Raw genomic sequence first — 113618 nt, forward strand, 5'->3', positions numbered from 1 at the left:
TCGCGCGCCACCGCGGCGCCCATCGACAAGCCCGTCAGCACGAAGGTCAGGTCGCGCAGCCAGTTGGGCAGCATCACCTTGACTCCGGCCAGCGCTGCGATGGCAACAGCCAGTGCCCCGCCCATGAGCCAGGCGGCCGGCAGGTTGAGCAGCGCCGCGACACCGCCGCCGGCAACTGAAATCAGCAATGTGATGAGTGTCCGCTGGGTGACGGTGCCAGCGGAAAGGGGAGGGGACATCGGCAGATTCGAGATGGCTAGTAGCCTAACTATCCATCAATCGCAGGGTTGGCGGAAGGGCCTATCGACCGGCTACGACTACTTGGCGAGGCGTGGCTCGGTCCCGGCCAGCAGCCGCTGCGAGGATCGAGCCAAGCGAAACGGTTCGGGATACCGCGAGGGGACGATAGACGCACCGGCTGTGCCACAACGCCCCCTCGCCCCTCTGGGGAGAGGGTTGGGGTGAGGGGCGCCCCACGCGCCGTTCTCAGTTCTGCGGCGCGCTCTCCACCAGCTTCACGAAATAGCTCACCCCGGCCGGGATGATCTCGTCGTTGAAGTCGTAGGTGTCGGAGTGGAGTTCTGAGGTCGCGCCGTTGCCGAGGAAGATGTAGGCGCCGGGACGGGCCTCGAGCATGTAGGAAAAGTCCTCGCCGCCCATCTTGGCGTCGGTGTTGGCGTCGACGCGGTCCTCGCCGACGATCTCGGCGGCGATGCGCGCTGCGTACTCGGTCTGCTCGGGCGAATTGACCGTCACCGGGTAGCCGCGGCGATAGGCGATCTCGGCCCTGCCGCCGAAGGTCGAGGCGATGCCGTGCGCCACTGCGCGCAGCCGCTCTTCCATGTAGTCGCGGATGCTCTCGTCGAGCGTGCGCACCGTGCCGGTGAGCTTCACCGTGCGGGGGATGATGTTGAAGGCCTCGCCGGCCTGCACCATGGTGACGCTGAGCACGGCCGACTTCATCGGATCGACGTCGCGCGACACGATCGTGTGGAGTGCGGTGATCATCTGCGCCGCGATCATCACCGGATCGACGGTGTTGTGCGGGAAGGCCGCGTGCCCGCCCTCACCCTCGATGACGATGGCGAACTCGTCGCTGGCCGCCATGATGCCGCCGACGCGGATGCCGAAATGGCCGGCCGGTGTGCCCGGCATGTTGTGGAGGCCGTAGACCTCCTCGATGCCGAAACGCTCCATCAGCCCGTCCTCGAGCATGGCGCGGCCGCCGGCCCCGCCTTCCTCGGCGGGCTGGAAGATCAGCACGGCCTTGCCGTCGAAATTGCGCGTCTCGCTCAGGTACTTAGCGGCGCCGAGCAGCATGGCGGTGTGCCCGTCGTGCCCGCAGGCATGCATGCGTCCGGTCGTGGCGCTCTGGTAGGGCTTGCCGGTCTTCTCGGTGATCGGCAGCGCATCCATGTCGGCGCGCAGGCCCATCGTCCTGCCCGGGCCGCGTCCGTTGATGACGCCGACGACGCCCGTCCGCCCGATGCCGGTGACCACCTCGTCGACCCCGAATGAACGCAGCAGTTCAGCCACGCGGCTGGACGTGCGGGGCAGGTCGTACTGCAGTTCGGGATGCGTATGGAAATCACGGCGCCATTCGGCGACTTCGTCGGCGAACTCGGCAATCCGGTTGATGACGGGCATAGAAAAACCTGGGAGTCGTAAAACCGCAGTGTGCCGGTGGGGGCGCTGGGGCGTCAACCCATTGGTACGCCATTCCCTTCGGCATCGAATGCGTAGGCAGAATTTCTCCGCCCGAACTTGCCCGCTCTCGCCATATTTGCCAAACCACCGGCAACCTCCGGAGGACCTGATGAAAATCCTCGTTGCCGTGAAGCGCGTCGTCGACCACGCGGTGCGCGTACGTGTCCGCCCCGATGGTTCGGGTGTCGAGACCGAGAACGTGCGCATGTCGATGAACCCGTTCGACAAGAACGCGGTCGAGGCGGCTGTGCAGCTGGGTGAAGCCGGGCACGCGGACGAGATCGTCGTCGTCTCGATCGGCCCCAGGCAGAGCAACGACGTGATCCTCACGGCGCTCGCCATGGGCGCGCATCGGGGCATCCTCATCGAGGCCGACGGCCGGGTCGAGACGCTGGCGGTGGCCAAGCTCCTCAGGGCCGTGGTCGACGAGGAAAAGCCCGACCTGGTGTTGCTCGGCAAGCAGGCTGTCGATGACGATTCCAACCAGGTCGGCCAGATGCTGGCGGGGCTGCTCGACTGGCCGCAGGCGACGTTCGCATCGGAGATCAAGGTGGTGGGCGGGGGCCTCGAGGTTACCCGCGAGGTCGACTACGGCCGCGCCACCATCGGCGTTGCGCTCCCGGCGATCGTCACCGCCGACCTGCGCCTCAACACGCCGCGCAACGCCGCGCTGCCCATGGTGATGAAGGCCCGCTCGAAGCCGCTCGCCGTGCGCCCGGTCGCCGAGTTCGGCATCGATGTCGCGCCGCGCCTCAAGGTCGAGAAGGTGAGCCCGCCGGCGGAACGCCCGGGCGGTCGCAAGCTCGGCTCCGTCGATGAACTGGCGGCGGCGATCAAGTCCGAACTCTCCGAGCTGGAGGCGCTCTGATGGCTGTTCTCGTTCTCGCCGAACACGACCTGGGCAAGCTCTCCGCTTCGACGGCCCGCATTGTCGCCGCCGCCGAGCGGCTGGGCCCGGTGCACCTTCTGGTCGCAGGGCAGGGCGTGGCGGAAGTGGCAGCCGAGGCGGCCAGGATCGCCGGTGTCGAGAAGGTTCTCGTCGCCGACAGCCCGGCGCTCGCCGAACTGACGGCGGAAGCGGTCGCGAAGCTGCTGGCCGAACTGGCCGAGCCCTATGGTCATATCGTCGCCGCTTCGGCCTCGACCGGCCGCGACGCGATCCCGCGGCTCGCGGCGAAGCTCGATGTGATGCCGGTCACCGACGTGATCGCCATCCACGGGCCCAACCGCTTCGACCGGCCGATCTATGCCGGCAACGCCATCGAGACGATCGCCTCGGGCGAGCCCAAGCACCTGCTGACCATCCGCGCCTCGGCCTTCCGTCCGGCCCAGTCCGGCAACAATGCGCCGATCTCGGCGGTCGGGCCCGATGTCGCGGCGGTGGCGAAGTTCATCGCGGCGCACCGCACCGAGAGTGAGTTGCCGGAGCTGTCGACGGCTCAGATCGTCGTCGCCGGCGGCGTGTCGTTCGGCTCGGCCGAGAGGTTCGCGCTGGTCGAGGATCTGGCCCGCACGCTTGGCGCCGCCGTCGGCGCCACGCGCGCCGCGGTCGATGCGGGTTATGCTCCCAATGACTGGCAGGTCGGCCAGACGGGCAAGATCATCGCCCCCGACCTATATATCGGTATCGGCATTTCCGGTGCCCTGCAGCACCTCGCCGGCATCCAGGGCGCCAGGAAGATCGTCGCCATCAACAAGGACCCGGAGGCGCCGCTGATGAAGATCGCGGATATCGCGCTGGTGGGGGATCTGTTCGAGGTGGTGCCGCAGTTGATCGCGGGGTTGAAACGGTAGGCTGTTCGCCTCCCTCCCCCTTGAGGGGAGGGAACGAGGGAGGGGGTGGTCCGGCGATCACCGATGGACCCCCACCCCCAGCCCCTCCCCTCAAGGGGGAGGGGAGCAAACCGCCCCGTTGCATTTCGCCCATCCTCGCCTATAACAGCCCCGCCTTGTTTTTCCCCGGAAACCCCTGATGTTTGAGACCCTCAAGAAGGCCACGCTCGATAAGATTTTCGTGCTGATGGCCGAGTACGCCAACGATCCCCGCGACGGGAAGATCGACCTGGGCGTGGGCGTCTACAAAGATCCCAAGGGCGTGACGCCGGTGATGAGCTCGGTCAGGAAGGCCGAGCAGAAGATGCTCGAGACCGCCAAGACCAAGACCTACAAGGGTGTGGTCGGCAACAAGGAATTCTCGGCCGCCGTGGTCGATCTCGCCCTCGGTGGCGTGGTCGATTCGAAGCGCATCCGCTGCGTCAACGGCGCCGGCGGCACAGGCGCGCTGTCGATCCTGATGAACGTGCTGGCGCGCGCCCGTCCGGGTGGCCGCATCTTCATTTCCGATCCGAGCTGGCCGAACCACTGGCCGATGACCGAACTGGTCGGGCTGAAGCCGCACCACTATCCATACTTCGATCCCAAGACCCGCGCCGTCGATTTCAAGGCGATGATGGGCGTGCTGGATACCCTCAACTCGAACGACATCGTGCTGCTGCACGGCTGCTGCCACAACCCGACGGGCGCGAGCCTCAGCAACGCGCAGTGGGACGAGGTGGTCGAGAGCCTGAAGCGCACCGGCGCCTTCCCGCTGGTCGACCTCGCCTATCTCGGCTTCGGCGATGGCATCGAGGCCGACGCCTATGGCGTCCGCAAGGTCGTGTCCTCGGTGCCCGAGTCGATGGTCGCCTTCTCGGCCTCCAAGAACTTCGGCCTCTATCGCGAGCGCGCCGGCGTCGCCATCGCGATCGCCAGGGATTCGGAGAGCGCCGACGTCGTCTCCTCGCAGATGCAGAACGTCATCCGCGCGACCATCAGCCAGACCCCGGACCATGGCGCCGAGATCGTCCGCCTGATCCTCGAGGACAAGGACCTGCGCGCCGAGTGGGAAGCCGAGCTGACCGAGATGCGCGAGCGCATGAAGCGCCTGCGCGTCAAGCTCGCCGAGGCCATCCGCCAGCGCTCGAACTCGACCGACTTCGACTTCATCGCCGATCACACCGGCATGTTCTCGCTGCTCGGCCTGCCCGAGGACGTGGTCACGAAACTGAAGCTCGACGATGCGATCTACATGATCAACGACTCGCGCATCAACGTGGCCGGCATCCCCGAGGATCGCATCGGCGAACTCGCCGACAAGATGCTCGCGGCCCTGCGCTGAGCGACTGCACAAACCCCCGGCGCGACCTTGCTTCGCGCCGGATTTCGACTACCTATTAGGTAGACAAAATCTGGTTCCTGGAGGCGAACGCCCATGAAGTTTTTCGTCGATACCGCTGAGATCAAGGATATCCGTGATCTCCACGAAACCGGCCTTTTGGACGGGGTGACGACGAACCCCTCGCTCATCGCCAAGTCGGGCCGCGACTTCAAGGAAGTCATCAAGGAAATCTGCGACATCGTGCCCGGCCCGGTTTCGGCCGAGGTGGCCGCCACCGACTACGAGGGCATGGTTGCCGAAGGCCGCCTGCTCGCCAAGATCGCCGACAACGTCGTGGTCAAGGTGCCGCTGACCATCGATGGCCTCAAGGCCACCAAGACCTTCTCCAAGGAAGGCATCAAGATCAACGTCACGCTCTGCTTCTCGCCCAACCAGGCGCTGCTCGCGGCCAAGGTCGGCGCGACCTACATCTCGCCCTTCATCGGCCGCCTCGACGACATCAACCTCGAGGGCATGCAGCTGATCCGCGACATCCGGCAGATCTACGACAACTACGACTTCTCGACCGAAATCCTCGCGGCCTCGATCCGCTCGGCGAACCACGTGACGGAAGCCGCCCTCGCCGGCGCCGACGTCGCCACGATCCCGCCGGCCGTGATCTACAAGCTCGCCGACCACCCGCTGACCAAGTCGGGCCTCGAGCAGTTCGTCAAGGACTGGAAGGCGACCGGCCAGTCGATCCTGTAGTTCGGCGCTGTCCTATCAGTCGGTTGCCTCCTCCCCTTGTGGGAGAAGGTGCCCGAAGGGCGGATGAGGGGTCTCTCTCCGCGAACTCGTCGTTCCTCGCTCCGCTCGGATCGCGCTACACTTCGTTGCGCGGACCCCTCATCCGGCGCTGCGCGCCACCTTCTCCCACAAGGGGAGAAGGCAAGGCACCTCACCCTCGGTGCATTCCAAATGGCCAATGAACTCATCGCTACCGCCGTCCGCAGCGCACTCAACGCCGTCGAGATCCCCGGCGGCGGTTCGCTTGCCGGTTATGGCGGGCTGAGCGAGATCATCGTCACTACCGGCGCCGTGGCCTTTGCCATTTCGGTCGCGCCCGGCATGGAGGCTGCCTTCGGGCCGGCGCGCGAACGTGCGCAGGCGGCGGCCGAAAAGGTCGCCGAGGGCCGCAAGGTCATGGTCTCGCTGACCTCCGACCGCGCCCAGGCGGCGACGGGACAGGCCAAGGCCCAGGGCCGGCCGGGTCCGCCGCCGCGCGAGGCCGTTCCCGGTGTCCGCCACATCATCGCGGTGGGCTCTGGCAAGGGCGGCGTGGGCAAGTCGACGGTTGCGGTCAACCTCGCACTCGCCTTCGCGGCCGAGGGGCTCAGGACCGGCATCCTCGATGCCGATCTCTACGGGCCGTCGATCCCCAAGCTGCTCGCCCTCGAGGGCAAGCCCGCGGTGCGCGAGGATGGCATCTTCTCGCCGCACGAGGCCTATGGCCTCAAGGCCATGTCGATCGGCTCGATGCTGACGGCCAACCAGGCTGTCGTCTGGCGCGGGCCGATGGCCACCTCCGCCCTGCGCCAGCTGCTGCGCGAGAGCGAGTGGGGCGGGCTCGACGTGCTCGTCGTCGACCTGCCGCCCGGCACCGGCGACATCCAGATCTCGCTCGTCCAGCAGGTGCCGCTGCTCGGCGCCGTCATCGTCTCGACGCCGCAGGACCTCGCGCTGATCGACGCCAAGAAGGCGATGGACATGCTGCTGAGGACCGACGTGCCGATCCTCGGCCTCGTCGAGAACATGAGCTACTTCGTCGCCCCGGACACCGGCAAGCGCTACGACATCTTCGGCCATGGCGGCGCGCAGAACGCGGCTGCGAGCTTCGATATCCCGTTCCTCGGCGAAATCCCCCTGGTGATGTCGATCCGCGAGAGCTCGGACGCCGGCAGGCCGGTGGTTGCCACCGACCCGGATGGTCCGGAAGGGCAGGCCTTCCGCACTATCGCCCGCAATATCCTCGCCGCCAGCCCGCAACTCAGGCCCTGATCGATGCTGTCGATCCGGCCCGCGAGCGAAGCTGACATCGAAACGGTGGTCGGCATCGCCCCCGCCGGGCCCGAGCGCCGCGAAGCGATCGCCGAATGGGTGCGGGCCGGGGAATGCCACATCGCGTGGCGGGACGGTTTCGCCGCCGGCTATGTCGTCCTCACCCGCAGCTTCTTCCGCTCGCCGTTCATCGAGATGCTGGTGGTTTCGCCCACGGCTCGGCGCGAGGGCATCGGCCGCGCGCTCATTGAGCACTGCATCGGCCTGACCCCGCCGGAGCTCAAGCTCTGGACCTCGACCAACGAGTCCAACACGCCGATGCGCCTTCTGTTGCCGCAACTCGGCTTCGCGCAGACGGGCATGTTCGAGCATCTCGACCCCGGCGATCCTGAGCTGATCTTCCTGCGCTGGCCTGACGGCGCCTCGTAAGCGATTGGGTCCCTCATCGCCGGGCTTGTCCCGGTGATCCAGCCGCCGCGCGTCGGCGCGGCGAGGGGAGTCGTTTCACGCGGCAGACGCCGCGTGGCTGGATGGCCGGGACAAGCCCGGCCATGAGGGCCGACTCTGGGAGTGGTGGTGTCCTCCCCTCGTGACATCCCCCCGTCGCACTGTTATGCAATCGATTACATAGCCCGCTGGCGTCGAGAATCGGCTTCGCGGAACGACCAACACGAGCGCATCAAGCGCCTCTTCGGGAGAGCCTCTTGTTTTCGATTTCGCGTGACGACCTCGGGCCGAACTTCCTCTTCGGCACCGCCACCGCTGCCTACCAGATCGAAGGCGGCCAGACCGACGGCCGCGGCAGCTGCATCTGGGATACATTCGCGGCAACGCCGGGCAATGTGAAGAATGCCCATGACGGCGCGACGGCGTGCGATCACTACAACCGCTGGCCCGAGGATCTCGACCTGATCCGCGACGGCGGCTTCGATGCCTATCGCTTCTCGCTCGCCTGGCCGCGGCTCATCCCCGAAGGCACGGGCGCCGTGAACCCCAAGGGCATCGCGTTCTACGACCGGCTGATCGACGGCATGCTGGAACGCGGCCTCAAGCCCTATGCGACGCTCTATCACTGGGATCTGCCCAGCCCGCTGCAGGACAAGGGCGGCTGGATGAACCGCGACATCGCCAAGTGGTTCGCCGAATATGCCGCGCTGGTCGGCCACCATTTCGGCGACCGGCTGGCGGCTACCGCGACGATCAACGAGCCCTGGTGCGTCGCCTTCCTCAGCCACTTCCTCGGCATCCATGCGCCGGGCTATCGCGACATCCGCGCCGCCAGCCGCGCCATGCACCACGTGCTCCTCGCCCATGGCACCGCCATCGATGCCCTGCGCGCCGAAGGCATGAAAAACCTCGGGATCGTGCTCAACCTCGAGAAGGCCGAGCCCTTTTCGGAGAGCGCAGAGGACCGGCTCGCCTTCGACTACGGCGACGCGCTGTTCAACCGCTGGTACCTCGACGGCGTGTTCAAGGGCCGCTACCCCGACATCCTCACGAGCGCGCTGGCGCAGTACCTGCCCGAGGGTTTCGAGAAGGACATGGACGTCGTCTCGCGCCCCCTCGACTGGCTGGGCATCAACTACTACACGCGCGGCCTCTACAAGTACGATGCGTCCCGTCCCGCCTTCCCGGTGACCCAGGTCAAGGGCGACCTGCCGAAGTCCGACCTGGGCTGGGAGATTTACCCCAAGGGCCTCGAGGACCTGCTGGTTCGGGTGAGCCGCGAGTACACGAAACTCCCGCTCTACGTCACCGAGACCGGCATGAGCGAGACCGACGACACGCGGCGCGTGCAGTTCTACGACGATCACCTGCGCGCGGTCGCCAACGCACAGGGGCAGGGCGCCGACGTGCGCGGCTTCTTCGCCTGGTCGCTGCTCGACAACTACGAATGGGCCGAAGGCTACAACTCCCGCTTCGGCATCGTGCATGTCGACTACGAGACGCAGAAGCGCACGCCCAAGGGGAGCTACCGCGCGTTCCAGGGGATGCTGCACAACACGCGGTGAGCCCCGCCTCCCTCCCCCTTGAGCGAGGGAGGGGGGTGTGCGGTGATCGCCGATGGACCCCCACCCCCAGCCCCTCCCCTCGAGGGGGAGGGAAGCTGGAAGCTCCTACATCGTCGGCGCAAGCGTAGCTGCTGGTCGACACGTCATTCACCGTTTTGACCCTTTGGCCCCTCATTGCCGGGCTCTTTCCGGCAATCCGTCTCACGCGGCGTCTGCCGCGGACTCATCTCGCCGCGCAGACGCGCGGCGGCTGGATCACCGGGATGGGCCCCCGTGATGAGGGGTGGCTCCTGGCGGCGGGGCGGGCTGCTTGAACCGCTGGCGCCACCGCTGTCCTTGCGGGTGCGGAGCCCCGCCTCCCTCCCCCTTGAGGGGAGGGATCGAGGGAGGGGGTAGTGCGGTGATCGCCGATGGACCCCCACCCCCAGCCCCTCCCCTCAAGGGGGAGGGGAGCTAGAAGCTCCTACATCGCCAGCGCAGCGTAGCTGCTGGTCGACTAGTCATTCACCGATTGACCCTTTGGCCCCATTGCCGGGACGGGCCCCGGTGATGAGGGGTGGCTCCTGGCAGCGGGGCGGGCTGCTTGAACCGCTGGCGCCACCGCTGTCCTTGCGGGTGCGGAGCCCCGCCTCCCTCCCCCTTGAGGGGAGGGATCGAGGGAGGGGGTAGTGCGGTGATCGCCGATGGACCCCCACCCCCACCCCCTCCCCGCAAGGGGGAGGGGAACTGGAAGCTCCTACATCGTCGGTGTCGGCTCGGCCGCATAGCTGACGGACGACTTGCCGTCTTTCCAGCTGTAGGTCGCCCAGCAGGCATCCCCCGGCGCTGCGGTCGGGCAGTTCGTCCGATCGACGGACAGGCGGGCGATGGTGCCGGTTTCGTTCTGGATCAGGGTCGGCGTGGCGCCCAGCGCGTCGATGGGATCGGCGAAGCGGTCGGACGAGACGGCGATCTGCACCTGGCAGCCGGCGTTGGCGCAGAAGGCCGTTGCCGAGTTGGTGCAGGCCATGGGTTGGGTGTTGATCACGTAGTCGGCGATCTTGTCGCCGTCGAGGTCGCCGCTGAGGATGGCGGGGTGGTTCGCGGTGGTAACGAGCTTGCCGCCCAGCCGCTCGCACTGCCCGCCATAGGCGGCGATCAGTGTCTCGATCGCCTCTGGAAGGGGAGTGGTCACCGGCGGCACATTGTTCTGCAGGTCCGAGTATTGCTGCATGGAGCCCTCGAGGCCCTGCTTCAGCGCGGCGATGCGGGCCGTGTAGACGCGCCGCAGGCAGGTGAGATCGGGCCCGCAGGCCTTGCGGCTGGCGAGGAACGCGTCGGCCTCGTCCTGGCGGTCGCCATTCGAGCCCATCAGCATCGGCACCTTGTCGTAGGCGAAGAACAGCCCGGCCATTTCGCTGTCGAGGGAGGAGAGCGTTCCGTCCTTGCAGACTGCAACCTCGTCGGCGCCGGTGGCCTTGCTGCAGTCGTAGCTTGCCGCGAAGGCCGGAGCGGCAAGCAGCAGCAACATCGTGACGAGGCCAACAAGCATGCGCATCGCTTCATCCTCTGAGCGGCAAATGTCAGCGGCAACCTAGCGTCATAGGGGGAGCCCGGCGATGCAACTCTGCGTGCATGCTCAATCGCGGGTGAAGGCGGCTGTCAGCGAAAGAACAGTAGCCGCAGGGCGAGAAGGATGGAGACGATCACCACGAGCGGCCGGATCAACTTCGCCCCGAAGCGGATTCCGGTGAGGGCGCCGAGATAGCCGCCGATGACCTGGCCGACGATCATCGCCAGGGCCACCGGCCAGACGACGTTGCCCGACGGGATGAACAGGGCCAGTGCGCCCAGGTTCGAGGTGAGGTTCAGCACCTTGGTGTGGCCGGCCGCACGCGTCACGCCCAGCCCGAACAGGGTGACGAAGCCGAGCGTGAGGAACGAGCCCGTGCCGGGCCCGAGGATGCCGTCGTAAAAGCCGATGACGAAGCCCATGACGGGCACGAACACCGTGGGGTCGAGGCGCGTGTGGCTGTCCTCGTCGGTCAGCTTGGGGGCGAAGGCGAAGTAGACCGCCACCGCGATCAGCGCCACCGGAATGACGAGCGACAGCAGCGTGACGTCGACGGCCTTCACCGCCATGGCGCCGAGGAAGGCGCCGACGAAAGTGAGCGGGATCGCGATGGCGAGCAGCCGCAGCGATACGAAGCCCTTGCGCCAGTAGGTGACGGCGGCGATCGCCGTGCCGACCACCGATTGCAGCTTGTTGGTGCCGAACGCGGTGACCGGTGGAATACCCACTGCCAGGAGCGCCGGCAGCGCGATCAACCCGCCGCCGCCGGCAATGGCATCGACGAACCCCGCGAGCAGCCCCACGAAGCCGAGTGCGACGAGGATCGTCAGGTCGAAGGTCACAGCAGGGTGGAAATCCCCGGCGGCACGCCACCCATGATCGACAGCAGCGCTTCGAGCTGGGCCTTGCGCAGCGGCGTCCAGTCGGCCGTACGCGACACGATCAGGTTCGCCTCCGACTGCATGATCAGCCCGTCCTCGAGTACGCGCAGCTGGTTGGCGGCGAGCGTCGAGCCCGTCGAGGTGATGTCGACGATGAGGTCGGCCGAGCCGGCGGCGGGCGCCGACTCGGTGGAGCCGGCGCTCTCGACGATGCGGTACTCGGCGATGCCGTACTTGGCGAAGTGACGCCGCGTGAGGTTCACGTACTTGGTCGCGACGCGCAGCCAGCGTCCGTGGCGCGAGCGGAAGTCCGACGCCACATCGGCAAGGTCGGTCATCTGCTGCACGTCGATCCACGAGTCGGGCACGGCGACGACCACGTTGGCCTCGCCGAACCCAAGGCCGCGGACGAACAGCACGTTCTCCTCGCCGTTCTCGCTTGCCTCATGGATAAGGTCCGAGCCGGTGACGCCGATATCGACGCCGCCGAGGATCAGCTCACGCGCGATTTCGGCGGCGGGGTAGAAGCGCACCGTCACCTGCGGCTGGTTCTTGATCGAGCCGATATAGCTGCGCGCGCCGCCGGGCCGCGCGATGGTGAGGCGCGAGGACGAGAAGGCCTTGCGGGTCAGTTCTTCGAGCCGGCCCTTGGAGGGCACGGCCAGCGTCAGTCCGCCGGGAAGCGTATTCATTGGCTGGCCTCCCGCTCGAGCCGATCTACCCACAGGGCACAGCCGGAAGCCTTTATCGGCTCGTCGGCTCCGAGACGCTCCAGCATGCGGTCATACTCGCCGCCCGAGGCGAGGACCTCGCCGTCCGAACCGGTCATCTCGAACACGATGCCGGTGTAGTAGTCGAGCCGCGGCGAGAAGCTCGCGTCGAACACCACGTCGGCATTGGGCGAAAGCGCCTGCAGCGCCGCGGCATGGTTACGGACCTGATAGAGCGGCTCGTCGAAATCGAAACCGGCTTCCTTGGCGAGATCGGCGATGCGCTCGAAGGCCATCGTGGCGCTGTCGGCGACGTCGAGGTAATTCTGCAGCAGCATCACCGTCTCGGGGGCGATCGGGGCCGCGTCGAGCGCCTGCTTTTCGAGATAGCGGTCGGCGATCTCCTCGGGCGTGCGGCTGCCGATGAGGCTGAGGCCGCCCGAGAGCATGGCGTCGGTCACGATCTCGATCACGGTGTCGCGGCTGTCCGGGGCAGGGCCCTCGGCCTTCTGCTCGGGATTGGCGAGCCGGTCCATCAGCCGCGCCATCGCCTCGGGGTGCCCGAAGCGGTGCCGGATGCGGCTGCGCCAGGCGGTGGGAATGTCGGCCGCCTCGAGGAAGGCCTCGAACAGGCCGACGCCGCCGAGCCGCACGTTCGGGGCAGTGATGTCGTAGATGGCGAGCGCCCAGCGTGCAAAGGTCAGCACCTGGTCGAGCGCATTGTCCGCATCGGGTTGGCCGAGGAGCTCGAGGCCCGCCTGCTCGAACTCGACCGGGGTCGAGCTCTCCTGCCGGAAGATCGGACCAAGATAGGTGAAGGCCGACGGCGCGCCGATCAGCCCATCCTCGAGATACTGCTGCGCGATGGGCAGCGTGAAATCGGGCCTGAGGCAGTACTCGACGCCGTTGTTGGTCGTCGTCAGCAGCAGGTTGCGGCCGAACTCTTCGCCGGCGAGATCGAAATAGGGACCCGCGGGCAGCAGCAGCGGCACGTTCGCGCGCGTCACCGTCCGCGATTCGACGAGGCGCACCAGCGCGGCATATCGCTCTGAAGCTGTCTTCACTTGTTGGCCCTGAGATAGGCGGCTACGGCCGGGAGTGCTGAAATCCTGTCGACGATCTCGGCATCCTTACACTCGAACTGGCCGGGCCGCTCGGCCTTCCACTCGGCATTGTCGGCAATGGCCTTGGCGGCTTCCTTGCCGGCGACGAGATCCTTGATCTGGACGATCCCCTGCTCGCGCTCCTGCGTACCCTCGATGATCACCGCCGGGGAGTTGCGCTTGTCGGCATAGGCGACCTGCTTGCCGAAGTTCTTGGTGTTGCCCATGAACATCTCGGCCCGGATGCCGGCCTGCCTGAGGCGGGAGGTGATTTCCTGGTAGCGCGGCGTCTGCTCCTTATCGAGCACCAGCACGACGACCGGGCCGACCGGCTCCTCGGCACTGAGGTTGCCGGTGAGCTTCAGCGCATGGGCGAGGCGCGAGACGCCGATGGAGCAGCCCGTGGCGGGAACCGGCTCCGAACGGAAGCGCGAGACGAGGCCATCGTAGCGACCGCCGCTGCCGACTGCGCCGAACACCACTTCCTGGCCCTTCTCGTTGATGACCGGGAAGGTCAGCACGACTTCGAAGACCGGGCCGGTGTAGTATTCGAGGCCGCGCACGATCGAGGGATCGATATCGATGCGATCGGGCCCGTAGCCGGCGGAGCGGAACAGCGCCTCCATGGCCCGGAGTTCGGCGACGCCTTCATTCTCTTCCGGCGCCTTGCCGGAAACGAAATCGACGACGACCTGCTGCTGAGGTTCCGTGAGGCCCGCACCCGGGGTGAAGTCACCGCTCTCGTCCTTGCGGCCTGCGCCGAGCAGCAGCTTCATGCCGTCGATGCCGAACTTGTCGAGCTTGTCGATGGCGCGGAGCACGACGAGCTTCTGCTCGTACTCGGTGATACCAGCTGCCTCCAGGACGCCGTCCAGCACCTTGCGGTTGTTGACCTTGACCACGTACTTCCCGGCGAGGCCGAGCGCATCCATGGTGTCGGCCAGCATCATGCACATCTCGGCATCGGCCTCGGGGCCGGCCGCGCCGACCGTGTCGGCGTCGAACTGCATGAACTGGCGGAAGCGGCCGGGGCCGGGCTTCTCGTTGCGGAAGACGTAGCCGGCCCGGTAGCTGCGATAGGGCTTGGGGAGCTTGTCGAAGTTCTCGGCGAAGTGCCGGGCGAGCGGCGCCGTCAGGTCGTAGCGCAGGCTCAGCCACTGCTCGTCGTCGTCCTGAAGGCTGAAGACGCCCGCGTTGGGGCGATCCGTGTCGGGCAGGAACTTGCCCAGCGCCTCGGTATACTCGAACAGCGGCGTTTCGACGGGGTCGAAGCCGTAGCGCTCGTAGACCACGCGAATCTTCTCGATCATCGCGTTCACCGCCGAAATCTCGGCAGGCAAACGGTCCTCGAAGCCGCGCGGCAACCGCGGCGCGATTAGCTTCTTCTTGTCGGTCATGGCTCGAAAAACTTGGGATGTGCCCGGAATCTGAGGCTGGTTCCTAACGGAAACCCCACGTCGACTCAAGAAAGGTGGGTGTGTCCATGCAGCAACAGTGGCTTACAGGGTGCGGCAGGCTGTCGCAATAGGGGGTTGGAATTGGACGGAAAGGGGCGTATCAGCCCACTCGTCCAACGCCAGCACGAGAAGGAGGCGGCATGACTATGTTTGTTCACGTCTCCGGTCCTGGCATTCGACCTGCTGGACTCGCTCTCGCCTAACGAGAGCCCGCCGCCCCGCCCGGGGCACGACTTCCAGTCTTCCTAGCCAGCCTACCGCATAGCCACCGGCATCGTTTCCACGCCTTCGCGCCCGGATTCCGTCGCCAACAAACGCTTTCAACCCTGAGGGACCGGGCCGCTTTTGCGTCCGGATGACACCATGACTCTCGAACTCGACGTTCGTGCTGCGGCACGCGCCAACCGTGCTTCCGGGCACATCCATGTCGGTATCGCCGGCGCATTGCGTTCAGCTGTCGTCACGATGCTGGCCGATGCCCAACTGGCGCGGGCGGCGAGGCGCTACCAATCGCGCGGATCGCCACCTGTCCCGGCTCATTTGAGGCGCGACCTCGGGCTGATGCCCGAAGTGCTCGAGCCCAGGAGCCACTGGGACTACCGCTGAGCGGAAGTCCGCGGGACTTGGGGTTCCGCGGACGCCGCCCCACCGAAGATCATCGTGAGGGATTCAACATGATCGCCATTATCCGCGACCGCGTCCGCGGTCGCGCCGAACAGCAGCTCGAGTTCGCGTTCGAACGACGCCTCGGGCTCCTGGATCGGCTCCGCCTGTTCATCCTGAGGCGCCACGCCGACGCCATGCTCCGCCGCACCCTCCGTCCCTTCCGGACCGGCAGCGCGGCCCAGCTGACGCCGCACCTGCTCAAGGACATCGGCCTGCCCCCGGATTTCCGGATGTAGGCCAACGGGGCCGGCGCGAGCCGGCTCCACCTTCGGATTCAGTTTCACATCAGGGAGCCGGCGCCTTGGGGCGCCCGGTCATCACCAATGTTCCTGCGACCCTTCATGGTCCGGCGCCGACGGCGTCCGGACACCGACCCCACCACGCCTCCGGACCGGCGGGACGACCTGCCGCCGGTGGCCGACATCTCCAGCGTCGTGCTGATGGCACTGTTTCTGACGCGGCAGTAGTGACTGGTGCCGCCCCGCCCCGATCAGGGTGGGGAGGGGCGGCCCCCTTACGGTCGCGCGAGCTTCTGCCGCGCGCTCTCGGACTCAGCTCGGCAGAAGCACGTGTCGACGTGGTCGTTGACGAGGCCCATGGCCTGCATGAAGGCATAGACGGTCGTGGGGCCGACGAAGCTGAAGCCGCGCTTGCGCAGGTCCTTGCTCAGCGCCTTCGACCCCTCCGTATGGCCGGGGATCTGACCGGCCACGATCGGTCCCTGCACAGGTTCGGGCTCGAAGCGCCAGATGTAGCGGGCGAGCGAGCCGAACTCCTTGCGGATTTCCTGCGTTCGCTTTGCATTGTTGATCGTCGAGGCGATCTTGCCGCGATGGCGGATGATCCCCGCATCCTGCACCAGCCGCTCGATATCGGCTTCTCCCATCGCCGCCACCTTGTCGATGTCGAAGCCCTGGAAGGCGGCGCGGAAGTTCTCGCGCTTCCTCAGGATGGTGAGCCAGCTGAGGCCCGACTGGAACCCCTCGAGGCAGAGCTTTTCGAACAGCCGGTTGTCGTCGGTGACCGGCCGGCCCCACTCGCGGTCGTGGTAGTCGACATAGAGCGGATCGCTGCCGGCCCAGCCGCAGCGGACGACACTCGTTGACATGGTGAGCTCCCGGTTAATAGTGGCGTCAGGCGCGAATCGGCTTGGGGGCCAACCGCGGTGATTGTTCCGCAGGAATTGAAGGCGTTGGTCGTTGACGACAATGCCTATGCGCGCTCCGCCGTGGCGGCAACCCTGCGCAAGCTGGGGCTGGTCGAGATCGACGAGCTCGCCAGTGCCGCCCCCGCTGTCGGCGCCATCGTCGCGAACCGCTACGATATCGTGTTCATGGATTGGTACATGCCGGAAATGAACGGCGCGGCCCTGCTCGAGGTGATCCGCGATCCGCGCTTTCCCGCCGGCGGCAAGGTGCCGGTGGTGATGATCACGGCCTATCCCAACCGCGAGACCATCGCCCGCGCCAAGGAACTGGGCGCCAGCGAGGTGCTGGTGAAGCCTTTCAGCGTGTCGCAGGCGGCCGCTGCGCTCGGGCGGCTGCTGCCCGACGGCTGGCAACTCCCCGAAGAGCCCGACGCCAAGCAGGTCCTGCTGTAATCTGCCGTGCCGAAATGGTGAACGAATAGTAGAGTGCCGATTTGCGGCCGATAACTACTTGGCATTTTTCGAGAACAGTTCATGCTGCGCTCACTACCTGCCTTCACCACCCTTTTGGGTTTGTGCAACATACTCCTGCTCGGGCTCGGTCGCCTTGAAAGTTCAACAGTGATGAGTGTGTACCATGCTGCGTAAGTCTCGCGCGGTCCTTGCTGCGACCGCCTGTATCCTCTCCCTCACCGTCTTCACCGACGCGGCCAATGCCGCCCAGCGGTTCTTCCTGTTCAACAACAACACTTCCTCGCTGAGCGACGGTCGGCCGCGCAGCGAGGTGCGCCTGAAGAGCGGCAAGGTCCGTCTCGCGCCGCAGTTCAAGCGCCAGGTGGTTGCCTACAACTCCAAGCAGTCGGCCGGCACCATCATCGTCAACACCGGCGAAAAGTACCTCTACCTGGTGCTCGGCGACGGCCAGGCGATGCGCTACGGCATCGGCACCGCCCGCAGCGGCTTCGAGTGGAGCGGCACCCATCGCCTCTCCAGCAAGCGCGAGTGGCCGGGTTGGACGCCGCCGGCTGAAATGAAGCGCCGGCAGCCCGGCCTGCCCAACTACATGCCGGGCGGCATCAACAATCCGCTCGGGGCGCGCGCGCTCTACATCGGCTCCACGCTCTACCGCATCCACGGTACCAACGAGCCCTGGACCATCGGCCAGAACGTGTCGTCGGGCTGCATCCGCATGGTGAATGCAGATGTAGAAGATTTGTACGAACGCGTAAAAATTGGCGCGAAGGTGATTGTCCTTTAGTTAGGATTATCAGGGACACTGGCCCCCGGGATTCCCTGGGGGCTGGGGTCGCAACATGCGCGGCTTTGTCGATTTGCTGAGGCGTTTCCACTCCGACGAGCGCGGAGTGTTCGCTGTTATATTCGGTGTCATGGCCGTCGTCCTGGTGGCGTTCGGCGGCGCGGCGGTGGACTACACCGCCGTGGAAACCGCCCGCACCCGGGCACAGGTCGCGCTCGACTCCGCGGCGCTGGGCCTGCAGCCGACCATCTTCAACGATCCAAGGCCCACGTCGGATACGCTGAAGGCCGAGGCGCTCGCGCTCATGAACGAGCAGATGCGGAACAACTCGGTGGCCACCATTGTCGATGTGGCCACGGCCGATACCGGCACCGGCACCCTGCGCCTCGAGGCGACGGTCACCGTGCCCACGGCCTTCGTGCAACTCGTCGGCATTCCCAGCATGAGCGCGCGCGTCGTCTCCGAAGCCACGCGCAAGCGGCTCAATCTCGAAGTCGCGCTGGTGCTCGACAACTCGGGGTCGATGGGCCAGCAGAGCCGCATGACCAACCTCAAGAAGGCGGCGCGGTGCGCGATGAACGTGCTGTTCAACGCGCTCGACGATTGCACGGACACCAAGATCAACGCCGAGACGCCAAAGCCCAAGACCGAGCAGAACATCTGGATGGGCATCGTGCCGTTCACCGGCTTCGTGAATGTCGGCACCGGTAACAAGAACGCGGTCTGGATGGACACCACCGGCCTCTCCAGCATCTCCAACGACAATTTCGACGACGACGACAACGACGCGACGCCGTTCTACGGCACCGTCAACCGCTTCGATCTGTATACCAAGGTCGGCGTCGCCTGGCGCGGCTGCGTGGAGGCGCGGCCGTATCCTTACGACACCACCGACACGCCGCCGAGCGCCGCGGACCCCGACACACTGTTCGTGCCCTCGTTCGCTCCGGACCCGCCGAGCGGCTACCCGAATGACTATCTCAATGATCGTCCGGCCGTATGCACCAACAAGGACGCCGGGACGTGGGTGGAAACCAGCGTCAAGACCGGCTGCAGCAGCAAGACCTACAGCAACTGCAACAGCACCCCCACTGTTACGCGCACCCAAACCAACTGGGATGGATCAAACCACACGCCCGTGGCGTCGACGTCTCCCAGCACGCTCCCGGACAAGAACGGAGTACCGATCCCGGCCAACTGCACCACGAGCACGGCGAACGAACGTACTTCGAGGGATCCAGACCGGTACAAGCTCACCAGCACGAAGACCTGCAGCTACGAGTTCTCCGATCGTGTGCTGCAGGAGCGTCTCTGCAAGTACAACCAGAAGGCCGGCAGCGGCGGCTCACCCAACCAGGACTGCCCGACCAACGCGCTGACGCCGCTGACCGACAACAAGGCCACCGTTGCGGCCGCGATCACCGCGATGGCCTCGCAGGGCTATACCAACATCCACCAGGGCACGATCTGGGGCTTCCACATGCTGTCGCCCTCCGAGCCGCTGCCGCAGGGCAAGTCCTATGACGCCGCCACCTCCAAGGTGATGATCGTCATGACCGACGGCGAGAACACCGTCGACAGCTACGGCTCGAACATGAACAAGGCCAACACCTACCAGGCCTATGGCTGGCCGGGCGCGCGTTCGCAGACGGGTGGCATCTCGTACAACGGCCGCATCTACAGCAACGACTATCCGTATCCCAACAGCGACGCCCAGGTCACTGCAGCCATGGACAGCCGTACGCTGGAATCGTGCAACAACGCCAAGGCCATGGGCATCGCGGTCTATACGATCGGCCTGAACGCGCCCAACCAGAAGACGATCAATCTGCTGACGAACTGTGCCACCAACTCGTCGATGGCCTATTTTCCGACGGCGTCGACGCAACTGACGGACGTCTTCAAGGACATCGCCGACCAGCTGGCGAACCTGCGCCTGTCGCTCTGATCAGCCGTGGAGCACGAAGCGCTTGCCGCCTGGAAAGCCGGCGAGCGCTGCGCGCTGCTCGGCAAGGGTCAAGCCCTCGAAGCTGATGGCCAGGGGCAGTTCGGGCGCATCAACCGGGGCGATGAAGGGGAGCATATGGGAACCGCTCCGCACCGGCAGCAGCAGCCGAACGCTCGCGTTGCCCGTCATCGTCAACCGTGAGATGTATTGCTCCATCGTGCCTACTCGCACATTCCATCGGCCATCAACGCCGGGACCATAGCCCAGGTTGCGGTTCCTGCTACTCATTTTGCCGTTACATCAGCGTCATCCGGCCGATACGTAGTCGCGCGAGGTTCTGCTCCAGCCGCATTGAACCTTGTGCCAACGCGGCATTCACCACTTGTTCATGCTTCGAGCAGGCCGCGGACCATCGCGACCCGCTCGTCGATCGGCATCGGCGGAATGCGCACGAGTTCGAAGCCGAACCGCTCGTAGGCGGCGACGTGGAACGCCTCGAAACGGCGCGAATCCTCGAGGCTGATCCGTCGCGCCTCGGTGTTGGTGATGAAGCCGAGCAGGTCGACGAACAGCACCCGCCGTTCGAGCTGCGGGTCGGCGAGGGCGGTGCCGATGCCGCGTTCCAGCGCCGGCGGGACGGGGTGCCCGAGATACTCCGCCAGCGCGAGCGTGCAGACCAGCGAGCGATCGGCGACCCGCAGGTCACCGCGCGCCGGCCGCGCCGCCCTGAGCATCTGCAGCCCCGCGATTCTGCTGATGAACTCGGGCTCTTCCCAGGGCCTCTCGACACCGCGCCCATGCTCGAGCGCAATGACGTCGGTCGCAGCCTCCTCGATGATCTCGATGCCCGCGAGCTCGAGGTGCCTCAGGATAAGGGTCTTGCCGGCGCCAGGGGCACCGGTCAGGATGAAGTCGCGGGCCATGGCTCCGCTCCAGAAATGATGTGAAGATGGCACGCCGCAGCGAGCGCTGCAGCGCGGGTTCAGTCAGTCGGGGGAGGGTGCTTGCAGCGGCGTCGGCCGCGGGAGGGGACACCCGAAGAGCGCAGCTGGGAAAGTCCTGCGAATCCTGATGCGCTACCCAACAGCATACCCGATGGGTCCGGCAGCGTCGATCGCGACTCGGTCTCCGGTGAAGACGCGCGGCTGCGAACCGCCGGCGCGTTGGCGAGGTGGGCACTGGTCATCGGATCAGGCTGGAGGAACGATGAACGCTCAAGCGACACTCGACCGGGCTTTCGCCCCCCTCGAGCAATCGATCGCTGCCGGTCGCATACCCGGCGGTATTCTCGGGGTCGTCGAGGCCAATGGCGACCGCGCCGTCCGCGTCACCGGTGAGGCCCAGCGGGTACCATATCGTCGGACGCTGACCGAGCGCACGTGGTTCGACCTCGCCTCGCTCACGAAGGTGATCTTCACCACGCCGCGCATCCTGGCGCTCGCCGAGGCCGGAACCATCGACCTCGATGCGCCGCTGATCTCGGTGATCCCCGATTTTCGCCAGTACAGTTCGGACAACTGGGAGCGAAAGATCACCTTCCGCCAATGCCTCGGCCACCAGACGCCGCTTCCGGGGGTGTTCCCGATCTACACCTACGGCGCCGACCCCAACCTCCTGCGGGCGTTCGTGCTGCAGCACGAGTGGCAGGCTGGGCCGGCGGTCTACTCCGACCTCAACTTCATCCTGCTGGGGATCGCACTGGAGCGGCTCAGCGGCAAGCCGATCCGCCAGCAGGACCCGGGGCCTGGCTTCGCCTGGTCGGCCGATCCCGCAAACTCGGCCGCCACCGAGCAGGATGCCTGGCGCGGCCGCGTGGTCGTCGGCGAGGTGCATGACGAGAACTGCTATGCGCTGCAGGGGGCGGGCCACGCCGGACTCTTCGGCACGGTCGGTTCGGTGCTCGACTATGCACAGTCGCTGCTGACGGCGGACGGCATCTCGCCCGGCGTCGTCGAGCTGATGCGGACGCGGGTCGGTGGGCGACGGACACATGGCTGGGAGCTGCCTTACGACGGCTGGTCGGGCGGCGCCGCCTGTTCGTCCGACACCATCGGCCATACCGGCTTCACCGGAGTGGGGCTCTGGGTGGATTTCTCGCGTGGCCGCGCCTGGACGCTGCTGACCAACCGCGTGCATCCCACCCGGCACTTCGATAGCGGCATTGTCGCCCTGCGCCGGGCCGTCGGCGATCTCGTGAACGCGGAGTAATTCATGGACCCCATCTGGACCGTCGGGCTGATGACCGGCACCGTACTCGACGGCAATATCGATGTGGCGATCCTCAAGACCGACGGAGAGCGCGTCACGGAGTTCGGTCCTTACACACTGGCGCCGTACCCGCAGTCCATCCGCAACCTGCTGGAGGAGACACTGTCGCAGGCGCGAAAGTGGAACTTCGAGGGGCCCGATCCGGCAATCTTTGCGGAAGCAGAGGATGCGCTGACGCTGGCCCAATCGGAGGCGGTGCGCCGGCATGTCGAGGCCTCGGGGCTGAAGATGTCCGATATCGGCGTGGTCGGCTTTCACGGGCAGTCGGTGCTGCACCGGGCACCGCAGCCAGGGCGGATCGGCGCCACGCGGCAGCTCGGCAATGGGCAGTTGATGCACGAACTGCTCGGCGTGAAGGTCGCCTTCGACTTCCGCTCTGCGGATGTCCGCGCTGGAGGGCAGGGGGCCCCGCTCGCAGCAATCTACCACCAGGCGCTGCTACGCCGGCTCGGCACATCGGGCGACACGGCGGTGCTCAACCTGGGGGGCGTTGCCAATGTCACCTACTGGGATGGCGGCGACACGCTGATCGCCTTCGATACCGGTCCGGCCAACGCACCACTCAACGATTTCATGAAGGCGCACGGGCTCGGCGAGATGGATCGCGACGGCGCCCTTGCTCGCAGCGGGACGGTCGACGAGGAGCGCCTGGCAGAACTCCTGCAGCACCCGTATTTTTCTGCGAAACCGCCCAAGTCCCTCGACCGGTTCGATTTCACGGCGGCCATGGCAGATGGTCTCGATCCGCCGACCGGCGCAGCCACGTTGACGGCCTTCACCGTCGGTGCTGTCGGCAAGGGTCTCGACCTGCTGCCGAGACGGCCGAAGAGGCTCGTGGTTTGCGGCGGTGGCCGGCACAACTCGCTCATCATGGAAATGCTCGGCACCCGTGCGGGCGTGGAAGCTGTTCCGGCCGAAGGCGTCGGTTGGCGCGGCGATGCCATCGAAGCCGAGTGCTTCGCGTTCCTTGCCGCCCGGGTTGTCCGCGGCCTGCCGATCAGCTTCCCCACCACAACAGGGGCGCCGCGCCCCCTGCAGGGCGGTCGACTCGCCGGCTAGCCTGCGCCCTGGTGCACCTTCAACGCCATCGGCCCGAATGTCCTCGTTCCAGGTCCTTGCATCGAGGGTCCGTCTCGGTATCACTAGGCATCCTAATGGTTCGCTGTGTCATATGGATTTGCTCGTAAACCTTTACTCTCGACGGATGGCCGCCCTGGCGGAGCGTGTGGAGGATGTAGCAGCCACGATACGCCCCGCTTTGCCGCCCGAGTTGCACATCATCCAGCGTTGGGTGCGGGAGCATTTCAGCGAGTACTGGGTGAGCGAGGTGACGGTGGCGATGTCACACCAGCCGCCGGGGTGCATCGTCGCAGTCGTCGATGGCGAGCTGGTTGGCTTTGCGTGCTACGACGCCACTGCCCGCGGCTTCTTCGGTCCGACGGGCGTGGCCGAGAGCCATCGCGGCGGCAGGATCGGCCTCGCGTTGCTGTACCGAACGCTTGAGGCGATGAAGGCAAGTGGCTACGCCTATGCGGTCATCGGCGGTGTCGGACCCGTCGAGTTCTACGCCAAAGCCGTAGGGGCGATACCGATAGAGGCCGACAAGGAAGACATCTACCAGGGCCTCCTGCGGGTCAGGCCCGCCATGGATCGGGGTCAGTAGCATGTCAGGCACGCCCCTTGCCCTGTTCATCGGCGTCGAGGGGCCTGAGCTGACCGACGATGAGGTCTCGTTCCTCCGGGAGGCGAACCCGTACGGGTTGTTCCTGTTCCGGCGCAATATCGACCATCCCGACCAGGTGCGGCGGCTCTGCGCCACGTTCCGCTCCACCGTCGGCCGCGCTGACGCGCCCGTGTTCATCGACCAGGAGGGTGGCCGCGTCCAGCGCCTCGACAACGGCAACTGGCCGAGTTTTCGCAGCCTCGGTTCATTTGGAGCACTCGCCCGGAAAGACCTCGACCTGGCGAAACGGGCGATGCGGCTGTCGAGCCGGGCGATGGGCGCCATCATGGCCGACCTGACGATCGACAGCGGCACGACACCTGTGGTCGACCTCGCCCGCGCCGGCACCCACGACGTGATCGGCCAACGCGCCTTCGGCGATGACCCTGCGCTGGTCACTGCCATGGCGCGGGAGGTCATCGACGGCATGCTCGAGGTCGGCACCCTGCCTGTCATCAAGCACATCCCGGGCTATGGCGGCGTCACGGTGGATCCGCATTTCGATTGCCCGGTCGTTGATGCCAGCCTCGATGATCTGCGCCGCACCGATTTCCAGCCGTTTGTCGCGCTGCGGGATGCGCCCTGGGCGATGGTGGCGCACCTTGTCTTCACCCGGATCGATTCCGAGCGCCCCGCCTCGGTTTCGCCAAAGCTGATCGATCTGATCCGCCAGGACATCGGATACGACGGTGTACTGATTACCGATTGTCTCAGTATGGAGGCGTTGAGAGGTACGCCCGGCGAGCGTGTCGCCGCCGCGCTCGACGCCGGCAATGATATCGCACTGCTGAGCCAGGGCGGCCTCGTGGCCAGCGCAGGTGCAGCAAACGCCGCCCGCCCGCTAACGGCGGAAACCATTGAACGTATCGCGCGGGCCGATCGCAAACGCGGTAGCGTTCGTGTCGACGCGGCGGCGCTTTACGACGAAGTTGAGCAGATTTTCAAGGAGAGCGGCTTCGCGTGAGGCGGGTCGAGGAAGAGGGAGAGGAATTGTGTTGAAGAGCAGACTGCTGGCAACAGCCACACTAGCCCTGGCGCTGACCGTGCCTGCGACCGCCCAGTCGGTGCTGACTGTCAGTTCGGAGCAGACCACGACCTTCGTGCGCAACTTCAACCCGTTCAACCAGACCACGGCACGCGCGACGACAAAGGACTTCATCTACGAGCCGCTGGCGATCTTCAACCGCCTAGCCGGCGCCAGGTGGGAGTACCGTCTGGCCGAGAGCTTCGAGCTGGCCGACGACCTCAAGTCGATCACCTTCGTGCTGCGCGATGGACTCAAGTGGTCCGATGGCCAGCCGCTGACGGCCAACGATGTGGTCTTCACTTACGACTACCTGACGAAATTCCCGGCGCTCGATTTCAACTCGGTCTCCAAGCTGATGGAGTCGGTGGAAAAGGTCGACGAGCGCACCGTGCGCTTCAACCTCATCCAGCCCAACTCGCTGGTCGCCACCACTATCGTCGCGATGCCGATCGTGCCCGAGCACATCTGGAAGGATGTCGCCGATCCGGTCACCTTCGCCAACGAGAACCCGGTCGGCTCCGGCCCGCTCACCGAGATCACCCGCTTCACGCCGCAGGTCTACGAGCAGTGCCGCAACCCCAACTACTGGGATGCCGCCAGCCTCTATGTCGACTGCATCCGGCTGCCGCAGCTCGCCGACAACCCGCAGGTGCTCGCGGCGCTCGCCGACGGCACGCTCGACTGGGCGACGAGCTTCGTGCCCGACATCGACAACACCTTCGTCGCCAAGGACCCGGAGCACAACCACTACTGGTTCCTGCCCTCGAGCCTTGTGGCCTTTACGCTGAACCTCGAGGCCCCCGACGAGAACAACAGGAAGGCGTTCAACGACGTCAACTTCCGCCGCGCCGTTTCCATGCTGATCGACCGCCAGTCGATCATCGACATCGCCGGCTATGGCTATCCTGTCATCAACGAAGACCCGGCCATGCTGGGCTCGTTCTACAAGGCCTTCGGCAACCCCGAGGTGGTCACGCAGTTCGGCCAGTACGGCAAGTTCGACCTCGAGGCCGGGAAGGCTTTGCTCGACAAGTCGGGCTATGTCGACAAGGACGGTGACGGCTTCCGCGACAACCCCGACGGCACGCCGATCGCCATCGATATCGAGATCCCCAACGGCTGGACCGACTGGATCGACGCCGTGCAGATCGCGCTCGAGTCGCTGAAGGCGGCCGGGCTCAACGTGAAGATGTCGACCCCCGAGGAATCGGTCTGGGCCTCCGACCTGATCGACGCCAAATACTCGATGTCGCTCAACGCCATCGCCTCGGCGGCCAACCCCTACTTCCCCTATATCCGCTCGTTCAACCCGGCCGATTTCGGCAAGAGCCGCACCTCGGCCCAGCGCTGGACCGACCCGGAAGTGGTCGAGATGCTGAACAAGTACACCCAGGTGAAGGACCCGGCCGAGCAGAAGGCGATCATGGACGCCATCCAGCTCAAGGTGGCCGAGGCCATGCCGGTGATCCCGGTCTACAACAGCCCGTCCTTCTACCAGTACAGCACCAGGCGCTTCACCGGCTGGGCCAATGCGGACAACCCGATCACTTCGCCGGTTGTCTCCAACGCCAACCCGGGCCGCCTTATACAGCTGCTGGCGCTGCGGCCGGTCGCTCAATAGGCGTGGCTCTGCTGGCGTCACCATTGCCTCGGTTGCCCCCTCTCCCCTCAGGGGAGAGGGCAGCAGAGCTTGTGAGCGTAAGCGAACTAGCGTCGCCGGGTGAGGGGTGTGATCTCGCTGCATGCTGGGTAAGTCCAGCACGACGCAGACGCTTCACCCCTCATCCGGCGCTTCGCGCCACCTTCTCCCCTGAGGGGAGAAGGGACACCGGCACCAAGCGGAATACATAACCAATGGCCTTTCTGCTCCGCCGCGTGGTGTTCTATCTGGCGGCCTTCGTCGCTGCGGCAACCATCAACTTCTTCCTGCCGCGCCTGATGCCGGGCGATCCGATCCAGAAGATGTTCGCCGGCGCCGGCTCCGACCTGTCGCTCGAGAACCTTAACGCGCTGAAGCTCACCTTCGGCTTCATTGATGCGCCGATCGGCGAGCAGTATCTCGCCTACCTCAGGAGCGTCTTCACCGGCGACCTCGGCCGCTCCGTCCGCTTCTTCCCGCTGCCGGTGACCGACCTCCTCGGCCGGGCCCTGATCTGGACCGTCGGCCTCGTCGGCACCGCCACCATCATCGCCTTCACCATCGGCACGCTGCTCGGGGTGATGGCGGCCTGGCGCCGCGGCACCCGCTTCGACACCGTCATCTCGCTGGCATCGATCTTTTCGAGCTCTGTCCCCGCCGTGGTGGTCTCGCTGATCACTCTCTTCGCCTTCGGCTACACGCTCGGCTGGTTCCCCAACGGCTACGCCGCCGATCCGATGCTCGATCCGTCCTGGGGCTGGGAGTACATCGCGAGCGTGCTCTACCACGGCACCCTGCCGATGCTGACCATGGTGATCGTCCTGACCGGCGGCTTCGCAGTCACCATGCGCAACAACATGATCAACCTGCTCGGCGAGGACTACATCGTCATGGGCCGCGCCAAGGGCCTTTCCGACCAGGGCGTCATGCTCTGGTACGCGGCGCGCAACGCGCTGCTGCCCACCGTCTCCGCCCTCGCCATCTCGCTCGGCGCCGTGCTCGGCGGCTCGCTGGTCACCGAGGTGGTGTTCAACTACCCCGGCATGGGCAACACGCTCTACCAGGCCATCCTCGCCCGCGACTATCCGGTGATCCAGGGCGCGCTGCTGATCATGACCGCCGCCATGCTGGTCGCCAATTTCGTCGTCGACCTCAGCTACGTGCTGCTCGATCCACGCCTGAAGCGGGCATGACACGATGAAGCTCCTTGCCCAACTGCTGCACAATCGGAAGGCCCTCGTCGGTGTGGCGATCCTCGCGACCGTCATCCTCGTCGCGATCTTCGCCCCGCTGCTCACCGAGTACAGCCCGACCCAGCGCGTCGGCCGCCCGCACCAGCCGCCGTCCGCCGACCACCTGCTCGGCACCACCCGCCTCGGCTACGACGTCTTCACCCGGCTGCTCTACGGCGCCCGCATCTCGCTCGCGGTCGGCTTCGGCGCGGGGCTGCTGATCACCGTGATCGGCACCGTCCTCGGCATCATCGCCGGCTACAAGGGCGGCGTGGTCGACGAGGTCATCACCTTCCTCACCAACATGGTGCTGGTCATCCCCAACCTGCCGCTGCTGCTGGTGCTCGCGGCCTTCATCGGCCAGGCGAGCCCGCTGGTCATCGCGGTGATCCTCGGCTTCACCTCCTGGGCCTGGGGCGTGCGCGTCACCCGCTCGGAGACGCTGTCGATCCGCCAGCGCGATTTCGTCAAATCCGCCGAGATGCTGGGCGAGCCCGGCTGGCGCATCATGGCCTTCGAGATATTCCCCAACCTCATCTCGATCGTCGGCATCAACTTCATCGGCAGCGTGCTGTTCGCCGTGATCACCGAGGCGACGCTCGAGTTCCTCGGGCTGGGCGATCCCAACACCGTCTCCTGGGGCATCATGCTCTACAACGCGCAGAACGCCTCGGCGCTGTCGGTCGGCGCCTGGTGGGACATCCTCACCCCCTGCGTGGCGCTCGCCGTGCTCGGCCTCGGCCTCGCGCTGATCAACTTCGCGATCGACGAGATCGCCAACCCGCGCCTCCGCACCGGCGGCATGCTGGCCCGCTGGACCGGCCTGATCCGCCGGGGGGAGGGCAAGCTGTGAGCGATCCCGTCCTCTCGATCCGCAACCTCACCATCGACTACATCGGCGCGACCACAGACTTCCGCGCGGTCAGGAACGTCAGCTTCGACATCGCCAAAGGCGAGTTCTTCGGCCTCGCCGGCGAAAGCGGCTGCGGCAAGAGTACCATCGCCTTCGCCATCAGCCGCCTGCACCGCCCGCCCGCACTGATCCGCTCCGGCAGCCAGATCCTCCTCAACGGGCGCGACGTGCTCGCCCTCGACGATGCGGCGCTGAAGGAGCTGCGCTGGCGCGAGGTGGCGATGGTGTTCCAGAGTGCCATGAACTCGCTGAACCCGGTGCTGACGATCGAGCACCAGTTCTACGACGTGCTGAAGACCCACACCGGCATGTCGCGCCCCGCGGCCCGCGCCCGCGCCGCCGAGCTGCTGGCGCTGGTCGATATCCCGGCCGACCGGCTCTCGGCGTATCCGCACCAGCTCTCGGGCGGCATGCGGCAGCGCGTCGTCATTGCCATCTGCCTCGCGCTCAATCCAAAACTGCTGATCATGGACGAGCCGACCACCGCGCTCGACGTGGTGGTGCAGCGCGAGATCCTCGAGCGCATCCACAAGCTGCGCCAGGAGCTCGGCTTCTCCGTGTTGTTCATCACCCACGACCTGGCCCTGATGGTGCAGGTCTCCGACCGCATCGGCATCATGCTCGAAGGCGAGCTGGTCGAGGTCAACGACGCGCAGGCGATCTATCGCAACCCGCAGCACGACTACACGCGAAAACTCTGGGCCTCGATCCCGCGCCTTACCGGCGCCCGCATCGCCGAGGGCGCCACGCCATGACCGAGAGCGCCCCCATCCTCGCCCTCGACAACGTCTCGAAGGTCTTCCATCGCGGCGGCAGCACCGTCCACGCCGCGCGCGCCGTGTCCTTCGCACTCCATCCCGGCCGCACCCTGGCGCTGGTCGGCGAATCTGGCTCGGGCAAGACCACCGCCGCCCGCCTGATCATGCGCGAGTACCGCCCCGATGGCGGGCGCCTCCTGTTCCGCGGCGAGCCTATCGAGGGCAGTGCGGTGCGCGACATGAAGGCCTATCGCAGTGCCGTGCAGATGGTGTTCCAGGACCCGTTCTCGTCGCTGAACCCCGTCCACACCATCCGCTACCACGTCGAGCGGCCGATGCGGCTCCACCAGCCGAACCTCAAGGGCGCCGCCCGCGATGCCGCCATCGCCGAGGTCCTCACCCGGGTGAAGCTCGACCCGCCGCTGATCCTGCCAAAGTATCCGCACGAGCTGTCGGGCGGCCAGCGCCAGCGCATTTCCATCGCCCGCGCCCTCGCCGTGAACCCCGAGGTGATCATCGCCGACGAGCCCACCTCGATGCTCGACGTCTCGGTGCGGCTCGGCATCCTGAACCTCCTCAACGACATGAAGCGCCAACTCGGCCTTGCGGTGCTCTACATCACCCACGACATCGCCACCGCCCGCTACGTCGCCGAGGACATCATGGTCATGTATGCCGGCCAGATCGTCGAATGGGGCGCGACCGAAAGTGTGCTCGGCAACCCCCAGCACCCCTATACCCGTCTGCTGCTCTCCGCCGTGCCCGACCCCGACCGGCCGCTGGGTGAGGAGACGCGGTTCGACCACGAGCTTCGCAACATCAGGGCGATCCGGCGACAGTCAGCCATCGAGCAACCCGAGGTGCGCGAGATCGCGCCAAACCACTTCATCCGCCCGATGCCCGACTGAGCATGTCAGAGCCGGCGGTAGGCGATAGGCTCGCCACCGCCAGAGCGTCCGGTCCGGGCAATTGCCTCCGCCAGCGGCTCGATCGTCACCGCCATGCGGGCGCCATTGGCGTGAACGATGTCAGTCTCGTTGATCATGATCGCCACATGGCCGCGCCAGAACACCAGGTCGCCCCGTCGCAGCTGGTCGGCCTGCACTGGCTCGCCCATTGCCGCCTGCTGGTCGCTGTCGCGCGGGCAGCCACGGCCAGTGGCGTAGAGCGCCTGCTGAACCAATCCGGAGCAGTCGAGCCCAAGGCTGTCCCGTCCGCCCCAAAGGTAGGGCGTGCCGACGAACTGCTCCGCAATCGCCACGAAATCCGTGGCGGCATCACCGACAGGAGCCAGATGCTCGCCGATGAACCAGCCACCCGCGGTTTTCACGAAGCGCCCCTCGTGCTCTTCGGCGCGAACGAGGGCATTCATCGAATAGAGCCCGACAGGCGCCGTCTTGATGCTCGGGGCGCTGTAGCCATAGGTTCGAAGGACGCGAACCCAATGCGTCGGCGGCGGCAACATCGGACCCAGTGCTGTGGCGCCAACATAACCAACGTAGCCATCGCGGGTGGCCTGCCCGAACGCCCAGCCGTCGGCCCGATCCAACACCTCGAAGGTCTCGCCGAACAGCACCTGGTCAAGCTGCTCGGCATCGGCTGAAGCTCCCCGGCGCAACGACGCCGATGGGACCACCAATTGGCACAGCTCTGTCTCGACGTAACGGTCCGCCGCTACGACGCCCTCCAGCGACCGTGCGGCGATCCCATTGCGCGCCAGGATCAACCGACCATCGAGCAAAGCAGTCTCCCCCAGTTGCCTGACACGTAGCCAACCTCACTGCCGCGTGGTCAGCCAGGAGCAGAGATGCGGAGGCACTCTCAGCGCTCACTGGGCCTGACAGACGGCGCAGCTGAACATGTAGCATGTGCCACTGTACAGATGTATCGAGGTCGAAACGGGTGGGATAGGCACTCGGCTGCCATTTCGTCGGCCTTGGCGGGAAACCGGAAAAACCGCCAAGTTTGCCATGCCACCATGTCCGGTTGACGCGTCTCGACACTCTAGCGGGGCAATCGCGCCCGACGGAAATAGTTCCCGACAGTTGATCGCGGGACCCGTCGCAGGCCCGGCTCCCTATGTGCCGACGACAACCACCTGCCACACGGCGAGGGCCGGGAGTTCCGCCACGAGGTAGTCTCCGTCCAGCCGCGATGGCACCTCGACCAGCCGTCCGGCACCATCGGGGTCGGCTACCATGACCCTGGGGACGGCCGTGCCGGGCCTGCGATAGCGCAGGGTCGCGGTGCCCGGGTCGGCCGGCGCTGTGCGGGGCGCGTCCCACAGGGTGTCGGGCTGGCCGACGAGGTTGATCAGGTGGATGACGAGCCGGCCATCCGTGGCGGCGACGATGCGGCGCCAGACTTTGCCCGCACCGGCGGTCTCGCTCAGCTCGGCACCCGAAAAGCTCACGTCGAGATCGCCGTTGTAGGGACCGGCATAGGCGTTGGTCACGTCGGTCAGCTCTGGCGGCATCAGCAGCTCATCGTGGGCGACGAGGAAATCGTACCAGCGTTTGAGGAGCGCCGCGGTCGAGGGCTCGATCACGTGGTTGCGCACGTAATACGGATCGCAGAGCAGCCGATCGGCCTCGCCCGCGAGCAGCTGCGTTCCGCCATGCGAGTAGAGTGCAGCCATGGTCAGTGCCGTGGCCCGATCGGCTTCGGCGGCAGGTGCCTTGTCGTACACGTGCTGGTAGGCCGCGAGCACCACCGGCTTGCCACCGCCATGGGCGCGGGCCAGCGTTGCGGTGTCGGCCAGTGCCTGCAGGGTCAGTTGCGGCGCCCACGGCTCGATGTAGACCGCGTCCTGACGCGTGGCGGCAGTGCGGCGCGTCGGAAAGTCGTTGACGTTGTTGAAGACGAGGTGCGCATCAGGCAGCGCGTCCCGGGCCGCCTTGATGAGGGTGACGAACGAGGCGCCGACGTCGATCGCCACCCCGTCCGAGCGGCTGGCGCGCTTGGGGTAGCCGTACTGGTCGAGGTGGTAGCCGTCGAAGCCGATCGATGCGGTCGAGTTCACCAGGTCGGCGGTGAAATGCTCGAGCCAGTCGGGCGCGGCGGGATCGAGGATGTAGAGGAAGTCGCCAAGGGCATAGGGCACGCCGCTCGCGGTGAGCAGGGCGCGGTGCTTCCAGCGATCCCATTCCTTTGGGCCCGCGGCATACACCGCCGCATAGCCCAGCGCGCGGGAACCGGCGGCTTGGACAGCCTTCGCCAGGGCCCGTACGGTCGAGAGTGCGATCGGCTGGTCGAGCGCGTCGCGATATTCCTCGCCGCCACCCATCAGGTCAGCATGGCGATAGGCCCAGTCGTAGAACTGCACGGCGTTGAGGTGCAGGCGCCGCACCGTGTCCGTGACTCCGGCAAGGTCCTTGTCGGGCGCGTAGCTGGCCACGAACCCGTAGCGGAGCCGCGAGCGCGAGTCGGCCGCGACGTCGATCGCGGTGCCGAGGTCGCCGAGTTCGACCCCATACCCACCTTCGGGCAGGGCAGGGAGTTCGACGTCTCCACTCTGCCAATCCACTTCGGCGACCGGATCGCCGAGATGGAAGACGCGGGCGATGCCCGGGGCAACCTTTCCGCGAACTTCGATGCCGATCGGCTCGCCGGGGCGGAACGAAGCGCGGCGCGGCAGCAGCTCGCGCGATGGGTAGATCGACATATGAGGTTATCCCTTGACGGAGCCGGCCGTGAGGCCCTGGACGAAGTGCCGCTGGAAGGTGAGGAACACCGCGATCACCGGCAGGATGGCGATGATCGAGGCGGCGAAGACGAGACCCCACTGCGTGCCCTTCGGCCCCTGCAGCAGCGCAATGGCGATGGGCAGCGTCTGGTTCTCGGGCGTGGTGATGATGGTCAGCGCCCAGGCGAACTCGTCCCAGGTGGCGAGGAAGGTGAAGATGGTGGCGGTCGCCAGCGCCGGGCGGGAGAGCGGCAGCGCCAGGTTCCAGAACCGCCGCCAGTGACTGGCGCCATCGATCTGCATCGCCTGGTCGAGCTCACCCGGCAGCGCCTCGAAGAAACCGCGGAGGAGGAAGGTGTTGAGCGCCAGATTCCCCGCCACATAGAAGATGATCAGGCCGGGCAGGCTGTCGAGCACGCCGAAGAATTTCGCCAGCACGAACTGCGGCACGATCAGCATCATCGCCGGGATCATCAGCCCGATCAGCAGCATGCGGAACATCAGCTCGCGGCCGGGGAAGCGGTAGCGCGCGAAGCCATAGGCCATCATGGCGCTGAGCAGCACGGCGAGCGCGGTCGAGATCACCGCGACGATCAGCGAGTTGGCGAAGTAGTGGCCGAAATCGCCGCGCACCAGGATGCGCTCGTAGTTCGACAGCGTCGCCGGATCGGGAATGAACTGCGGCGGCAGCTTCAGCACATATTGCTGGCCCTTGAAGCTGGTCGACAGCATGTAGAGGAACGGCGTCACCATCAGCAGCGCGCCGAAGGCAAGCGTCACCAGCCGCAGGCTCTTCGCCGGGGTCATCGGGCTGCCCGGCGCGCTCATCGCGTCGCCTCCGGGTTGCGGAACAGCTTGAGCTGCAGCGCCGAGAGGGCGAAGACAATCAGCGTCAGGATGACCGCCAGCGCCGAGCCGTAGCCGAAATCGAGGAACTCGAAGGCCTGCCGGTACATGTAGGTGAGCAGCACTTCGGTGGCGCCGCCGGGGCCGCCATTGGTCATCACGAGCACCGAGGCGAAGACGTTGAAGCCGCCGATCACCAGCATGATGGTGACGAAGATCGTCGCGGGCCAGATCGCGGGAAGGGTCACCGCGCCGAAGCGCTGCCAGCGGTTGGCGCCGTCGATGACGGCAGCTTCCTCGAGTTCCCTCGGCACGCCCTGCAGGGCGGCAAGGAAGATCATCATCGACCAGCCGATGCCCTTCCAGACGCCGAGCGCGCAGATGGCGACCAGCGCCGTCCAGCGGTCGGCGAGCCAGGAGATCTTGTCGGTGGCGCCGAGCAGGTCATCGAGGGCGAAGTTGATCAGCCCGCGATCGGCGAACAGGTACTTGAACAGCAGCGAGACGACGACCCAGCTGGTCACCACCGGCAGGTAGTAGAGCACGCGGAACACCGGCTGGGCCGGGCTCTTGTCCTTGAGCAGCAGTGCCACGCCGAGCCCGAGCGCGATCTGCGGCGGCACGGTGAAGGCCATGTAGATGCCGCTGTTCGAAAGCGCCAGCCAGAAGCGCGGATCGTTGAAGGCACGGATATAGTTTTCGAGCCCGAGGAAGGTGCTGGTCGCTCCCGCGACGATCTTCCAGTCGAAGAAGCTCATCTGAACCGCCTGCAGCATCGGATAGACGATGCAGACGAGGAACAAGAGGAACCCCGGCGCGATGAACAGCGCCGGAGGCAGGTAGGTCCGCCAGAGTTTCATCGCCCCTCCCGCCTCGCGCGACGCCCCTTGGGAGCGCCGCGCGAGTTTGGGCCCGGAAGCGTCGCGGACCAGGTCCGTCATCAGAGCGCGCCGGTGAGCAGCGGATCGATCTGCGCGGCGGCCATGGTGAGGGCCTCCTGCACGCTGATCTTGCCCTCGAAGGCGGGCACCAGTTCGGCGTTGAGGATGCCGTCGACCTTGGACGAGCCGGGGATGGCGAGGCGCGACTTCGCGGTCTTCAGCTGTTCGGCGAAGGGCGCGAGGAACGGCAGGATTTCGGCCTGCTTGTCGGCGAAGGCCGGGATCACCGTCATCTGGCCGGTCTTGGCCATCTCGATCTGGAACTGCTCGGACTGGGTGAAGCGGATGAATTCGAGCGCCGCGTCCTGGTTCTTCGAGGCCGTGGTGAGGACGATATCCTCGCCGCCGACCACGCTGACCGAGCCGCCCGGGCCGGCCGGGACCGGGGCGTAGACCGGGGTGAAGTCCGGATACTGCTCGGACCAGATGCCGGCCATCCACGGACCATCGAGGATGGTGGCGTAGTTCTCCGACGGCAGGCCGTCCGAGGTGCCGACGGCGCCCTGGTTGCCGATGATCAGGTTGGGGATCTGCCCTGCGGCGTAAAGGTCCACCAGCATCTGCACGGCCGCGACACTCTCGGGGCTATCGAGGTAGCCCGAGGCCTTGGTCAGGTCCGGATCGGTGATGTTGCCGCCACCCGACCAGATCCACGGGAAGAGGCTCCAGCCACCCAATCCGCCATCGGCGAACACCTGGGTATCGGTGCCCTTCAGCTTCTCGGCCAGCGCCTTCAGCTCGTCGAAGGTGGCGGGCGGGGCGCTGACGCCGGCCTTGTCGAGGGCCGCCTGGTTGACCACCAGCACGCGCGTATTGGTGTCGAGCGGCAGGCCGTAATACTTGCCCTTGTAGAGGTTGGTGGCGAGCGTCCCCGGGTAGGTCGCGTCGGCGAAGGTCTTGAAGTCGGGCATCGCGTCGCTGAGCGCCACCAGCACGCCGAGATCGGCGAATTGCGGCACCCAGCCGAGGTCGGCGCGCACCAGGTCGGGCAGCTCGCCGCCGGCGGCGCTGGTGGTCAGCTTCTGTAGCAGCGAGTCATAGGGCACGTCGACATACTTGATCTTGATGCCGGGATGCGCCGCCTCGAAGGCCGGGATCAGCGTCGCATTCAGCGCGTCCTGCTGGGTCGAGTTGCCGCCGTTGCCGTACGACCCCCAGAAGGTGACGGTGACGTCCTCGGCGAGCGCCGGCAGCGCTGCGAACAGGGCCGCGCCGGCGACCAGCGACAGCAACGCGCCCCGGCGCGTCGGGTGATAGGTCATGGTGATTTCCTCCTCAGCGACGAGCCTTGGCCGGCTCGTTCTAATTGTTTTATGGTGGAAATAATTATGCTGTCAACGGCCATCAGACGCATCGGCAGATGCCACATATCTTCCTTGGCAAAATAAATCCGATACGCTAATCGGGCTGTCTGAGGAGAGCTTGAATGCGGATCACCACGCCCAGATGGATGCCCGGCAACGGCGCGATGCGCGCCGTGGCACTCGAGGTGCTGATCCACGGCCCGCTGTCGCGCAGCGAGGTGGCGCGGCGGCTCGACCTCTCCCCCGGCTCGCTCACCCGGCTGTCGACGCCGTTGCTCGAATCCGGGCTGCTGGTCGAGGCGGGCGAGCAGGTCGACGGCAGGGTCGGCCGACCGTCGCAACTGCTCGACGTGGTGCCGACCTCGCGCCGCTTCATCGGCATGAAGCTGATGGCCGACGAAGTGGTGGGGGTGACCACAGACCTCCGCGCCAACGTGCTTTCCACCGAGTCCCGCCGCCTGCCGGACCGGTCGCCCGACGCGGTGGCCGACGTGATCGCCGAACTGGCGCGCTCGCTCGCTGCCGGCACGCCCGAGGTGATGGCGCTGGGTATCGGCATCGGCGGTTTTCTCGGCGAGCACGGGCATGTGCTGAGCGCGCCGTTCCTCGGCTGGGAAGACGTGCAGCTCGGGGTGATGATCGAGGCGCGCACCGGCATCCCCACCATCGTCGAGAACGACCTTGTCGCCTTCACCGAGTACGAGCACTGGTTCGGCGCCGGCCGCGGGCTCGACCGCTTCGCCGTGGTGACGCTCGGCGCCGGCGTCGGCTATGGCCTCGTGATCCACGACGAGATCGTGCGCAACGACGAGTTCGGCATCGGGCTGGTTGGACACTGGCCTCTCGACCCGTTCGGTCCGGTCTGCTCGGAGGGCCACCGCGGCTGCGCCAAGGCGGTGCTCACCGACACGGCGATCACCCACGCGGTATCGCAGGCGCTCGGCCGCACCGTGACCTATCCCGAGGCGCTCGATCTCGCCGCATCGGGCGAGCCGGCGGCGCGACGGGTGGTAGACGATGCCGGCCGCGGCCTCGGCCGGCTCCTCGCCGCCATCGCCAACCTCACCATGCCGCAAACCGTGATTCTCGGCGGCGAAGGCGTCCGCCTCGCCGAAGTGGCAACCGCGGCAATTGAAGCCGGCATCGCCGCCGACCGCGACCCGCGCACCCGGCCGATCCCGCTCACCATCCGCTCGGGCGAGAACATCGAGTGGTGCCGCGGCGCCGCCTGCGTCGCCATCCAGTCCTTCGTCCTCGGCCGCCGCACGGCCGGAAACTAGGACACCGGGCGAGGGAGGCGAGGCGGGCCAGCACGACGATCGCTGCTACTCCGGCGCGTCCACCGTCAGGATCAAGTATCGTTGCGCTGGAATTGCCTGCGTCTTAGCATGAAAAACCACGGTGCTGCGGCGGCTCCGCTCCATGTCGGGGTGACGCCAGGCCCGGATGGGCCAGCGCTGGATCGGTTCGGTGGGGAATGTGCTTGATGCCGGGCCAGTGCGGAGTGGTACCGCCTCCCCGGATCGAACGGGGGACCTCTAGATCCACAATCTAGCGCTCTAACCAACTGAGCTAAGGCGGCCTCGGCAAGCGCGGCGGAACATAGTTTCAGTTTTTCGCTCTGGCAAGCGCCGATTTGGCGCTCTTCATAGCCTGTTGACGGAGCCCGGCTTAACCATCGCCGCACAATGACCGGCACGTGCGCAAGCGCGCATATAGACCGGGCGGAAGACGCACGTTATTTAGAGAAGATTAAGTTCCGAGTTCGCTTTGTGTCAAATTGGCACAATGCAGGTAGACGAGTAATGCGTGGACGCTGAGTGGATCAAATCGCCGACGGCCCGCCTGGTGCTGTTGCACTGGGCAGATGTCCGTCCGGCCTGGCTGTGGTCCCAAGACGGCGAAACGCTGCTCTGGCGCAATGACGCCGCGCGCTATTTCCGCGGCAAGATCAAGAAGCACGGCCTGAAGCTCGCCCCCGAGGCGGTGCCGATCAAGGGGCAGGTCGCCCGGCTGATTCGGCTGGGCTCGATGGGCCGCCCGAGCCTGAGCCGCATCCAGTTCCTCGCGGGTGATCGGCCGATTTCGGCAACCTGCACGTGCATGCCGCTGGCGATCGGCGCGGGCGAGATGGGTGTCCTCATCGTCGCGGTCGATCCCATCGATCCGGAACTGCTCGAGGCACGCGACCTGCACGAGGTCGACCCGGTGACGGCCCGCATCCTGCCGCCTGGGGCGGATTTCCTGCTGATCAGCGAAGATGGCCAGATCACCTCCGGGACCCGGCATGCCCTCGACCGGTTCGGTCCCATCATCGAGAGCGAGGGGCTGCCGCACGAGGACGAGAGCGGCGAAGTCCAGCTCGACGGCGACGCCGTTGAGGTGACACGGTTCACCGCCAGCCCGCATGATGCGGTGCTGCTGCTGTTCGAGCGCCGCGCCCCGGCTGCGGCTTCCGCCATCGCCGACGTGCGGGCCGAGGAAGGCGTCATCTCGCGCGAGGACGCGCCGGCGCCTGTCTCCGCTCCGGCCGAGGAGAGCGAACCGCTGCTGCCGCTGGGGCTGCCAGTCGCAGAGCATGCCGACGACGAGCCGGTGGCCGCCGACGAAGAGAACTGGGTCGAACCCCTGCGGCCGGCAGAGTTCGCTGGCTCCCTCGCATCGCTGTTCGACCGCCTGGCGGACGACAACTCGCTCTACGAGCCGCTGACGGCCGCCGACGAGCACTTTTCCGGCCCGCCGCCGGCTCCGGTCGAAGACCCCGTGCGGGGCGATGACGACGGCGCGGTGCCTGAGCCGCAACCCACCCTCGAGGCGCCGGCCGAGGATCCCATCGCCGCCATCATCGAGGCGGCCGACGCCGAGGACGAGAGCGTCGCCCCCACCATCATCTGGCGCGTTGTCGGCCGCGGACTCACCCCGTTGCCGGTCGAACGTCCGGCCGAGGAACCAGTCGCGGCTTCGGCGCCGCCCGACGCCGAGACCGTCGAGCGCGTCTCGCGCTACAATTTCGACGAGCTGAGCCGCATCCTGACCGATCGCGTCAACGGCATGCAGGTCCGGCCGGACGAGGTTCCGGCCGCGGAGACGACCGGCGAGGGGGCGCTGATCAACCTTGCCGGCGAGACGTTCATCCTCAACCGCCTGCCGCTCGGCATCCTGGTCTTCCGCGACCAGCAGGTGCTGTTCGCCAACCGCGCGCTCACCGATCTTGCCGGCTACGACAGCATAGAGAGCCTGCGTTCGGCTGGGCTCACCGCCATCTTCCCCGCCGAGGACGCCGAAGTCGTCGGCCCGGTGACGCACTTGCTGCGCCGCGACGGTGGGCTCGTGCCCGTGAATGCCCGGCTGCAGTCCATCACCTGGCACGGCCGGCCGGCCCTGATGCTGTCGGCCAGCCAGGCCGAGAGCCGCCTCGGGCACGAAGCTGCGGTGCGCTCCTTCGCCGAGCTTGCCGCCGAGACCGCCGATGACGGCTTCATCGCCGCCGACCGGTCGGGCATCGTGACCTCCGTCTCGCTGCACGGCCGCATCGTTCTCGGCCTGACCGAGGAAGAGATCGTCGGACGCCCGCTCGCCGTCTTCATCGATCCCTCCCAGCTGGGGGAGCTGAAGACCTTTCTCGAGCGGCCCGCCCGCTTCGCCGAGACGGCGCGCCCGGCCATCCAGTTCGCCGGCGCCAATTCCACCGTCCGCATTGCGGTCTTCGCCCAGGGGCAGGCGGGCATCGTCGCCGGCTATTTCGCCCTGGTGCGCAAGGTTGGCGGCACGACGACTGCGCCGGCGCGGCAGGAGCCTGCGCCGATGGACGAGTTCGAGCCCTCGATGCTGACGCGCGTCAGCCGCGCCGTCCGCCGTCCGCTCAACACGGTCATCGGCTTCGCCGACCTGATTTCTACCTCCGGGACCGGCACCGGCGAGAACCTGCGCACCCTCGAATATGCGCGCGATATCCGCACGGCCGGTACCGAGATCGCGACGCTGATCGACGAGCTCGACGACTATGCCCGGCTGAAGGAAGGCCGCTATCCGGCGGCGCCCGACGATATCGATCTGGCCGCGCTGCTCGAGAGCTGCCTCGCCCGTGTCCGCAGGCAGGCCGGAGACGCCCGCGTCCTCGTCCGCAGCGCCGTCTCCGAGCGGCTGCCGCGCATCACCGCCGACCGTGCCTCGCTGACCCAGGGGATCCTCAATCTCCTCGCCAGCGCCATCGACCAGACTCCGCCCGGTGGCTCGGTCATCCTGTCGGCGCAGCGCGAGGACGATGGCGCCGTCACCGTCAACGTGCGCGATGGCGGCGAGACCCGCCGCGACCTCGGCGAACGGTTCGTCGTCTTCCGCGATGGCGTGGGCAAGAACGGCGAGGCCCTGCAGCCGGTCCGCTCCAGTGTCGGCCTCGCCTTGACCCGGTCGCTGCTCGCGGTGAACGCGCTGTCGCTCTCGGTCGACCCGGCCGTCGGAACCGGCAACATGTTCTCGCTGCTGGTCCCCGCCGACCTCGTGCGGGAATAGCGCGCTGCGCGAACGACTTAGGTCCCGCGTCCCAATAGCTTCGTGGACAGATTGTCGCAGCGGCCGCTCCACGGTGCCGCCGCCAGAGGCAGGTGGATGCAGCGCTTTTCCCAGCGGGCTGGAACGTTTCTAAACTGTGTTGACGGGACGGGGGCTTAGCCGTTCCCAATAATGTTGACTTCCGCGCTCCGTTTTGGCGTATGCGCCCTGACACCGGCCAGGTTGGCTGGGCGACGGGAGAACACTGATGACCAAGACGATGCGTATGTCGGCAGCGCTGTTTGCCGCTCTGATTGCCGGCACCGCCGTGCCTGCTTTTGCCCAGAGTGGCGAGGTCAACGTCTACAGCTACCGCGAGCCCGGCCTGATCCAGCCGCTCCTCGACACGTTCAGTGCCGAGACGGGCATCAAGGCCAACGTGCTCTACGCCGGCGACGGCCTGCTCGAGCGCGTCGCCGCCGAGGGTGAACTCTCCCCGGTCGACGTCGTCCTCACCGTCGATATCGGCAACCTCGTCGGCGCCAAGGAACAGGGCCTGACCCAGCCGATCACCACGCCGGCGCTGACCGAGCGCCTCGCGCCCGAGTTCCACGATGCCGACGGCAACTGGGCCGCGCTGTCGCTGCGCGCCCGCGTCTTCTATGTCAGCAAGGATCGCGTTCCCGAGACGGCGCTGACCTATGAGGACATCGCCAAGCCCGAGTGGAAGGGACGCCTCTGCACCCGTCCGGGCGACCACGCCTACAATATCGGCCTCATCGCCAACCGCATCGCCGCCTGGGGCGTCGACAAGACCCGCACCTGGCTGACCGCCGTCCGCGACAACCTCGCCTCGGCGCCGACCGGCAATGACCGCGGCCAGGTCAAGGCCATCCTCGAAGGCAGCTGCGACCTCGCGATCGCCAACACCTACTACATGGGCCTGATGCTCAATAACGACGCCGAGCCCGAGCAGAAGGAATGGGCCGCCTCCGCGCGCATCGTCTACCCCGATGCCAACGGTGACGGCACGCAGGTGAACGCCGCCGGCGCCTTCATCGGCAAGTACGCGCCAAACCCCGAGAATGCCAACAAGCTCATCGAGTTCCTGCTGTCCGACGAAGCCCAGCAGCTTTACGCCGATGCCAACTACGAGTATCCGGCCGTGACGAGCGTCAAGCCCGCCGAACTGACCCAGAGCTGGGGCGAACTGAAGCCCTCCAAGGTGTCGCTGACCGAAACCGCCGGCTTCCGCGACGAAGCCGCGGCCCTCGTCGACGAGCTGAAGTTCAACGAAGGCCCGCAGAACTAACACCGGAGGCTGTCCATCAGCCGAGCCAGTCCAGCGCTGACATCGAGGGGAACCGGCGGAGCCTTGCTACCGCCGGTTTCTGCCGTTCTGCTCGTGCTGCTGATGGGCTTGCCCATCATCTGGCTCGCCATCGCCGCGCTCGATACCAACGGCGCGGGCGGCGGCCTCGCCGCCGCGATGCTGCCGACGGCGCTGCGCGAAACCGCGACGCTCATGGCCTGGGTCGGGGCAATCACGGGCGTGCTCGGCCTCGTCTCGGCCTGGCTGGTGACGCATTTCGAGTTCCCCGGCCGCCGGATCTTCCAGTGGGCACTGATGCTGCCGCTGGCGATTCCGACCTATCTGGCCGCCTACACCTACGTCGAGTTCCTCGATTTCACCGGACCCATCCAGCAGGCGGTGCGCGCCGTATTCGGCGGCAAGACCATCCACGACTACTGGTTCCCCGACATCAGGAGCCCGAGCGGCGCGGCCTTCGTCCTGTCGATGGTGCTCTACCCCTATGTCTACGCCTCGTGCCGCGCCTATTTCGTCATGCAGTCGGGCTCGATCGCGGCTGCTTCGCGCACGCTGGGGGCAGGGGGCTTTCGCACCTTCTTTGCCGTCACGCTGCCATTGAGCCGGCCGGCGCTGGTCGTGGGCATGACGCTGGCCATGATGGAGGTCGTCAACGACCTCGGTGCCGTGCAGTATTTCGGCGTCAACAGCCTGACGGCGGTCATCTACTCGACCTGGATCAACCGCTCGAATTTCGGCGGCGCCGCGCAGCTGGCGGTGATGATCGTGCTCGTCATCGGCCTGCTCATCCTGCTCGAGCAGTGGGCCCGCCGTGACCGCGTCTATCTCCTCCATCGCGACAGCCGCGTCGCCCCGCCGCGCGAGAAGCTGGTCGGCACCGAGGCGGCGCTGGCGCTGGGCTTCTGTGCGGTACTCCTCGTCCTCGGCTTCGGCATCCCGGCCGGCGAACTGCTCATCCTCGCGCTGCGCAACCTCGGGCCGAATACGCTCGGCCTCACCATCGGCGCGGGGGCGACGACGCTCGTTCTCGCGACGCTGGGCGCGCTGATCACGGTCAGCATCGGCATGCTGGCGGCAAAGCTTGGTACCCGCCGCTCCGCCCATGGGCTCATCCGTATCGCGACCCTCGGCTACGCGATCCCCGGGACCGTTCTGGCACTCGGCCTGCTGCAGCCGCTGGGGCAGGCGGACCTGTGGTTCAACCGGCTGACCATGGCGCTGGCCCACTGGCGGCCGGGCCTGATCCTTTCGGGGTCGGTCGCCGCGCTGCTCTATGTCTATGCCATCCGCTTCCTTGCTGTGTCACACTCGACCATCGACGCCGCCATCCGGAAGCGCGGCGATACTATGCTCGATGCCGGCCGCGTGCTCGGCGTGACCGGATGGCGGCTGTTCCTCCGCGTTGATCTGCCGACGCTCTCGCCGGCCCTCTTGACCGCCGCGACGCTCGTCTTCGTCGAGATCGTCAAGGAACTGCCGGCAACATTGTTGCTGCGGCCGCTGGGGGTCGAAACACTTGCGACCGTGGTCTACGCCCGCGCCAATGTCAGCCTTTTCACCGAGGCGGCGCTGCCGGCATTGACGATCGTACTCGTCGGACTGGTCCCGGTCGTACTTTCCACGCAATTCGGCGACCGACGCTGACCTGACGATTGGGAATCACCCAATCGTTGAATAACGTTAGCCTCATTGGACTTGGATCATTGGTTCGGCGGGGGGCGCCGGAACATGAGAGAATTCGTCCTGAAGCGGCTGGTCGCCTTTGTCGGTGCTGTCTTGGGCGCCGCATTATTGCTGTTCCTTGTGCTCGGTCTCGCCGGAAACGCCACTGGCTCGCTGCCCGAGCGCTTCCTCGCCTTCGTCGTCGGTTCGCCCGATCTGTGGTCGCGCCTCGCGGTCACCCTCCCGCTGGTCATCCTTGCCTTTGTTGCCGCCGGCATCCTGGCCGCTGGACTTCGCGCCGTCCCGGGCACGGCGAAGGGTGTCGCAGCGGCCGTGGCGATCCTGCCGCCGTTCTGGCTTGGCCTGCTGCTGGTGGTGATCCTCGCGGGCGCGCTCGAACTCCTCCCGGCCAACGGCTTCCTGCCCTGGAGCGACCCCGCCGGGGCACTGTCCTCACTCGTCCTGCCGGCGGTGGCGCTCGGGATACCCTTTGGCGGGTTGCTCGCCCTGCGGCTCAGCCATCGCAACCGGCCGGCGGCCCTCGGCAGGACATTCGCCGAACTGCTCCTCGCCACCACCCTGGTCGAAGGCGTCTTCTACCTGCCCGGTCTCGGCGGCCTCGTGCTTGGCGCGGCCGAACAGCGCGATCCGGCGCTCCTCGCCAGCGGACTTTTCGCCCTCGCCCTCATCGCCTCGATCGGAATGCTCGGTTTCTCCCTGCTGGGTCTGCTGCGCCGCGGGGAGCGCCCCGCATGAGCGCCACCGCCATGCCGCGCCTCCCCGACATGCGGGCCCTCGCCGGCCTCGGTATCGTCGCTCTCGTTGCCGGGCTCGCGGTGCTGTCGGTGGTCTGGGAGGGGAGCGTTGGGACGCCTCTCGCCGAGCCGGGCACAAGCCATTGGCTCGGGACCGATCCTGCCGGGCGTGATCTTGTGCCGGCGCTGATGGGCGCCGCTTCCACCACGCTGCCCCTCGCCCTCTTCGGCACCATTGTCTGCCTATTCGTCGGCATGCCGGTCGGCGTGGCGCTGTCGTGCTCGGGCAGCGCGGTTGGACAGGCTCAGCATCCGGTGGCGCTGCTCACTCCGGCGCTGCTGATCGGCCTTGTCGTCTCCGGGCTGGGCGCGTCGGGGTACCTGACCCTTCTGGCCAGTATCGCTCTCCCCGGCTTTGTCCTTGTTGCGATCTCGACGCGCGACGCGCTGGCGCCGCTCTGGCGGCAGGACTTCGTGACCTCGGCCCGTCTTGCGGGCCTGGGCACGCTCTCGGCCGCCCAGCGCCATGTCCTGCCGCGCCTCCTGCCCCGGCTCGCCGCCAATGCATGCGAACTGCTCGCGGCCGTCGTGCTGATCGAGGTCAGCCTCTCCTTCGCCGGGCTGGGCGTACGCTCTCCCGGCACGAGCCTCGGGCTCCTGCTGCGCGAGGGGCAGCAGTTCGTCACCGTCCGGCCGCTTCTCGTCATCATGCCCGGAGTGGTCGTCGTCATGCTGGTGCTCGGGCTCCTGCTGGCCGCCGCCGGGTTGCGGGGGCGCGGGCGATGAGCGTGGTTGAGCTCAAGGATGCCTCGATCAGGACGGGTGGCCGGCGCCTGCTCGCCGGCCTCGACCTCGCACTTGCCCCGGGCGCCGCGCTCGCGATTGTCGGCCGGCCCGGCAGCGGCAAGTCCCTCCTTGCTGCTGCCCTCGCGGGCAAGCTGCCCCCCTTGGCGATGAAGGGCGTGACCACCGCTGCTCGCGTGGTCCTGCTCGACGCCAGCGCGCCCGCCTCGGTCCTTGCCACCCGGATCGAGGCGGGTGCTGATCTGATCGTCGCCGACGAGCCGGGCAGGGCGCTCGACCCGCGGGCGCAGCACGAACTGCTGGCCGCGCTGCAACTGGCGAACCGCGATCGCGGCATTGCCCTGCTGGTGCTGACCCGCGACTTCCGCATGCCGCTCGCCATGGACATGGAAACCGCCATCCTGAGCGGCGGCAGGCTGATCGAGCGCGGGCGCCCCGACCGTCTTCTGTCGCATCCGCGCGAAGCCGCGACGCGCGAACTAGCGACCGCGGTTCGCCCCCGCACGCGCACCATGGCCCGCCCGCCCATCGGTGCGCCGCTGCTCGAACTCCACGGCGTGACGAAACGCTTCGGCCGGTCCTGGTGGCGCTGGCCGCGCCCGGCCGCCACCCCTGCGCTGTCGAATGTCTCCCTCTCGGTCCGGCGCGGCGAGGTGGTCGGACTGCTCGGCGTGGCCGGGGCGGGCAAGTCGCTGCTGCTCCGCCTCGCTGCGGGGCTCGGACGCGTGAGTGGAGGCCGGATCGAGTTCGACCGCCGACCCTATCACGGCGCCGACATCCCGGCCGAGGCGCGGGCCCGCATCGCCTTCCTGTTCCCCGATCCTCATGCCGCCTTCAACCCGGACCTGCCGGTCGGGCTCACGCTCACCGAGCCACTGCGGGTGGAGGAGCAACTGCTGATCGAGGAGCAGGCCGAGGGGCTGGTGGAAGCGGTCCGCGTCGTCGGGCTGGCGCCTGATGTGCTGGACAGGCTGCCGGGCGAGTTCGGTGCTCTCGAGCTGCAGAAGCTGGCGCTCGCCCGCGCCCTCGTAGGTCGCCCTCGGCTGATCATGCTCGATGAGCCCACCGCGCGTCTCTGCCCGGTGGAGCAGGCCGAGTTCCTCACGCTCTTCAACCGCGTGCGCGCCGACTATGGATTGACCGTGCTCTGCGCGAGCCGCGAGTTCGACGTGCTGCGCACGCTCAGCGACCACATCCACGTTCTCGACCGTGGCCAGATCGTCGAGGGCGGCAAGCCCGGCGAGCTCCACGAGAACGGCAGCCACCCGGTGACCCGGACGCTGCTCCATCCCCGCTATCCCGAACCGCCCCCGCCGATGCCGCCGGCCGAGCCGGCGATGGCCGAAGCGGAACCGGCTCCGGTCGAGCCGATGTCGGTTGACGAGCCCGTCCTAGACGACGGCGCCGATGAACGCCCCGAAGGGCGGGAGGTCGAGCTGGCCGTCGATGGGGCCGGGGACGCTGTTGGGGGCGTCGAGACCGCGCACATCGAACCCGTCGGGCATTCCGACGACTATCGGGCCCTGCGTCATGTTGAAGGCGCATAGGATCGCCTCGCCGTCGAGCGTCCGCGTGAACATCAGCACGCCCTCGGGCGCGTCATGCGTCACGATCGTACCCTTCTGCAGCGGCTTGTGGTCCCGGCGGAACTTGAGCGTCGCCCGGTAGTGGTGCAGCACGGAATCGTTCTGCTTTTCCTGGATGTCCGGGGCGTGGAGCAGGTGGTCGCCCGGCACCGGCAGCCAGGCTCGCGGCGCCGTCGAGAAGCCGCCGAGGTGCGCTGAACCCTGCCACACCATCGGGGTGCGGCATCCGTCGCGGCCCTTGAACTGGGGCCAGAATTCGATGCCGTAGGGATCGACGAGGTCCTCGAAAGCCAGCTCCGCCTCGGAGAGGCCGAGCTCCTCGCCCTGGTAGACGCAGACCGAGCCGCGCATGGTCAGCAGCATCGTCGCTGTCAGCTTGGCGAAGCCATCGCGGTCGCCATGCCCGAGCCAGCGGCTCACATGGCGCACCACGTCATGGTTGGAGAAGGCAAGGCAGATCCAGCCGTCGGGGGCGTCCCTTTCCGTGAGGTCGATCGACTTGCGGAAGTGCCCGGCATCGAAGGCCCCGCCGAGGTAGTCGAAGGTGTAGGCCATGTGCAGCCGCTCGGTGCCTGCCGTATACTGCGCCATCACCTCGCGCTGATGCTGCGCATCGCCGATCTCGCCCACCGAGGTCGCGCCGGGATACTCGTCGAGCAGCGCTCGGACACGCTTGAGGAACTGCAGGTTCTCCGGCCGGCTCTTGTCGTAGACATGCTCCTGGAAGTTGTAGGGGTTCACCGCCGGCGCGGTCGAGGCGTTGAAATCCTCGGGCTTCACGACGGGGTTGGACTCGAGACCCAGGGAACAGAAGTAGAAGTTGACCGTATCGAGCCGGAAGCCGTCGACGCCGCGCTCGAGCCAGAAGCGCATGTCGTCGAGTACGGCCTGCTGCACGCCGGTATTGTGGAAGTTGAGGTCGGGCTGCGAGGTGAGGAAGTTGTGCAGGTAATACTGCATGCGCCGGCTGTCCCACGCCCAGGCCGAGCCGCCGAAGATCGACAGCCAGTTGTTGGGCGGCGTGCCATCGGGCTTGGGATCGGCCCAGACATACCAGTCGTGCCGCGGATTGGTGCGGTTCTGCCGGCTTTCGGTGAACCACGGATGCTTGTCGGAGCTGTGCGAGATCACCTGGTCGATGATCACCTTGAGCCCGCGCGAATGGGCTTTCTCGATCAGCCGGTCGAGGTCGCCGAGGGTGCCGAAGATCGGATCGACGTCACGATAGTTGGAAACGTCGTAGCCGAAATCCTTCATCGGCGAGGTGAAGAACGGGCTGAGCCAGATCGCGTCGACGCCGAGGTCGGCCACGTAGTCGAGCCGCTCGGTGATGCCGACGAGATCGCCCACGCCGTCGCCGTTGTGATCCTGGAAGGAGCGCGGATAGATCTGGTAGATCACCGCGCCACGCCACCAGTCGCGGTCGTGCGACTGTTCCGGGGCGGACTTCTGCTCCGTCATCGGCGGAACGGTCGTCATCGGCGGCACGACGCTCATGGTGAGGCTCCTCGGCTGCAGGATCGTCGAGCATTGCCGTGGCGCGCCGCCACGAGTCAATTCCTCGGCAATTCACGCTTTCACCCAAGCCCCCCGCTTGCTACAAGCCCGCAACTTCCCTTGAACATCGATCGATGACGATGAACGACACTGCTCAAAGCGGCGCGGAGGCCGACTACAGCGCGACGCTGTTCCTCCCCGAGACCGAGTTCCCGATGCGCGCAGGCCTGCCGGCCCGCGAGCCCGACTGGCTGAAGCGCTGGGAAGACATGGACATTTACGCGCGCCAGCGCGCGGCAGGGCAGGGCAAGCCCCTGTTCACGCTGCACGACGGCCCGCCCTACGCCAACGGCAACATCCATATCGGCCACGCGCTCAACAAGATCCTCAAGGATCTGGTGAGCCGGTCCAAGACCATGCTCGGCTACAACTCGGCGTATGTGCCGGGCTGGGACTGCCACGGCCTCCCCATCGAGTGGAAGGTCGAGGAGCAGTATCGCGCCAAGGGCAAGAACAAGGACGACGTCGAGATCAACGAGTTCCGCAACGAGTGCCGGAGCTTCGCGCAGTACTGGGTCGACACCCAGCGCGAGGAGTTCAAGCGGCTCGGCGTGGTCGGTGATTGGTCCAACCCCTATCTCACCATGAGCTTCGACGCCGAAGCGCAGATCGCCCGCGAGCTGATGAAGGTCGCGGCGTCGGGCCAGCTCTATCGCGGCTCCAAGCCCGTCATGTGGTCGGTGGTCGAGCGCACGGCGCTCGCCGAAGCCGAGATCGAGTATGCGGACTACGAGAGCGACGCGATCTGGGTGAAGTTCCCGATCCACTCGGCCAATGGCGCCTTCAGCACGGGCTCGTTCGAAGACTTCGGCTCGTCCTACGTCGTCATCTGGACCACCACCCCGTGGACCATCCCGGCCAACCGCGCCATCAGCTATTCGAGCAGGATCAGCTACGGCCTCTATGAGGTCACTGGCGCGCCGGAAGGCAACTGGGCGACCAAGGGCGAAAAATACGTCCTCGCCGACAAGCTCGCCGCCGACGTGCTGCAGAAGGCCAAGGTCGAAACCTTCGTCCGCCTGCACGACGTCGATTGCTCGAAGATCGTCTCGACCAACCACCCGCTGCGCGGGCTCGGCGGCGGCTATGAGTTCGAAGTGCCGCTGCTCGATGGCGAGCACGTCACCGACGACACCGGCACCGGTTTTGTCCATACCGCGCCGGGCCACGGCCTTGATGACTTCGGCATCTGGATGGATTCGGGCCGCAAGCTCGCCGAGCGTGGCATCGACACCGCCATCCCCTATGTCGTCGACGACGCCGGCTTCTACACCGCCGCCGCCCCCGGCTTCGATGGCGCGCGCGTCATCGACGATGCCGGCAAGAAGGGCGACGCCAACAACCGCGTCATCGCCGCGCTGGCCGAGCGCAACGCCATGGTCGCCCGTGGCCGCATCAAGCACCAGTACCCGCATTCCTGGCGCTCGAAGAAGCCGATCATCTTCCGCAACACCCCGCAATGGTTCGTCTACATGGACCGGCCGTACGAGGCGGAGAAGCTCGCAGCGATGAAGCTCGCGTCGGAGCACCCGGAGCAGGTGACGATCCAGCCGGGCGACACCGTTCGCAGCATCGCGCTCACGGCCATCGAGAATACGAAGTTCTACCCGCAGGCCGGCCAGAACCGCCTGCGCTCGATGATTGCCGACCGCCCCGATTGGGTGCTCAGCCGCCAGCGCGCCTGGGGCGTGCCGATCGCCGTGTTCTACAACGAGGCGACCGACACCATTCTCGTCGACAGGATGGTCAACCACCGCATCGGCCAGGCCTTCGAGGAAGAGGGCGCCGACGCCTGGTTCAAGGCCGGCGCCAAGGAGCGTTTTCTCGCCGGCGCCATGCACGACGGCAAGCCCGTCGATCCCGACGAGTGGCAGAAGGTCGACGACATCCTCGACGTCTGGTTCGAGTCTGGCACTACACATTCCTGGGTGCTGAAGAACCCGCAGAAGTGGCCGGACATGCAGTTCCCGGCCGGCATGTATCTCGAGGGCTCCGACCAGCACCGCGGCTGGTTCCATTCCTCGCTGCTTGAAAGCTGCGCCACCAACGGCTACGCGCCCTACAAGAGCGTGCTGACGCACGGCTTCACCCTCGATGGCGAGGGCAAGAAGATGTCGAAGTCGCTGGGCAACACCACCGCCCCGCAGGACGTCATCAAGCAGTTCGGCGCCGATATCCTCCGCCTCTGGGTCGCCCAGTCCGACTATTCGGACGACCTGAGGATCGGCAAGGAGATCATCAACACCACCGTCGACAGCTACCGCAAGCTCCGCAACACCATCCGCTGGCTCATCGGCAACCTCGCCCATCGCAAGGCCGAGGAGACCGTCGACTATCGCGACATGCCCGAACTCGAGCAGCTGATCCTGTCGAAGCTCAAGGACCTCGATGTCCTCGTGCGCGAGTCTTACGAGAGCTACGACTACAAGCGCATCGTCGCGGCGCTGTCGAACTTCATGAACATCGACCTCTCGGCGTTCTACTTCGATATCCGCAAGGACGCGCTCTACTGCGACCCGATCAGCTCGGTTCGCCGCCGCGCCAGCCTAACCGTGCTCGACCATGTGTTCGACGCGTTGACCGCCTGGCTCGCCCCGATACTGGTCTTCACCATGGAAGAGGCGTGGCTCGAGCGTCACCCCGGCGCCGACTCGTCGGTGCACCTGCGTGAGTTCCCGAAGCTCCCCGAGGAGTGGACGGATGCAAAGCTCGACCAGAAGTGGGAAGCGATCCGCGAAGTCCGCAAGGTCGTCACCGGCGCGCTGGAAATCGCCCGCCGCGACAAGGTGATCGGCGCCTCGCTCGAAGCGGCTCCGAAGGTCTACATCACCGACGACAAGCTGGCTGCCGCCGTTCGCGGCACCGACATGGCCGAAATCTCGATCACCTCGGATATCGAGATCATCGAGGGTGAAGGCCCGGCCGATGCTTTCCGTCTCGACGAAGTGCGCGGCGTCGCCGTCGTCTTTGCCAAGGCCGAAGGCCAGCGCTGCGCCCGCTCGTGGCGGATCCTGCCCGAGGTCGGCTCGGATGCGGAGTATCCGGACCTGTCGCTGCGCGATGCGCAGGCGATGCGTGAGCTGAAGGCGGCGGGGCGCTGAGCTTGAACGCGAGCAGACGGCCCCCTCCCATCCTCCCCCATGAAGGGGGAGGTGCCGCATCGAGCGTCAGGCACGATCGAGCCACAAGCTCGACTCTTCGCCTCCCCCCTTGTGGGGGAGGCCGGGAGGGAGCCGTCTCTATGGGCAGGGCAGCGTCTGCAGAGCGCTCGCCATGCTAGCCCGCCCCCACCTCATCGCCTCGCTCCTCGTCGGCCTCGCCGCCTTCGCGCTCGATCGCATCCACAAGTTCGTGCAGGTCAGCTCCGACTGCATCGGCGCTGCGGCCTCGGTCTGCATCGAGCATCTCGGCTTCATCGAGCCCGTCAACGCGTTCGGCTGGAAGGGCGGGGAGATCGTCCCGGTCACCAGCTTCTTCGACTACGTGTTGGTCTGGAACACCGGTGTTTCCTACGGCCTGCTCAACGAACTGCCGGTCTGGGTGCTCGGCGCCATTGCGGTGCTCGCGATCATCGCGCTGTTCGTCTGGTGGTCGCGCACCTCCGATGTGCTGGTGCGCTACGGGCTGATGCTCGCCATCGGCGGCGCGATATCAAATGCGCTCGATCGTGTGCTTTACGGCGCAGTTGCGGATTTCTTCCACTTCCACTGGGGGGAATGGTCGTTCTACATCTTCAATATCGCCGACGTTGCGATCACATTGGGGGTGTTGTTGCTGCTCCTCGATTTCATCGGGATTGGCCGCAGGAAGCCTGCCTGATCGCAAAGGTGCCTCAATCTGGCCTTAGGGCCGGTCATGGTCTATAAGGCCCGCGCGTCCGACGCGACGGGCCGGGGAAAAGGGAAGACTCAATGCTGCGTGGTATGAACGGGCGGCGGCCCGGTTTCAGTGCCGTGACCCGGGGCGGTCTGCTTGCCGCCGGTGTCGTGCTCGGGCTTGGCCTCAGCGCCTGCACCACCACCGAAGGCACCAATGCGATGACGGACATTGCCACCTTCGAGCGTGAAGTCGCCTTCGAGGCCATGCAGGGCATGGGCATGATGGAGCGCGAGCAGAAGGACGAGAACGTCACGCCGCGCGGTCCCCTGGTCATGCCGAAGTCCGCCCAGGCCTTGCCGGCGCCGCAGGATCCCAAGGCGAAGAAGACCGCCGAGCTCCTGCCGGAAGATTCGGACATGGTCCGCATCGACACCAGCAACATCTCGGAAGCCGACATGAAGCGCCTGCGCAATGCGCGCGTGGTCGATCTTCATACTCTCGATGGCCGTCCGCTCACCGAGGCCGAGGCCAAGCAGCTCACTTCCCGCATGACTGCGGCCAAGCTCAAGGGCGGTCCGCGTCCGCTCTACATGCCGCCGGTCGAGTACTTCGTCACGACCGTCAAGGGACAGGACACCGTGTGCCTCGCGGCCAACGGCGAAATCGTCCCCCTCTCCGACAAGGCTTGTCCGCCCGAGGTCCGCAAGGCGCTCATGGCGCAGGCCCAGTAGTTCTCAACTCGAAAGATGCGCTGACCGAGGTTCAAGGCCCGGTCCCGCAGGAGTTTGCACATGTCTGATTACTCAGCCGTCCCGACGGACGGCGATCGTTTGGCCAAGGTCATCGCCCGTTCCGGCCTCTGCTCCCGCCGTGACGCCGAAGGCTGGATCAAGGACGGCCGCGTCACCGTCAACGGCAAGAAGGTCCTGACCCCGGCCTTCAACGTCTCCGAGAAAGACAAGATCAAGGTCGATGGCGAGCCGCTGGCGGCCCGCCAGGGCACCCGCGTCTGGCTCTACCACAAGCCCGCCGGCCTCGTGGTCACCGAGAAGGACCCGGAAGGCCGCCCCACCGTCTTCGAGGCGCTGGAAGAAAAAGACCTGCCGCGCGTCGTCTCCATCGGCCGGCTCGACATCAACACCGAGGGCCTGCTGCTCGTCACCAACGATGGTGGCCTGAAGCGCGTGCTCGAACTGCCGGCCACCGGCTGGCTGCGCCGCTACCGCGTCCGCGCCTTCGGCTCGGTGACGCAGGAGCAGCTCAACGGGCTCAAGGACGGCATCGAGATCGAGGGCGTGAAGTACGGCCCCATCGAAGCCATCCTCGAGCGCACCCAGGGCTCCAACAGCTGGCTCGTGCTCGGCCTGCGCGAAGGCAAGAACCGCGAGGTCAAGAACGTCCTCGGCGCGCTCGGCCTGCAGGTCAATCGTCTGATCCGCGTCAGCTACGGCCCGTTCCAGCTCGGCGATCTCGCCGAGGGCGAGGTCGAGGTCGTGGCCGCCCGCGTGCTGCGCGAGCAGCTCGGCAAGCGCCTCGCGGCCGAGGCCGGCGCCGACTTCGAGAGCGATATGCCCGAGGTCGCTGCCCAGAAGAAGGCCACCAATCCCAAGCTCCGCGCCGCCGCGCCGGGCAAGGACCTGCCCAAGGATTCGCCGCGCAAATCGCGCGAGAGCCGGTTCCGCTTCGAGGACGACGAGACCATCGCCGCCGCCGAGGCCGCCCGCGCCGAGCTGCCGCGCCAGGATCGGCCCGGCCGCTTCGCCAAGCGCCCGGCACGCCCCGCGAAGGATCCGCGCCCCGCTCCCTTCGTCGAGGAACGCACCGTCCATTTCGAGGACGGCACGTCCACCACCATCGAGGTGAAGCCGGAGCGCCGTGCGCAGCGCGAGAAGCGCTGGGATCCCGATGACAGTTCGGCGAGCAGTTTCGGCCGCCCCCGCCACCATGACGATGGCCCCAAGCGCGGCCCGCGGCCCGAGGGCGAGGACCGTCCGCGCCGCGACTTCGGCGACAAGCCCCGTCCGGGCGGCAAGAAGCCCTATGGCGACCGCCCCCCGCGTGGCGACGCCGGCGATCGGCCCAAGCGCAGTTTCGGCGACAAGAAGCCGTACGCCCCGCGCAATGCCGAGGCTGGAGATCGTCCGGCCAGGTCCTACGGCGAAAAGAAGCCCTACGGCGACAAGAAGCCCTACGGCGCGCGCCCGCCGCGCGAGGGCGGGGATCGTCCCGCCCGCAGCTTCGACAAGAAGCCGTACGCGCCGCGTAACGCCGAGGCCGGCGATCGTCCGGCCCGGTCGTTCGGCGACAAGAAGCCCTATGGCACGCGCCCGCCGCGCGAGGGTGGGGATCGTCCCGCCCGCAGCTTCGAGGGCAAGAAGCCCTATTCGCCGCGCAATGCCGAGGCGGGCGACCGCCCATCGAGCCGCTCGTACGGCGACAAGAAGCCCTACGGAACCCGTCCGCCCCGCGAAGGCGGCGACCGTCCGGCCCGGTCGTTCGGCGACAAGCCGCGCAGCTTCGGTGACAAGAAGCCGCTCGCCGGCAAGCCCGGTAGTGGTCCTCGCGGTGCCAAGCCCTTCGGCAAGCCCTCGGGCGGCGGTGGTCGTCCCCAAGGCGGCCCTGGCCGTCCCCAGGGCGGCTCTGGTCGTCCCTCAGGCGGCGGTCGTCCTGGCGGCGACCGTCCCCGTGGCCCCAAGAAGCCGCGCGAGTAAGCCTTGCGCATCGTCGCCGGCAAGTTTCGCGGCAAGGCGCTGCTGTCGCCTTCGGACGACAGCATCCGCCCCACATCGGACCGCGCCCGTGAGTCCGTGTTCAACATCCTCGCGAGCCGCATCAGCGTGCATCTCGACGGGCTGAAGGTGCTCGACCTGTTTGCCGGCACCGGCGCCCTCGGCCTCGAGGCCCTGTCGCGCGGCGCCTCGAGCGCCGTCTTCGTCGACATCAGTGCCGAGGCCCGCGGCATCATCCGCGACCATATCCAGGAGTTCGGCATCGCTGGCATCGCCAAGCTTCTCCGCCGCGACGCCACCGAACTCGGCCTCGCCGGCACGCTCGGCCCCTTCGACCTCGTCTTCCTCGATCCACCCTACGGCAAGGGCTTGGGCGAGCAGGCGCTTGTTTCGCTGAAATCCGGCAACTGGCTGGCCAAGGACGCGACGATCGTGCTGGAGGAAAGCGCGGAGGTGGAACTGGCGCTGCCCGAGGGTTTCGAAGTGGACGACAGGCGCGAATACGGCGCCGCGGCCGTGCATTTCATCAAGGCGGTGTAAGCCGGCTGCCCCTCACCCCAGCCCTCTCCCCATAGGGGCGAGGGGGCGATGTGGCACCGTCGGTTCAGCTCGCGTCCCCTCGCCCCTCTGGGGAGAGGGTCAGGGTGAGGGGCGCCACGCGAACTGGCCTAACGCGTCCGTCCGAACAACCGTTCAATATCGGCCTTCTTCAGCTCGACATAGGTCGGACGGCCGTGGATGCACTGGCCGGAATGCGGCGTGGCTTCCATCTCACGGAGCAGGGCGTTCATCTCCTCGACCCTGAGCCGCCGGCCGGAACGGACCGAGCCGTGGCAGGCCATGCGGCCGATGATTGCCTCGAGCCGGTCGGCGAGTGCGGCCGTCGATTCCCATTCGGCGAGGCCGTCGGCAAGGTCGCGCACGAGGCCCTCGATATCGGGCTGGCCGAGGAGGGCAGGGGTCTCGCGTACCGCCACCGCCCGCGCCCCGAAGCGCTCGAGGAAGAGGCCGAGCTTTTCGAGTGTCGGCGCTGCCTCCTCGAGGCGCGCACAATCTTCGTCGGGCAGTTCGACCACGACCGGGATCAGTTGCATCTGGCTGGCGACGGGCCCCGACGCCATCTGCGCCTTGAACCGCTCGTAGACCAGCCGCTCATGCGCCGCGTGCTGATCGACCAACAGCAGGCTGTCGCCATTCTGCGCCACGATGAAGTTGTCGAACATCTGCGCCCGCGCCGTGCCGAGCGGAAACTCCGCTGGCGTTTCGGCTGTTGGCGCCGGCTCGTCATACCGCGCGCTGGGCTCCGCAAAATCCGGGAAACGCACCGGCGCGGCAGTCGGTGATCCTCCCCCGCGGGACGGGGGAGGGGCCCCACCGTAGGTGGGGGAGGGGGCGGCCCAACGCTCCGTCGGGCGGACTGCCTCATAGTCAGGCACGCGGAATGCACTCACCACATCCTCGGCCACCGTGGACGCCGCCTTGTGGCCGGCCGCCGTCAGCGCGTCGCCGATGGCCCGGATCACCGCCCCGCGCACTGCGCCGGGATCGCGGAACCTCAGCTCTGCCTTGGTCGGGTGCACGTTCACGTCGACCTCGGCCGGATCGACCGACAGGAAGATCGCGACCACCGGGAAGCGGTCGCGGAACACGAAGTCGGCGTAGGCGGCGCGAATCGCTCCCACCAGTACCTTGTCGCGCACCGAGCGGCCGTTGACGAAGAAGTACTGGCTCAGCGAGTTGGCGCGCGTGTAGGTCGGCAGCCCGGCGAGGCCGGTGACGACGAGGCCATGCCGCATCGTCGCGAGGGTCACGGCATTCTCGCCGAAATCGGCGCCCAACACGTCGCCGAGCCGCGCTCGCAACGCGCCTTCACCCTCGCGCGCCGGCCAGTTCGACGCTGTGCGATCCGCCCCGTCGAGCACGAACTGCACGTGCGGATTGGCCATGGCCAGCCGCTTCACCATGTCGGTGATCGCGCCGGCCTCGGCCCGGTCGGACTTGAGGAATTTGCGGCGCGCCGGCACGTTGCCGAAGAGATCCCGCACTTCGACGATGGTGCCCCGGTTCATCGCCTGCGGCACCGGCCGGCTCCTTATCCCGTGCCGCACGGTGAGCTTCAGCCCGCTCGCGTCCTCCGCCCGGCGCGAGGCGATGCCGAGTTCTGCAACGGACCCGATCGAGGCCAGCGCCTCGCCGCGAAAGCCGAGCGTGCGGATGTCGTCGAGCCCGTCATCGGCGAGCTTGGATGTCGCATGCCGCTCGACCGAGAGCTTGAGGTCAGCCTCGTCCATGCCGACCCCGTCATCCTCGATGCGGATGAGAGCCTGCCCGCCGCCCGCCGTGGTGATGGCGATGCGCGTCGAACCCGCGTCGATGGCGTTTTCGACCAGCTCCTTCACCACGCTCGCCGGGCGCTCCACGACCTCGCCCGCCGCAATGCGGTTGATCAGATCTTCGGGTAGCTGTCGGATAGGCAAGGGGCGATTCTCCAGGCTGCCTTTTTAGTCCGAATCGCCGCCCGCTGCCGAGCGGAGTTGACACGTGTCCGGTTTTCCCCGAATGGCGGCGGATGTACCAGGAACTCCGTGAACTCGATCGGGCCCCGGAGCCCTTCTCGCGCTACACTACCGTGGACGCTGTGCTCGAGGTCGAGACCGGCTTGTCATGGCAGGGCGTAGCGACGCCGTTCTTCGTGGTCGCGAGGCCAGCATGACCGCAGCCAGCCCCATGGACCGAGCCCTGGCCCTCGCCTCGGAAGCCGCCGATGCGGGGGAGGCGCCTGTGGGCGCCGTCATCGTCGAGGGCGACCGCGTGCTGGCCGCCGAGCGCAACCGCATGCGCGAACTCGACGACCCCACCGCCCATGCCGAGTTCCTCGCTATCCGGACGGCCCTCGCCGCACGCGGCACGGGTCGGCTCGATGGCTGCGATCTCTATGTCACGCTCGAGCCCTGCGCGATGTGTGCCGGGGCCATCGCCCACACGCGCCTCCGCCGCGTCTACTATGGCGCCGAGGACCCCAAGGCCGGGGCCGTCGACAACGGTGTGCGGCTGTTCGAAAGCCCCAACTGCCACCACCGCCCCGAGGTCATCGGCGGGGTCGGCGCGCGCCGGGCCGGGGAACTGCTGAAGGCGTTCTTCCAGGGGCTGCGCTCCCCTCCCCCCTGAGGGGAGGGGCTGGGGGTGGGGGTCCATCTGCGATCACCGGACCACCCCCTCCCTCGATCCCTCCCCTCAGGGGGGAGGGAGGCGGCGCCTTACCGCGCTTCCGCCCGCATCGAGTCTTCCTCGTGGCGCATGAAGCTCTCGATCCGTCCTTCGAGCGCGCGCTTGAAGTTGTCCTTGTCCTTCTCGACGTGGGCGACGATCTCGCGCACGCGCCAGAACTCGAGGGCGCCGAAGCTGTTGAGGTGCGGCCTCACGTAGACGTCGGGCGGGTAGGCCGCCATCATGTGCGCCGTCAGCGAGTGCATCATGATCTGGGCCGAGCCGAACCACACGTCGATCACGTTGTGGTTGGTCTTGGTGAGCTGCTCGGACGGGTCGCCGTTGACGTCGATGCCGATGATGATGTCGGTGTCGGCCGCCGCCTGGTCGAGCGGCAGCGGGTTCACCACGCCCCCGTCCACCAGCATGTGGTTGGCGAAGGGCACCGGCTTGAACAGCCCGGGGATGGCCAGCGAGCCCGCGATCGCCGAGCGCAGCGCACCCTCCGAGAACACCGCCTGGTGCCAGGACTGGAAGTCGGTCGCGACGACGTAGAACCTGGTCTTCAGGTCCTTGAACTCGTGCGGGAAATCGTCGGGCAGGAAGGCATCGACGACGCGGCAGGCATCGAGCTGCACGTTGAGGCCGAGCTGGAAGAAGTTGCCGAGGTTGCGGATCTGCGCCCCCCACAGCCGCGCGGCGATGATGCGCATCGTGCCGAGCACCGAGAACGAGTGCTCGCGCAACTCCGCGCCGCTCATGCCATTGGCCCAGCCCGCGCCGATCAGCGCGCCGATCGAGGTGCCGGCGATCACGGTGGGCTTCACGCCCATCTCGTCCATCGCTTCGATATAGGGGATGTGGGTCAGCCCACGGGCCGAACCGCCGCCGAGCGCGACGCCGATGCGCGGCTCGCTGCCGGTGCGGATCGGCTGCTCGCGGAACTCGCCCCGCAGCCGATCGACAATCGCCTGCCCTCTCCGCTGGAGCGGCGTCTGCACAAGCGGCGCTGTCATCTCATGGGTCACGATAAGGAGTTAGGTTACTCTGGACCCGTTTATAAGATGTTCAGGCCCGTTTGAGTTCCCGCTCGATGGCGCGCCAGCCGATATCGCTACGGCAGAAGCCTTCCGGCCAGTCGATCCGGTCGATCGCGTCATAGGCCCGGTCGCGCGCTTCGGCCACGGTCTGGCCCAGCGCCGTCACGTTCAGCACCCGCCCGCCATTGGCGATCAGCTTGCCATCGCGGCGGAGCGTGCCGGCGTGGAAGACCTTGAGCTTGTCGGTATCGAGGCCGTCGACACCGCGGATCTCGCTGCCCTTGACGGGGTTCACGGGATAGCCCTTGGCGGCATAGACCACCGTCAGCGCCGCCTCGTCGGTGAACTCGGGGCGAATGCCGTCGAGGGTCCCCCGCGCCGTCGCCTCCAGCAGGTCGAGCGCGTCCGATTTCAGGCGCAGCATCAGCACCTGGCACTCGGGATCGCCGAAGCGGACATTGTACTCGATGAGCTTGGGCCCATCGCGCGTCACCATGATGCCGGCGAACAGCACGCCGGTGAACGGCGTCCCGCGCTCGGCCATGCGGCGGATGGAGGGAAGGATGATCTCGTTTTCGACCTGCGCCGTCATCTCCGGCGTCATCACTGGGGCAGGGGAGTAGGCGCCCATGCCGCCTGTATTCGGGCCGCGGTCGCCGTCCCACACCCGCTTGTGGTCCTGCGCGCTTGGCAGCATGACGACGCTTTCGCCGTCGCAGAGGGCGAAGATGCTCGCTTCCTCGCCTTCGAGATATTCTTCGATCACCACGGTGGAGCCGGATTCGCCGAAAGCGCCCGAGAAGCAGTCGCGCACCGCGTCGGCCGCTTCCTGGATGCTCATCGCCACGGTCACGCCCTTGCCGGCGGCAAGGCCGTCCGCCTTGATCACGATCGGCGCGCCCTGGTCGTGGACATAGGCCAGGGCGTCGCCCTCGTTGTCGAAGCGGGCGTAGGCCGCCGTCGGCACATTGGCTTCGTCGCAGAGCGCCTTGGTGAAGGACTTGGAGCCCTCGAGTTGCGCTGCGGCCCTGGACGGCCCGAAGCAGAGCAGCCCCGCTTCTCGCAGGTCGTCGCCGAGGCCGGCGACAGCCGGCGCATCGGGGCCGATGACGACGAAATCGACCTGCTCGGCCTTGGCGAAGGCGATGACCGCGGCATGGTCGGTGATGTCGACCGGCACGTTCTGCGCGAAACTCTCGGTGCCGCCGTTGCCGGGCATCACGAACAGCTTCTCGCAGCGCGGCGACTTCGCGATCGCCCAGGCGAGGGCATGTTCGCGGCCACCCGAGCCGATCACCACAATGCGCATATGAGGTCCTCAGTGGATCGCGGGCCGCTCTAGCACGGGTGACCCCGTCTCGCCAGATGCGGCGAAGGAAGCGTTGCACGACGCAGCGCGAGCGGACATGGTGTCGCCCGCTATGGAGGGGGTACCGAATGACGGCCGACGGCAAGACGCGCATCGAACGCAACACCTTGAAGATGCCGATGTCCCGGCTCGGTGCGCCCAGCGGGTTGCCGCGTTTCCGCTGGCAGCAGCCGATCGCCGACGCCAACACACCACCCAATCGCGGCCTCAACGCCGAGGAGAGCGCCCACGGCTTCCAGTGGGGCAAGGATTCGATCCTGCCCTACCGCGTCTTCGACGACTACGATCGCTCCCTCGCGCCCGGTGACATGGAGCTTGTCACCATCACCAATGGCCGGCTCGAGGCCACCGTGGCGCCGCACCTGGGTGGCCGCCTGATGTCGCTGCGCGACCTGAAGCTCGGCCGCGACCTGGTGTTCAGGAACCCGGTGTTCCAGCCGGCCAACCTCGCTTCGCTGAACGCCTGGTTCTCGGGCGGCATCGAGTGGAACGGGCTCATTCCCGGGCACACGCCCTTCACCGTGGCACCGGTCTTTGCCGGCATCCTCGAGACGGAGCGCGGCCCGATCCTCAGGATCTACGAGTTCGACCGCATCGTCGAGGCGACGTGGCAGATCGATCTGTTCCTGCCGAACGATGACGACCGGCTGTTCGTCCATGGCCGCATCGCCAATGCCGCCGATGCCCCCAAGCTCGCCTACTGGTGGACCAACGTCGCTGCCCCGACCATGAAGGGCATGCGGGTGCTGAGCCCGGCCGACTACTCGATAGAGCACGTGCTGCCCGGCAACGAGCTGGCGCGCTTCTCCTTCCCCGATCCTGACCGGTTCGATGGCTCCTATCCCGGCCGCTGGCGCGATGCGACCTCGGTGTTCTTCCGCGCGCCCGGGGCGCCCCGCATGTACATCGCCGCGCTCGACGAGAGCGGTGCGGGGCTGGCGCAGACCAGCACGTCGACCCTGGTCGGCCGCAAGTTCTTCTATTTCGGCACCGCCGCGGGCGGCCAGCAGTGGATGAACTACCTGGCCCGGCCCGGCGAGGGCGACTACATCGAGATCCAGAGCGGCGTCACGCCGACCCAGAACCAGCGCTTCGAGCTCGCCCCGCAGAGCGAGCTGCACTGGACCGAGGTCTATGGCGCCCTCGCCGTCGATCCGGCCGTCGTGCACGACCCCGATTACCAGCGCGCCTCCGCCGGCACCGGTGACGCGATCGATGCGCGCTTCCCACCCCAGGAGCTGGCCGAGGTCGACCGCTTCCTTGCCGAAGCGTCCCGCCGGCCGGTGACGGAGCGGCTGAGCGCCGGCGCCGTCTGGGGAGCACGGCAGGAGCAGCTGACCGGCCGCCGCCTCGCCGAAGGCCTCGACTTCGCCGTCGCGACGCCCGGCGACGCCTGGGACGACCTTGCCGGCACCGGCCGCCTCTCGGAGCGCAGCCTTGCCGTCGTGCCCGAGGAGTTCGCCGTTTCCGACCTCTGGGTCGAGCGGCTCGAGCAGAGCCGGGCCGGGCAGGGCGACACCTGGCTCAACACCCTGCTCCTCGGCATTGCGGCGCTCGATCGCGAAAATCGCGAGGAAGCGGCGCGTCTCTTCGAGCGCTCCGTCGCCCTGAAGCCCACCTGGCTCGGCCTGCGTCAGCTGGCTCTCGTCGCCACGGATGGCGCCGAAGCCGAGCGGCACTACCTCGCGGCCTGGGCCATGGGCGATGCGCCGCCGGCCCTCGCCGCCGAGATCGTCGCCCTCCTCGTCCGCAACGGCCGCTTCGACCAGCTCGAGGCCTTCGCTTCGGCACTGCCCGAATCGGCGCTCGGCGACGAGCGCGTCCACCTCGGGCGCGCCCGGGTCGCCGCCCGGCAGGGCGAGCTGGACCTGCTCGACAAGCTCCTCAAGCGCAATTTCGCGACGATCCGCGAGGGCGAGAACCTGCTCGAGGAACTGTGGGTGGCGCTGCAGCGCGGCCGGCTGCACGAAGCGCTGGGTCGCGAGCCGAACGCCGCAGAGCTCGCGGATCGGCTGCGACAGTTCCCGGTGCCGGCCCATCTCAACTTCCGGATGAAGTCCGCCGACTCTTGACGGACTCATCCTCATGCCGCACGTGAAGGGCATGTCCGCGCCCTTCACGAATGCCGCCGAGTTCACCGTTTCCGAGATCGCGGGCGCGGTGAAGCGCACCATCGAGGATGAGTTCGGCCATGTCCGGGTGCGCGGGGAGATTTCCGGCTTCCGCGGCGTCCACTCGTCGGGCCACGCCTACTTCACACTCAAGGACGAGAACGCCTCCATCGACGCGGTGGTGTGGAAGAGCTCGTGGCCGCGGCTGACCTTCAAGCCCCAGGAGGGCATGGAGGTGATCGCGACCGGGCGGCTCACCACGTTCCCGCGCTCGTCCAAGTACCAGATCGTCATCGAGCAGATCGAGCCGGCCGGTGCCGGCGCGCTGATGGCCCTGCTCGAGGAGCGCCGCAAGAAGCTTGCCGCCGAGGGCCTGTTTGCCGCCGAGCGGAAGCGCGAGCTGCCCTACCTGCCGGAGGTCGTGGGCGTCATCACCTCGCCGACTGGGGCGGTGATCCGCGATATCCTCCACCGCATCTCCGACCGCTTCCCGCGCCATGTCCTCGTCTGGCCTGTGCGCGTCCAGGGCGAGACGTCGGCCCCGGAAGTGGCCGCGGCCATCGACGGCTTCAACGCCATGCGTCCCGACGGCCCGATCCCGCGCCCCGACGTGCTCATCGTCGCGCGCGGCGGCGGCTCCATCGAGGACTTGTGGGGCTTCAACGAGGAAGTCGTCGTCCGCGCCGTCGCGTCGAGCCGCATCCCCGTCATCAGCGCCGTGGGCCACGAGACGGACACCACGCTCTGCGACTACGCCGCCGACCACCGCGCCCCGACGCCGACCGCGGCAGCCGAGGCAGCGGTGCCGGTGCGCATCGACCTCATCGGCTATGTCGACGAACTCGGCAGCCGGCAGCGCCAGGCCTCGCGCCGCATCGCCTCCAACTATCGCGATCGCCTGCGGGCCGCCTCGGCAGGGCTGCCGCGCCCGCTCGATCTCGTCGCCTCGGCGCGCCAGCGGCTCGATCATGCGGCCTCGAACCTTGCGGCGGCGCTGCGCCATACGGGACAGCGGAAGCGCATCGCCTACGAGCGGCTCGCCGGGCGACTGTCGCCCAACACGCTGCGCAGCGAGGTCCGCAACCTGCGCGGCCGCCTCACCCCCGTTGCCAACAGCCTGCAGCCGGCGGTCGTCCGCATCATCGACCAGCGCCGCCAGCGGCTCGAGGCTGCCTCCAAGCTTCTCGATGCGGTGAGCTACCGCAATATCCTCGACCGCGGCTTCGCCGTGGTGACGGATTCGGAGGATCGGATCGTCAAGAGCGCCGAGCAGGTGCAGCCGGGCGAGAGCCTGACCGTCGAGGTGTCGGTCGGCAAGATCGGCGTGACCGTCGGCGGCGCCCCCGCGGGCCGCAAGCGCGTGAAACCGCCGCCGGGAGAAGGCAATCAGGGCAGTTTGTTCTAGCTGATACCGAGAAAAGGCCCCCCTCACCCGCCGCTCCGCGGCGACCTCTCCCCCAAAAGGGAGAGGTGGAGGTTGTGCCACGATCTCGCCCCATCGCCACCTCTCCTTAGGGGGAGAGGTCGGCCCGAAGGGCCGGGTGAGGGGGCCTAGCCCCGTGCACCGCTGCGCTCCCCTCCCCCTTGAGGGGAGGGGCGGGGGGAGGGGGTCCATCGGCGATCCCCGGACCACCCCCACCCTCGATCCCTCCCCTCAAGGGGGAGGGAGGCGATAGCTACCAAGATCGAAGTTCTCTCTGCTCCCCTCCCCCTTGAGGGAGGGGGTCCGTCAGCGACGCACCACGCCATCCTCTCCCTCGAAGGGAGGCAGGGTTACCGGAAGAACCCCAGCTTGCCGTCGAGCTCCGACACAGGCAGCGTCGCCTGCAGCAGGTGGCGGGCTTGGGCCGCGTCGTTGTTCACGGCGGCGATCAACTCATCGAGGCTGGAGAACTTGGCCTGGCCGCGCACCGTGCCGAGCAGCGCCACTTCCAGCTTCTGGCCATAGATGTCCTCGTCGAAATCGAAGATCCACGTCTCGAAGGGCGGGCGCTCGTCGGTGAACATCGGCTTGCCGTAGCTCGCGACGCCATCGAGCAGGCGGTTGCCCAGCTTCGCACGCACGGCGTAGACGCCCTGCATGAGGTCGAAGCCGGTGGGGGTCGCCATGTTGGCGGTGGGGAAGCCCAGTTCGCGCCCGCGCTGATCGCCGGTCACGACGACGCCAGACAGGAACCAGTGATAGCCGAGGAGCTGCGCGGCGCCTGCGACATCGCCCTCGCCGAGCAGCGTGCGGATGCGGGTCGATGAGATGTGGTCGTCGCCCTCGTCGAGCATGTCGAGGATCTCGACATCGAAGCCGTGGCGTTGTCCGGCTTCCTTGAGGAAGGCCGGGGTGCCCTGGCGCTTGTAGCCGAAATGGAAGTCGGCCCCCACCTCGACGCCGCGCACGTTCAGCGCGCCGACGAGGAAGCGGGTGACGAAATCTTCCGCCTCGATGCGCGAGAACTCGAGGTTGAACGGCATGACGACGATGCCGTCGAGCCCGAGGGCGCGGGCGATCTCGGCCTTTTGGTCGGCATAGGTGAGCCGGAACATGAATGGCTCGGGCGCGAACACGTCGCGCGGATGCGGCTCGAACGTGAGCATCAACGCCGGCACGCCAGCCGCATTGGCGCGCTCCTTGAGAGCGCGGAAGACATGCTGATGCCCGCGATGACAGCCATCGAAATTGCCGATCGCCACCATCGCGCCCTTGAGCGCTTCCGGTACCTCGTCGAGGCCCGCGAGCCGAATGAAGGTCAAGTTCCCACCCGCCCTATTAGGTCAGCGCGATATGACAAGAAATGGCCTGCCATGCAAGGCAGCCAAGGGATGATCAGCCATGCGCTCGCTCACCACGCCAGCCGGGGCACGAAGCCCACCGTGTTCGCCCCGCTCGGTTCGACCAGCGCGCGGATCGCGTCGGGATCGGGGTTGCCGAAGGCGTCGAGCTCTGCGGCGTGGATCGAACCGGTGACAAAAAGGAGGTCCAGCCCCGCGCCTGCCGCGCCGATGGCGTCCGTGCGCACCGAGTCGCCGATGGCGAGGATGCGGCTGCGATCGACCGGGCGGCCTGCAGCTTTCTCGGCCAGCCGCAGGGCCTCCGCGTAGATCGGCTTGTACGGCTTGCCGACCATGACGATCATGCCGCCACGCGCCTCGTAGAGGTCGGCGAGGGCGCCGCCGCAATAGAGGATCTGGTCGCCGTGCTCGACGACGCGATCCGGGTTGGCGGCGATCAGCGGCAGGTTGCGGCTGAGCCAAAGGGTGATCCGGTCATTGTACATGTCCGGGGTGTCGTGGTCGGTATCGAGGTCGGTGACGACGATGGCCTTAGAATCCTCGGCACGGCCGAGCGTGATGTCGAGGCCCTCGAACAGGCTGTCATTGTCGTGCGGCGGGCCGACATAATGGACGGTCTGGCCGCGATAGCGCTCGAGCACGACCCGGGTCGCGTCGCCGGAGGTCACGACGTCGTCATAGGCTTCGCGCGAGACGCCGAGGCGATCCATCATCTCGATGATCGGCCCGTGCGGACGCGGGGCGTTGCTGATGAGCACGACGCGCCCGCCATTGCGCCGGTAGTTGACCAGCGCCTCGACGGCGGTCGCATGGGCGGCGATGCCGTTGTGCACAACGCCCCAGATGTCGCTCAAAACCACGTCGTAGCGGGCAGCGATCCCACCCAGACCATCAAGTGCTTGCATAGGAGTAGTCCTGTCGTTCAGGCCTGCCTGCGCTCAGGCTGGCGTGCGCGTTCGCCGATGAGGTCGGCGCGCACGGGTCCCGGCCGGCCGATATGCGGTCCCTGTACCAGACCGATACCGTCCTCGAACAGACTTAGCAGTTGCTGCTCGTCGATCACGCCTGTGGCACAGAGCGCGATGTCGAACCGCTTGGCATAGGGCGAGATGTCCGCCGTGTGGAAATCGGAGAACGTCTCGGGCTTGTTGAGGAACTGGGTGGCGTCGAACCGCACCACCGTGAAGCCCAGCCCCTCGAGCTCGGCGAAATCGAAGCGCAGCGACGCGGCGTCGCGCAGCACGAAACCCGCGCCCGCCTTGCCGAACTCGCCGAGCAGGCGCTTCTCCGGCGCGCCCAGCGTCTTGTACTGCGCCTGCGCCAGGGAGAAATCGAGCGATGAGGTGATGGCCTGGTTGGCGACGAGCGTCGCCAGCACCTGGTCGAGCGCCTTGCGATCGCCGATCGTTGCCTTGCTCAGCGGGATGAAGAGCCGGATCGGCTGCCCGGAAGTCTTGGCCCGGCGCGCAATCGTCACCGCTTCCTCGAGCGCCAATGCCTCGATCTGCCGGACCAAGTCCTCGCCGCCGCGGCGCGGCATGAAGTCCGGCGCATCGGCCAGTCCACCTGCATCCTGCATCAGCCGGGGAACGAGGTCGTACCCGAGCGGCTTGCGCGAGGGCAGGCTGACGACCGGCTCGATGTGAAACACCAGCCGGTTCTGCTCGAGCGCCGCCCGCAGCTCGGCCTCGGGAATGAGGGGCTCGTCGAACACGTCGTCGTCTTCCTCGGGCGGCAGTTCCACTATGCCCGGCCCCGAGCTGGTGCGTTCGGTGTGATGCCCCTCTTCGAGTTCTGCCAGCGCCTCGGCCAGCTGCCGGGTCACCGTGCCCAGAACCGAGATGTCCGCCTCGATGCCCTCGAGCCGGCTGCCCACGTTGGTGTCCGCAATGGCGTTGACGCGCTGGCTCAGCACCTGGCCGGCCTTGGCATCGGTGGAAAGCAGCCGCGCGAGATCCTCGATCGCCCGCTCGAGCCGTGCCTCGGAACGCTGGCGCAAGCGCCGTTCCATCAGCATCACGGCAATGGCGCCGAAGGCGATGGCGGTCACGAAGGCTTCGATGGGCGAGAAGGTCAGGCCGAAATAGGCAGCAGCAGCGACGCCGAGCGTGGCCAGCGCGATGAATATGTATACTAGCCCTTGCACGGTCCGCCTCGTGCTCCCAAAACGCGGGATTCGACACCCCATTCATAACACCGCCCCCCTCCTGCCGAAAGGCTTGCCGCGTCCTGCCGGGAAACTATCCCCGCCCTTTGCGCGCCAGCCCACGGTCTGGCGGGAACGGTTTGTTTACCCACTTCGTCAACACTCCGTTGGTCATACGGCCGCCCCCAGGGAGTCCCGAATTCATGTCCGCGCCCGGCACCGGCTCCAGTCCCGACGCCCGGTTCCTGCTGGTCGATCGCGATAGCGCGACGGCCGGGGCGCTTCTCGATTCCCTTTTGTCCTGCCTCGTGGCTGCCCCCACCGTCGCCGAGGCCCGCAGCGGGCGGCAGGCGACCGACCTTCTCCGCTCCGAACGCTTCGACGTGCTGCTCGTCGATCTCGGCAGCGTGGGCGACCTGTCGCCCCAGTTCGAGGACGCGGTTTCGCGGCTCGTGCGCCTGTCCTCGGGCGCGCTCGTGATCGCGCTGTCCGACGGCGCCTCGGTCAGCGCCACCCTGTCGGCCCTGCGCGCCGGCGCCCACGATCATTTCGTCCGTCCGATGGGTGGGCGCGCCTTTGCCACCCGCATGGCCGAACTCGCCTCGCGCCACGGCAAGAGCCTCGCGCTTCAACTGCGCGGCGAGGAGCACGCCGGCCGTTTCGGCAGGCTCGTCGGCGCCTCCAGCCAGATGCAGGTGGTCTACGAGCAGATCGGCCGTGTCGCCGGCTCGACCGCCCCGGTGTTCATCACGGGCGAGCCCGGCACCGGCAAGGACATCTGCGCGGAGGCCCTGCACGAGTTCTCGCCGCGCGCGCATCGGCGTTTCGTCGCCGTCGACTGCGGGGCCGTGCCGGCGCACATGATGGAGGCCGAGCTCTTCGGCATCGCGGGCGGCGCCATCGCCGGCGCGGGCGAGGACCGCAAGGGCGCCGCCGAGATCGCCGATGGCGGCACGCTCTTCCTCGACGAGATCTCGCACATCGACCTCAGCCTTCAGGGCAAGCTGCTCAAGTTCCTGCAGACCGGCACCATCAGCCGGGTAGGGGAGTCGGGTGTCCGCCAGCTCGATGTCCGGCTCATCTGCGCCACCAATCGCAACCCGATGGAGCTGATCGCGGAGCGCAGGTTCCGCGAGGACCTGTTCTACCGGCTGCACGTGCTGCCCGTTCACCTGCCGCCACTGCGCCAGCGCTCCGGCGACGCGCTGGCCCTCGCGCAGCACTTCCTCGATCGCTTCGCGGCCCAGGAGCACAAGCGCTTCGACGGCTTCGCGACCGACGCAGCGGGGCAACTGGCCGCGCGCGAGTGGCCCGGGAACGTCCGTCAGCTCGAAACGCTGGTCCACCGGCTCGTCGTCATGTTCGACGGCGGCGAAGTCGATAACGCCATGCTCGCCGCGGCCGATCTCGATGCACCCGCGCCGGCCACGACCGCACCGCCGCCGGTCATGCTCATGCGCCGGCCTGCCGTGCTGCCGATGTGGCAGCAGGAGCAGCGGATCATCGAGGAAGCCATCGCCAGCTTCGGCGGCAATATCTCGCTTGCCGCCCAGGCGCTCGAACTCAGCCCCTCGACCATCTACCGCAAGCGCCAGACCTGGGCCGAGCTGGAAGGCAAGCGAGGCGCGGCTTAGCCCTTCGCCAGCTTGTCGCGGGCCTTCTTGGCCGTGGCAAAGGCGCGGGCTTCCTCGCCGAGCGCCGAGCCCTTCTTCACGATGGTGCCGCTGGAATCGACCAGCGACCAGTCCCATTTGGTGTTGGGGCCCACGCCGCCAGTGCGCCGCAGTTTGATTTCGAGTTCTGTCAGCGCCACGTGAACACCCTTGTGACCGAGTAATTGAAGACCACGCTCATCAGCACGCCGAGGAGGCCCGCCAGATAGAACTGGCCGTCGAAGGCATAGATCCAGCTGGCAACTGAGACGTTGGCCAGGGCGCCGATAGAGCAAACCGCGTAAAAGCTCAACAGCCCGCTGAGGTAGCGCCAGCCCCTGAGCTTCTTGTTCGCATAGGTCAGCTCGTTGTTGAGCACGAAGTTGAACGTCATGGCGACCACCGTCGCCAGCGCCTGCGCCCAGAAGAAGTTGAAGGCGAACTGCTCGTGCGCCAGCCACAGCGTGCCCATGTGGACAACCACGCCGAAGCCACCCACCAGCCCGAACAGCAGGAAGCTGGTCGGCAGAAGTCCGCGGCTGAGCTTGGAAACGACGAGCCCCAGGAACTGGACGACGACCAGCGAACTCATCTTGCTTTCGCCCGCATGGCGCGGCCGGAAGGTGTAGGGCACCTCGGAAATGCGCAGCTCGCGGCCCTGCCGGGCATGGGTGCGCCCGGCCGAGACGATGATGTCGAGCAGGATTTTGAAGCCCTCGTCGCTGAGCGAAGGTGCGATCTCGTCGAAGATCTCGCGGCGCATCAGGAAGAAGCCGCTCATCGGATCGCTCAGGGCCTTGCCGGTGAGGATGCCGGAGAGGCGGGTGGCCAGCTTGCTGCCGGCCTCGCGGGTCCTGGAGAGGCCACCGCCGACGCTGCCCTCGTCGCCATAGCGGGTGCCGACGACGATGTGGTCGCCGGCGCGTGCCTTTTCGAGCATGTGCGGCAGGATGGTCTCGTCGTGCTGCAGGTCCGCGTCGATGACGGCGAAGTAGGGGGCCGCGCTGGCGAGGATGCCCTCGATGACCGCGGAGCTCAGTCCGCGCCGGCCGATGCGATGGATCGCGCGGACATTCTGGTGCTGGCGCGCCATCTCGCGCACCACCTCGGACGTTCCGTCGGGCGAGTTGTCGTCGACGACGATGAATTCGAATGGCGTGTCGCCGAGCGCCGCCGTGACCTTCTCGTAGAGGAGGCCGACATTGTCGCGCTCGTTGTAGCTGGGGACGATGATCGCGAGTTCGGGGGCAACCCAAGGCTCGGGCGATTTCTTCGCGTAGGTGTCGAACTGAACGACGCTCACGTCGGCTCCGGTGGTTTGTCGGCTTGGCACTACTGCCAGCAGCGCGGCTTGGCAACGTAGCATCGCGGCAGTTTACGGTTTCTATCGGGCCGCAAACGCGCCCCACGCCTGCCGGTTGCATGTCTCTGTCATGCGGCAGCGCTATGCTCGGATTCTCGGTGGCGGCCAACTTGACTCGTTCCGGACCCCCTCCTATATCCCGGGTCAGCTGGTTAGCACTCCTCGCGTTTGAGTGCTAACAGTGCGAGTTCATCGAGGCTTATAGGAGCAAAAATGGCTTTCCGTCCTCTGCACGACCGAGTGGTCGTCCGGCGCGTCGACAGCGAGGAAAAGACCGCTGGCGGCATCATCATCCCAGACACCGCTAAGGAAAAGCCCTCCGAGGGCGTCATCGTGTCCGTGGGCCCCGGCGCCCGCGACGAGTCCGGCAAGATTGTTCCGCTGGACGTCAAGGAAGGCGACCGCATCCTCTTCGGCAAGTGGAGCGGCACCGAGGTCAAGCTCAACGGTCAGGATCTCCTGATCATGAAAGAGTCCGACATCATGGGTGTGATCACCGCGTAAGGCTTGTGCCTCTCACGGTTTCCCCCTTTCAAACGTAACGTAAGGAGCGCCTCCAATGGCTGCTAAAGACGTAAAGTTCTCCACCGATGCCCGCGACAAGATGGTCCGCGGCGTCAACATCCTCGCCAACGCGGTGAAGGTCACGCTCGGTCCGAAGGGCCGCAATGTCGTGATCGACAAGTCGTTCGGCGCCCCGCGCATCACCAAGGACGGCGTCACCGTCGCCAAGGAGATCGAGCTCGAGGACAAGTTCGAGAACATGGGCGCCCAGATGCTGCGCGCCGTGGCCTCCAAGACCAACGACATCGCCGGCGACGGCACCACCACCGCGACCGTTCTCGGCCAGGCCATCGTCAACGAAGGCATCAAGCTCGTTGCCGCCGGCATGAACCCGATGGATCTGAAGCGCGGCATCGATCTCGCCGTCGCCGAAGTCATCGAGAACCTCGCCAAGGCCAAGAAGACCATCTCGTCCAACTCCGAAGTTGCCCAGGTCGGCACCATTTCGGCGAACGGCGAGACGGCCATCGGCGACATGATCGCCAATGCCATGCAGAAGGTCGGCAACGAGGGTGTGATCACCGTCGAGGAAGCCAAGACCGCTGAGACCGAGCTCGACGTCGTCGAGGGCATGCAGTTCGACCGCGGCTACCTGTCGCCGTACTTCGTCACCAATGCCGAGAAGATGACCGCCGTCCTCGAGGACCCGGTGATCCTGCTCCACGAGAAGAAGCTCTCCAACCTGCAGGCTATGCTGCCGGTGCTCGAGGCTGTCGTTCAGTCCCAGCGTCCGCTGCTGATCATCGCCGAGGACATCGAGGGCGAGGCTCTGGCCACGCTCGTCGTGAACCGTCTGCGCGGTGGCCTCAAGGTCGCTGCCGTCAAGGCTCCGGGCTTCGGTGATCGCCGCAAGGCCATGCTCGAGGACATCGCGATCCTCACCGGCGGCCAGGTGATCTCGGAAGACCTCGGCATCAAGCTCGAGAACGTCACGCTCGACATGCTCGGTACCGCCAAGCGCGTGGAAATCTCCAAGGAGAACACCACGATCGTCGACGGCGCCGGCTCGAAGGCCGACATCGAGGGTCGCGTTGCGCAGATCAAGTCGCAGATCGAGGAAACCTCCTCGGACTACGACAAGGAGAAGCTGCAGGAGCGTCTCGCCAAGCTCGCCGGCGGCGTCGCCGTGATCAAGGTTGGTGGTTCGACCGAAGTCGAGGTGAAGGAGCGCAAGGACCGCGTCGACGACGCGCTGAACGCCACCCGCGCCGCGGTTGAAGAAGGCATCGTGCCGGGCGGCGGCGTCGCGCTGCTGCGCGCTGCGAACGCCATCACCGTCAAGGGCGGCAACGCTGACCAGCAGGCCGGCGTGAACCTCGTCAAGCGCGCTCTCCAGGAGCCCGTCCGCCAGATCGCCAACAACGCTGGCGATGAAGGCTCGGTCGTGGTCGGCAAGATCCTCGAGAACTCCTCGGCCAACTTCGGCTACAACGCCCAGACCGGCGAATATGGCGACATGGTTGCCATGGGCGTGGTCGACCCGGTGAAGGTCGTCCGCACCGCGCTGCAGGACGCTGCCTCGGTTGCCTCGCTCCTCATCACCACCGAGGCCATGATCGCCGAGCTTCCCAAGGAAGCTGCTCCGGCCATGCCGGGCGGCGGTGGCATGGGTGGCATGGGCGGCATGGACTTCTAAGAAGTCCGGCCCAGCCGACAAGATCAGGCCTTCTCGCGAAGGTCACGAACGGGAGGGCGGTCCTTGCGGGCCGCCCTTTCGTTTTGGCGGATTTCAGATATCGTCTTCGCCGATCCGGATCATCTTCACGGTGCCGTGCCGCCCCAGCATCGCCACTCTGGTGCCCTACGGATGAATGACCGCGGAGCGCGGCATTCAGAATCCGGTCAGGATCGAGCAGTTTCCAAGGCAGCCGAACTGACCTATATGAGTTCCAGACGCGAGCGAGACGATGAACATCTTCGACAAGAGCTTCAGCCCTTCGGAAGCGCAGTTGCGCTACCTCGATGCCGATTATGTCGTACTGCGCCCCGGCAGCTTCGTCCGCTGCGCCATCACCGGCACACCTATCCCCTTGGACGAGCTGACTTATTGGAACGTCGACCGCCAGGAGCCCTACCTGAACGCCGAAGCGGCATACACGGCCCACCAGCGCCACGGCATACCGGCCCGCTGATTGTGCCGGGGAATTCCCCGGTCGTATTCCTGAGGAGCGCGGGAAGGTATTCCGAACAGCGCAGTTCCGTGTTCTACGTGCGCCCAAGACGGTTCCTCGCCCCAACCAACAGGCCCGCATGACCGCAGCGACAGATACCAACATTCCGTTCGGGACGACCCTGCAGCGGGGCCTCAACGGTGCGGAACTGTTCACAGCCGCCGTTCTGGCGGCGACGTTACTGGCCAAGCTCTGGGTGGTACTCGGCGTCGGACTTGATGGCGACGAGGCCTACTACGCCATGTGGTCGGCCTACCTGTCACCCGGCTATCTCGACCACCCTCCCGGCATCGCCGTTGCCATTGCCGCCGGGCGGTTGCTGGCCGGCGACACGGTGTTGGGCGTGCGCCTGCTTCCCCTGGTCTTCGGCCTGGTCACGCTGCTGGCCCTCTATCGCACGACGCGGCTGCTGGTTCCCGGTCGAACTCCTGCTGCGCTCGCAGTGGCCTGGTATTGCCTGAGCGGGCAGGCTGCCCTCAGCCTCGTCGCCACACCGGATTCCCCCTCGATCCTGTTCTGGATGCTGTCGCTCTGGGCCGCTGCCGAGGCCGTCACGGCCAAGCGCCCGACATGGTGGCTGCTGGTCGGCGTGTTCGCCGGGGCGGGGCTCGCATCCAAGTACACGAACGCATGGCTGGGCGTGGGACTGGTGCTCTACCTGCTCGCAACGCCCGAGGGGCGCCGGCAGTTCGGCCACTGGCAGCTCTGGGCCGGCGGGGCCCTCGCGCTTGCCGTGTTCTCGCCGGTGCTCTGGTGGAACTATCAGCACGACTGGCGCTCGTTCCTGTTTCAGGGGGCGCGCATCACCAGCACAGAGTCGGGACGGGGCAACCTGACGCTCGAGTTCCTGGTCAGCCAGGCCGCGTTCATTGGGCCTGTGATGCTCGTGTGCGCGCTGCTCGCCATCGTCGGCTACTTCTTCGGCCTGGGCAGGCGGCAGGGCGCCGACCTTGCGCTGCCAGTGCTGACCACATTGCCGCTTCTGGGCTACTTTCTCTTCCACTCACTCCACTCAAGGGTCGAGACCAACTGGACCCATCCGATCGCTCCGGTGCTTGCGCTGCTGGGCGTAGCCTTCGTCTGCCTGTTGCCGAGGGCGCGAGGGTGGCTGGTGCCGGTGGCGACGGCCGCTCATGCGATCATTGGCGTCTCCGTGATCGCCTTCATCTACGTGCAGGCCGTGCTCCATCCGCTCAATCTCGGCGCGGTGGACCGAACGGGCCTGCTGCGCGGCTGGGAGGGGGTCTCGACCGGCGTCCGCGAAGCCGCCGACGCCGCGGGGGCGAAGGTGATCTGGACCGAGGCGAGCTACCAGGTGACGGGCGAGCTCTTTTTCCACGGCCGCGCCGAGGGCGACCCGCGCCCGGTTCGCGACATTGTCCAGCACGAGCGCTACGACTTCATCCCGCCCGGCGAGCGCTTCCCGGCTGAAATGCCAGCGGTGCTTGTCCGGCGGGCAGCTTCACCACAGGCTGCGGTGGAACTGAGCCCACGGCCCGAGTTCGGGGTCTCGCGCCTCGTGGCGGTTGTACCGCGCGATGATGGGCACAGACGCGAATACTACGCGGTTTTCGCGGTTTCCGAGCCGACGGCGGCCTTCCCCGGCACGGACTGACCGGCGGCCCCGTGCTTGGGCTGGGCCGCCAGGCTCAGGATCGCCATCGTTATGAACGCGTACTGCACGGTGTGGAACTCGAACCCGATCATGATGATCGTGAGCTGGAACACCGCGTAGCCGCCGCACAGCGTCAGCGCCATGTAGAGCCGGGCCGCGAACTGCGGGTCGCGCGGGGTCCTGAGGACGGCGACTAACGGCGCGACTGACAGGATGAGGAAGCTTGCGATGCCCGGCAGACCTGCCCCGACTGCAAAGCTGATCAGGCCGTTGTGCAATTGCCTGAACCCCAGCATGGTCTCGACCATGTCCTTGGGCACGTACGGTATGATCGCCGGTACCATGTCGAGCCAGCCATAGCCCACCAGGGGCGAGTGCTGGAACGCCTGCCAGGCTCCCCAGTACATCACGAGCCGTTCCTTGGTCGGGGCGTCTACTTCGCCCCCGAACACGGCTTGCCCCGAGGCGAAGAAGGCATCGATCGCCCTGCTGTATCCAAGCTGCCCTGCAACGACGAGGGCGGCCGCACCGAGCACAAGGCCGCCCAAGGCAATTGCGACGACGAACTGGCGACGCTTTGCCTGCACGAACGCGAAACAGAACAGGAGTAGCGCCAGGACCGGCAGGGCAAGCAGAGCGCCGCGCGTGCCGCTCAGGAGGACCGCGACCGTCCCGATCACCGGGCCAGCGAGAAGCCACCAGGCGGTCCTTGTAGCGGACCCCCGCACGAACAGGCCCGCTGGTGCGAGAAAGCCCAGCAGCAGCGCCGTGTCCGCGAAATGGAACGCGCTCATCAGCGGCTGTCCGGCCCGATCCAGGCCAAGCACGACGACCTGCACGAACGCGACGACGAGGGCGATGCTGGCCCCGGCCAGCGACAGCCAGCTGATCATGGCGGCGCCGTCGACGCTCGCGAAGCGCTCGAGCTGCCACCGGAAGGGGATGGCGAGCAACAGGGGCAGGAAGTTGATCGCGAACAGCAGGTCGCGCGGCTCTTCGGCCGTGAACATGAAAGCGAACGACGGCAAGGCTGCCGCCGCGACAAACAGCAGGTCTATCGGGTTGGAACTGCGCGCCCTGAACGCATCGCGTATCGTTGGCGTGGCGAGTGCAGCGAGCGCACCGAGGAAGATGAAATAGGTCGTCAGCCTTCCCGCGATGCAGGGAAGGGCAAACAGAAAGACGATGACGCCCCAGGAGGCGAACCGGACATAGGCGGGCGCCTCGGCTCTGACCTCGGTGTTCATCCCGTCGTGACCCGGCTCTTCGCGATCGCGTCGAGTGCCTTGAGTTCGGCGACGAGCCCTTCGATCTGGTCGAGCGGAATCATGTTGGCGCCGTCTGACGGCGCGTTGTCCGGGTCTTCGTGCGTCTCGATGAAGACGCCCGCGACGCCTACGGCCACCGCCGCCCGCGCCAGGACCGGCGCATACTGCCGTTCGCCGCCCGAGGACTCGCCGCGCCCGCCGGGCTGCTGCACCGAGTGCGTCGCATCGAAGATCACCGGCTTGCCGGTTTCGGCCATGATCGGCAGGCCGCGCATGTCGACCACCAGCGTGTTGTAGCCGAAGCTGGTACCGCGCTCGGTGAGGAGCACGCCCGATGCGCCGGCTCCATCCAGCTTCTTGGCAACGTTCTTCATGTCCCAGGGCGCCAGGAACTGGCCCTTCTTGACATTCACCACCTTGCCGGTCGCGGCGGCGGCGACGAGCAGGTCGGTCTGGCGGCTCAGGAACGCCGGGATCTGGAGGATATCGGCCACCTCGGCGACGGGCGCGCACTGCTCGCGCTCATGGACGTCGGTGGTGACCGGCAGACCCGTCTCAGACTTCACCGCCTCGAGGATGCGCAGCGCCTCATCGAGGCCGAGCCCGCGATAGCTCGCAGAGCTCGTGCGGTTGGCCTTGTCGAACGACGACTTGTAGACCAGCGGGATACCTTGCCGGTCGGCGAGTCCTGCGAGAAAGCTCGCGGTCTTGAGGGCGTGATCGCGGCTCTCGATTACGCAAGGCCCCAGGATGAAGGCGAGCGGAAGCGTCGACCCGAAACCGACGCGGCCGCCCCTGGACGCGTCGATGAAAACCTGCTGCATCAAAACAAACCTTTGTCGCCGGGTGTCTCCCCCGGCCTTGCATTCCAACCAACAAGATGGAAATCGGCAACGTCGCCGACCTCGACCAGACCATAACTTCCGGTCCGGAATTTGGCGCTCGCCCGGTTATCCCCAACCTTGAGGCCGAGCGCCGCCAGAGCGAACCGCGCCGCACCGTTGCTGGTGACCAACAGAATCGTGCCGTAGGGCAGTTCCTCCGCGACCCGCTCCACGAATTCCCGCCACGCCGGAACGCGCCATTGCGCCCCAACTTCCCAGCCCTCGGGGGCTATCCACTCTGTATCCCACAGCGTGATGGCGTCGTTACCCAAACGCGCAATTACGTCGGCCTCCAGCTGGCCTTCGTCGGGACCATGATCGATCTCGGTGAGAAAGCTCGCCGTCTCGACCGGTATTGCCTGCTCGGCGACGATGAGCTCCGCAGTGCGGCGGGCGCGCTGCAGCGGGCTGGTGAGCACGCGATCAAAACGCACGCCGTTGGCCTCGAAATGTCGGGCCAGGGCCTTTGCCTGTTCCTCACCGGCGGCGGTGAGCGGGAGATCGGTTCGGGACCCGATCCGGCGCGGTGGCTCGTCCGCCTCGAAGGTGTTGCCATGGCGGACGATAACCAGCCTGGTCATGACCGCCAGTCCACGAAGGGGTCGCCATGCTCGGCGATGAGGCGTACGGCGCGCTCGACGTCTGAAGGGCTGTCGACGCCGCTCATCGTGATCCGCGCCGGCGCGACGACGATGGCGCGAATATCGAGGCCGAGCTCGATCAGCCGCAGCTGCTCCAGTCCCTCGAGCTGCTCGTAGTGCGATTGCGGCGCGGCCTCGAATGCCTCGAGCGCCGGCACGCGGTAGCAGTAGAGGCCGATATGCTGCAGCACCGGCGACAGTTCCGACTGCTGGCGGAGATCGCTCTCCTTGCGCATGTAGGGGAGCACCGACTTCGAGAACCACACGGCCCTTCCGTCGGCGGCCCGGATGCAGGTCGTGCCGCTGGCCGGTGTCGTCCGCTTGTGCGCCACCAGCGCATCGAGCCGTGTCCAGTCGAGCTGGACGACCGGTGTCGTGACATCGGCGCTGGAGTTGCGAGCCGCGCGCATGATCTCCACCAGGTGAGCCGGTGAGGTAAACGGCGCATCGCCCTGCAGGTTCACCACCAGCCCGGCGCTGCGGCCGGTAGCCTTAAGGGCCGCCAGCGCCCGCCCCGAACCCGAGCTGATGTCGGGCGAGGTCATCACCGTCTCGAGTCCAAGCTCCCGGGCCTTGGCGAGGATGCGCTCGTCATCGGTGGCGACGACCACGTCGGTATCGTCTACCGCGCGTGCCGCCGCCATCGCCACGCTCGCGACACGCTCGAGGAGGGCACGCCCGGCGATGGGATGCAGCGGCTTTCCGGGAAGTCGCGTCGAGCCATACCGCGCCGGGATGACGATGAGGTCGCGCACTAGACGAGCCCGACGCGCAGGCAGTCGTGCAGGTGGACGATGCCGACGGGCTTGCCGTCGTCGACGGCGAAGATTGCGCTGATCCTGGGCGTGAGCGTCGTCATCTGCCGCAGTGCCTCGCTGAGCAGCGAGTCCGGGCCAATGACCCTGGGGCTGACGGTCATCACCTCGCCGGCCGTCTGCTGCAACAGGCCATCGGCCATGTGCCGGCGCAGGTCGCCGTCGGTGATGATGCCGAGCAAGGTGCCCGCCGCATCGAGAACGCCGGTGCAGCCAAAACCCTTGGAGGTCATCTCGAGGATCGCGTCGGCGACCGAGGAGCCGGCAGTGACGAGCGGCAGCCGCTCGCCGCCATGCATGACCTCTCCCACCGTGAGCAGCGCACTGCCAAGCGTACCGCCGGGGTGGAACACGTGAAAATCGGCGGCCCGGAACCCGCGGCGACGCAGCAGCACCACGGCAAGGGCATCGCCTAGCGCTGCCATCATCGTGGTCGAGGTCGTGGGAGCCGCAGTGATATCGCAGGCCTCGGGCGCGTCGGGCAATTGCACGACGATGTTGGCCGCCTGTCCCAGGCGCGAGGCCGGGCGGGCCGTGACGAGGGCCAGCGGAATGTCGAAGCGGACGCAGTAGTTGGCGAGTGCCTCGAGTTCGGCGGTGTCGCCGGACTTCGAGAACATCACCACCACGTCGGCGGTGGTGATCATGCCGAGGTCGCCATGACTGGCGTCGCCGCCATGAACGAACTGCGCCGGAGTACCCGTCGAGGCCAGCGTTGCCGCGACCTTGCGCGCGATATGCGCACTCTTGCCGACGCCCGAGAGCACGACGCGTCCGGGCGCGCGCTGGATCAATTCGGCCAGGGCGACGAAGGACCCGTCGAGCGTGGCGGCCAGTGCCTCGAGCCCCTGCGTTTCGAGGCGAATGGCGGCACGCGCCTCGTCGAGGCTGACTTGCTGCACGCGTGCGTCGATGGCGATGGGATAACGCACCTGTGGGCCCGGTCCGCGGCTGGCTGAGGACATGGCGGCTGGCTTAGCAGCAATTGGCAAAACCTAGCAAGGTTGTGCGGCGCCACCGGCCGGGCTAGTGACGGGTTGAACTTGAATGGAGGCCTCCGGGCTTGGGCAGGGGCGTACCGATAGCCTGGAAAGCCTATGGCGCGCTGCTTTCGGCCGCCTCATGGCTGCACTATGCCGTGTTCTCCCGCTTCGGGCGCAGCGACGAGGGCGGGGTCGAATGGTATCGCCAGCGGCTGCGCCCGCTGCTGCCTCAGGCGGCGCACGGCCGCCGCATCTGGATCCACGCGGTCTCGGCCGGGGAGAGCAAAGTGGCCGAACTGTTGCGCCAGCGCCTGCTCGATCGCGCGCCGGGTCTGTCGGTAGTCCTCTCGGCCACGACCTATTCGGGCTACGCGCGCGTCAAGGCAGTTGCCGGAGACAGCTCCAGCTTCATCATGCCGCTCGATACGCTCGAGGCCCAGCGCCGCGTCTTCGAAACCGTCCGAGCCGATCTGCTCATCCTTGTGGAATCCGAGTTCTGGCCGGCCCAGTTCGAGGCAGCGGCCGAGGCCGGAGTGCCGGTGCTGGTGGTCAACGCGACGATGTCGCCGCGCAGCTTCGCCCGCCACAAGCGCAATCCCGCTATCGCACGGCGAACCATTGCCCGGGCGCGCCGGATCTATCCGCAGGATCACGCGATTGCCGATCGCTTTACGGCGCTCGGCGTGCCCAGGGACCGGATCGAGGTGCTCGGCAACCTGAAGCTGGTGGCCGCACGCCCGGCGCCGGTTGGTGCGAAGATGGGGCCACCACTGGTCGCCTTCGGCAATGTCCATCGCGACGAGATCGACGGCCTCGCACCCGCCATCGCCTCGCTTCGCCGGCGGCGTCCCGATGTCCGGATTGTTCTCGTCCCACGCTACCCCGGCCGAACGCCGGGCGAGGTTCTGAGCGCGAGCTTTGGGGCCGACCTCCAGAGCATCGACAAGGTCGGTGATCTCGCAGCGGCCGGGCCGCTGGTCTGGCTCGACGAAATGGGAACGCTGGCCGACGTCTATGCGCGGGCCACGATCGGCGTCGTCTGCGGGACCTTTGACGCCTCCATCGGTGGCCATGACCTCAGCGAGCCGCTGCATCTGGGCGCTGCTGCGGTCTACGGTCCGCATGTCGAGCGCCAGAAACCGCTGCATGCGGCCTTGTCGGAAATCGGCTGCGCGACGCAGGTTGCGGCGGCCGTTCAGCTGCCGGATGCAGTTATCCAATTGCTCGAGAACGAGCCGCGCCGCCGCCTGATGGTCGAGGCGTTCAGCACCGTGTCGCGCAATGCCGAGGCGAGGCTCGACGGTCTCGCGACGAGCCTCGTGCAGCTGTTGCGCTGAGCCTACTCGTCGTCTTCTTCGGGGTTCAGCAGCCGGTGCAGGTGAACCACGAAATAGCGCATCTCGGCATTGTCGACCGTGAGTTGCGCCTTCTGCTTCCAGACAGCATGCGCGGCGGCATAATTGGGATAGACGCCGACGAGATCCACGGCATCCAGGTCCTTGAAGGTCACCTCGGCGCCCTTCTCCAGTTCGCCTCCGATGACGAGGTGCAAGAGCTGCTGCTTGGGTTCGGCCTTTTTGGCTTTGCTCACGGCTTGAGACGCTCCAGATCGACTTCCTGTGGCTGCGGGCAGCCATAGACTTTGACCAGCGCCGCATGTAACGGCGCTTTTAGCGAAGCCTCGCCCAGCGCCGCAAGGGCACCATGCCGAATTTCGGGGCGATTGAAACGCAGGACACCTATGCAGACATCCTCGATCGGCACCCCGGCCTCGCCGAGGATGCAGGCTGCGCCCGCGATGTCCCAATCCAGCGCGCCCCGGCGTGCCACGGCGGCGTCGAGCTTGCCGGTCGCCACCTGCACCAGCCGGTAGGCCAGCGACGGATATGCGGGTCCGCGCGCGTACTCGAGCCCGGAGGATTGCAGTTCCTGGTGCACGGCTCCCGGGGCCGGAATGAGCGGCGCCGTACGGCCGGGATGGCGGACTCGCGTCAGCGGCTTGCCGTTGAGGCGGGCGCCTTCGCCCTGCGCGGCGTCATACATCTCGTCGCGCGCCGGTGCGTAGACCACCCCGGCTATCGGGATGCCATCCTCGACCACCGCCAGCGACACCGTCCAGCTGTCTTCGCCGCGGATGAAGCCGCGCGTGCCGTCGATGGGATCGACGACGAAGACGCGGCGGTGGCTCAACCGGTCGGCCGTGTCGACGCTCTCCTCGCTGAGCCAGCCGTAGCCGGGCCGGGCAGCGAGCAGCGTTGCGCGCAGGTAGTTGTCGAGGACGATGTCCGCCTCGCTCACCGGCGAGGCGTTCTCCTTGGTCCAGGTCTTGAGGTCCCGGCGGAAGTAACCGGCCGCGATGATGCCTGCGGTGACGGCGGCCGACCTCAGCAGTTCGCGGTCTTCGGCGGCAGTGGTCGCAGTCGCAATCGTCATTGCGTTTCCGAAAGGAGGCAGAGTTGCGGTGCTTCTAGGCGCAACGCGGGGCAGGAACAAGGCCTGCCCGCCTATGCGGGAGGGCCCGTGCGGCACATACGCGTTGTCTGCCTGTGCTTGGTTAAGCGGCCGACACTTCATGCGCTTAATGGGGCGTTACACCCGGTGACACCCCGCTAACCTTGCGCAAAACAACCTAAACTTAACTCAGTTTCTTAAGCGGCGGGGCAAGGGGGCGCGACTAGATTGGCGTCATCAAAGAGGGCGGGACCAAACAAGCTCTCGAAAGTTGACAGGAAGGCTTACCATGCAGGGTCGTGTTGGGATCGACGGATCGTCGGTAATCATGCTGTTTGGCGAGGGCCGTACCCCCCGCACCCGTCCGCTCACCGCCCGTCACTTCGGGCCGGCCAACGACAACGGCCCCTCTGAGCCGGTGAAGACCGTCACCGTGCGTCGCACGCTCGAAAAGAGTGGTGTCGCCATCAAGGTGAAGGTGCCCGTCCAGGAATTCATCGGTGTCGCAGTTTCCACCTCCATCACGGAGGAGGGTGTCCTTTCCAGCGCCATCGAGCTCGTTCATGGCGACCCGGACCTCAACTATCGCGTGTTCGAGGAGGCGGGTAACGCCAACGTCGTGGCCGAGTGGCAGAACTGGGGCAAGAAGCTCCGGCTCCCGCTCTACATCAAGGCCGGCGACGGCAACTTCCTGCCCTATTCGCAGACGGTCGATGGCGTCGCCCTTGGCGCCCATCACGAGCGCCGCCGCCTCGCCGCCGAAGCAGCCCGTCGTCCGCGCTTCCTCAACCGCCGCAAGCCGGGAGAGGGCGCCGCCTCCTGATGCAACTTTTCCGGCCTAGCGCCGTTCATTTTCCATAAGCCGACAGCGATCCCATGCACGTTTGAACTGTCGGAAACTCGTAGCGACCTCCAAACTCAGCTCGAGCCGGGGCTGGTCCGAAAGGACCGGCCCCGCATCTTTTTTGTCAGATCACGACTTCGAGCAGCAGGGCCGCCGTGAAGGCGAGACCCACCCAATGGTTTGCCCTGAACCGGACGAGGGCATTGCCCGCGTCCCTGGGGTGGAGCGTCCAGATCTGCCAGCCGAGAATTCCAACCGGCACAAGCATGGCGAGGAGGAACGCCGCGCCGGCTCCGATCATCAGTGCGGCCGCGATCCAGAGTGCGACCGTCGCCACGTAGAACAGCGCGACGATCATTCGGGCGCGCCGCCCGAACAGCCGGGCCGTCGAGCGCACGCCGATCAGCGCGTCGTCCTCGATATCCTGCAGCGCGTAGATCGTGTCGTAGCCGATCGTCCACAGGATCGCGCCGGCATAGAGTATCAGCGGTGGCAGGGACAATGAGCCGGTCTGCGACGTCCAGCCGATCAGCACGCCCCAGTTGAAGGCGAGCCCGAGGAAGAACTGCGGCCACCAGGTGACCCGCTTCATGAACGGGTAGATGGCGACCAGCACCAGCGAGGCGACGCCCAGGAGCACGGTCGTGCTGTTGAACTGCAGCAGCACCACCAGCCCCACGAGCGACTGCGCGACGAGGAACAGCGCCGCCTGACGCTTGGTGACCTGTCCCGAGGGGATCGGGCGCGAGCGCGTGCGGGCCACCTTCATGTCGATGTCGGTATCGACGATATCGTTGAAGGTGCAGCCAGCCCCCCGCATCGCCACCGATCCGATGAGGAACAGGAACAGCGCCCAGAGGTCGAACCCGCGTGCGGGCTCGGCCAGCGTCGCCAGCGCGAGGCCGAAGCCGCAGGGCCAGAACAGCAGCAGCAGGGGAATCGGCCGGTCCCAGCGCGCCAGCCGCGCATACGGCTTCAGCCATTCCGGCGCATAGGTATCCACCCAATTGCCGCGTTGGGCGTCTGCAACCGCATCTCTTGGCTTGCCGGGGCTTTGCATCCTGCCTCCACTGTGACGTAATGGCGGTTCGGCCATCCTTCAGTCACGCGTACCACGATGCCCAGATCGCACAAGACCTTGCCTCGCCTGTTCGTCGAGGCGCCGCTCGGCGCTGGTGCGCAGCTCGAAATGGGGCGGGACCACACCAACTACCTGCTGACTGTCCTCCGCATGAAGAAGGACGAGGCGTTGATCGTCTTCAACGGACGCGATGGCGCCTGGATGACCAAGATCGTCGATGACCACCGGAAGGGCGCAACGATCGAGGTCGTGGTCCAGACCCAGCACCAGACGCCGAAGTCCGACCTGTGGTTCGGCTTCGCGCCGCTGAAAACCGGACGCCTCGACTACCTCGTGCAGAAGGCGACCGAGATGGGGGCAGGGGTGATCCAGCCGGTCATCACGCGCTACACGCAGGTGCAGAAGCTGCGGACGGACAAGCTGGTCGCCAACGTCATCGAGGCGGCCGAGCAGTGCGAAGTGCTGACGGTCCCTACCGTCGCCGATGAAGTTGCGCTGCCCGACCTGCTTTCGAACTGGCAGCACGAGCACGGCCTGCGCCGCCTGATCCTGTGCGACGAGAGTGCCCCAGCCGCTTCTCCGGAGCGGCGGCTGCGTGATCTCGATGGCCTGCCGGTGGGCCTGCTCATCGGTCCGGAAGGTGGATTCTCCGACGAGGAGCGCCAGCTTCTGCTCGCCCAGAACTTCGTCATCCCCATCAGCCTGGGGCCGCGCATCCTGAGGGCCGACACCGCCGCCGTGGCCGCGCTGGCCGTCGTTCAGGCAATCATCGGCGATTGGCGATAAAGCCATTGCATTCGGAGCGCGGCTCAGTATTGTCCGCCGCGCCCGGCCAGGAGCCCGGCAGTTCTGCCTGTTGGAGTGCCCATGGCCGGCGAAGAAGACGCACCGCTTATTGAATCGCGGGCCGACCTGATCGAGGTCATGGCCGTGGGCGGCAAGCCCCGATCCGAATGGCGCGTCGGCACCGAGCACGAAAAGCACGTCTACCGCAAAAACCCGATCCGCCCGGTTCCCTATGCCGGCGACGACGGTGTCCATGCGCTTCTCACGGGCATCGAAGGCCGCACCGGCTGGCATCCCTTCTTTGATCGCGGCAACCCGATTGGCCTGCGCAACCTCGGCGCCGTCGGCGGGATCTCGCTCGAGCCGGGCGGTCAGTTCGAGCTGTCGGGTGCTCCGCAGCTGACGATCCACGATGCCGCTGCCGAACTCGATGCGCATCTCGAGGATTGCCGGGTCATCGGCGGCCCGCTCAACATCCATTTCCTCGGCCTCGGCGTCACCCCGCTCTGGTCGGTCGCCGAGATCCCCGCCATGCCGAAGTCGCGCTACGGCATCATGACCAGGTACATGCAGGAGGTCGGCACCCTCGGCACCTCGATGATGTATCGCTCGGCCACCGTGCAGGCGAACCTCGATTTCTCCGACGAAGCCGACATGGTCAAGAAGCTGCGCGTCTCGCTGGCGCTGCAGCCCATCGTCACCGCGCTCTTCGCCAACTCGCCCTTCGTCGACGGCAAAACCTCGGGCTACCTGAGCTTCCGCTCGCACATCTGGCTCAACACCGATCGCGCCCGCACCGGCATGCTGCCCTTCGCTTTCGAAGACGGCTTCGGTTTTGATCGCTACGCCGAGTACGCACTCGACGTGCCGATGTACTTCGTGATCCGCAAGGGCGAGTACATCAACGTCGCCGGCGAGAGCTTCCGCGCTTTCATGCAGGGCAAGCTCCCGCAGCTGCCCGGCGAGCGCCCGACCGTCAAGGACTGGGAGAACCACCTTTCGACCCTCTTCCCCGAGGTCCGGCTCAAGCAGTTCCTCGAGCAGCGCGGCGCCGACATGGGCGATCGCGGCCACGTCCTGGCGCTCGCCGCCATCTGGACCGGCCTGCTCTACGACAGCGAGTCCCTCGATGCCGCCTGGGACCTCGTCAGCGACTGGACGGATGCCGAGCGCCAGACGCTCCGCGACGAAGTCCCCCGCACCGCCATCCACACTCCGTTCCGCGGCGGCACCGTCGCCGATATCGCCCGGCTGGTGGTCGATCTCGCCGACGACGGCCTCCGCCGCCGCAAGCATCTCGCCAACGGCAAGGACGAGACCATCTTCCTCGATCCGCTCAACGAGACCCTCGACCTCGGCAAGACCCAGGCCGAACGCTGGCTCGACAAGTACAATGGCGAGTGGGCCGGCGACCTGACCCGGATCTTCGACGAAGCCGAGATGTAGGCCATGCCCTCGGCACCGAACGTGCTGATACATCCGACAGCCACGCGGCTTCGGAGTTCTCAAAGAGCGCATCTCCCGGAAGGGAGATGAAGCGGGGCCGGCGAGGCGCTGGCCTCACGCGGGTAGTCCGCAGATGAAACGAGGCTCGCGCCTCGCCGGCCGGCCGGGGTTTTGGGCTTATGGCACGATGGCTCGGGCGCATCCCGTGCCGCATCGCGAGGAACGTGTCGGCTGCGAACGGCCGGAATCCACCGAACCGCCCCGCCTCTGCGGCTGCCTCATGCGTGGCAGCCTTGTCCCCTGAACCAGCCTGCATTCGGATGGCTCCTGCGTGATAGCGGCGTCCCCGGCGAACCGGTTCATGCCGTCGTGCTTTCGGCCTGATGGCGGACGACTCCACCACCACCCGGTCTCCCCTGCACCAACCACTCGTCATGATCTCGCTTCGGTGCAGCGGACGGGGCGAGAATCGCACGGGTGTGGGGGTGGGGGGACAAGTCGGTTCGTGGGCGTGATTGCTGCGAGGTGTGAGCGTGGGGCGCACCCCCTCCCGGCCTCCCCCGTCGAGGGGGAGGTGAAGGGGGCGTGGCGCGAAGGTGCCCGAGCACCGGGCGGCACCCTCCCCTTGGCGGGGAGGGGTGAGCAGCGGGCTCGATGGGGTCGGCAGTTACTCCGCCGCCATCGGCAGGCTGTCCTTGCCGTCGAGGTTGCCCATGGAGGCGACGATGTGGCTGGCGAGGGCGTCGTAGATGCCGCCATAGGCGTGGCTGGCCCGCATGATGGCGATTTCGGCGTCGCGCAGGCGGGGCAGATCGCGGTCTTCGGCGATGACGCGCATGCCGGGCTGGAGCGCGCTCTCGGGCAGGAAGCCGACGGCGAGGTCGGTGAGGACGGCGCTGGCGATGGCCGTGGCGTTGGACGAGGTATAGGCGACGCGGTAGTCGCGGCCGATGCGGTTCAGCACCTCGATCGCGTTTTCCTTCCAGCAGCAGTGGAGGCCCCCCGCGATCGGGAGCGGGTCCGTGGCCAGTGCCTGTCCGCCATGCGAGGCGACCCAGAACATCCGCTCGGTGCGGAAGAGCTCGCCATACTCGTGGTTGGTGCCCTGGGTGAAGACGACGAGGTCGTACTTGCCCTTCTTCATGCCATCGAGGAGTTCTTCGGACGGCTGGCAGCGCACGTCGACGACGATCTTGGGGTGGGTGCGCTGGAAGCTCGAGAGGATCACCGGCAGGAGGCGCACGGCGTAGTCGTCCGGGACGCCGAAGCGGATCGACCCCTTGAGGTCGCCATCCGAGAAGACGTCGACGATTTCGGCATTGATGCGCAGCATGCGCCGCGCCCGCGCATACAGCGCCTCGCCATGCTCGGTGAGCGCAACGCTGCGCCCGTCACGCGTAAAAAGCGGCTGGCCGAGCCGTTCTTCCAGGCGCTTGATCTGCATGGAGACGGCCGACTGCGTCTTGTTCACGCGCCTTGCCGCCTCGGTGAAGCTGCCGCAATCAGCGATGGCGCAGAAGCTCTGCAACTGGTCGAGATCGAGGGGAGTTGTCATTCCGGTCTCCATCACGAAATTTGATGAACTGAATGAAATCTATTTGTTGGACGAATGGAAGGCAAGGGCGCATATCGGCGTCCATCGGCGATCGACGATCGCTTCCGCCCGCCGGGCGTCTCCCCCTCGCCCGGCCCTGAACACCTTGGAGAAGGACCATGGTCCACTTGCTTTCGAGCGAGCGGCCGTCGCTGGCTGCCGCGTCTACCCATCCGCTGCGCGCCTTTGCCAACTGGCTGGTCCAACTCCGCGCCAAACGCGCCCGGCGCGTCGCCCTCGAGACGCTGCTCGAATACGATGTCCATCGCCTCAATGATCTCGGGATCAACCGGCAGGATCTGTTCGAGGCTCTCGATACGCCCAGCCGGCGCCCTGGCCTGACCCTGGCCCACAGGCGGGCCGAGAGCTCACGCAATTGGCTCAACCCCTGAGTTGAGCCTCCGAAATGGTACGATCCCCAGGTTGTACCATCTCCGGCTGGTCCACCCACCAGCCTGTTTCCTGATGAACTGCCGGGTCCGAGTCTCCGTCGCGGATGACCGACCCGGCTTTTTTCAGGCGAACGACGAGCGGACGGTCCTCGATGGCCCGCCGCTCGAACTGGGCATCGATATAGGGCATCTGCACGGTCGTGACCTTGGTGGTGCGGCGCACTTCGTCGGCGATATCGCCGAAGCCGAGGTGGCCCAGCAGCTCATCGAGGATTTCCCGACCGGTGCAATCGTCCATCGCCTTGTTGACGTAGTTGCCGGCGACATCCCCGAACAGCGAGAAGCCCTATAGCGTATAGGTGTCGGGCTCCGGCGATCGTGAACGCATCCCGACAGCAGCCGGGATCATTCAAGGAAAAGCTGATCGAATCTGTCGCGGATGCCGGCGCAGGTCCTACGGCAGCTGGGCGAAGCCGTCGCCGAAGCCGTTGAGCGAGACAGGGATGCCGATACCTTCCTCGGGCGTCTTGAACACAGAGAAGATTGCGCTCTTGCCGTTGGTCAGCTTGCCGATGAGCTCGTCATCCAGCACCACCTCGGCGACGCAGCCATTGGGCAGGCAGCGCACGAAGGCGACGCGGCCGATATTGGCGCCATCTATATTGAGGCCCAGCCCATTGGGCAGCAGCACGCCGAGCGGGGCGAGCACGCGGAGCAGCCGCGCCTGCTTGTCGGCAGTCTTGAGGACAATGACGGACAGGCCGACATTGGGCTGGTCCTCGGCCGACACGTTCTGGATCAGCGCGCACTGCTCGAAACTCGCGCCCGGCGGCGTGTCGCAGCTCATCTGCCAGTCGCCGTACTGGGCCTTGACCACGCCCTGCGCGAGGGCAGGGGCCGCGTTGAGGCCGAGTGCGAGGCCGAGCACGGCAAGGCCGCGAACCAGAGTGCCGATGAGGGGTTGCTGCACCAATCCACCTATATGTGTCATTGCGAATCCCCTGCCAGCGAAGAATCGACTCCTTAGTCGGCTGGCCCCGGATCGCTGTCAACACGCCGGAACGTGCCGTACTTGCGCCGGATACACACCCTCAATCAAGGCGAGGGTGAGGCGTGGCCCGAAATCGGACGGCGATGCCTTTTGACGCACGCATGCGACGGCGGCCAAGAATTGCCTTGGGCCGACCGATGTGGTTTAGACACGTTCCAAGTTTCAGCGCTCCGAGGTTGAGTCGGGGCGGCGTTGTGCTATGCCGCATTTGTCACCTCAACCCAGCGCTAGAATACCGGACCAGACCGATCTCAAGGGGGTTTTTAGGTGACCGGCAAACTAAAGAGTTCGATTGGCTCGCTGGGGGCCGCAGCCCTCGCGCTTCTGCCTGTGGCTGTCATGGCGCAGGAGCAGCCGGGCCATCCGGTGCCGGGGCAGATCAGCCTGCAGCCCTCCGTGACGCCGATCATGGATTCGATCACTGCGTTCCACGACGGTCCGCTGATGATCACCATCACGGCCATCACCGTTCTGGTGCTCGTCCTGCTCGTGATCGTGATCGTACGGTTCAACGCCAAGTCGAACCCCACGCCCTCCAAGACCACGCACAATACCCTCATCGAGATTGTCTGGACGGTGGTCCCGGTGCTGGTCCTCGTGATCATCGCCATTCCGTCGTTCGCGGTGCTGACCGATCAGCTCACCGTCCCCGATGGACAGCGCAAGTACCTGGGCTCCAACATCTTCTCGCTTGGCAATGAGGAAGTCCCGGCTCCCGAGCTGACCGTCAAGGCGATCGGCCAGACCTGGTACTGGGATTACGAGTACGTCGATCAGGGCAAGACGTTCACGTCTTCGATCCTCAACGAAGAGCAGCGCCTCGCGCAGAAGCCGAACCAGCCGCGCCTGCTTGCGGTCGACTACGAGCTGGTCGTGCCGGTCGATACGACCGTGCGCCTGCAGGTCACCGCCGATCCGGTCGGCGTCATCCACGCCTTTGCGCTGCCCTCGTTCGGCATCAAGATCGACGCCGTGCCCGGCAAGCTCAACGAAACCTGGTTCAACGCCAGGAAGACCGGCATCTACTACGGCCAGTGCTCGGAGCTGTGCGGCAAGGACCATGCATTCATGCCCATCGGCATCCGCGTGGTGAGCAAGGAAGAGTTCGCGGCCTGGATGGCTGCCTACCAGGCCGGCTCGCTCGACGACGCCAACGCCACCCTGCCGGCAATCAGCTAAGGACCCGCGCGCGGGTCCACGACCTGGCGCAGCGATGAATACGATAAAGGGATCGCTCTAAATGGCCGATACTCACGCTTTGGAAGCCCATGACGGCCACGGTCACGCCGCGGCGCATGATCATGGTCATCCGACCGGCTGGCGGCGCTACGTCTACTCGACCAACCACAAGGACATCGGGGTCATGTACCTCATGTTCTCCATCGTGGCGGGCGTGATCGGCGCTCTGCTCTCGGGCGTCATGCGCCTCGAGCTGATGGAGCCTGGTATCCAGATTTTCCACGGCCTCGCCGGGATGGTCTACGGGATCGACGGCGACGCCGCGCTCGACGCCGGCAAGCAGATGTACAACGTGTTCACCACGGCGCACGCGCTGGTCATGGTGTTCTTCGTGGTCATGCCGGCGACCATGGGCGGCTTCGCGAACTACTTCGCTCCGCTGATGATCGGCGCGCCGGACACCGCGTTCCCGCGCATCAACAACATCGCGTTCTGGCTGTTGCCCTTCGCCTTCGCCCTGCTGCTCATGTCCCTGTTCTTCGAGGGCGCGCCGGGCGTGACGGGCTTCGGTGGCGGCTGGACGGCCTATCCGCCGCTCTCGACCGCGGGTCATCCGGGTCCGGCGATGGACTTCGCGATCTTCTCGCTCCACATCGCCGGCCTGAGCTCGATCCTGGGTTCGATCAACCTGATCACCACGATCTTCAACATGCGCGCCCCGGGCATGACGCTGCACAAGATGCCGCTGTTCCCGTGGTCCGTGCTGGTCACCGCGTTCCTGCTGCTGCTGTCGCTGCCGGTTCTGGCTGGCGCCATCACCATGCTGCTGACCGACCGCAACTTCGGCACCACCTTCTTCGCACCTGACGGTGGCGGCGACCCGATCCTGTACCAGCACCTGTTCTGGTTCTTCGGTCACCCCGAAGTGTACATTATGATCCTGCCCGGCTTCGGCATGGTCAGCCACATCATCTCGACCTTCAGCCGCAAGCCGATCTTTGGCTACATCGCCATGGTCTACGCCATGGTCGCCATCGGCGGCGTCGGCTTCATCGTGTGGGCGCACCACATGTACACGGTCGGCATGAGCCTGGACGTCCAGCGCTACTTCGTGGCCGCCACGATGGTGATCGCAGTACCTACAGGCGTGAAGATCTTCAGCTGGATCGCCACCATGTGGGGCGGCTCCATCAGCTTCCGCACGCCTATGCTCTGGGCCATCGGCTTCATCTTCCTGTTCACCGTCGGTGGTGTGACGGGTGTGGTGCTCGCCAATGCCGGCGCTGACCGTGCCCTGCACGACACCTACTACGTCGTGGCGCACTTCCACTATGTGCTGTCGCTCGGCGCTGTGTTCTCGATGTTCGCTGCGTGGTACTACTGGTACCCGAAGATGTTCGGCATCATGTACAACGAGAAGCTGGCCAACGCCCACTTCTGGATCACCTTCGTGGGCGTGAACCTGATCTTCTTCCCGCAGCACTTCCTCGGCCTCGCCGGCATGCCGCGCCGCTACATCGACTACCCCGATGCGTTTGCGCTGTGGAACATGGTGTCGTCTGTCGGCTACTACATCACCTTTGTCGGCCTCGTGCTCTTCCTCTACCTGCTCGTCGAAGCAGCGATCAAGAAGCGCCCGACGACGGCGAACCCGTGGGGCGATGGCGCGACGACGCTGGAGTGGACCCTGTCTTCTCCCCCGCCGTTCCACCAGTTCGAGACGCTGCCGCGTATCGACGCGAAGTCCGACCACTAACTATCGACTGCCCGCGGGGCCCTCGGGTCCCGCGGCCAACAAGGCGAGAGACATTGGCCTACGTGCACCACAGTCATGATGTTCACGTCCGTGCGCTTGAAGCGCGCGTCGGGGACTACGTGGCGCTGCTGAAGCCGCGGGTCATGTCGCTCGTCGTGTTCACGGCCCTGGTCGGCCTGCTGCTCGCACCGGGCGGCATAAATCCGATCATCGGGGCTATCGCCATCCTCTGCATCGCCATCGGGGCAGGGGCCTCGGGCGCGCTGAACATGTGGTACGACGCCGATATCGATGCGGTGATGAGCCGGACGGTCAACCGCCCGATCCCGGCCGGCCGCATCGAACGCGACCACGCGCTGGCGCTGGGCCTCGTCCTTTCGGTCTTCTCGGTCTGCCTGCTCGGCCTTGCCACCAACTGGCTGGCTGCGGGGCTGCTCGGCTTCACGATCTTCTTTTACGCCGTCATCTACACGATGTGGCTGAAGCGCTCGACGCCGCAGAACATCGTCATCGGCGGCGCCGCAGGCGCCTTCCCGCCGATGGTCGGCTGGGCCGCCGTGACCGGCTCGATCAGCATCGAATCCATCGTGCTGTTCCTCATCATCTTCCTCTGGACGCCCCCGCATTTCTGGGCGCTCGCGCTCTACAAGCAGAGCGACTACGGCGCTGCCGGCGTCCCTATGCTGCCCAACGTCGCCGGCGAGCGGGTGACCAAGGTCCAGATCCTCGTCTATTCGGTGCTGCTGGTGGCCTCGAGCCTCATTCCCAGCCTCACCGGTTTCATGGGCCCCATCTACACGGTGGCCGCTCTCGCCACCGGTGCCGGCTTCGTCTGGCTGGCCTGGGCCCTGTTCCGCACGACCGAAACCGTCGCCATGAAGAAGGCTGGCCGGTCGCTTTTTACCTACTCGCTGAGCTATCTCGCCGTGATCTTCTTCGCCCTGCTCACCGATCATGCGGCGAGGGTGCTGGGATGGCTGTGATGGCAGAACCGACAAAGACTCCTGTTCCCCGTGACGAGCAGGCCGAGCTCGCGGCCCGGCGCCGCAAGCGCTCCATCGCGCTCGCGGCCGTACTGGGCGGCCTCGTCCTGATCCTCTATCTGCTGACCGTGGTGAAGCTGGGTCCGGCACTGTTCGACCGGCCACTCTGATGACCGACGTCAGTCTTGGACACCCCAACCGCAACAAGCGCGTCGCCCTGACGCTGGCATTGCTCGTCGTAGGCATGGTGGGGGTCGCCTATGCCGCGGTTCCGCTCTACCAGCTGTTCTGCAAGGTGACTGGCCTCGATGGGACCACGCAGGTTTCGTCCGGCAACCCCAAGGGCGTCATCGACCGCCAGATGACGGTGCGCTTCGACTCGAACGTCGCCTCGCGGCTGCCCTGGACCGTCACGGCCGCCAAGCCGGTGACCGACAAGGTCGGCACGACCGAGACGGTCATCTACACGGCCACGAACAATTCCGATAAGCCGATCACCGGTCAGGCGACGTTCAACGTCACGCCCGAGACCACCGGCATCTACTTCAACAAGATCGAGTGCTTCTGCTTCACCGAGCAGACGCTTCAGCCCGGCGAGACGGTCGAAATGCCGATCGTGTTCTTCGTCGACCCGGATCTTGCCGAGAACCGCGATCTCGACACTGTCCGCGAAATCACCCTGTCCTATACCTTCTATGCTGTTGAGAGCGAGGGAAGCTGACTATGGCTGCGCACGCCAAGAACCACGACTATCACCTGGTAAGTCCTAGCCCCTGGCCGATCATCGGCTCCATCTCGGTTTTCGTCATGGCGGCGGGCGCCGTGCTGTGGTTCCACGACATCATGCCGCCGTGGCTGCTGCTCGCCGGCACCGTGGGCGTGCTCTACACCATGTATGGCTGGTGGAGCGACGTCATCAAGGAAGGCAAGGCTGGCGACCATACGCCGGTCGTGCAGATGCACCACCGCTACGGCATGATCCTGTTCATCACCTCCGAGGTGATGTTCTTCGTTGCCTGGTTCTGGGCCTATTTCGACGCCTTCTTCAACCACGATGCGCCCGAGCAGTATGCCCGCATCGAGGCCATGGGCGCCTCCTGGCCGCCGATCGGCGTCGAACTGTTCAACCCCTGGCACCTGCCGCTGTTCAACACGCTGATCCTGCTGACCTCCGGCACGGCCGTTACCTGGGCCCACCATGCGCTGCTCCACAGGGACAAGCGCGGCCTCGTCTGGGGCCTGGCGATCACGATCGCGCTGGGCGTGCTGTTCACCTTCGTCCAGGCGCTCGAGTACTCGGAAGCTGCCTTCTCGTTCTCGGGCAACATCTACGGCGCCAGCTTCTTCATGGCGACGGGCTTCCACGGCTTCCACGTGCTGGTCGGTACGATCTTCCTGATCGTCTGCCTGATCCGCGCCCAGCGCGACGAGTTCACCCCGAAGAACCACCTCGGCTTCGAATTCGCCGCCTGGTACTGGCACTTCGTCGACGTGGTGTGGCTCTTCCTCTTCGCCTCGATCTACGTCTGGGGCAGCTGGGGCGTCACGCTCACCGCCCACTGAGGTCGGATGCATGGGTCTGCAAGGGGCGTGGCGCAAGCTGCGCCCTTTGCTTTTGGGCGGTGAAGTCGGGCCCGACGACCTGCGCCCGAATACCACATCCGGCCGCCAGCCATTGTGATAGAACCCGGCCATGATCCTGCCCGCCGATCCTTCGCCTCCCGCCATCGTTGCCGCCTCGAACGCTCCGCGCGGGCGGGAGTGCGCCCATGGCTGACGCGGCGAAACCGGCGCAGAGCCGCAAGCTCTACTGGGGCTTCATCGTCCTCATGCTGGGGCTGATGGTGCTCTTCGCCACCCTGGGCGTGTGGCAGCTCGAGCGGCTGGGCGAGAAAGAAAAACTGATCGCCGACGTCGCGGCGCGGTCCGGCCTCGCGCCCACGCCGCTGCCGCCCGTCGCCGAATGGCCTGCATTCGACGCCGAGGCCTGGAGCTACCGGCCGGCCGTGGTCTCGGGTACCTACCTGCCCGAGCAGACCGTGCTCGTCTTCACCAGCCTCGCCGACCAGAACGGCCCGTATGGCGGCCCCGGCTACTGGGTGATGACGCCGATGGCGCTCGCCGGTGGCGGGACCGTGTTCATCAACCGCGGCTTCGTTCCGCAGGACTCGGCCAACGCCTTTGCGACCGGCGGCGCAGTCGAGCCGGGGCTGATCAGCCTTACCGGCATCGCGCGCACTTCCGAGGAGGTGGGCAGCTTCACGCCGCAGCCCGATCTCGCCAAGCGCATCGAATGGGTGCGGAACATCCCGAGGCTCAGTGCCACCGCTGGCGGTGTGCCGCAGCCGGTGGCGCCGATCTACATCGACCTGCCGGCAACCGAGCCCGGGGCGCTGCCGCAGGGGGGCGAGACCGTGGTCAACTTCCCCAACAACCACCTCGGCTACGCCATCACCTGGTTCGGCTTCGCCCTCCTGGTGCCGTTCCTCCTTCTGTTCTGGGCGCTTCGCCAGCGTCGGGAGGGGCCATGAAACTTGCGGCGCAGCCGCAGTTTCAATAGGGTGCCCCGCAACCCAATCAGCGTGCTTCAGCAGGCACGCGCCAAAAAAGACGGGGCGCTTCCCCTACATGCAGTTCGTATCCACGCGCGGCGGGGCGGCCGTGCCCGGCTTTTCAGACGCGGTCCTCGCGGGTCTTGCGAGCGACGGCGGCCTCTACGTCCCCGAGCACTGGCCTCGCCTTTCGCATGCCGAGATCGCCGGCTTCGCCAATCGTCCCTATTCCGAAGTCGCGTTCGACATCATCCGCCGCTTCGTCGAGGGCGAGATTCCCGACGCGGCGCTGAAGCGCATCATCGACGAGGCGTACGCGACGTTCCGGCACCCCTCGGTGGCGCCGCTGGTCGAGATCGAGCCGGGGCACTTCGTGCTCGAGCTGTTCCATGGCCCCACGCTCGCCTTCAAGGACGTGGCCATGCAGTTTCTCGCGCGGGTGATGGACCACATCCTCGCCGAGCGCGGCACGCGCGCCACCATCGTCGGCGCGACCTCGGGCGATACCGGATCGGCGGCCATCGAGGCCTTCCGCGGACGGGCAGCGACGGACATCTTCATCCTCCACCCGGAGGGCCGGACGTCCGAAGTGCAGCGCCGGCAGATGACCACGGTGCTCGACGCCAACGTCCACAACATCGCCCTGCGCGGCACGTTCGACGACTGCCAGGACATCGTGAAGGGCCTGTTCAACAACCGGCGCTTCCGCGACACGACGCAGCTGAGCGGCGTCAACTCGATCAACTGGGGCCGCATCGTCGCGCAGATCGTCTACTACTTCACCTCGGCTGTGGCGCTGGGCGCGCCGCACCGCGAGGTGGTGTTCTGCGTGCCGACGGGCAATTTCGGCGACATCTTCGCCGGCTACTGCGCGGCCAGGATGGGCCTGCCGATCAAGACCCTCGCGATCGCCACCAACGCGAACGACATCCTCGCCCGGACGCTCGAGACCGGGCGCTACGAGGTGACGGGGGTTACCCCGACGATCAGTCCGTCCATGGACATCCAGGTCAGCTCGAATTTCGAGCGGCTGCTCTATGAGGCCGTGGGTCGCGACAGCGAGGCGGTGAAGTCGATGATGAGCGGCCTGCGCCAGTCGGGCGGCTTCTCGATCCCCGATCGCGGCATCGCCGCCATCCGCAAGCAGTTCGTGGCCGGCCGCACCGGCGAGGCGGAGACCTCGGCGACGATCAAGGCGGTGAAGGCGGGTTCGGACTACCTGCTCGACCCTCATACGGCCGTTGCCGTGCATGTAGCGCGCGATCTCGTCGGCGGTGAGGCGCCGGTGATTACGCTGTCGACGGCGCATCCGGCCAAGTTCCCGGCGGCGGTGAAGGCCGCGTCGGGCATTGAACCCGCCCTCCCGGCATGGTTGTCTGATCTTTATCAGCGGGAAGAGCGCCTTACGGTCCTCGACAACGACCAGGCGGCAGTCGAACAGTTCATTTCGACGCGCACCCGCGTGCTGGAGGAGCACAAGTGACGGTCCGGAGTACGACGCTTTCCAACGGCATGACCGTTCTCACCGACGACATGCCGCATCTGGAAAGCGCGTCGCTGGGCATCTGGGTCAAGGCGGGATCCCGCAGCGAGACCGAGGCCGAGCACGGCATCAGCCACATGCTCGAGCACATGGCCTTCAAGGGCACCAAGACCCGCGATGCCCTGGAGATTGCGTCCACCATCGAGAATGTCGGCGGCGACCTCAACGCCGCGACTTCGGTGGAACACACCGGGTATTTCGCCCGGGTGCTGAAGGAAGACGTCGGGCTTTCCGCCGACATTCTCTCGGACATCCTCCAGAACTCGCTGTTCGAACAGCACGAGCTCGACCGCGAGCAGCAGGTGATCGTCCAGGAGATTGGCGCGGCACGCGACAATCCCGACGACCACGTGTTCGACCTGTTCCAGCAGGCCGCCTATCCCGACCAACCCATCGGCCGGACGATCCTCGGCACCGTCGAGTCGGTGAACAGCTTCGGGCCGGAGTCGATCCGCGCCTACATGGACCGCAACTATGTCGGTGACCACATGGTGCTGTGCGCTGCCGGCAACGTCGAGCACGATGCGCTCGTCGACATCGCCAACAACCGCTTTCACGACCTGAAGCCCACCGGCGCGCCCGCTCCCGACAAGGCGGCCTATGTCGGCGGCGAGCATCGGCTCGTCTCGGACCATGAGCAGGCTCACATCGTCCTGGGCATGGAAGGGCGCGCATACAACTCGGACGGATTCTATGCCGTCCAGATACTCGCCTCGATCCTCGGTGGCGGCATGAGCTCGCGGCTGTTCCAGGAGGTCCGCGAGAAGCGAGGCCTGTGCTATTCCGTTTATGCGTTCCACTGGGCCTTCGCCGACTCGGGTATCTTCGGCGTCGCCGCTTCGACCGGCGAGGAAGAAGTGAAGGAGCTCTTGCCCGTGGTCCTCGACGAACTCCGCAAGGCGACTGAGACCATAACGGACGAGGAGGTTTTCCGCGTCCGCAACCAGATCCGCGCCGGCCTGCTGATGTCGCTCGAGAGCCCGTCCTCGCGTGCCGGCCAACTGGCCCGCCAGCAGATCCTGTGGGGCCGGCCCATTCCGTTGCAGGAAACGGTCGATCGCATCAACCGCATCACGTCGGAACGGGTAAAGCAGATCGCGCGCCAGATCTTCGACGCCGGCAAGGTCTCGCTCGCCGGCATCGGGCCCGTCGCCAAGCTTCCCGACTATCGTGATATCGCGGCTCAGCTGAAGAACTGATCCCATGGCGGCCGCGTCATGATGCTCACCTGGTTCGCACGCGACGAAACCCCCACGCTCCTCGGCGAGCGGGTCCTGCTGCGTGCGCCCCGGACCACCGACTACACTGCCTGGCGCGACCTCAGGCGGGCGAGCCGCGATTTCCTCAGGCCCTATGAGCCCCGCTGGACGGATTCCGATCTCGGCCCGCGCGTCTATTCCTCGCGGCTGAAGCGCGGGCGCGAGGAAGCGCGCGCCGGCACCGACTACTCGTTCTTCATCTTCTCGCGCAGCGAGGAGCGCCTGATCGGCGGCATCACGCTGTCCAATGTCCGGCGCCGCGCCGCCCAGTTCGTGAACCTCGGCTACTGGATGGGCCATTCCTTCGCCGGCAAGGGCTACATGTCCGAATCGGTGGGGCTGGTGGTGCCGTTCTGCTTCGAGACGCTTGGTCTGCACCGCATCCACGCCGCCTGCCTGCCGGATAACCTCGCGAGCCGGCGAGTCCTTGAAAAGAACGGATTTCAGGAAGAGGGCTACGCCGAACACTATCTGCAGATCGACGGCAGGTGGGCCGACCACGTGCTGTTCGGACTGACCCGCGAGCGCTACGACGCTGCATTAAGGCATGGCCGGTCGTGAGCGCTTGTTTGCACGGGGAAACCCCGTTACCTAGTTTCGCCAGATATCACCGGGGCAGCACCATCTCTCAGCTAATGCGTCACATCATCCAGTTCGCGATGTGCCTCGCGTTCGCGCTTGCCGGTATCGTTCCTGCCGCCGCTTTCGATGTCATCACCGCACCCGAGAACGTCAACGCGGTGAACCTCACCGGCGTCGTCGACATCGTTCCCGGCGAGGGCGGCAAGGTGCAGCTCTCCACCGCGGCGGGCGAAGACGGCATCATCCGCCGCATCGAGGTGCTGGCATCGGTCGGCGGCACCAATCCGAACTGGGCGCTGTTCGCTCTGCGCAACGATTCCGACGTCCAGCTCGAGCGCCTGCTGGTCGCGCCCTTCTTCCGCCTTCCCGGCTCTGGCGTGTTCCGGCCCGACCTCGGCGCCGAGCGCATCAAGGTCCTGACCCCGAGCGCCGGCCTGCGTCCCACCAAGCTCACCGACCGCGAGGCGGACGTGTTCGAGGTGGTGATCGACCCCGGTGCGACGGTCACCTTCGTCGCCGAACTCGCCAACGGCTCGCTGCCCGAGCTCTACCTGTGGAAACCCGACGCCTATCGCGACTATGTGAACTCGTTCACCCTGTTCCGCGGCGTGGTGCTGGGTGTCGCCGCGCTTGCCGCTGTGTTCCTCACCATCATGTTCGTGGTGAAGGGCAGGGGCGTCTTCCCCGCGACCGCCGCCTTCTCATGGGCCGTGCTGGTCTACCTGCTCGTCGACTTCGGCGTGCTCGGGCCATTGCTGGGCATATCGAACGGCTCGGTTCAGCCCTTCCGGGCCGCGGCGGAGGCCGGCATAGCCACGACTCTGTTTGGCTTCCTGTTTATCTACTTGAATCTCCACCGCTGGCACCTGCGCTTCATCCACCTGGCGCTGGCTCTCGTCGTGGTGTTCCTCGCGCTGTTCGGCTTTGCCTTCTTCCAGCCCTCGATTGCCGCAACCGTGGCCCGGCTGGTGCTCGCGCTGCTCGGCGTCACCGGCTTCTTCCTGATCCTCCTGCTCGCGCTGCGCGGCTATGATCGCGCCGTGCTACTGGTCCCCACCTGGATCATCTACATCGCCTGGCTGTTCTACGCCTGGCTGGTGGTGACGGGGCAGGTTTCCAACGACGTGGCGCAGCCGGCCGTTGCGGGCGGCCTCGTGCTCATCGTCATGCTGCTGGGCTTCACTTCCGTGCAGCACGCCTTCTCCGAAGGGCAGGTGTCGATCGGCGCCCTCAGCGAGGTCGAGCGACGGGCCCTGGCTTTGACCGGCTCCGGCGACTTCGTCTTCGACTGGAACATCGAGCGCGACCGCGTTTCGGTGTCCGACGAGCTCGGCACGCGCCTCGGCGAACGTCGTGGCGCATTGCGCGGTTCGATCAAGCGCTGGCTCGACCGTGTCCATCCCGAGGATCGCGACCGCTTCCGCACTGCCTTCGATACGCTGGTGGAACTGCGCCGCGGCAAAGTCTCGGCTGACGTGCGGCTGGCGGCCCATGACGGCAGCTTCCGCACGTTCCGCATGCGCGTGAAGCCGGTGCTGGGCGGCGACGGGCAGGTCAACCGCATCGTCGGCACGCTGCAGGACGTGAACGAGGACCGGGCCAGCCGTGAGCGACTGCTGCACGACGCCGTGCACGACAGCCTGACGGGTCTGCCCAACAAGCAGCTCTTCCTCGATCGGCTGGAGCGCGCCCTGGTGCGCGCACGCCTCCCCAACGGCAACAAGCCGGCCGTCTTCCTTGTCGATATCGACCGCTTCTCCGAACTCGAGGAACGCGTCGGCCACTCGGCGGCGGACTCGGTGCTGCTCGCCATCTCGCGCCGCATCGCACGCGTCATGCGCCCACTCGATACCGTGGCGCGCCTCGGCGGCGACCAGTTCGGCGTGATCCTCGCGTCCGAACAGGCAGCCGGAAAGATCGCCGAGACGGCCGAGCAGATCCGCAAGGCGCTGAAGTCGCCGTTCAACTTCGGCGAGCGCGACCTGAGCCTCACCTGCTCGATCGGCGTCACCATCTACGACGGCAACCCGGTGAGCGCGCCCGACGTGCTGCGCGATGCCGAGCTCGCCATGTACTACGCCAAGCGCCTGGGCGGCGACCGCATCGAGGCCTTCCGCGCTTCCGCGCGCTCCATCGCGGCCTACTCCAAGGCGGGCGAAGAGGATCTCGACCGCGGCCTGCGCCACGGCGAGCTGTCGGTGCTGTTCCAGCCGATCATGGACATCCATGCCGGTACCATCGCGGGTTGCGAGGCGCTGATGCGCTGGAACCACCCGCAGCGCGGCATCGTCCCGCCTGAGGAGTTCGTGCCGCTCGCCGAGCGCACCGGGCTGATCGAGCGGCTCGGCCGCGTCGCCTTCGAACAGGCGGCCGGACAGGCCCGCGAATGGGCGGCCTCGCTGCCGCTGCCGGAGGACTTCTTCGTCTCGGTGAACCTGTCGCCGGCCCAGCTGGCGACGGAGTCACTGCTCAACGACATGCGCGCCCTGGTCTCCGACCACCGCCAGATCGCCCGCCACCTGAAGCTCGAGATCACCGAGAGCCAGGTGATGAGCAACCCCGAGCACTCGGCCTATGTCCTCGCCGCCCTGCGCCAGCTCGGCCTGCGGCTCGCCCTCGACGATTTCGGCACGGGGCACAGCTCGCTGAGCTACCTGCACCGCTTCCCGTTCGACACGATCAAGATCCCGGCGCCGTTCGTGCAACTGGGCGACGACAGCGGCATGGCCCATACCCAGGTGCCGATCATCCGTTCGATCATCACGCTTGCGAGCGAACTCGATCTCAGCGTGATCGCCGAGGGTGTCGAGACCATCGAGGAAATCGAGCGTCTGCAGCAGCTCAACTGCCAGTACGCCCAGGGCTTCGCCTTCGGCGCCGCCATGAGCGGGCAGGAACTCGGCAAGCGGCTGCAGACGCAGTTCAACGGTCGCTAGGCAGCACAGCGAAGCCTCACAGCCGGCATGATCCCGCGCCCACCAACAGATGGGGTGCGATGGTGGCTAGCGGCTGAGGAAACGCGACGGCGAGCGCAGTCGCGCCCTGTTACCCATGCCCCGCGCTTGCGCTCAGCGTCGCGCGGGTGATGCCGAGCCGGGCGAGGGCGGCGTCGTAGCGGTTCTCGATCGGGAGGCCGAACAGCAGTTCGCGTGAGAAGGGCACGGTCAGCCAGCCATTCTCCTGGATCTCGGTCTCGAGCTGTCCGGGGCTCCAGCCGCAATAGCCGAGCGCGAACAACGCTTCGGTGGGGGAGTCGTTGAACGCGATGGCCTTGAGCACGTCGAGGGTCGCCGTGAGGCTGATCTCTTCGTTGACCTCGTAGGAGTTGCCGACTCGGAAATAGTCCGAGGAATGGAGCACGAAGCCGCGGCTTCGCTGCACCGGCCCGCCCCGCAGCACCTGCCGGTTCTTGATCCGGTCGGGGAGGCGGATCAGCTCGTCCTTCTCGCCCAGCTGCAGCTCTTCGAGGATATCGGCAAAGCGCATGTCCTCGAGGCTCTGGTTGATGACGAGGCCCATGGCGCCTTCGTCTCCATGGCCGACGAGATAGACCACCGTTTCGCGGAAGCGTTCGTCGCCCATGTCCGGCATGGCTACCAGAAACTGGCCCTTGAGCGAATCCATGGCACTCTCCTCGTAGACGACCTGCCGACAGGAACAGTTTAGCCCCGGGAGGGTGGTGCTGCAAAGTTAACCTTCACGATGACCTGATACGGCTTTCCAATTCCGGGGGGCTCGGCTATCCGAACCGCATGCGCATCCCGGCCGTACTGCTAATCCTCAGCCTCGCCGCACCCTCTGCTGCGGCCGAAACGCCTTGGCAGGAAGTGGCTCCGGGGGCGAGGGCTCGCCTGATCTCGTCGGACGTGCTGAAGTCGGACGGCACCACCATGCTGGCGCTCGAGCTCGACATGCCGGCGACCAGCAACACTTACTGGCGCGTGCCCGGCGAGACCGGCATACCGATGACCCTCGATTTCACGGGTTCGACCGCGGTCGCGGGGCACGAGGTCCTGTGGCCGTTCCCGACCCTCGAGACCAAGGCCGGCTACGTGGACTTCGTCTACCGGGGCCCGACGGTTCTGCCGGTCGAACTGAAGCTTGAAGGCAAGACGGCCGACCTGAAGGTCGAGGCTTTCCTCGGCATCTGCTCCGAGATCTGCGTTCCCGTCACGGCCTCGTTCGAACTGCCTCTCGATTTCGTCCAGCCCGACCGGGCGCAGGGGCTGCGCATCGCCCAGGCCGTCGCGCTGACGCCGATAGACTGGGAAGACCCACGCGAGCCCATCGACTGGGTCGGTTTCGACCCTTCGGCAGACGCTCTGGCGGTGCGCATATCGGATCCCGACGTCGACCCACTGTCCCTCATCGCCGACGCCGGAGAAAGTGGGCAACTCTTTGGCGCGCCGCAAAAAAGCCCGGATGGAAAAATAGTGCTCCTGCCCCTGCTCGGGGGAGAAGATGGCCGGGATGTGGAGGGCATGCCCATCCGGCTGACATTCATGACCGAAATGGGCCCGTACTCTGTCGAGCGACGGGTTTCGTCCGCCGGGTCGACTGTCACGGGCGATTGATCTAGGGTCCGTCCGCCCGGGCTTCCGGGCCGTCGAATTGGGGAGTTCTCGAAGATATGACCATCGCGTCTGGCGACCGGATTCCATCCGTCCCGATCAAGCTCATCGGATCAGGGGATACTGCGGACACGACCTCGGATGCCGTGCTCGGCCAGGGGCGGGTTGTCTTCTTCGGCGTGCCGGGGGCCTTCACCCCCACCTGCGATACGTCGCACCTGCCGGGTTTCGCCGCCAACGTCGCCAAGTTCAAGGCGCTGGGCGTCGACCGGATCGTGTGCGGCACGGTGAACGACCATCACGTGACGCGGGCCTGGGCCGAGCGTTCAGAGGCCTTGGGCAAGGTCGAGTTCGTCGCCGACGGTGATGGCAGCCTCGCCGACGCCATGGGTCTCTCCAAGCAGTTTGCGGGCATGGGCAAGCGCTTCGCCCGCTTCGCCATGATAATTGAAGACGGCATCGTCAAAGACCTGTTCGTACAGGACGTCGCCGGGGTTACGGTAAGCGGGGCACCTGCTGTACTGATGGCGCTGCAAGCGTCTCAGGTTAGTGCGTAGGAGTTATCGCATGGGGTTCGTGGATTTTGCGACGACGCGGGGGGCGCGTCTTGCCGCGATGGGCGCCCTTGCCCTCGCCGTTTCCGCCTGTTCGATGGGCAACATGTTCTCGCCCGCTCCCGGCGGCACGTCGACCACGCTGCAGACGGCCAACCCCACGGTGGCCGAACTGCAGACCGGCAGCACCAATGCGCTGCCCGCCATCGCCACCGAATGCCCGCCCATCAAGGTCCGCACCGGCGGCGAGGCGCTGTTCTACTACGGCAAGGGCAAGGTCGGTAACGCCAAGGACCTGAACTACCAGGCGATCGTCGACAAGCAGTCGCGCAACTGCGTGGTCTCGAACGGCCTGATCACCGTCAAGATGGGCATGGTCGGCCGCCTGCTGCTCGGCCCTGCCGGCAACCAGACCAACGTCAACGTGCCGGTCCGCTTCACGATCGAACGCGATGGCGCGGCGCTCTTTTCCGAGCGTTACGAGATCCCCGTCACCATCACGCCGCCGAACCAGTCGGAAGAGTTCGTGAAGGTGGTCGAGAACATCGCCGTGCCCTACACGGGCGGCGAGCAGATCGTCTTCTACGTCGGCTTCGACAGCTGATCAGCCAGCTCCCGGCGCGACAGCGCGCTGGGTTTTCCCCTTGCAGGGGATGGCACTCTGCGGGGGGGCGCGCGCAGGCGATTGACTTCTCGCCACAAACCCGGCTTAGCATCATCTCGACTGCGGGAGAGTCCGGCGAAAGCCGGCGCCGAAGGAGCAACCGCCCCGGAAACTCTCAGGCAAACGGACCGCAGTTCGACTGAACTCTGGAAAGCAGGCCCAGAGCGGAGCCCTGAAGGTCGCGAGACCTTTGGACAAGGCGATGCCGAGGAAACGCCTCACCGAAGGAGCAACTCGCCCATAGGCGGCGAGGAAATCTCTCAGGTTAGCGGACAGAGGGGGCACGGAACGCAAGGGGGCGGCAGCTCCGTTGTGGTCGCTGTGCAGTCAACCCCGGTGTCCAGATGGCCGATCAAGCCGCAGAAGATCTCAAGAACGTCGTTCTCAACGACAAGCACGTCGCGCTGGGCGGGCGCATGGTGCCGTTCTCCGGCTACTCGTTGCCGGTCCAGTATCCCACGGGAATCATCGCCGAGCACAAGTGGACGCGCGAACACGCCGGCCTGTTCGATGTCTCGCACATGGGCCCGAGCTTTCTCGTGCTCGATGCGCGGTCAGGCGATGGCGAGGCCGATCACACGGCAGTCGCCGATATCGTCGAGCCGCTGATCAGCGGCGATATCCGCGGCCTCAAGCCGGGCCAGATTCGCTACACGCTGCTGCTCAACGACGAGGGCGGCACCCATGACGACCTGATGATCGCGCGTCCCCCCGGCGAGGGCTGGGGCGGGGCGCTCTACATCGTCGTCAACGCCGGCACCAAGGAGGCCGATTTCCAGCGCATCGCGGCGGCCGCCCTCGGCAAGGGGACGCTCAACCGCTCCGACCACGGCGCGCTGCTCGCGCTGCAGGGACCGGAAGCCGCCGCGGTGCTCGATGCCGTCGTGCCGGCTGCCGCCGAACTCGGCTTCATGCAGTACGGCTCGTTCGACTGGCGCGACACCAAGCTGGTGATCTCGCGCTCGGGCTATACCGGCGAGGACGGGTTCGAGATCCTCGTCGATCCAGAGCATGCCGCGGCGCTGTGGGACACACTCCTCGCCGACGCGCGCGTCAAGCCCATCGGGTTGGGCGCCCGCGACAGCCTCAGGCTCGAGGCGGGGCTGCCGCTGTATGGCCACGACCTCGACGAGACCATCTCGCCGGTCGAGGCAGGACTGAACTTCGCCATCTCGAAGCGCCGCCGCGAGGCCGCCGATTTCCCCGGCGCCCAGCGCATTCTCGCGGAACTGGGCGGGGCGCTCAAGCGCGTCCGCGTCGGGCTCTTCGTCGAAGGCGCGCCGGCACGCGAAGGCGCCGCCATCCTCGACGAGCATGGCGCCGAGATCGGCACCGTCACCTCGGGCGGCTTCGCCCCGTCGCTCAATCGCGCCATCGCCATCGGCTTCGTGCCGCCTGACCACGCAGCGCCGGGCACCAGGTTGCAGGTGCTCGTCCGCGGCAGGGCGCAGCCAGCGGAAGTTGTCACCACTCCATTCGTCCCCCATCGCTATGTCCGGAAGGCCAGCAAATGACCAAGTTCACCAAGGACCATGAGTACGTCACCGTCGACGGCACGGTGGGCATCACGCCCTATGCGCAGGAGCAACTGGGCGACATCGTCTTCGTCGAGTTGCCCAAGGTGGGCCAGAAGCTGAAGCAGGGCGATGAGGCCGCCGTGGTCGAGTCCGTGAAGGCCGCTTCCGAGATCTACGCCCCCGTCTCCGGCACCGTGACCGCGGTGAACGACGCCCTCTCGGGCGATCCCGGCCTCATCAACAGCTCGCCCGAAGTCGACGGCTGGATATTCAAGCTCGCGCTCGATGATGCGAGTGAGCTCGACGGCCTGATGGATGCCGATGCCTACGCCAAGCTGACCGCCTGAGGACCTTGATGCGCTATCTTCCCCATTCCGAGCATGAGCGGGCCGATATGCTCGCCGTCATTGGCGCCGGCAGCGCCGAGGATCTCTTCGCCCGTGTGCCCAGGCATGCGCTGCTGACCGAGCCGGTGGACCTGCCGAGGCACTCACCCGAGTTTCTCGTCGAGGCGAAGCTGCGCGCCATGGCCGGTCGCAACCATGCTGCTGGCGATGGCCCGTTCTTCATCGGTGCCGGTGCCTACCGCCACCACGTGCCGGCCAGCGTCGACCACCTGATCCAGCGCTCGGAATGGCTGACCGCCTACACGCCCTACCAGCCGGAGGTCTCGCAAGGGACGCTCCAGATGCTGTTCGAGTTCCAGACCCAGGTCGCGCATTTGACCGGCATGGATGTCGCCAACGCCTCGATGTACGACGGCTCGACCGCCACTGCCGAGGCCGTGCTGATGGCGCGGCGGCTGACGCGGCGCAACCGCATCGTGCTGTCGGGTGGGCTCCATCCGCACTATCGCGACGTGGTCCGTACCTATCTCGGCGATGGTCCCGATCTCGTCTGCCTTCCTGCTTCACCAGAGGGCCAGGGCGACATCCTCAACCGTATCGACGGCGAAACTGCTGCTATCGTCGTCCAGACCCCCGACTTCTACGGTCACCTGCGCAACCTGCAGGCCGCCGCCGACGCCGCGCACGCAGCCGGGGCGCTGCTGATCGTCGTCGTGACCGAGGTTGTGTCGCTCGGCCTCATCGAGGCCCCGGGCGCCCTGGGCGCCGATATCGTCGTGTGCGAGGGCCAGTCGATCGGCAACGCGCTCAACTTCGGTGGCCCCTATGTCGGGCTGATGGCGACCCGCAAGGAGTTCGTGCGCCAGATGCCCGGTCGCCTCTGCGGCGAAACCGTCGATGCCGATGGCAACCGCGGCTTCGTGCTGACGCTTTCGACCCGCGAGCAGCACATCCGCCGCGAGAAGGCGACGAGCAACATCTGCACCAACTCGGGCCTCTGTGCGCTTGCCTTTTCGATCCACATGTCGCTGCTCGGTGAGGCCGGGCTGAAGCGTCTGGCGCGGCTCAACCACCACAATGCGGTGAAGCTGGCCCGCATGCTCGGTACCGTCCCGGGTGTCGAGCTGCTCAACAAGACCTTCTTCAACGAGATGACCATTCGCCTGCCGGTCCCGGCGGCGCCGGTCGTCGAGCTGTTGGCCCGGGCCGACGTGCTCGCTGGCGTGCCCGTGAGCCGGCTCGAGCCCGACAATCCGGATTGCGCCAATCTGATCGTCCTCGCGGCGACGGAACTCACCACCGACCAGGACATCGAGATGCTGGCCGAGTGCCTCCACGCCGCCCTCTCGGAGGAAGCCCAATGAGCATGAACAAACAGGGCCGCCCCACCGGCACGGGCACTTCCGATTTCGCGTCCGTCTCGGGCTCCTCGCTGCTCCCCAATGAGCCGCTGCTGTTCGAGATCGGCGACCGCGAGCATTCGGGCGTCGACCTGCCTGATGTCGAGATCGACGGCAGCTTTCTCGGCGGCTTCGAGCGCCAGACCGAGATCGACCTCGCAGGGCTGACCGAACCCGAGACGTTGCGCCATTACGTGCGGCTCAGCCGGCTCAACTACTCGATCGACAGCGGCATGTATCCGCTCGGCTCGTGCACCATGAAGCACAACCCGCGATTGAACGAGAAGATGGCGCGGCTTCCCGGCTTCGCCGATATCCACCCGCTGCAGCCGGTCTCGACCGTCAGGGGGGCGCTCGAGCTGATGGATGAACTCGCCCACTGGTTGATGACGCTCACCAACACCGCCGCCGTGTGCCTGACGCCCAAGGCCGGCGCACATGGCGAGATGGCTGGCATGATGGCGATCAAGGCGGCGCAGGAAGCGGCCGGGCAGGGGCACCGCAAGGTGGTGCTGGTGCCCGAGAGCGCCCACGGCACCAACCCGGCGACCGCCGCCTTCCTCGGCTATTCGGTGAGACCGGTGCCGGCCCGCGACGACGGCACCGTCGACGTCGAGGCGGTGAAGGCAGCGCTCTCGCCGGATGTCGCGGCGATCATGCTGACCAACCCCAACACCTGCGGACTGTTCGAGCCCGAGGTGATCGAAATCGCCGCTGCCGTGCACGAGGCGGGCGCCTTCTTCTACTGCGACGGCGCCAACTTCAACGCCATCATGGGCGTGGTGCGGCCGGGCGACCTCGGCATCGACGCCATGCACATCAACCTGCACAAGACCTTCTCGACGCCGCATGGCGGCGGTGGGCCGGGCGCAGGTCCCGTCGTGCTGTCGGCGGCGCTGGCGCCGTTCGCGCCCGTTCCGTTCGTGCGCAAGGGCGAACTGATCGAGCATGCCGATGGCCAGCACCTTGGCCGCATCACCGCCTTCAACGGCCAGATGGGCATGTACGTCCGCGCGCTGACCTACATGCTGAGCCATGGCGGTGACGGCCTCGCCCAGGCGGCCAAGGACGCGGTGCTCAACGCCAACTACATCAAGGCACGGCTAGAGGCGGTGTTCTCGGTGCCGTTCAACGGCCAGCCCGTGATGCACGAGGCGCTGTTCGACGACAGCTTCCTCGAAGGCACCGGTGTGTCGACGCTCGATTTCGCCAAGGCGCTGATCGACGAGGGTTTCCACCCCATGACCATGTACTTCCCGCTGGTCGTGCACGGCGCCATGCTGGTCGAGCCCACCGAAAGCGAGAGCAAGCAGACGCTGGACCGCTTCTGCGACGTGATGCTTGAACTGGCGACGGATGCCAGGGCCGGCAACGCCGCACGCTTCACCAGCGCCCCCACGCGCGCCCCGCGTCGGCGTCTGGACGAGACGCGCGCGGCGCGTTCGCCAGTGCTCAAGTGGGAACGGCCCGAGGACCTGCCGCAGGCTGCGGAGTAGTCCTGCAGGCCAGCAGGGCGCAACCCGGCGCCCGGCCACGCCCCGCCGCGTTCTGCTCCCGTTGTGGGGAGGAGGACCGGCGTGGGCCAATCCCGGGCCCCGCATTGGGTTGATGCATCCGTTCGTGTCAGTGCCGCGCGGCCGGCCTCACGCCGATTTGGCGTAGGGCACCGCACCAGTGCTGCCAAACGCGGCGGCATCGGCCATGAACCGCGTCAGCAGGTGGTTGAACATGTCCGGCTGGTCCCAGAACGCGGCATGGCCGGCATTGGGGATGATGTGGCAGGTATTCGTCCACAGCGTCGCGTAATCAAGATTGGCGACGTAGTTGAGTCGCGCCACGCTCTCCTGCTCGCCGTTGACGATCGCCACCGGCACTTGGGCCTGCTCCACCGCACGGCGCTGGTCAGCGCCTTCGCCGAACATCAGGCTACGCGACACCGTCGGACGTACCCGCCCATCGGCGCGGCGAATGGCCTCAAGAAACGCCCCGTCGCCGTTGCCGTGGTAGCACATTTCGTAAAATCGCAGCGCATCGCGCTCGGTGAACTGTTCCTTGGTGGCGAGCAACAGGTCCAGGTTGGTCTGGAAGCCGCGCAACAGGCCGAGCGGGCCCGGGGAAATCGGCGGCGTGCCACTGATCATCAGGCCCGCGACGCCGGGGTGCGTTGCCAACAGCTCGATTCCCACATGGCCGCCCAGTGACCAGCCGAAGATGGCGAAGCGTTCGATGCCACGTGCGGCCAGCACCTCGGTGACGGTGCGCGCCAGGGCCGGAATGGAATAGTCGGTCGCCGGGTTGAGTGCATCGGAGGATTCTCCGTGCCCCGGCAGGTCCGGGGCGATCACTCGGTGGGCGCGTGCCAGGGGGTTGTTGAATTGGTGCATGAACACCTGGCGTGAGGCGCCCGAGCCGTGCAGCAGCAGCAGCGGCAGCCCCGCGCCCGTGCTTTCGCTGAGCCGGATCGTGGCGGTGCGGGAGGTGATCAGGTGGTCAAAGGTAGGCATGCGCAAGTCTCGTTAGGGTCTGTCAGCCTAGGCGAAACTCCCTACGGTCGCGTCAAGTCGGTCGGTGAACGAAACATGAAGGTGAAGATTTGGCACGTGGCGCGATGTTTCCTGCACGCGATCGCTTGTTAGTTCGTCCGCGGGCTCGTAGCGTGTAAGTCCATAATGCTCGGGGGGGCGCGATTGGATATTGTTCTCGACGTCATCGTCACTGTTGTCAGTTTGTCGGTCATTGCTCAGTACGCCTGGTCGCTGCGCAGGCACTTCGTGTCCGTCACCATGCCGGTCGGCACGATGGTGATCTCCGCCATCGTCACGCTGACAGCGCTGTTCTTCGTTTTTCTGCTGTGGATCGAGACGCGGCCGGTGCTGGCCGTCACGCTCGGTCTCCTGATCGAGCTGTGCGGGTTGTGGCTGTTCTGGGCGGCTATCAGTGCCTCGCGCAAGGCGCGGCTGAAGATGGCGTTCGATCTTGGCAACCCAGGCGGGCTGGTGACCACCGGCCCTTACCGCTATCTGCGGCACCCTTTCTACACCTCCTACCTGATCTTCTGGGTCGGTTGGGCCATCGCCACCTGGTCGATCTGGTCGTTGCTGCCGCTGGCCGTGATCACGGTGATCTATGTCCTGGCCGCGCTTGATGAGGAGCGGAAGTTCTCGCGCACCGAAATGGCCGGCGACTATGCGGCCTACCGCGCGCAGACGGGCTTCTTCTGGCCCCGCCTGCCGGGCTTCGACAATAAGTAGGACCTGAGGTTGGGCAGAATGCGAGGGGGGCAGTACTACCGCCCCCCTCCTCGTGTGATGGGAGGCTGGGAGGGGGCGTTGCCCAGGCAATCTCGCGCTGCCGCGCCCGGTCCCGATGTCCTCCCACCCACCGCTTCCAGCCTGCGCGAGAACTGAGGCGGGTGGGGAGGGGCTGCAACGCCGACCTGCGGCAAATGAAAAGGCCCGCTTTCGCGGGCCTTCAATCCTTCAGCGATCTGCCGAACGTCAGTTCAGTCGCGCAGCCACATCCTGGATGGCCTTGTCGACCATCGCGTCGCCCTTGGTGGCGACCTGCTTCTCGAGCAGGACGCGGGCGGCTTCGACGGCGAGGTCGGCCGAGCGGGCGCGGACTTCGGCGACGGCCTGGGCTTCCGCCTGGGCGATCTTGTCGGCCACCGACTTCTCGCGGCGGGCGACCATGGCCTCCAGCGACTCCTTGGCCTCGGCGGTGAGGCGGAAGGCCTCCTCGCGGGCGGCGGTGACGATCTCCTCGGCTTCCTTCTCGGCTTCCTCGCGACGGCGCGAGTAGTCGTCGAGCAGGGCCTTGGCTTCGGCGCGCAGCGCCTCGGCCTCGGCGAGGTCGGTCTCGATCTTCTTGATCCGGTCGTCGAGCGCCTTGGCAATCGCCGTGTGCACGCCGAAATAGATGACGATGCCCAGGAAGATGACGAGGGCGATCAGGGCCCAGATGGTGGCGCCGGTCGTGGCGTCGAACCCGAAGCTCCACATGGCGGCTTACTCCTTCGAAACCGCGGCAACCGCGGCTTTGGCTTCCGCCGCCGTTACGCTGCCGGAGATCTTGGCGACGAGTGCCTGGGCCGTCTCGGCGGCAATGGCGCCGACATTGGCGAGGGCGGCGTCCTTCTCGGACTGGATGCGTGCCTCGGCTTCGGCGACGCGCGCGGCGAGCTGAGCTTCCACGTCGGCGCGGCGGCCGTCGATGTCAGCCTTGATGCCGGCGCGGGTTTCCTCGGCAATGCCGTGCGCGTTCTTGCGTGCCTCGGCGAGAGCCGCTTCGTAGGCCGCAGCGGCCTTCTCGGTCTCCTGGCGGAGACGCTCGGCTTCCTTGAGGTCGCCCTCGATACGGGTCCGGCGCGTCTCGAGGATCGAGCCGATCTGCGGCAGGGCCACGCGGCTCATCAGCAGGTAGAGCGCCGCGAAGGTGATGGCGAGCCACAGGAGCTGGCCAGCGAACCCCGAGGGGTCGAACGGCGGGAAAGCGGAGCCATGCTCCTCGGTGCCGGCATGCGTCTCGGTGCCGTGCGCGGCATCCGTTGCGGCATGCGCAGCGTCGGTCGCGCCATGCTCCGCGGCGGGCGCTACAACTTCGCCCTCCTGAAGCACATCGCCGCCTTCGGCCTGCGCCACCACAGTAATCTCGTGGGCTGTGCCCGCCATTTCGTTACCCTTCATGATCGGAGACCCCGGATAGCTCACCCGGGGCCCCGAAGACTGATGCTAGGCCGTCGGTCGTGGATCAGACCACGAAGAGCAGCAGCAGGGCGACCAGGAACGAGAAGATGCCCAGAGCTTCGGTCACGGCGAAGCCGAAGATCAGGTTGCTGAACTGGCCCGGGGCGGCCGCCGGGTTGCGCAGGGCGCCCGACAGAAAGTTCGAGAAAATGTTGGCCACACCGATAGCAGCACCCGCCATGCCGAAACAGGCGAGACCCGCACCGATGAACTTTGCGGCTTCAGCTTCCATTCTTCAGTCTCCTTAGCAGCGACGTGCTGCGGGTTGGGGCCGGACGGTCACCGTGACCGCCGGGATGGGAAAATCAATGCGACGGATGGATCGCGTCGTTGAGGTACATCGAGGTCAGCAGCGCGAAGACATAGGCCTGCAGCGCCGCCACCAGGAACTCGAGCGCCGTGATGCCGACCGTCAACGCCAGCGGCAGCAGCGCGCCGAGCCAGCCGAGGAAGCCGAGGCTACCCATGGTCACCACGAAACCAGCGAACACCTTGAGGGTGATGTGACCGGCGAGGATGTTGGCGAAGAGACGGACGGAGAGCGAAATCGGCCGCGAGAGGAACGAGATCACCTCGATCACGACCACGAGCGGGAGAATGTAGCCCGGCACGCCGCTCGGCACGAACAGCTTGAGGAACTTGGGTCCGTTGCGCATGAAGCCGTAGACGACGACGACAACGAAGACGAGCAGCGCCAGCGCGAACGTGACGATGATGTGGCTGGTCACGGTGAAGAACACCGGGATCATGCCGAACATGTTCGCGACCAGCACGAACATGAAGAGCGAGAACACGAAGGGGAAGAACTTCATCCCCTCCTTGCCCGCTGAATCTGTGACCATTCCCGCCACGAACTCGTAGGCCATCTCGGAAACGAGCTGCAGCCGGTTCGGCACGAGGCTTCGGCGCTGCGTCGACAAGACCAGGTAGGCCGCAATGAGGCCCGTGGTCAGGATCATGAAGAGGGAGGCATTCGTGATGCCCAGCCCGCTGTCACCGAAAGC

At 66.6% G+C, this 113618-nt stretch carries 107 protein-coding genes, 1 tRNA gene, 1 pseudogene and 1 riboswitch (2 of these 110 only partly in view); of the genes and pseudogenes, 67 read left to right on the plus strand and 42 right to left on the minus strand.

The features are described from left to right. Together PRN20_RS07345 and PRN20_RS07350 are read right to left on the minus strand one after the other, a co-directional pair. Positions 1 to 239 carry the start of an AbrB family transcriptional regulator gene (locus PRN20_RS07345; RefSeq protein ID WP_273956584.1) on the minus strand. 814 nt of this gene lie to the left of the window's left edge, so the window shows 239 of its 1053 coding nt (coding positions 1-239); it begins with the start codon at positions 237 to 239; its stop codon lies off the left edge, out of view. A 247-nt stretch (positions 240 to 486) separates the two neighbouring features. After that, positions 487 to 1647: a M20 aminoacylase family protein gene (locus tag PRN20_RS07350; RefSeq protein ID WP_273956585.1), complete on the minus strand. Its 1161-nt coding sequence runs from the start codon at positions 1645 to 1647 to the stop codon at positions 487 to 489. 169 nt (positions 1648 to 1816) lie between these two features. On the opposite strand from PRN20_RS07350, the gene PRN20_RS07355 reads away from it, so the two are divergent. From PRN20_RS07355 to PRN20_RS07385, 7 genes are all read left to right on the plus strand, one after another. Further along, entirely contained in the window at positions 1817 to 2575 is a 759-nt protein-coding gene (locus tag PRN20_RS07355; protein ID WP_273956586.1) for an electron transfer flavoprotein subunit beta/FixA family protein, read from the plus strand. Then, positions 2575 to 3501, plus strand: a complete 927-nt coding sequence (locus PRN20_RS07360; RefSeq protein ID WP_273956587.1) for an electron transfer flavoprotein subunit alpha/FixB family protein — start codon at positions 2575 to 2577, stop codon at positions 3499 to 3501. The genes PRN20_RS07355 and PRN20_RS07360 overlap by 1 nt, the downstream gene beginning before the upstream one ends. A 178-nt stretch (positions 3502 to 3679) precedes the next feature. Continuing rightward, positions 3680 to 4864, plus strand: coding sequence for an amino acid aminotransferase (locus tag PRN20_RS07365; protein ID WP_273956588.1), 1185 nt, complete (start codon positions 3680 to 3682; stop codon positions 4862 to 4864). A 93-nt stretch (positions 4865 to 4957) separates the two neighbouring features. Then, positions 4958 to 5611, plus strand: a complete 654-nt coding sequence (fsa, locus tag PRN20_RS07370) for a fructose-6-phosphate aldolase (RefSeq protein WP_273956589.1) — start codon at positions 4958 to 4960, stop codon at positions 5609 to 5611. Positions 5612 to 5821: 210 nt separating this feature from the next. Next, positions 5822 to 6901: an Mrp/NBP35 family ATP-binding protein gene (locus PRN20_RS07375; protein WP_273956590.1), complete on the plus strand. Its 1080-nt coding sequence runs from the start codon at positions 5822 to 5824 to the stop codon at positions 6899 to 6901. A gap of 3 nt (positions 6902 to 6904) precedes the next feature. Continuing rightward, a complete protein-coding gene (locus tag PRN20_RS07380) occupies positions 6905 to 7330 on the plus strand; it encodes a GNAT family N-acetyltransferase (protein ID WP_273956591.1) in 426 nt (141 codons plus the stop codon). Positions 7331 to 7605: 275 nt separating this feature from the next. After that, complete coding sequence (locus PRN20_RS07385; protein WP_273956592.1) at positions 7606 to 8913, plus strand: GH1 family beta-glucosidase; 1308 nt, start codon at positions 7606 to 7608, stop codon at positions 8911 to 8913. Positions 8914 to 9649: 736 nt separating this feature from the next. Here the strand turns inward: PRN20_RS07385 and PRN20_RS07390 are convergent. The 5 genes from PRN20_RS07390 to hisS form a co-directional block, all read right to left on the minus strand. Beyond that, positions 9650 to 10450, minus strand: coding sequence for a lysozyme inhibitor LprI family protein (locus PRN20_RS07390; protein ID WP_273956593.1), 801 nt, complete (start codon positions 10448 to 10450; stop codon positions 9650 to 9652). Between the two features lie 104 nt (positions 10451 to 10554). After that, positions 10555 to 11307: a TSUP family transporter gene (locus PRN20_RS07395; protein ID WP_273956594.1), complete on the minus strand. Its 753-nt coding sequence runs from the start codon at positions 11305 to 11307 to the stop codon at positions 10555 to 10557. Beyond that, the gene (gene hisG, locus PRN20_RS07400; RefSeq protein WP_273956595.1) at positions 11304 to 12038 is read right to left on the minus strand and encodes an ATP phosphoribosyltransferase; all 735 of its coding nucleotides are present in this window, start codon (positions 12036 to 12038) and stop codon (positions 11304 to 11306) included. The genes PRN20_RS07395 and hisG overlap by 4 nt, the downstream gene beginning before the upstream one ends. Beyond that, entirely contained in the window at positions 12035 to 13120 is a 1086-nt protein-coding gene (locus PRN20_RS07405) for an ATP phosphoribosyltransferase regulatory subunit (RefSeq protein WP_273956596.1), read from the minus strand. The genes hisG and PRN20_RS07405 overlap by 4 nt, the downstream gene beginning before the upstream one ends. Continuing rightward, positions 13117 to 14556, minus strand: coding sequence for a histidine--tRNA ligase (hisS, locus tag PRN20_RS07410; RefSeq protein WP_273956597.1), 1440 nt, complete (start codon positions 14554 to 14556; stop codon positions 13117 to 13119). The genes PRN20_RS07405 and hisS overlap by 4 nt, the downstream gene beginning before the upstream one ends. Positions 14557 to 14979: 423 nt before the next feature. On the opposite strand from hisS, the gene PRN20_RS07415 reads away from it, so the two are divergent. From PRN20_RS07415 to PRN20_RS07425, 3 genes are all read left to right on the plus strand, one after another. Next, positions 14980 to 15222 (plus strand): hypothetical protein, encoded by a 243-nt coding sequence (locus PRN20_RS07415; protein ID WP_273956598.1) that lies wholly within the window; start codon positions 14980 to 14982, stop codon positions 15220 to 15222. A 68-nt stretch (positions 15223 to 15290) separates the two neighbouring features. Further along, positions 15291 to 15518, plus strand: coding sequence for a hypothetical protein (locus PRN20_RS07420; RefSeq protein ID WP_273956599.1), 228 nt, complete (start codon positions 15291 to 15293; stop codon positions 15516 to 15518). 87 nt (positions 15519 to 15605) lie between these two features. Beyond that, a complete protein-coding gene (locus PRN20_RS07425; RefSeq protein WP_273956600.1) occupies positions 15606 to 15749 on the plus strand; it encodes a hypothetical protein in 144 nt (47 codons plus the stop codon). 47 nt (positions 15750 to 15796) lie between these two features. Here PRN20_RS07425 and PRN20_RS07430 read toward each other — a convergent pair whose 3' ends face one another. Further along, the gene (locus tag PRN20_RS07430) at positions 15797 to 16390 is read right to left on the minus strand and encodes a DNA-3-methyladenine glycosylase I (protein ID WP_273956601.1); all 594 of its coding nucleotides are present in this window, start codon (positions 16388 to 16390) and stop codon (positions 15797 to 15799) included. An 84-nt stretch (positions 16391 to 16474) separates the two neighbouring features. On the opposite strand from PRN20_RS07430, the gene PRN20_RS07435 reads away from it, so the two are divergent. The 3 genes from PRN20_RS07435 (at position 16475) to PRN20_RS07445 (ending at position 19635) form a co-directional block, all read left to right on the plus strand. Beyond that, positions 16475 to 16882 carry a response regulator gene (locus PRN20_RS07435; RefSeq protein ID WP_273956602.1) on the plus strand — a complete coding sequence of 136 codons (408 nt, stop codon included), beginning with the start codon at positions 16475 to 16477 and terminating at the stop codon, positions 16880 to 16882. Positions 16883 to 17066: 184 nt separating this feature from the next. Further along, positions 17067 to 17687: a L,D-transpeptidase gene (locus PRN20_RS07440; RefSeq protein ID WP_273956603.1), complete on the plus strand. Its 621-nt coding sequence runs from the start codon at positions 17067 to 17069 to the stop codon at positions 17685 to 17687. A gap of 106 nt (positions 17688 to 17793) precedes the next feature. Then, on the plus strand, positions 17794 to 19635 hold the full coding sequence (locus tag PRN20_RS07445; RefSeq protein WP_273956604.1) for a Tad domain-containing protein: 1842 nt from the start codon (positions 17794 to 17796) through the stop codon (positions 19633 to 19635). Here the strand turns inward: PRN20_RS07445 and PRN20_RS07450 are convergent, their stop codons facing one another. Next, on the minus strand, positions 19636 to 19851 hold the full coding sequence (locus PRN20_RS07450) for a hypothetical protein (RefSeq protein WP_273956605.1): 216 nt from the start codon (positions 19849 to 19851) through the stop codon (positions 19636 to 19638). Positions 19852 to 20021: 170 nt separating this feature from the next. Then, the gene (locus tag PRN20_RS07455) at positions 20022 to 20558 is read right to left on the minus strand and encodes an AAA family ATPase (protein WP_273956606.1); all 537 of its coding nucleotides are present in this window, start codon (positions 20556 to 20558) and stop codon (positions 20022 to 20024) included. Positions 20559 to 20841: 283 nt separating this feature from the next. Between PRN20_RS07455 and PRN20_RS07460 the strand changes: the two genes are divergently transcribed. The 9 genes from PRN20_RS07460 to PRN20_RS07500 all read left to right on the plus strand — a co-directional run bounded on the left by PRN20_RS07460 (position 20842) and on the right by PRN20_RS07500 (position 30103). After that, positions 20842 to 21843: a serine hydrolase domain-containing protein gene (locus tag PRN20_RS07460; protein WP_273956607.1), complete on the plus strand. Its 1002-nt coding sequence runs from the start codon at positions 20842 to 20844 to the stop codon at positions 21841 to 21843. A 3-nt stretch (positions 21844 to 21846) separates the two neighbouring features. Continuing rightward, on the plus strand, positions 21847 to 22962 hold the full coding sequence (locus PRN20_RS07465) for an anhydro-N-acetylmuramic acid kinase (RefSeq protein ID WP_273956608.1): 1116 nt from the start codon (positions 21847 to 21849) through the stop codon (positions 22960 to 22962). Between the two features lie 112 nt (positions 22963 to 23074). Next, positions 23075 to 23566 (plus strand): GNAT family N-acetyltransferase, encoded by a 492-nt coding sequence (locus PRN20_RS07470; RefSeq protein WP_273956609.1) that lies wholly within the window; start codon positions 23075 to 23077, stop codon positions 23564 to 23566. Position 23567: 1 nt separating this feature from the next. Next, complete coding sequence (nagZ, locus tag PRN20_RS07475) at positions 23568 to 24590, plus strand: beta-N-acetylhexosaminidase (RefSeq protein WP_273956610.1); 1023 nt, start codon at positions 23568 to 23570, stop codon at positions 24588 to 24590. A 31-nt stretch (positions 24591 to 24621) separates the two neighbouring features. Further along, complete coding sequence (locus PRN20_RS07480) at positions 24622 to 26274, plus strand: ABC transporter substrate-binding protein (RefSeq protein ID WP_273956611.1); 1653 nt, start codon at positions 24622 to 24624, stop codon at positions 26272 to 26274. 233 nt (positions 26275 to 26507) lie between these two features. Then, positions 26508 to 27485 (plus strand): ABC transporter permease, encoded by a 978-nt coding sequence (locus tag PRN20_RS07485; RefSeq protein WP_273956612.1) that lies wholly within the window; start codon positions 26508 to 26510, stop codon positions 27483 to 27485. Between the two features lie 4 nt (positions 27486 to 27489). Further along, positions 27490 to 28377, plus strand: coding sequence for an ABC transporter permease (locus PRN20_RS07490; RefSeq protein WP_273956613.1), 888 nt, complete (start codon positions 27490 to 27492; stop codon positions 28375 to 28377). Continuing rightward, positions 28374 to 29192 carry an ABC transporter ATP-binding protein gene (locus PRN20_RS07495; RefSeq protein WP_273956614.1) on the plus strand — a complete coding sequence of 273 codons (819 nt, stop codon included), beginning with the start codon at positions 28374 to 28376 and terminating at the stop codon, positions 29190 to 29192. The genes PRN20_RS07490 and PRN20_RS07495 overlap by 4 nt, the downstream gene beginning before the upstream one ends. After that, positions 29189 to 30103 carry an ABC transporter ATP-binding protein gene (locus tag PRN20_RS07500; protein WP_273956615.1) on the plus strand — a complete coding sequence of 305 codons (915 nt, stop codon included), beginning with the start codon at positions 29189 to 29191 and terminating at the stop codon, positions 30101 to 30103. The genes PRN20_RS07495 and PRN20_RS07500 overlap by 4 nt, the downstream gene beginning before the upstream one ends. Positions 30104 to 30108: 5 nt before the next feature. Here PRN20_RS07500 and PRN20_RS07505 read toward each other — a convergent pair whose 3' ends face one another. The 5 genes from PRN20_RS07505 to PRN20_RS07525 form a co-directional block, all read right to left on the minus strand. Further along, a complete protein-coding gene (locus PRN20_RS07505; RefSeq protein WP_273956616.1) occupies positions 30109 to 30936 on the minus strand; it encodes a C40 family peptidase in 828 nt (275 codons plus the stop codon). A 336-nt stretch (positions 30937 to 31272) separates the two neighbouring features. Then, entirely contained in the window at positions 31273 to 32859 is a 1587-nt protein-coding gene (locus PRN20_RS07510) for a glycoside hydrolase family 66 protein (protein ID WP_273956617.1), read from the minus strand. A gap of 6 nt (positions 32860 to 32865) precedes the next feature. Continuing rightward, positions 32866 to 33708, minus strand: coding sequence for a carbohydrate ABC transporter permease (locus tag PRN20_RS07515; protein WP_273956618.1), 843 nt, complete (start codon positions 33706 to 33708; stop codon positions 32866 to 32868). Then, on the minus strand, positions 33705 to 34586 hold the full coding sequence (locus tag PRN20_RS07520) for a carbohydrate ABC transporter permease (protein ID WP_273956619.1): 882 nt from the start codon (positions 34584 to 34586) through the stop codon (positions 33705 to 33707). The genes PRN20_RS07515 and PRN20_RS07520 overlap by 4 nt, the downstream gene beginning before the upstream one ends. A gap of 80 nt (positions 34587 to 34666) precedes the next feature. Beyond that, positions 34667 to 35929 carry an extracellular solute-binding protein gene (locus tag PRN20_RS07525; RefSeq protein WP_273956620.1) on the minus strand — a complete coding sequence of 421 codons (1263 nt, stop codon included), beginning with the start codon at positions 35927 to 35929 and terminating at the stop codon, positions 34667 to 34669. Between the two features lie 164 nt (positions 35930 to 36093). Between PRN20_RS07525 and PRN20_RS07530 the strand changes: the two genes are divergently transcribed. Next, positions 36094 to 37251: an ROK family transcriptional regulator gene (locus PRN20_RS07530; RefSeq protein ID WP_273956621.1), complete on the plus strand. Its 1158-nt coding sequence runs from the start codon at positions 36094 to 36096 to the stop codon at positions 37249 to 37251. A 225-nt stretch (positions 37252 to 37476) separates the two neighbouring features. Here the strand turns inward: PRN20_RS07530 and PRN20_RS07535 are convergent. Next, positions 37477 to 37553: transfer RNA gene (locus PRN20_RS07535), tRNA-His, on the minus strand. A 227-nt stretch (positions 37554 to 37780) separates the two neighbouring features. Between PRN20_RS07535 and PRN20_RS07540 the strand changes: the two genes are divergently transcribed. The 6 genes and pseudogenes from PRN20_RS07540 to PRN20_RS07565 form a co-directional block, all read left to right on the plus strand. Then, positions 37781 to 40483 carry a sensor histidine kinase gene (locus PRN20_RS07540; RefSeq protein ID WP_273956622.1) on the plus strand — a complete coding sequence of 901 codons (2703 nt, stop codon included), beginning with the start codon at positions 37781 to 37783 and terminating at the stop codon, positions 40481 to 40483. A gap of 247 nt (positions 40484 to 40730) precedes the next feature. Continuing rightward, a complete protein-coding gene (locus tag PRN20_RS07545; RefSeq protein WP_273956623.1) occupies positions 40731 to 41774 on the plus strand; it encodes an extracellular solute-binding protein in 1044 nt (347 codons plus the stop codon). Between the two features lie 63 nt (positions 41775 to 41837). After that, the gene (locus tag PRN20_RS07550; protein ID WP_273956624.1) at positions 41838 to 43436 is read left to right on the plus strand and encodes an ABC transporter permease; all 1599 of its coding nucleotides are present in this window, start codon (positions 41838 to 41840) and stop codon (positions 43434 to 43436) included. Positions 43437 to 43520: 84 nt separating this feature from the next. Beyond that, complete coding sequence (locus PRN20_RS07555; RefSeq protein WP_273956625.1) at positions 43521 to 44210, plus strand: hypothetical protein; 690 nt, start codon at positions 43521 to 43523, stop codon at positions 44208 to 44210. Next, on the plus strand, positions 44207 to 44995 hold the full coding sequence (locus PRN20_RS07560) for an ABC transporter permease (RefSeq protein WP_273956626.1): 789 nt from the start codon (positions 44207 to 44209) through the stop codon (positions 44993 to 44995). Before PRN20_RS07555 ends, PRN20_RS07560 begins: the two co-directional genes overlap by 4 nt. Next, a pseudogene (locus PRN20_RS07565) lies at positions 44992 to 46071 on the plus strand (ATP-binding cassette domain-containing protein); the annotation flags it as partial. The gene PRN20_RS07560 and the pseudogene PRN20_RS07565, both read left to right, overlap by 4 nt. Before the next feature lie 333 nt (positions 46072 to 46404). Here the strand turns inward: PRN20_RS07565 and PRN20_RS07570 are convergent. Further along, positions 46405 to 48060, minus strand: a complete 1656-nt coding sequence (locus PRN20_RS07570; RefSeq protein ID WP_273956792.1) for an alpha-glucosidase — start codon at positions 48058 to 48060, stop codon at positions 46405 to 46407. 176 nt (positions 48061 to 48236) lie between these two features. Here PRN20_RS07570 and ileS point away from each other — a divergent pair, with 176 nt between their 5' ends. The 5 genes from ileS to rsmD all read left to right on the plus strand — a co-directional run bounded on the left by ileS (position 48237) and on the right by rsmD (position 55244). Continuing rightward, entirely contained in the window at positions 48237 to 51257 is a 3021-nt protein-coding gene (ileS, locus tag PRN20_RS07575; RefSeq protein WP_273956627.1) for an isoleucine--tRNA ligase, read from the plus strand. A gap of 172 nt (positions 51258 to 51429) precedes the next feature. Continuing rightward, entirely contained in the window at positions 51430 to 51975 is a 546-nt protein-coding gene (lspA, locus tag PRN20_RS07580; RefSeq protein ID WP_273956628.1) for a signal peptidase II, read from the plus strand. A 92-nt stretch (positions 51976 to 52067) separates the two neighbouring features. Next, on the plus strand, positions 52068 to 52706 hold the full coding sequence (locus PRN20_RS07585) for a hypothetical protein (RefSeq protein ID WP_273956629.1): 639 nt from the start codon (positions 52068 to 52070) through the stop codon (positions 52704 to 52706). 60 nt (positions 52707 to 52766) lie between these two features. Next, complete coding sequence (locus tag PRN20_RS07590; protein WP_273956630.1) at positions 52767 to 54686, plus strand: pseudouridine synthase; 1920 nt, start codon at positions 52767 to 52769, stop codon at positions 54684 to 54686. A 3-nt stretch (positions 54687 to 54689) separates the two neighbouring features. Further along, positions 54690 to 55244, plus strand: a complete 555-nt coding sequence (gene rsmD / locus PRN20_RS07595; protein ID WP_273956631.1) for a 16S rRNA (guanine(966)-N(2))-methyltransferase RsmD — start codon at positions 54690 to 54692, stop codon at positions 55242 to 55244. Between the two features lie 128 nt (positions 55245 to 55372). Here the strand turns inward: rsmD and mutL are convergent, their stop codons facing one another. Then, positions 55373 to 57181 carry a DNA mismatch repair endonuclease MutL gene (gene mutL, locus PRN20_RS07600; protein WP_273956632.1) on the minus strand — a complete coding sequence of 603 codons (1809 nt, stop codon included), beginning with the start codon at positions 57179 to 57181 and terminating at the stop codon, positions 55373 to 55375. 92 nt (positions 57182 to 57273) lie between these two features. Between mutL and PRN20_RS07605 the strand changes: the two genes are divergently transcribed. Both PRN20_RS07605 and PRN20_RS07610 read left to right on the plus strand, forming a co-directional pair. Next, positions 57274 to 57417, plus strand: coding sequence for a hypothetical protein (locus PRN20_RS07605; protein WP_273956633.1), 144 nt, complete (start codon positions 57274 to 57276; stop codon positions 57415 to 57417). Beyond that, a complete protein-coding gene (locus PRN20_RS07610; protein ID WP_273956634.1) occupies positions 57414 to 57872 on the plus strand; it encodes a nucleoside deaminase in 459 nt (152 codons plus the stop codon). Before PRN20_RS07605 ends, PRN20_RS07610 begins: the two co-directional genes overlap by 4 nt. 89 nt (positions 57873 to 57961) lie before the next feature. Here the strand turns inward: PRN20_RS07610 and PRN20_RS07615 are convergent, their stop codons facing one another. Both PRN20_RS07615 and purD read right to left on the minus strand, forming a co-directional pair. Further along, positions 57962 to 58927 carry a patatin-like phospholipase family protein gene (locus PRN20_RS07615; protein ID WP_273956635.1) on the minus strand — a complete coding sequence of 322 codons (966 nt, stop codon included), beginning with the start codon at positions 58925 to 58927 and terminating at the stop codon, positions 57962 to 57964. 52 nt (positions 58928 to 58979) lie between these two features. After that, positions 58980 to 60260 carry a phosphoribosylamine--glycine ligase gene (gene purD, locus PRN20_RS07620; protein WP_273956636.1) on the minus strand — a complete coding sequence of 427 codons (1281 nt, stop codon included), beginning with the start codon at positions 60258 to 60260 and terminating at the stop codon, positions 58980 to 58982. 128 nt (positions 60261 to 60388) lie between these two features. On the opposite strand from purD, the gene PRN20_RS07625 reads away from it, so the two are divergent. Together PRN20_RS07625 and xseA are read left to right on the plus strand one after the other, a co-directional pair. Continuing rightward, a complete protein-coding gene (locus tag PRN20_RS07625; RefSeq protein ID WP_273956637.1) occupies positions 60389 to 62392 on the plus strand; it encodes a DUF5107 domain-containing protein in 2004 nt (667 codons plus the stop codon). A 31-nt stretch (positions 62393 to 62423) separates the two neighbouring features. Beyond that, the gene (gene xseA / locus PRN20_RS07630) at positions 62424 to 63836 is read left to right on the plus strand and encodes an exodeoxyribonuclease VII large subunit (protein ID WP_273956638.1); all 1413 of its coding nucleotides are present in this window, start codon (positions 62424 to 62426) and stop codon (positions 63834 to 63836) included. A 368-nt stretch (positions 63837 to 64204) separates the two neighbouring features. Here the strand turns inward: xseA and PRN20_RS07635 are convergent, their stop codons facing one another. The 3 genes from PRN20_RS07635 to PRN20_RS07645 all read right to left on the minus strand — a co-directional run bounded on the left by PRN20_RS07635 (position 64205) and on the right by PRN20_RS07645 (position 67361). Then, on the minus strand, positions 64205 to 65176 hold the full coding sequence (locus tag PRN20_RS07635; protein ID WP_273956639.1) for a bifunctional riboflavin kinase/FAD synthetase: 972 nt from the start codon (positions 65174 to 65176) through the stop codon (positions 64205 to 64207). Positions 65177 to 65265: 89 nt separating this feature from the next. Further along, complete coding sequence (locus tag PRN20_RS07640) at positions 65266 to 66120, minus strand: TIGR01459 family HAD-type hydrolase (RefSeq protein WP_273956640.1); 855 nt, start codon at positions 66118 to 66120, stop codon at positions 65266 to 65268. 17 nt (positions 66121 to 66137) lie between these two features. Then, the gene (locus tag PRN20_RS07645; RefSeq protein ID WP_273956641.1) at positions 66138 to 67361 is read right to left on the minus strand and encodes an EAL domain-containing protein; all 1224 of its coding nucleotides are present in this window, start codon (positions 67359 to 67361) and stop codon (positions 66138 to 66140) included. Positions 67362 to 67564: 203 nt separating this feature from the next. Here PRN20_RS07645 and PRN20_RS07650 point away from each other — a divergent pair, with 203 nt between their 5' ends. After that, on the plus strand, positions 67565 to 68995 hold the full coding sequence (locus tag PRN20_RS07650; RefSeq protein ID WP_273956642.1) for a sigma-54-dependent transcriptional regulator: 1431 nt from the start codon (positions 67565 to 67567) through the stop codon (positions 68993 to 68995). On the opposite strand, the gene PRN20_RS07655 is transcribed toward PRN20_RS07650, so the two are convergent. Next, entirely contained in the window at positions 68992 to 69174 is a 183-nt protein-coding gene (locus PRN20_RS07655; protein WP_273956643.1) for a hypothetical protein, read from the minus strand. The two genes, PRN20_RS07650 and PRN20_RS07655, sit on opposite strands and share 4 nt — an antisense overlap. Next, positions 69165 to 70316: a glycosyltransferase gene (locus PRN20_RS07660; RefSeq protein ID WP_273956644.1), complete on the minus strand. Its 1152-nt coding sequence runs from the start codon at positions 70314 to 70316 to the stop codon at positions 69165 to 69167. Before PRN20_RS07660 ends, PRN20_RS07655 begins: the two co-directional genes overlap by 10 nt. 273 nt (positions 70317 to 70589) lie before the next feature. Between PRN20_RS07660 and PRN20_RS07665 the strand changes: the two genes are divergently transcribed. The 4 genes from PRN20_RS07665 to PRN20_RS07680 all read left to right on the plus strand — a co-directional run bounded on the left by PRN20_RS07665 (position 70590) and on the right by PRN20_RS07680 (position 74726). Then, the gene (locus PRN20_RS07665) at positions 70590 to 70880 is read left to right on the plus strand and encodes a co-chaperone GroES (RefSeq protein ID WP_273956645.1); all 291 of its coding nucleotides are present in this window, start codon (positions 70590 to 70592) and stop codon (positions 70878 to 70880) included. Between the two features lie 55 nt (positions 70881 to 70935). Continuing rightward, on the plus strand, positions 70936 to 72576 hold the full coding sequence (groL, locus tag PRN20_RS07670; RefSeq protein WP_273956646.1) for a chaperonin GroEL: 1641 nt from the start codon (positions 70936 to 70938) through the stop codon (positions 72574 to 72576). 271 nt (positions 72577 to 72847) lie between these two features. Next, a complete protein-coding gene (locus tag PRN20_RS07675) occupies positions 72848 to 73072 on the plus strand; it encodes a DUF2093 domain-containing protein (RefSeq protein WP_273956647.1) in 225 nt (74 codons plus the stop codon). Positions 73073 to 73190: 118 nt separating this feature from the next. Continuing rightward, entirely contained in the window at positions 73191 to 74726 is a 1536-nt protein-coding gene (locus tag PRN20_RS07680; RefSeq protein WP_273956648.1) for a glycosyltransferase family 39 protein, read from the plus strand. Here the strand turns inward: PRN20_RS07680 and PRN20_RS07685 are convergent. Genes PRN20_RS07685 through PRN20_RS07705 form a run of 5 tightly spaced genes read right to left on the minus strand, consistent with a single transcriptional unit; the run spans position 74672 to position 79266 of the window. After that, the gene (locus PRN20_RS07685; RefSeq protein ID WP_273956649.1) at positions 74672 to 75973 is read right to left on the minus strand and encodes an O-antigen ligase family protein; all 1302 of its coding nucleotides are present in this window, start codon (positions 75971 to 75973) and stop codon (positions 74672 to 74674) included. The genes PRN20_RS07680 and PRN20_RS07685 overlap by 55 nt on opposite strands. Continuing rightward, complete coding sequence (gene kdsA, locus PRN20_RS07690) at positions 75970 to 76818, minus strand: 3-deoxy-8-phosphooctulonate synthase (protein ID WP_273956650.1); 849 nt, start codon at positions 76816 to 76818, stop codon at positions 75970 to 75972. The genes PRN20_RS07685 and kdsA overlap by 4 nt, the downstream gene beginning before the upstream one ends. Continuing rightward, positions 76818 to 77459, minus strand: a complete 642-nt coding sequence (locus tag PRN20_RS07695; RefSeq protein WP_273956651.1) for a histidine phosphatase family protein — start codon at positions 77457 to 77459, stop codon at positions 76818 to 76820. The genes kdsA and PRN20_RS07695 overlap by 1 nt, the downstream gene beginning before the upstream one ends. Then, a complete protein-coding gene (gene kdsB / locus PRN20_RS07700) occupies positions 77456 to 78274 on the minus strand; it encodes a 3-deoxy-manno-octulosonate cytidylyltransferase (protein ID WP_273956652.1) in 819 nt (272 codons plus the stop codon). The genes PRN20_RS07695 and kdsB overlap by 4 nt, the downstream gene beginning before the upstream one ends. Next, positions 78274 to 79266 carry a KpsF/GutQ family sugar-phosphate isomerase gene (locus PRN20_RS07705; RefSeq protein WP_273956653.1) on the minus strand — a complete coding sequence of 331 codons (993 nt, stop codon included), beginning with the start codon at positions 79264 to 79266 and terminating at the stop codon, positions 78274 to 78276. Before PRN20_RS07705 ends, kdsB begins: the two co-directional genes overlap by 1 nt. Before the next feature lie 131 nt (positions 79267 to 79397). Between PRN20_RS07705 and PRN20_RS07710 the strand changes: the two genes are divergently transcribed. After that, positions 79398 to 80654 carry a 3-deoxy-D-manno-octulosonic acid transferase gene (locus tag PRN20_RS07710; RefSeq protein WP_273956654.1) on the plus strand — a complete coding sequence of 419 codons (1257 nt, stop codon included), beginning with the start codon at positions 79398 to 79400 and terminating at the stop codon, positions 80652 to 80654. A 2-nt stretch (positions 80655 to 80656) separates the two neighbouring features. Here PRN20_RS07710 and PRN20_RS07715 read toward each other — a convergent pair whose 3' ends face one another. Both PRN20_RS07715 and PRN20_RS07720 read right to left on the minus strand, forming a co-directional pair. Continuing rightward, positions 80657 to 80908 carry a DUF4170 domain-containing protein gene (locus PRN20_RS07715; RefSeq protein ID WP_273956655.1) on the minus strand — a complete coding sequence of 84 codons (252 nt, stop codon included), beginning with the start codon at positions 80906 to 80908 and terminating at the stop codon, positions 80657 to 80659. Continuing rightward, on the minus strand, positions 80905 to 81750 hold the full coding sequence (locus PRN20_RS07720; protein ID WP_273956656.1) for a 3'(2'),5'-bisphosphate nucleotidase CysQ: 846 nt from the start codon (positions 81748 to 81750) through the stop codon (positions 80905 to 80907). The genes PRN20_RS07715 and PRN20_RS07720 overlap by 4 nt, the downstream gene beginning before the upstream one ends. 307 nt (positions 81751 to 82057) lie before the next feature. Between PRN20_RS07720 and PRN20_RS07725 the strand changes: the two genes are divergently transcribed. After that, positions 82058 to 82591 (plus strand): DUF6101 family protein, encoded by a 534-nt coding sequence (locus PRN20_RS07725; protein WP_273956657.1) that lies wholly within the window; start codon positions 82058 to 82060, stop codon positions 82589 to 82591. Between the two features lie 145 nt (positions 82592 to 82736). On the opposite strand, the gene ubiA is transcribed toward PRN20_RS07725, so the two are convergent. Further along, positions 82737 to 83672 carry a 4-hydroxybenzoate octaprenyltransferase gene (ubiA, locus tag PRN20_RS07730; RefSeq protein ID WP_273956658.1) on the minus strand — a complete coding sequence of 312 codons (936 nt, stop codon included), beginning with the start codon at positions 83670 to 83672 and terminating at the stop codon, positions 82737 to 82739. Positions 83673 to 83729: 57 nt separating this feature from the next. Here ubiA and PRN20_RS07735 point away from each other — a divergent pair, with 57 nt between their 5' ends. Further along, positions 83730 to 84479 (plus strand): 16S rRNA (uracil(1498)-N(3))-methyltransferase, encoded by a 750-nt coding sequence (locus PRN20_RS07735; protein WP_273956659.1) that lies wholly within the window; start codon positions 83730 to 83732, stop codon positions 84477 to 84479. Between the two features lie 81 nt (positions 84480 to 84560). Next, positions 84561 to 85925: a glutamate--cysteine ligase gene (locus PRN20_RS07740; RefSeq protein ID WP_273956660.1), complete on the plus strand. Its 1365-nt coding sequence runs from the start codon at positions 84561 to 84563 to the stop codon at positions 85923 to 85925. 667 nt (positions 85926 to 86592) lie between these two features. On the opposite strand, the gene PRN20_RS07745 is transcribed toward PRN20_RS07740, so the two are convergent. Next, positions 86593 to 87480, minus strand: a complete 888-nt coding sequence (locus tag PRN20_RS07745) for a LysR family transcriptional regulator (protein WP_273956661.1) — start codon at positions 87478 to 87480, stop codon at positions 86593 to 86595. A 158-nt stretch (positions 87481 to 87638) separates the two neighbouring features. Here PRN20_RS07745 and PRN20_RS07750 point away from each other — a divergent pair, with 158 nt between their 5' ends. Further along, the gene (locus PRN20_RS07750) at positions 87639 to 87911 is read left to right on the plus strand and encodes a hypothetical protein (RefSeq protein ID WP_273956662.1); all 273 of its coding nucleotides are present in this window, start codon (positions 87639 to 87641) and stop codon (positions 87909 to 87911) included. Here the strand turns inward: PRN20_RS07750 and PRN20_RS07755 are convergent. Continuing rightward, the gene (locus tag PRN20_RS07755; protein WP_273956793.1) at positions 87901 to 88248 is read right to left on the minus strand and encodes an oleate hydratase; all 348 of its coding nucleotides are present in this window, start codon (positions 88246 to 88248) and stop codon (positions 87901 to 87903) included. The two genes, PRN20_RS07750 and PRN20_RS07755, sit on opposite strands and share 11 nt — an antisense overlap. 117 nt (positions 88249 to 88365) lie before the next feature. Then, a complete protein-coding gene (locus PRN20_RS07760; RefSeq protein WP_273956663.1) occupies positions 88366 to 88902 on the minus strand; it encodes an invasion associated locus B family protein in 537 nt (178 codons plus the stop codon). A 327-nt stretch (positions 88903 to 89229) separates the two neighbouring features. Between PRN20_RS07760 and coxB the strand changes: the two genes are divergently transcribed. The 11 genes from coxB to PRN20_RS07815 all read left to right on the plus strand — a co-directional run bounded on the left by coxB (position 89230) and on the right by PRN20_RS07815 (position 101752). Then, the gene (gene coxB / locus PRN20_RS07765; protein ID WP_337956229.1) at positions 89230 to 90141 is read left to right on the plus strand and encodes a cytochrome c oxidase subunit II; all 912 of its coding nucleotides are present in this window, start codon (positions 89230 to 89232) and stop codon (positions 90139 to 90141) included. Between the two features lie 61 nt (positions 90142 to 90202). Continuing rightward, on the plus strand, positions 90203 to 91897 hold the full coding sequence (gene ctaD / locus PRN20_RS07770; RefSeq protein ID WP_273956664.1) for a cytochrome c oxidase subunit I: 1695 nt from the start codon (positions 90203 to 90205) through the stop codon (positions 91895 to 91897). Between the two features lie 53 nt (positions 91898 to 91950). Continuing rightward, positions 91951 to 92880 carry a heme o synthase gene (locus PRN20_RS07775; RefSeq protein WP_443112535.1) on the plus strand — a complete coding sequence of 310 codons (930 nt, stop codon included), beginning with the start codon at positions 91951 to 91953 and terminating at the stop codon, positions 92878 to 92880. After that, positions 92880 to 93050 (plus strand): hypothetical protein, encoded by a 171-nt coding sequence (locus PRN20_RS07780; protein WP_273956666.1) that lies wholly within the window; start codon positions 92880 to 92882, stop codon positions 93048 to 93050. Before PRN20_RS07775 ends, PRN20_RS07780 begins: the two co-directional genes overlap by 1 nt. Then, entirely contained in the window at positions 93050 to 93601 is a 552-nt protein-coding gene (locus PRN20_RS07785) for a cytochrome c oxidase assembly protein (RefSeq protein ID WP_273956667.1), read from the plus strand. The genes PRN20_RS07780 and PRN20_RS07785 overlap by 1 nt, the downstream gene beginning before the upstream one ends. Positions 93602 to 93603: 2 nt before the next feature. Then, positions 93604 to 94443: a cytochrome c oxidase subunit 3 gene (locus PRN20_RS07790; RefSeq protein WP_273956668.1), complete on the plus strand. Its 840-nt coding sequence runs from the start codon at positions 93604 to 93606 to the stop codon at positions 94441 to 94443. A 206-nt stretch (positions 94444 to 94649) separates the two neighbouring features. Continuing rightward, positions 94650 to 95411: an SURF1 family protein gene (locus tag PRN20_RS07795; RefSeq protein ID WP_273956669.1), complete on the plus strand. Its 762-nt coding sequence runs from the start codon at positions 94650 to 94652 to the stop codon at positions 95409 to 95411. Between the two features lie 97 nt (positions 95412 to 95508). Continuing rightward, a complete protein-coding gene (thrC, locus tag PRN20_RS07800; RefSeq protein ID WP_273956670.1) occupies positions 95509 to 96915 on the plus strand; it encodes a threonine synthase in 1407 nt (468 codons plus the stop codon). Then, entirely contained in the window at positions 96912 to 98174 is a 1263-nt protein-coding gene (locus tag PRN20_RS07805) for a M16 family metallopeptidase (protein WP_273956671.1), read from the plus strand. Before thrC ends, PRN20_RS07805 begins: the two co-directional genes overlap by 4 nt. A gap of 18 nt (positions 98175 to 98192) precedes the next feature. After that, positions 98193 to 98795 carry a GNAT family N-acetyltransferase gene (locus tag PRN20_RS07810; protein WP_273956672.1) on the plus strand — a complete coding sequence of 201 codons (603 nt, stop codon included), beginning with the start codon at positions 98193 to 98195 and terminating at the stop codon, positions 98793 to 98795. 74 nt (positions 98796 to 98869) lie between these two features. Beyond that, positions 98870 to 101752: a putative bifunctional diguanylate cyclase/phosphodiesterase gene (locus tag PRN20_RS07815; RefSeq protein ID WP_273956673.1), complete on the plus strand. Its 2883-nt coding sequence runs from the start codon at positions 98870 to 98872 to the stop codon at positions 101750 to 101752. A gap of 109 nt (positions 101753 to 101861) precedes the next feature. Here PRN20_RS07815 and PRN20_RS07820 read toward each other — a convergent pair whose 3' ends face one another. Then, on the minus strand, positions 101862 to 102440 hold the full coding sequence (locus PRN20_RS07820; RefSeq protein WP_273956674.1) for a YqgE/AlgH family protein: 579 nt from the start codon (positions 102438 to 102440) through the stop codon (positions 101862 to 101864). Positions 102441 to 102568: 128 nt separating this feature from the next. On the opposite strand from PRN20_RS07820, the gene PRN20_RS07825 reads away from it, so the two are divergent. The 7 genes from PRN20_RS07825 (at position 102569) to gcvPB (ending at position 109365) form a co-directional block, all read left to right on the plus strand. Next, a complete protein-coding gene (locus PRN20_RS07825; protein ID WP_273956675.1) occupies positions 102569 to 103390 on the plus strand; it encodes a protein-disulfide reductase DsbD domain-containing protein in 822 nt (273 codons plus the stop codon). 56 nt (positions 103391 to 103446) lie between these two features. Continuing rightward, positions 103447 to 103944, plus strand: coding sequence for a peroxiredoxin family protein (locus PRN20_RS07830; RefSeq protein ID WP_273956676.1), 498 nt, complete (start codon positions 103447 to 103449; stop codon positions 103942 to 103944). 10 nt (positions 103945 to 103954) lie between these two features. Beyond that, positions 103955 to 104545, plus strand: coding sequence for a hypothetical protein (locus PRN20_RS07835; protein WP_273956677.1), 591 nt, complete (start codon positions 103955 to 103957; stop codon positions 104543 to 104545). Between the two features lie 113 nt (positions 104546 to 104658). After that, a riboswitch (glycine riboswitch) is annotated at positions 104659 to 104746 on the plus strand. A gap of 203 nt (positions 104747 to 104949) precedes the next feature. Then, on the plus strand, positions 104950 to 106119 hold the full coding sequence (gene gcvT / locus PRN20_RS07840; RefSeq protein ID WP_273956678.1) for a glycine cleavage system aminomethyltransferase GcvT: 1170 nt from the start codon (positions 104950 to 104952) through the stop codon (positions 106117 to 106119). Next, entirely contained in the window at positions 106116 to 106469 is a 354-nt protein-coding gene (gene gcvH / locus PRN20_RS07845; RefSeq protein ID WP_273956679.1) for a glycine cleavage system protein GcvH, read from the plus strand. Before gcvT ends, gcvH begins: the two co-directional genes overlap by 4 nt. An 8-nt stretch (positions 106470 to 106477) precedes the next feature. Next, positions 106478 to 107833, plus strand: coding sequence for an aminomethyl-transferring glycine dehydrogenase subunit GcvPA (gcvPA, locus tag PRN20_RS07850; RefSeq protein WP_273956680.1), 1356 nt, complete (start codon positions 106478 to 106480; stop codon positions 107831 to 107833). After that, positions 107830 to 109365 (plus strand): aminomethyl-transferring glycine dehydrogenase subunit GcvPB, encoded by a 1536-nt coding sequence (gene gcvPB / locus PRN20_RS07855; RefSeq protein WP_273956681.1) that lies wholly within the window; start codon positions 107830 to 107832, stop codon positions 109363 to 109365. The genes gcvPA and gcvPB overlap by 4 nt, the downstream gene beginning before the upstream one ends. 147 nt (positions 109366 to 109512) lie before the next feature. Here gcvPB and PRN20_RS07860 read toward each other — a convergent pair whose 3' ends face one another. Continuing rightward, the gene (locus PRN20_RS07860) at positions 109513 to 110373 is read right to left on the minus strand and encodes an alpha/beta fold hydrolase (protein ID WP_273956682.1); all 861 of its coding nucleotides are present in this window, start codon (positions 110371 to 110373) and stop codon (positions 109513 to 109515) included. Between the two features lie 183 nt (positions 110374 to 110556). On the opposite strand from PRN20_RS07860, the gene PRN20_RS07865 reads away from it, so the two are divergent. Continuing rightward, complete coding sequence (locus PRN20_RS07865) at positions 110557 to 111120, plus strand: methyltransferase family protein (RefSeq protein WP_273956683.1); 564 nt, start codon at positions 110557 to 110559, stop codon at positions 111118 to 111120. A 246-nt stretch (positions 111121 to 111366) separates the two neighbouring features. Here PRN20_RS07865 and PRN20_RS07870 read toward each other — a convergent pair whose 3' ends face one another. The 4 genes from PRN20_RS07870 to PRN20_RS07885 all read right to left on the minus strand — a co-directional run. After that, on the minus strand, positions 111367 to 111870 hold the full coding sequence (locus PRN20_RS07870) for a F0F1 ATP synthase subunit B family protein (protein ID WP_273956684.1): 504 nt from the start codon (positions 111868 to 111870) through the stop codon (positions 111367 to 111369). Positions 111871 to 111876: 6 nt separating this feature from the next. Continuing rightward, on the minus strand, positions 111877 to 112539 hold the full coding sequence (locus PRN20_RS07875) for a F0F1 ATP synthase subunit B (RefSeq protein WP_273956685.1): 663 nt from the start codon (positions 112537 to 112539) through the stop codon (positions 111877 to 111879). Between the two features lie 79 nt (positions 112540 to 112618). Further along, a complete protein-coding gene (locus PRN20_RS07880) occupies positions 112619 to 112846 on the minus strand; it encodes a F0F1 ATP synthase subunit C (RefSeq protein WP_273956686.1) in 228 nt (75 codons plus the stop codon). Between the two features lie 73 nt (positions 112847 to 112919). Continuing rightward, on the minus strand, positions 112920 to 113618 hold the 3' portion of the coding sequence (locus tag PRN20_RS07885) for a F0F1 ATP synthase subunit A (RefSeq protein ID WP_443112536.1). Its footprint extends 57 nt past the window's final position; only the last 699 of its 756 coding nucleotides appear in the window; the start codon falls outside the window, past its right edge; its stop codon occupies positions 112920 to 112922.

The organism is Devosia sp. ZB163 (assembly GCF_028613635.1).
Lineage (GTDB): Bacteria > Pseudomonadota > Alphaproteobacteria > Rhizobiales > Devosiaceae > Devosia_A.

Coding starts and splice junctions, on each gene's coding strand:
- PRN20_RS07350 (WP_273956585.1), bottom strand. CDS start 1,647: ATGCCCGTCATCAACCGGATTGCCGAGTTCGCCGACGAAGTCGCCGAA.
- PRN20_RS07355 (WP_273956586.1), top strand. CDS start 1,817: ATGAAAATCCTCGTTGCCGTGAAGCGCGTCGTCGACCACGCGGTGCGC.
- PRN20_RS07360 (WP_273956587.1), top strand. CDS start 2,575: ATGGCTGTTCTCGTTCTCGCCGAACACGACCTGGGCAAGCTCTCCGCT.
- PRN20_RS07365 (WP_273956588.1), top strand. CDS start 3,680: ATGTTTGAGACCCTCAAGAAGGCCACGCTCGATAAGATTTTCGTGCTG.
- fsa (WP_273956589.1), top strand. CDS start 4,958: ATGAAGTTTTTCGTCGATACCGCTGAGATCAAGGATATCCGTGATCTC.
- PRN20_RS07375 (WP_273956590.1), top strand. CDS start 5,822: ATGGCCAATGAACTCATCGCTACCGCCGTCCGCAGCGCACTCAACGCC.
- PRN20_RS07380 (WP_273956591.1), top strand. CDS start 6,905: ATGCTGTCGATCCGGCCCGCGAGCGAAGCTGACATCGAAACGGTGGTC.
- PRN20_RS07390 (WP_273956593.1), bottom strand. CDS start 10,450: ATGCGCATGCTTGTTGGCCTCGTCACGATGTTGCTGCTGCTTGCCGCT.
- hisG (WP_273956595.1), bottom strand. CDS start 12,038: ATGAATACGCTTCCCGGCGGACTGACGCTGGCCGTGCCCTCCAAGGGC.
- hisS (WP_273956597.1), bottom strand. CDS start 14,556: ATGACCGACAAGAAGAAGCTAATCGCGCCGCGGTTGCCGCGCGGCTTC.
- PRN20_RS07415 (WP_273956598.1), top strand. CDS start 14,980: ATGACTCTCGAACTCGACGTTCGTGCTGCGGCACGCGCCAACCGTGCT.
- PRN20_RS07420 (WP_273956599.1), top strand. CDS start 15,291: ATGATCGCCATTATCCGCGACCGCGTCCGCGGTCGCGCCGAACAGCAG.
- PRN20_RS07425 (WP_273956600.1), top strand. CDS start 15,606: ATGTTCCTGCGACCCTTCATGGTCCGGCGCCGACGGCGTCCGGACACC.
- PRN20_RS07430 (WP_273956601.1), bottom strand. CDS start 16,390: ATGTCAACGAGTGTCGTCCGCTGCGGCTGGGCCGGCAGCGATCCGCTC.
- PRN20_RS07440 (WP_273956603.1), top strand. CDS start 17,067: ATGCTGCGTAAGTCTCGCGCGGTCCTTGCTGCGACCGCCTGTATCCTC.
- PRN20_RS07450 (WP_273956605.1), bottom strand. CDS start 19,851: ATGGAGCAATACATCTCACGGTTGACGATGACGGGCAACGCGAGCGTT.
- PRN20_RS07455 (WP_273956606.1), bottom strand. CDS start 20,558: ATGGCCCGCGACTTCATCCTGACCGGTGCCCCTGGCGCCGGCAAGACC.
- PRN20_RS07460 (WP_273956607.1), top strand. CDS start 20,842: ATGAACGCTCAAGCGACACTCGACCGGGCTTTCGCCCCCCTCGAGCAA.
- PRN20_RS07465 (WP_273956608.1), top strand. CDS start 21,847: ATGGACCCCATCTGGACCGTCGGGCTGATGACCGGCACCGTACTCGAC.
- PRN20_RS07470 (WP_273956609.1), top strand. CDS start 23,075: ATGGATTTGCTCGTAAACCTTTACTCTCGACGGATGGCCGCCCTGGCG.
- nagZ (WP_273956610.1), top strand. CDS start 23,568: ATGTCAGGCACGCCCCTTGCCCTGTTCATCGGCGTCGAGGGGCCTGAG.
- PRN20_RS07485 (WP_273956612.1), top strand. CDS start 26,508: ATGGCCTTTCTGCTCCGCCGCGTGGTGTTCTATCTGGCGGCCTTCGTC.
- PRN20_RS07490 (WP_273956613.1), top strand. CDS start 27,490: ATGAAGCTCCTTGCCCAACTGCTGCACAATCGGAAGGCCCTCGTCGGT.
- PRN20_RS07500 (WP_273956615.1), top strand. CDS start 29,189: ATGACCGAGAGCGCCCCCATCCTCGCCCTCGACAACGTCTCGAAGGTC.
- PRN20_RS07510 (WP_273956617.1), bottom strand. CDS start 32,859: ATGTCGATCTACCCATCGCGCGAGCTGCTGCCGCGCCGCGCTTCGTTC.
- PRN20_RS07515 (WP_273956618.1), bottom strand. CDS start 33,708: ATGAGCGCGCCGGGCAGCCCGATGACCCCGGCGAAGAGCCTGCGGCTG.
- PRN20_RS07520 (WP_273956619.1), bottom strand. CDS start 34,586: ATGAAACTCTGGCGGACCTACCTGCCTCCGGCGCTGTTCATCGCGCCG.
- PRN20_RS07525 (WP_273956620.1), bottom strand. CDS start 35,929: ATGACCTATCACCCGACGCGCCGGGGCGCGTTGCTGTCGCTGGTCGCC.
- PRN20_RS07530 (WP_273956621.1), top strand. CDS start 36,094: ATGCGGATCACCACGCCCAGATGGATGCCCGGCAACGGCGCGATGCGC.
- PRN20_RS07545 (WP_273956623.1), top strand. CDS start 40,731: ATGACCAAGACGATGCGTATGTCGGCAGCGCTGTTTGCCGCTCTGATT.
- PRN20_RS07555 (WP_273956625.1), top strand. CDS start 43,521: ATGAGAGAATTCGTCCTGAAGCGGCTGGTCGCCTTTGTCGGTGCTGTC.
- PRN20_RS07560 (WP_273956626.1), top strand. CDS start 44,207: ATGAGCGCCACCGCCATGCCGCGCCTCCCCGACATGCGGGCCCTCGCC.
- PRN20_RS07570 (WP_273956792.1), bottom strand. CDS start 48,060: ATGACGGAGCAGAAGTCCGCCCCGGAACAGTCGCACGACCGCGACTGG.
- ileS (WP_273956627.1), top strand. CDS start 48,237: ATGAACGACACTGCTCAAAGCGGCGCGGAGGCCGACTACAGCGCGACG.
- lspA (WP_273956628.1), top strand. CDS start 51,430: ATGCTAGCCCGCCCCCACCTCATCGCCTCGCTCCTCGTCGGCCTCGCC.
- PRN20_RS07585 (WP_273956629.1), top strand. CDS start 52,068: ATGCTGCGTGGTATGAACGGGCGGCGGCCCGGTTTCAGTGCCGTGACC.
- PRN20_RS07590 (WP_273956630.1), top strand. CDS start 52,767: ATGTCTGATTACTCAGCCGTCCCGACGGACGGCGATCGTTTGGCCAAG.
- PRN20_RS07605 (WP_273956633.1), top strand. CDS start 57,274: ATGTACCAGGAACTCCGTGAACTCGATCGGGCCCCGGAGCCCTTCTCG.
- PRN20_RS07610 (WP_273956634.1), top strand. CDS start 57,414: ATGACCGCAGCCAGCCCCATGGACCGAGCCCTGGCCCTCGCCTCGGAA.
- PRN20_RS07615 (WP_273956635.1), bottom strand. CDS start 58,927: ATGACAGCGCCGCTTGTGCAGACGCCGCTCCAGCGGAGAGGGCAGGCG.
- purD (WP_273956636.1), bottom strand. CDS start 60,260: ATGCGCATTGTGGTGATCGGCTCGGGTGGCCGCGAACATGCCCTCGCC.
- PRN20_RS07625 (WP_273956637.1), top strand. CDS start 60,389: ATGACGGCCGACGGCAAGACGCGCATCGAACGCAACACCTTGAAGATG.
- xseA (WP_273956638.1), top strand. CDS start 62,424: ATGTCCGCGCCCTTCACGAATGCCGCCGAGTTCACCGTTTCCGAGATC.
- PRN20_RS07640 (WP_273956640.1), bottom strand. CDS start 66,120: ATGCAAGCACTTGATGGTCTGGGTGGGATCGCTGCCCGCTACGACGTG.
- PRN20_RS07650 (WP_273956642.1), top strand. CDS start 67,565: ATGTCCGCGCCCGGCACCGGCTCCAGTCCCGACGCCCGGTTCCTGCTG.
- PRN20_RS07665 (WP_273956645.1), top strand. CDS start 70,590: ATGGCTTTCCGTCCTCTGCACGACCGAGTGGTCGTCCGGCGCGTCGAC.
- groL (WP_273956646.1), top strand. CDS start 70,936: ATGGCTGCTAAAGACGTAAAGTTCTCCACCGATGCCCGCGACAAGATG.
- PRN20_RS07675 (WP_273956647.1), top strand. CDS start 72,848: ATGAACATCTTCGACAAGAGCTTCAGCCCTTCGGAAGCGCAGTTGCGC.
- PRN20_RS07680 (WP_273956648.1), top strand. CDS start 73,191: ATGACCGCAGCGACAGATACCAACATTCCGTTCGGGACGACCCTGCAG.
- PRN20_RS07685 (WP_273956649.1), bottom strand. CDS start 75,973: ATGAACACCGAGGTCAGAGCCGAGGCGCCCGCCTATGTCCGGTTCGCC.
- kdsA (WP_273956650.1), bottom strand. CDS start 76,818: ATGCAGCAGGTTTTCATCGACGCGTCCAGGGGCGGCCGCGTCGGTTTC.
- PRN20_RS07695 (WP_273956651.1), bottom strand. CDS start 77,459: ATGACCAGGCTGGTTATCGTCCGCCATGGCAACACCTTCGAGGCGGAC.
- PRN20_RS07720 (WP_273956656.1), bottom strand. CDS start 81,750: ATGACGATTGCGACTGCGACCACTGCCGCCGAAGACCGCGAACTGCTG.
- PRN20_RS07725 (WP_273956657.1), top strand. CDS start 82,058: ATGCAGGGTCGTGTTGGGATCGACGGATCGTCGGTAATCATGCTGTTT.
- ubiA (WP_273956658.1), bottom strand. CDS start 83,672: ATGCAAAGCCCCGGCAAGCCAAGAGATGCGGTTGCAGACGCCCAACGC.
- PRN20_RS07735 (WP_273956659.1), top strand. CDS start 83,730: ATGCCCAGATCGCACAAGACCTTGCCTCGCCTGTTCGTCGAGGCGCCG.
- PRN20_RS07740 (WP_273956660.1), top strand. CDS start 84,561: ATGGCCGGCGAAGAAGACGCACCGCTTATTGAATCGCGGGCCGACCTG.
- PRN20_RS07745 (WP_273956661.1), bottom strand. CDS start 87,480: ATGACAACTCCCCTCGATCTCGACCAGTTGCAGAGCTTCTGCGCCATC.
- PRN20_RS07750 (WP_273956662.1), top strand. CDS start 87,639: ATGGTCCACTTGCTTTCGAGCGAGCGGCCGTCGCTGGCTGCCGCGTCT.
- PRN20_RS07760 (WP_273956663.1), bottom strand. CDS start 88,902: ATGACACATATAGGTGGATTGGTGCAGCAACCCCTCATCGGCACTCTG.
- ctaD (WP_273956664.1), top strand. CDS start 90,203: ATGGCCGATACTCACGCTTTGGAAGCCCATGACGGCCACGGTCACGCC.
- PRN20_RS07780 (WP_273956666.1), top strand. CDS start 92,880: ATGGCAGAACCGACAAAGACTCCTGTTCCCCGTGACGAGCAGGCCGAG.
- PRN20_RS07785 (WP_273956667.1), top strand. CDS start 93,050: ATGACCGACGTCAGTCTTGGACACCCCAACCGCAACAAGCGCGTCGCC.
- PRN20_RS07790 (WP_273956668.1), top strand. CDS start 93,604: ATGGCTGCGCACGCCAAGAACCACGACTATCACCTGGTAAGTCCTAGC.
- PRN20_RS07795 (WP_273956669.1), top strand. CDS start 94,650: ATGGCTGACGCGGCGAAACCGGCGCAGAGCCGCAAGCTCTACTGGGGC.
- thrC (WP_273956670.1), top strand. CDS start 95,509: ATGCAGTTCGTATCCACGCGCGGCGGGGCGGCCGTGCCCGGCTTTTCA.
- PRN20_RS07810 (WP_273956672.1), top strand. CDS start 98,193: ATGATGCTCACCTGGTTCGCACGCGACGAAACCCCCACGCTCCTCGGC.
- PRN20_RS07815 (WP_273956673.1), top strand. CDS start 98,870: ATGCGTCACATCATCCAGTTCGCGATGTGCCTCGCGTTCGCGCTTGCC.
- PRN20_RS07820 (WP_273956674.1), bottom strand. CDS start 102,440: ATGGATTCGCTCAAGGGCCAGTTTCTGGTAGCCATGCCGGACATGGGC.
- PRN20_RS07825 (WP_273956675.1), top strand. CDS start 102,569: ATGCGCATCCCGGCCGTACTGCTAATCCTCAGCCTCGCCGCACCCTCT.
- PRN20_RS07830 (WP_273956676.1), top strand. CDS start 103,447: ATGACCATCGCGTCTGGCGACCGGATTCCATCCGTCCCGATCAAGCTC.
- PRN20_RS07835 (WP_273956677.1), top strand. CDS start 103,955: ATGGGGTTCGTGGATTTTGCGACGACGCGGGGGGCGCGTCTTGCCGCG.
- gcvT (WP_273956678.1), top strand. CDS start 104,950: ATGGCCGATCAAGCCGCAGAAGATCTCAAGAACGTCGTTCTCAACGAC.
- gcvH (WP_273956679.1), top strand. CDS start 106,116: ATGACCAAGTTCACCAAGGACCATGAGTACGTCACCGTCGACGGCACG.
- gcvPA (WP_273956680.1), top strand. CDS start 106,478: ATGCGCTATCTTCCCCATTCCGAGCATGAGCGGGCCGATATGCTCGCC.
- gcvPB (WP_273956681.1), top strand. CDS start 107,830: ATGAGCATGAACAAACAGGGCCGCCCCACCGGCACGGGCACTTCCGAT.
- PRN20_RS07860 (WP_273956682.1), bottom strand. CDS start 110,373: ATGCCTACCTTTGACCACCTGATCACCTCCCGCACCGCCACGATCCGG.
- PRN20_RS07870 (WP_273956684.1), bottom strand. CDS start 111,870: ATGTGGAGCTTCGGGTTCGACGCCACGACCGGCGCCACCATCTGGGCC.
- PRN20_RS07875 (WP_273956685.1), bottom strand. CDS start 112,539: ATGGCGGGCACAGCCCACGAGATTACTGTGGTGGCGCAGGCCGAAGGC.
- PRN20_RS07880 (WP_273956686.1), bottom strand. CDS start 112,846: ATGGAAGCTGAAGCCGCAAAGTTCATCGGTGCGGGTCTCGCCTGTTTC.